This is a genomic window from Thermosynechococcus sp. HY213 (assembly GCF_031460975.1).
Lineage (GTDB): Bacteria > Cyanobacteriota > Cyanobacteriia > Thermosynechococcales > Thermosynechococcaceae > Thermosynechococcus.
On sequence record NZ_JAVKVB010000012.1, the window covers coordinates 57,135 to 170,363 of the forward strand.

The 113,229-nt window shown below is 53.3% G+C and carries 119 protein-coding genes, 2 tRNA genes and 1 pseudogene (2 of these 122 running past the window's edge); 53 read left to right on the top strand and 69 right to left on the bottom strand.

The genetic code is table 11. The features are described from left to right. The 4 genes from RHK62_RS07900 to RHK62_RS07915 all read left to right on the top strand — a co-directional run. Positions 1-1,663 carry the 3' portion of a glycosyltransferase gene (locus RHK62_RS07900; protein ID WP_310453547.1) on the top strand. The gene continues 410 nt to the left of window position 1, outside the view, so only the last 1,663 of its 2,073 coding nucleotides appear in the window; the start codon falls outside the window, past its left edge; the stop codon is at positions 1,661-1,663. Between the two features lie 608 nt (positions 1,664-2,271). Further along, positions 2,272-2,679: a CHAT domain-containing protein gene (locus RHK62_RS07905; protein WP_225901705.1), complete on the top strand. Its 408-nt coding sequence runs from the start codon at positions 2,272-2,274 to the stop codon at positions 2,677-2,679. A gap of 101 nt (positions 2,680-2,780) precedes the next feature. Beyond that, positions 2,781-3,467, top strand: coding sequence for a photosystem II repair protein Psb32 (psb32, locus tag RHK62_RS07910; RefSeq protein WP_302677865.1), 687 nt, complete (start codon positions 2,781-2,783; stop codon positions 3,465-3,467). A gap of 19 nt (positions 3,468-3,486) precedes the next feature. Next, positions 3,487-4,221 carry a 2-phosphosulfolactate phosphatase family protein gene (locus RHK62_RS07915; protein WP_310438337.1) on the top strand — a complete coding sequence of 245 codons (735 nt, stop codon included), beginning with the start codon at positions 3,487-3,489 and terminating at the stop codon, positions 4,219-4,221. On the opposite strand, the gene RHK62_RS07920 is transcribed toward RHK62_RS07915, so the two are convergent. Next, positions 4,211-5,089, bottom strand: coding sequence for a 4-hydroxybenzoate solanesyltransferase (locus tag RHK62_RS07920; protein WP_286668923.1), 879 nt, complete (start codon positions 5,087-5,089; stop codon positions 4,211-4,213). The two genes, RHK62_RS07915 and RHK62_RS07920, sit on opposite strands and share 11 nt — an antisense overlap. A 156-nt stretch (positions 5,090-5,245) precedes the next feature. On the opposite strand from RHK62_RS07920, the gene corA reads away from it, so the two are divergent. The 3 genes from corA (at position 5,246) to RHK62_RS07935 (ending at position 8,636) form a co-directional block, all read left to right on the top strand. Further along, entirely contained in the window at positions 5,246-6,436 is a 1,191-nt protein-coding gene (gene corA / locus RHK62_RS07925) for a magnesium/cobalt transporter CorA (RefSeq protein WP_206199502.1), read from the top strand. A gap of 220 nt (positions 6,437-6,656) precedes the next feature. Next, entirely contained in the window at positions 6,657-7,559 is a 903-nt protein-coding gene (locus tag RHK62_RS07930) for a Tic22 family protein (protein WP_302676396.1), read from the top strand. A 9-nt stretch (positions 7,560-7,568) separates the two neighbouring features. Next, positions 7,569-8,636 (top strand): esterase-like activity of phytase family protein, encoded by a 1,068-nt coding sequence (locus RHK62_RS07935; protein WP_206199504.1) that lies wholly within the window; start codon positions 7,569-7,571, stop codon positions 8,634-8,636. On the opposite strand, the gene RHK62_RS07940 is transcribed toward RHK62_RS07935, so the two are convergent. Together RHK62_RS07940 and ebsA are read right to left on the bottom strand one after the other, a co-directional pair. After that, positions 8,633-9,700 (bottom strand): phosphotransacetylase family protein, encoded by a 1,068-nt coding sequence (locus RHK62_RS07940; protein WP_310453548.1) that lies wholly within the window; start codon positions 9,698-9,700, stop codon positions 8,633-8,635. The two genes, RHK62_RS07935 and RHK62_RS07940, sit on opposite strands and share 4 nt — an antisense overlap. A gap of 45 nt (positions 9,701-9,745) precedes the next feature. Beyond that, positions 9,746-10,120: a type IV pilus biogenesis protein EbsA gene (ebsA, locus tag RHK62_RS07945; protein WP_206199506.1), complete on the bottom strand. Its 375-nt coding sequence runs from the start codon at positions 10,118-10,120 to the stop codon at positions 9,746-9,748. 157 nt (positions 10,121-10,277) lie between these two features. Between ebsA and RHK62_RS07950 the strand changes: the two genes are divergently transcribed. Continuing rightward, positions 10,278-10,610 carry a DUF760 domain-containing protein gene (locus RHK62_RS07950; RefSeq protein WP_206199507.1) on the top strand — a complete coding sequence of 111 codons (333 nt, stop codon included), beginning with the start codon at positions 10,278-10,280 and terminating at the stop codon, positions 10,608-10,610. Positions 10,611-10,643: 33 nt separating this feature from the next. Continuing rightward, the gene (locus tag RHK62_RS07955; protein WP_310453549.1) at positions 10,644-11,072 is read left to right on the top strand and encodes a hypothetical protein; all 429 of its coding nucleotides are present in this window, start codon (positions 10,644-10,646) and stop codon (positions 11,070-11,072) included. Here the strand turns inward: RHK62_RS07955 and RHK62_RS07960 are convergent. Further along, positions 11,069-11,365, bottom strand: a complete 297-nt coding sequence (locus RHK62_RS07960; protein WP_310453550.1) for a hypothetical protein — start codon at positions 11,363-11,365, stop codon at positions 11,069-11,071. The two genes, RHK62_RS07955 and RHK62_RS07960, sit on opposite strands and share 4 nt — an antisense overlap. Before the next feature lie 75 nt (positions 11,366-11,440). On the opposite strand from RHK62_RS07960, the gene RHK62_RS07965 reads away from it, so the two are divergent. Further along, a complete protein-coding gene (locus RHK62_RS07965; protein WP_310453551.1) occupies positions 11,441-12,724 on the top strand; it encodes a glycosyltransferase in 1,284 nt (427 codons plus the stop codon). On the opposite strand, the gene RHK62_RS07970 is transcribed toward RHK62_RS07965, so the two are convergent. The 9 genes from RHK62_RS07970 to RHK62_RS08010 form a co-directional block, all read right to left on the bottom strand. Beyond that, a complete protein-coding gene (locus RHK62_RS07970; RefSeq protein ID WP_302677868.1) occupies positions 12,712-13,935 on the bottom strand; it encodes a methionine gamma-lyase family protein in 1,224 nt (407 codons plus the stop codon). The genes RHK62_RS07965 and RHK62_RS07970 overlap by 13 nt on opposite strands. Before the next feature lie 47 nt (positions 13,936-13,982). Then, positions 13,983-15,191, bottom strand: coding sequence for a 2'-O-glycosyltransferase CruG (gene cruG, locus RHK62_RS07975; RefSeq protein ID WP_310453552.1), 1,209 nt, complete (start codon positions 15,189-15,191; stop codon positions 13,983-13,985). After that, positions 15,188-15,508, bottom strand: coding sequence for a cell division topological specificity factor MinE (minE, locus tag RHK62_RS07980; RefSeq protein WP_206199511.1), 321 nt, complete (start codon positions 15,506-15,508; stop codon positions 15,188-15,190). Before minE ends, cruG begins: the two co-directional genes overlap by 4 nt. Further along, a complete protein-coding gene (minD, locus tag RHK62_RS07985) occupies positions 15,505-16,308 on the bottom strand; it encodes a septum site-determining protein MinD (RefSeq protein ID WP_206199512.1) in 804 nt (267 codons plus the stop codon). Before minD ends, minE begins: the two co-directional genes overlap by 4 nt. A 38-nt stretch (positions 16,309-16,346) precedes the next feature. Continuing rightward, the gene (minC, locus tag RHK62_RS07990; protein WP_206199513.1) at positions 16,347-17,135 is read right to left on the bottom strand and encodes a septum site-determining protein MinC; all 789 of its coding nucleotides are present in this window, start codon (positions 17,133-17,135) and stop codon (positions 16,347-16,349) included. Next, positions 17,132-17,920, bottom strand: coding sequence for a nuclear transport factor 2 family protein (locus tag RHK62_RS07995; protein ID WP_225901512.1), 789 nt, complete (start codon positions 17,918-17,920; stop codon positions 17,132-17,134). Before RHK62_RS07995 ends, minC begins: the two co-directional genes overlap by 4 nt. A gap of 33 nt (positions 17,921-17,953) precedes the next feature. Then, complete coding sequence (locus RHK62_RS08000; protein WP_310438330.1) at positions 17,954-18,796, bottom strand: Ycf66 family protein; 843 nt, start codon at positions 18,794-18,796, stop codon at positions 17,954-17,956. A gap of 103 nt (positions 18,797-18,899) precedes the next feature. Continuing rightward, positions 18,900-19,052, bottom strand: coding sequence for a photosystem II reaction center X protein (locus RHK62_RS08005; protein WP_149818106.1), 153 nt, complete (start codon positions 19,050-19,052; stop codon positions 18,900-18,902). A gap of 61 nt (positions 19,053-19,113) precedes the next feature. Continuing rightward, complete coding sequence (locus RHK62_RS08010) at positions 19,114-20,112, bottom strand: phosphodiester glycosidase family protein (RefSeq protein ID WP_310453553.1); 999 nt, start codon at positions 20,110-20,112, stop codon at positions 19,114-19,116. 191 nt (positions 20,113-20,303) lie between these two features. On the opposite strand from RHK62_RS08010, the gene RHK62_RS08015 reads away from it, so the two are divergent. From RHK62_RS08015 to RHK62_RS08025, 3 genes are read left to right on the top strand one after another with little or no spacing between them, the layout of a single operon-like run. Further along, positions 20,304-21,290 carry a cytochrome c oxidase subunit II gene (locus tag RHK62_RS08015; protein WP_310438328.1) on the top strand — a complete coding sequence of 329 codons (987 nt, stop codon included), beginning with the start codon at positions 20,304-20,306 and terminating at the stop codon, positions 21,288-21,290. 33 nt (positions 21,291-21,323) lie between these two features. Further along, positions 21,324-22,982 (top strand): cytochrome c oxidase subunit I, encoded by a 1,659-nt coding sequence (ctaD, locus tag RHK62_RS08020; RefSeq protein ID WP_302676383.1) that lies wholly within the window; start codon positions 21,324-21,326, stop codon positions 22,980-22,982. Between the two features lie 19 nt (positions 22,983-23,001). After that, on the top strand, positions 23,002-23,607 hold the full coding sequence (locus RHK62_RS08025; protein WP_149818114.1) for a heme-copper oxidase subunit III: 606 nt from the start codon (positions 23,002-23,004) through the stop codon (positions 23,605-23,607). Here RHK62_RS08025 and RHK62_RS08030 read toward each other — a convergent pair. From RHK62_RS08030 to RHK62_RS08055, 6 genes are all read right to left on the bottom strand, one after another. Beyond that, entirely contained in the window at positions 23,604-24,317 is a 714-nt protein-coding gene (locus tag RHK62_RS08030) for a DUF4079 domain-containing protein (protein ID WP_286626565.1), read from the bottom strand. The two genes, RHK62_RS08025 and RHK62_RS08030, sit on opposite strands and share 4 nt — an antisense overlap. A gap of 40 nt (positions 24,318-24,357) precedes the next feature. Next, a complete protein-coding gene (locus RHK62_RS08035) occupies positions 24,358-24,933 on the bottom strand; it encodes a hypothetical protein (RefSeq protein WP_302679830.1) in 576 nt (191 codons plus the stop codon). A gap of 19 nt (positions 24,934-24,952) precedes the next feature. Further along, positions 24,953-25,025: transfer RNA gene (locus RHK62_RS08040), tRNA-Arg, on the bottom strand. Positions 25,026-25,043: 18 nt separating this feature from the next. After that, on the bottom strand, positions 25,044-25,760 hold the full coding sequence (locus RHK62_RS08045) for an ABC transporter ATP-binding protein (protein ID WP_302677873.1): 717 nt from the start codon (positions 25,758-25,760) through the stop codon (positions 25,044-25,046). Positions 25,761-25,763: 3 nt separating this feature from the next. After that, complete coding sequence (locus RHK62_RS08050; RefSeq protein WP_206199522.1) at positions 25,764-26,003, bottom strand: hypothetical protein; 240 nt, start codon at positions 26,001-26,003, stop codon at positions 25,764-25,766. 157 nt (positions 26,004-26,160) lie between these two features. Further along, positions 26,161-28,416, bottom strand: a complete 2,256-nt coding sequence (locus tag RHK62_RS08055) for an EAL domain-containing protein (RefSeq protein ID WP_310453554.1) — start codon at positions 28,414-28,416, stop codon at positions 26,161-26,163. 406 nt (positions 28,417-28,822) lie between these two features. Here RHK62_RS08055 and RHK62_RS08060 point away from each other — a divergent pair, with 406 nt between their 5' ends. Beyond that, on the top strand, positions 28,823-29,440 hold the full coding sequence (locus RHK62_RS08060) for a hypothetical protein (protein ID WP_302676378.1): 618 nt from the start codon (positions 28,823-28,825) through the stop codon (positions 29,438-29,440). Here RHK62_RS08060 and RHK62_RS08065 read toward each other — a convergent pair. The 9 genes from RHK62_RS08065 to RHK62_RS08105 all read right to left on the bottom strand — a co-directional run bounded on the left by RHK62_RS08065 (position 29,437) and on the right by RHK62_RS08105 (position 37,626). Further along, a complete protein-coding gene (locus RHK62_RS08065) occupies positions 29,437-30,678 on the bottom strand; it encodes a zinc ribbon domain-containing protein (RefSeq protein ID WP_310453555.1) in 1,242 nt (413 codons plus the stop codon). The two genes, RHK62_RS08060 and RHK62_RS08065, sit on opposite strands and share 4 nt — an antisense overlap. Beyond that, positions 30,675-31,682, bottom strand: coding sequence for a tryptophan--tRNA ligase (trpS, locus tag RHK62_RS08070; RefSeq protein WP_302677877.1), 1,008 nt, complete (start codon positions 31,680-31,682; stop codon positions 30,675-30,677). The genes RHK62_RS08065 and trpS overlap by 4 nt, the downstream gene beginning before the upstream one ends. Before the next feature lie 143 nt (positions 31,683-31,825). After that, a complete protein-coding gene (locus RHK62_RS08075) occupies positions 31,826-34,417 on the bottom strand; it encodes a M1 family metallopeptidase (protein WP_310453556.1) in 2,592 nt (863 codons plus the stop codon). Between the two features lie 40 nt (positions 34,418-34,457). Continuing rightward, positions 34,458-34,682: a DUF167 domain-containing protein gene (locus RHK62_RS08080; protein WP_206199527.1), complete on the bottom strand. Its 225-nt coding sequence runs from the start codon at positions 34,680-34,682 to the stop codon at positions 34,458-34,460. A gap of 6 nt (positions 34,683-34,688) precedes the next feature. Next, on the bottom strand, positions 34,689-35,102 hold the full coding sequence (locus RHK62_RS08085; RefSeq protein ID WP_206199528.1) for a hemerythrin family protein: 414 nt from the start codon (positions 35,100-35,102) through the stop codon (positions 34,689-34,691). A 14-nt stretch (positions 35,103-35,116) separates the two neighbouring features. Next, positions 35,117-35,971, bottom strand: coding sequence for a DUF4388 domain-containing protein (locus RHK62_RS08090; RefSeq protein ID WP_206199529.1), 855 nt, complete (start codon positions 35,969-35,971; stop codon positions 35,117-35,119). 37 nt (positions 35,972-36,008) lie between these two features. Further along, the gene (locus RHK62_RS08095) at positions 36,009-36,575 is read right to left on the bottom strand and encodes an ATP/GTP-binding protein (protein ID WP_302676372.1); all 567 of its coding nucleotides are present in this window, start codon (positions 36,573-36,575) and stop codon (positions 36,009-36,011) included. A gap of 46 nt (positions 36,576-36,621) precedes the next feature. Next, positions 36,622-37,017, bottom strand: coding sequence for a roadblock/LC7 domain-containing protein (locus tag RHK62_RS08100; RefSeq protein ID WP_206199531.1), 396 nt, complete (start codon positions 37,015-37,017; stop codon positions 36,622-36,624). A gap of 54 nt (positions 37,018-37,071) precedes the next feature. Beyond that, positions 37,072-37,626: a protoglobin domain-containing protein gene (locus RHK62_RS08105; RefSeq protein WP_206199532.1), complete on the bottom strand. Its 555-nt coding sequence runs from the start codon at positions 37,624-37,626 to the stop codon at positions 37,072-37,074. 643 nt (positions 37,627-38,269) lie between these two features. On the opposite strand from RHK62_RS08105, the gene RHK62_RS08110 reads away from it, so the two are divergent. Beyond that, entirely contained in the window at positions 38,270-38,563 is a 294-nt protein-coding gene (locus RHK62_RS08110) for a hypothetical protein (RefSeq protein ID WP_206199533.1), read from the top strand. A gap of 8 nt (positions 38,564-38,571) precedes the next feature. Here RHK62_RS08110 and RHK62_RS08115 read toward each other — a convergent pair whose 3' ends face one another. Next, entirely contained in the window at positions 38,572-38,943 is a 372-nt protein-coding gene (locus tag RHK62_RS08115; RefSeq protein ID WP_225901514.1) for a cupin domain-containing protein, read from the bottom strand. 147 nt (positions 38,944-39,090) lie between these two features. Here RHK62_RS08115 and dapB point away from each other — a divergent pair, with 147 nt between their 5' ends. Further along, positions 39,091-39,906, top strand: coding sequence for a 4-hydroxy-tetrahydrodipicolinate reductase (gene dapB / locus RHK62_RS08120; protein WP_206199535.1), 816 nt, complete (start codon positions 39,091-39,093; stop codon positions 39,904-39,906). Between the two features lie 13 nt (positions 39,907-39,919). Here dapB and RHK62_RS08125 read toward each other — a convergent pair whose 3' ends face one another. After that, positions 39,920-40,783, bottom strand: a complete 864-nt coding sequence (locus RHK62_RS08125) for a Tab2/Atab2 family RNA-binding protein (RefSeq protein WP_302677880.1) — start codon at positions 40,781-40,783, stop codon at positions 39,920-39,922. A 261-nt stretch (positions 40,784-41,044) separates the two neighbouring features. Between RHK62_RS08125 and RHK62_RS08130 the strand changes: the two genes are divergently transcribed. Together RHK62_RS08130 and trmB are read left to right on the top strand one after the other, a co-directional pair. Beyond that, a complete protein-coding gene (locus tag RHK62_RS08130; protein WP_206199537.1) occupies positions 41,045-42,490 on the top strand; it encodes an ammonium transporter in 1,446 nt (481 codons plus the stop codon). 154 nt (positions 42,491-42,644) lie between these two features. Next, positions 42,645-43,286 (top strand): tRNA (guanosine(46)-N7)-methyltransferase TrmB, encoded by a 642-nt coding sequence (gene trmB / locus RHK62_RS08135; RefSeq protein ID WP_302677881.1) that lies wholly within the window; start codon positions 42,645-42,647, stop codon positions 43,284-43,286. On the opposite strand, the gene RHK62_RS08140 is transcribed toward trmB, so the two are convergent. Then, complete coding sequence (locus RHK62_RS08140) at positions 43,283-43,987, bottom strand: lipase (RefSeq protein ID WP_310438323.1); 705 nt, start codon at positions 43,985-43,987, stop codon at positions 43,283-43,285. The genes trmB and RHK62_RS08140 overlap by 4 nt on opposite strands. A gap of 4 nt (positions 43,988-43,991) precedes the next feature. After that, a complete protein-coding gene (locus RHK62_RS08145; protein ID WP_206199539.1) occupies positions 43,992-44,879 on the bottom strand; it encodes an MBL fold metallo-hydrolase in 888 nt (295 codons plus the stop codon). A 290-nt stretch (positions 44,880-45,169) separates the two neighbouring features. Between RHK62_RS08145 and RHK62_RS08150 the strand changes: the two genes are divergently transcribed. The 3 genes from RHK62_RS08150 to RHK62_RS08160 are packed head-to-tail and all read left to right on the top strand — an operon-like array spanning position 45,170 to position 50,215. After that, positions 45,170-46,327, top strand: a complete 1,158-nt coding sequence (locus RHK62_RS08150) for a sigma-70 family RNA polymerase sigma factor (RefSeq protein WP_206199540.1) — start codon at positions 45,170-45,172, stop codon at positions 46,325-46,327. A 54-nt stretch (positions 46,328-46,381) separates the two neighbouring features. Beyond that, positions 46,382-47,764 carry a DUF1822 family protein gene (locus RHK62_RS08155; RefSeq protein WP_302677884.1) on the top strand — a complete coding sequence of 461 codons (1,383 nt, stop codon included), beginning with the start codon at positions 46,382-46,384 and terminating at the stop codon, positions 47,762-47,764. 30 nt (positions 47,765-47,794) lie between these two features. After that, complete coding sequence (locus tag RHK62_RS08160; RefSeq protein ID WP_302677885.1) at positions 47,795-50,215, top strand: CHAT domain-containing protein; 2,421 nt, start codon at positions 47,795-47,797, stop codon at positions 50,213-50,215. A gap of 242 nt (positions 50,216-50,457) precedes the next feature. On the opposite strand, the gene RHK62_RS08165 is transcribed toward RHK62_RS08160, so the two are convergent. The 3 genes from RHK62_RS08165 to RHK62_RS08175 form a co-directional block, all read right to left on the bottom strand. Continuing rightward, on the bottom strand, positions 50,458-51,096 hold the full coding sequence (locus RHK62_RS08165) for a Uma2 family endonuclease (RefSeq protein WP_310438319.1): 639 nt from the start codon (positions 51,094-51,096) through the stop codon (positions 50,458-50,460). An 85-nt stretch (positions 51,097-51,181) separates the two neighbouring features. Then, complete coding sequence (sbcD, locus tag RHK62_RS08170) at positions 51,182-52,495, bottom strand: exonuclease subunit SbcD (RefSeq protein WP_310453557.1); 1,314 nt, start codon at positions 52,493-52,495, stop codon at positions 51,182-51,184. Between the two features lie 5 nt (positions 52,496-52,500). After that, entirely contained in the window at positions 52,501-54,135 is a 1,635-nt protein-coding gene (locus RHK62_RS08175; RefSeq protein ID WP_310453558.1) for an alpha-D-glucose phosphate-specific phosphoglucomutase, read from the bottom strand. A 169-nt stretch (positions 54,136-54,304) separates the two neighbouring features. Here RHK62_RS08175 and RHK62_RS08180 point away from each other — a divergent pair. The 3 genes from RHK62_RS08180 (at position 54,305) to RHK62_RS08190 (ending at position 57,136) form a co-directional block, all read left to right on the top strand. After that, positions 54,305-54,377: transfer RNA gene (locus RHK62_RS08180), tRNA-Phe, on the top strand. 11 nt (positions 54,378-54,388) lie between these two features. Next, complete coding sequence (locus RHK62_RS08185) at positions 54,389-55,327, top strand: cobalamin-binding protein (RefSeq protein WP_310453559.1); 939 nt, start codon at positions 54,389-54,391, stop codon at positions 55,325-55,327. A 219-nt stretch (positions 55,328-55,546) separates the two neighbouring features. After that, on the top strand, positions 55,547-57,136 hold the full coding sequence (locus tag RHK62_RS08190; protein WP_310453560.1) for a glycoside hydrolase family 57 protein: 1,590 nt from the start codon (positions 55,547-55,549) through the stop codon (positions 57,134-57,136). 12 nt (positions 57,137-57,148) lie between these two features. Here the strand turns inward: RHK62_RS08190 and ffh are convergent, their stop codons facing one another. Next, positions 57,149-58,558 (bottom strand): signal recognition particle protein, encoded by a 1,410-nt coding sequence (ffh, locus tag RHK62_RS08195; protein ID WP_302676361.1) that lies wholly within the window; start codon positions 58,556-58,558, stop codon positions 57,149-57,151. 258 nt (positions 58,559-58,816) lie between these two features. Between ffh and RHK62_RS08200 the strand changes: the two genes are divergently transcribed. The 5 genes from RHK62_RS08200 (at position 58,817) to RHK62_RS08220 (ending at position 62,583) form a co-directional block, all read left to right on the top strand. Next, on the top strand, positions 58,817-59,044 hold the full coding sequence (locus tag RHK62_RS08200; RefSeq protein WP_206199549.1) for a hypothetical protein: 228 nt from the start codon (positions 58,817-58,819) through the stop codon (positions 59,042-59,044). A gap of 25 nt (positions 59,045-59,069) precedes the next feature. Beyond that, the gene (locus tag RHK62_RS08205) at positions 59,070-60,506 is read left to right on the top strand and encodes a circularly permuted type 2 ATP-grasp protein (protein WP_399363684.1); all 1,437 of its coding nucleotides are present in this window, start codon (positions 59,070-59,072) and stop codon (positions 60,504-60,506) included. 129 nt (positions 60,507-60,635) lie between these two features. Continuing rightward, a complete protein-coding gene (locus RHK62_RS08210; RefSeq protein WP_302676360.1) occupies positions 60,636-61,106 on the top strand; it encodes a CAAD domain-containing protein in 471 nt (156 codons plus the stop codon). Positions 61,107-61,114: 8 nt separating this feature from the next. After that, positions 61,115-61,807 (top strand): type 1 glutamine amidotransferase, encoded by a 693-nt coding sequence (locus tag RHK62_RS08215; protein WP_206199551.1) that lies wholly within the window; start codon positions 61,115-61,117, stop codon positions 61,805-61,807. Next, the gene (locus RHK62_RS08220) at positions 61,807-62,583 is read left to right on the top strand and encodes an RNA methyltransferase (RefSeq protein ID WP_315862923.1); all 777 of its coding nucleotides are present in this window, start codon (positions 61,807-61,809) and stop codon (positions 62,581-62,583) included. The genes RHK62_RS08215 and RHK62_RS08220 overlap by 1 nt, the downstream gene beginning before the upstream one ends. On the opposite strand, the gene psbZ is transcribed toward RHK62_RS08220, so the two are convergent. The 11 genes from psbZ to RHK62_RS08275 all read right to left on the bottom strand — a co-directional run bounded on the left by psbZ (position 62,580) and on the right by RHK62_RS08275 (position 70,061). After that, complete coding sequence (gene psbZ, locus RHK62_RS08225; protein ID WP_181496775.1) at positions 62,580-62,768, bottom strand: photosystem II reaction center protein PsbZ; 189 nt, start codon at positions 62,766-62,768, stop codon at positions 62,580-62,582. The genes RHK62_RS08220 and psbZ overlap by 4 nt on opposite strands. A 116-nt stretch (positions 62,769-62,884) precedes the next feature. Further along, a complete protein-coding gene (locus RHK62_RS08230; protein ID WP_310453561.1) occupies positions 62,885-63,739 on the bottom strand; it encodes a M23 family metallopeptidase in 855 nt (284 codons plus the stop codon). A gap of 131 nt (positions 63,740-63,870) precedes the next feature. Then, positions 63,871-64,626 carry a phycobilisome rod-core linker polypeptide gene (locus tag RHK62_RS08235; RefSeq protein WP_206199553.1) on the bottom strand — a complete coding sequence of 252 codons (756 nt, stop codon included), beginning with the start codon at positions 64,624-64,626 and terminating at the stop codon, positions 63,871-63,873. A gap of 33 nt (positions 64,627-64,659) precedes the next feature. Then, a complete protein-coding gene (locus RHK62_RS08240) occupies positions 64,660-65,400 on the bottom strand; it encodes a phycobilisome rod-core linker polypeptide (protein ID WP_302677893.1) in 741 nt (246 codons plus the stop codon). 3 nt (positions 65,401-65,403) lie between these two features. After that, positions 65,404-66,237 carry a phycobilisome rod-core linker polypeptide gene (locus tag RHK62_RS08245; protein ID WP_206199555.1) on the bottom strand — a complete coding sequence of 278 codons (834 nt, stop codon included), beginning with the start codon at positions 66,235-66,237 and terminating at the stop codon, positions 65,404-65,406. Positions 66,238-66,252: 15 nt separating this feature from the next. After that, entirely contained in the window at positions 66,253-66,894 is a 642-nt protein-coding gene (locus RHK62_RS08250) for a HEAT repeat domain-containing protein (RefSeq protein WP_302676356.1), read from the bottom strand. Next, positions 66,891-67,721 (bottom strand): HEAT repeat domain-containing protein, encoded by an 831-nt coding sequence (locus RHK62_RS08255; protein ID WP_315862881.1) that lies wholly within the window; start codon positions 67,719-67,721, stop codon positions 66,891-66,893. Before RHK62_RS08255 ends, RHK62_RS08250 begins: the two co-directional genes overlap by 4 nt. Positions 67,722-67,728: 7 nt before the next feature. After that, the gene (locus RHK62_RS08260; RefSeq protein ID WP_149818199.1) at positions 67,729-67,965 is read right to left on the bottom strand and encodes a phycobilisome linker polypeptide; all 237 of its coding nucleotides are present in this window, start codon (positions 67,963-67,965) and stop codon (positions 67,729-67,731) included. Between the two features lie 43 nt (positions 67,966-68,008). After that, a complete protein-coding gene (locus RHK62_RS08265) occupies positions 68,009-68,872 on the bottom strand; it encodes a phycobilisome linker polypeptide (RefSeq protein WP_149818201.1) in 864 nt (287 codons plus the stop codon). 113 nt (positions 68,873-68,985) lie between these two features. Then, positions 68,986-69,474, bottom strand: coding sequence for a phycocyanin subunit alpha (gene cpcA, locus RHK62_RS08270; RefSeq protein WP_149818203.1), 489 nt, complete (start codon positions 69,472-69,474; stop codon positions 68,986-68,988). Positions 69,475-69,542: 68 nt separating this feature from the next. Beyond that, positions 69,543-70,061: a phycocyanin subunit beta gene (locus RHK62_RS08275; RefSeq protein ID WP_011057792.1), complete on the bottom strand. Its 519-nt coding sequence runs from the start codon at positions 70,059-70,061 to the stop codon at positions 69,543-69,545. 433 nt (positions 70,062-70,494) lie between these two features. On the opposite strand from RHK62_RS08275, the gene RHK62_RS08280 reads away from it, so the two are divergent. Beyond that, complete coding sequence (locus tag RHK62_RS08280; protein WP_206199557.1) at positions 70,495-71,208, top strand: uracil-DNA glycosylase family protein; 714 nt, start codon at positions 70,495-70,497, stop codon at positions 71,206-71,208. A gap of 1 nt (position 71,209) precedes the next feature. Here the strand turns inward: RHK62_RS08280 and RHK62_RS08285 are convergent, their stop codons facing one another. From RHK62_RS08285 to RHK62_RS08325, 9 genes are all read right to left on the bottom strand, one after another. Next, complete coding sequence (locus RHK62_RS08285) at positions 71,210-71,569, bottom strand: PadR family transcriptional regulator (protein WP_149818207.1); 360 nt, start codon at positions 71,567-71,569, stop codon at positions 71,210-71,212. Positions 71,570-71,960: 391 nt separating this feature from the next. Further along, the gene (locus tag RHK62_RS08290; protein ID WP_302677896.1) at positions 71,961-72,521 is read right to left on the bottom strand and encodes a 2'-5' RNA ligase family protein; all 561 of its coding nucleotides are present in this window, start codon (positions 72,519-72,521) and stop codon (positions 71,961-71,963) included. Then, positions 72,521-73,177 (bottom strand): class I SAM-dependent methyltransferase, encoded by a 657-nt coding sequence (locus RHK62_RS08295; protein ID WP_286649878.1) that lies wholly within the window; start codon positions 73,175-73,177, stop codon positions 72,521-72,523. Before RHK62_RS08295 ends, RHK62_RS08290 begins: the two co-directional genes overlap by 1 nt. 3 nt (positions 73,178-73,180) lie before the next feature. Further along, positions 73,181-73,771, bottom strand: coding sequence for a DUF3177 family protein (locus RHK62_RS08300; RefSeq protein WP_206199560.1), 591 nt, complete (start codon positions 73,769-73,771; stop codon positions 73,181-73,183). 63 nt (positions 73,772-73,834) lie between these two features. Next, positions 73,835-75,184, bottom strand: a complete 1,350-nt coding sequence (locus RHK62_RS08305; protein WP_315863385.1) for a YvcK family protein — start codon at positions 75,182-75,184, stop codon at positions 73,835-73,837. Continuing rightward, complete coding sequence (locus RHK62_RS08310) at positions 75,168-75,578, bottom strand: hypothetical protein (protein ID WP_286626602.1); 411 nt, start codon at positions 75,576-75,578, stop codon at positions 75,168-75,170. Before RHK62_RS08310 ends, RHK62_RS08305 begins: the two co-directional genes overlap by 17 nt. A gap of 74 nt (positions 75,579-75,652) precedes the next feature. Beyond that, the gene (locus RHK62_RS08315; RefSeq protein WP_310453562.1) at positions 75,653-76,594 is read right to left on the bottom strand and encodes a folate-binding protein; all 942 of its coding nucleotides are present in this window, start codon (positions 76,592-76,594) and stop codon (positions 75,653-75,655) included. Further along, the gene (locus RHK62_RS08320) at positions 76,591-77,781 is read right to left on the bottom strand and encodes a class I SAM-dependent methyltransferase (RefSeq protein ID WP_310453563.1); all 1,191 of its coding nucleotides are present in this window, start codon (positions 77,779-77,781) and stop codon (positions 76,591-76,593) included. Before RHK62_RS08320 ends, RHK62_RS08315 begins: the two co-directional genes overlap by 4 nt. Further along, on the bottom strand, positions 77,778-78,833 hold the full coding sequence (locus RHK62_RS08325; RefSeq protein ID WP_286626605.1) for a thiamine phosphate synthase: 1,056 nt from the start codon (positions 78,831-78,833) through the stop codon (positions 77,778-77,780). Before RHK62_RS08325 ends, RHK62_RS08320 begins: the two co-directional genes overlap by 4 nt. Before the next feature lie 84 nt (positions 78,834-78,917). Here RHK62_RS08325 and RHK62_RS08330 point away from each other — a divergent pair, with 84 nt between their 5' ends. From RHK62_RS08330 to bioA, 11 genes are all read left to right on the top strand, one after another. Further along, positions 78,918-79,475: a hypothetical protein gene (locus tag RHK62_RS08330; protein WP_310453564.1), complete on the top strand. Its 558-nt coding sequence runs from the start codon at positions 78,918-78,920 to the stop codon at positions 79,473-79,475. A 139-nt stretch (positions 79,476-79,614) separates the two neighbouring features. Continuing rightward, positions 79,615-80,931, top strand: a complete 1,317-nt coding sequence (locus tag RHK62_RS08335) for a DNA methyltransferase (protein ID WP_302676346.1) — start codon at positions 79,615-79,617, stop codon at positions 80,929-80,931. A gap of 74 nt (positions 80,932-81,005) precedes the next feature. Continuing rightward, on the top strand, positions 81,006-81,722 hold the full coding sequence (locus tag RHK62_RS08340) for a hypothetical protein (protein WP_310453565.1): 717 nt from the start codon (positions 81,006-81,008) through the stop codon (positions 81,720-81,722). Continuing rightward, entirely contained in the window at positions 81,709-82,320 is a 612-nt protein-coding gene (locus RHK62_RS08345; protein ID WP_302677903.1) for a DUF4033 domain-containing protein, read from the top strand. The genes RHK62_RS08340 and RHK62_RS08345 overlap by 14 nt, the downstream gene beginning before the upstream one ends. An 87-nt stretch (positions 82,321-82,407) precedes the next feature. Further along, positions 82,408-83,418 carry an ArsJ-associated glyceraldehyde-3-phosphate dehydrogenase gene (locus RHK62_RS08350; RefSeq protein ID WP_206199569.1) on the top strand — a complete coding sequence of 337 codons (1,011 nt, stop codon included), beginning with the start codon at positions 82,408-82,410 and terminating at the stop codon, positions 83,416-83,418. A gap of 10 nt (positions 83,419-83,428) precedes the next feature. Next, positions 83,429-84,682, top strand: a complete 1,254-nt coding sequence (arsJ, locus tag RHK62_RS08355) for an organoarsenical effux MFS transporter ArsJ (protein ID WP_206199570.1) — start codon at positions 83,429-83,431, stop codon at positions 84,680-84,682. 74 nt (positions 84,683-84,756) lie between these two features. Continuing rightward, positions 84,757-85,056 (top strand): hypothetical protein, encoded by a 300-nt coding sequence (locus tag RHK62_RS08360; protein ID WP_206199571.1) that lies wholly within the window; start codon positions 84,757-84,759, stop codon positions 85,054-85,056. 215 nt (positions 85,057-85,271) lie between these two features. Continuing rightward, positions 85,272-85,733, top strand: a complete 462-nt coding sequence (rimP, locus tag RHK62_RS08365) for a ribosome maturation factor RimP (RefSeq protein ID WP_190278200.1) — start codon at positions 85,272-85,274, stop codon at positions 85,731-85,733. 40 nt (positions 85,734-85,773) lie between these two features. Then, positions 85,774-86,961: a transcription termination factor NusA gene (nusA, locus tag RHK62_RS08370; RefSeq protein ID WP_149818240.1), complete on the top strand. Its 1,188-nt coding sequence runs from the start codon at positions 85,774-85,776 to the stop codon at positions 86,959-86,961. A gap of 2 nt (positions 86,962-86,963) precedes the next feature. After that, the gene (locus tag RHK62_RS08375) at positions 86,964-87,230 is read left to right on the top strand and encodes a YlxR family protein (RefSeq protein WP_149818242.1); all 267 of its coding nucleotides are present in this window, start codon (positions 86,964-86,966) and stop codon (positions 87,228-87,230) included. Next, the gene (gene bioA, locus RHK62_RS08380) at positions 87,208-88,533 is read left to right on the top strand and encodes an adenosylmethionine--8-amino-7-oxononanoate transaminase (protein WP_310453566.1); all 1,326 of its coding nucleotides are present in this window, start codon (positions 87,208-87,210) and stop codon (positions 88,531-88,533) included. The genes RHK62_RS08375 and bioA overlap by 23 nt, the downstream gene beginning before the upstream one ends. On the opposite strand, the gene RHK62_RS08385 is transcribed toward bioA, so the two are convergent. Continuing rightward, entirely contained in the window at positions 88,509-88,901 is a 393-nt protein-coding gene (locus RHK62_RS08385) for a DUF1823 family protein (protein ID WP_310453567.1), read from the bottom strand. The genes bioA and RHK62_RS08385 overlap by 25 nt on opposite strands. A 75-nt stretch (positions 88,902-88,976) precedes the next feature. On the opposite strand from RHK62_RS08385, the gene lepB reads away from it, so the two are divergent. Next, entirely contained in the window at positions 88,977-89,546 is a 570-nt protein-coding gene (gene lepB / locus RHK62_RS08390) for a signal peptidase I (protein ID WP_302677908.1), read from the top strand. Here lepB and RHK62_RS08395 read toward each other — a convergent pair. Beyond that, positions 89,543-89,848: a hypothetical protein gene (locus RHK62_RS08395; protein ID WP_310453568.1), complete on the bottom strand. Its 306-nt coding sequence runs from the start codon at positions 89,846-89,848 to the stop codon at positions 89,543-89,545. The two genes, lepB and RHK62_RS08395, sit on opposite strands and share 4 nt — an antisense overlap. 405 nt (positions 89,849-90,253) lie before the next feature. On the opposite strand from RHK62_RS08395, the pseudogene RHK62_RS08400 reads away from it, so the two are divergent. The 3 genes and pseudogenes from RHK62_RS08400 to RHK62_RS08410 form a co-directional block, all read left to right on the top strand. Next, positions 90,254-90,478: pseudogene (locus RHK62_RS08400) on the top strand (IS630 transposase-related protein); the annotation flags it as partial. A 412-nt stretch (positions 90,479-90,890) separates the two neighbouring features. Then, positions 90,891-91,331 (top strand): hypothetical protein, encoded by a 441-nt coding sequence (locus RHK62_RS08405; protein ID WP_206199577.1) that lies wholly within the window; start codon positions 90,891-90,893, stop codon positions 91,329-91,331. Between the two features lie 56 nt (positions 91,332-91,387). Next, positions 91,388-92,776: an NAD-dependent malic enzyme gene (locus RHK62_RS08410; RefSeq protein WP_206199578.1), complete on the top strand. Its 1,389-nt coding sequence runs from the start codon at positions 91,388-91,390 to the stop codon at positions 92,774-92,776. Positions 92,777-92,779: 3 nt separating this feature from the next. Here RHK62_RS08410 and RHK62_RS08415 read toward each other — a convergent pair whose 3' ends face one another. The 6 genes from RHK62_RS08415 to RHK62_RS08440 all read right to left on the bottom strand — a co-directional run bounded on the left by RHK62_RS08415 (position 92,780) and on the right by RHK62_RS08440 (position 99,830). Continuing rightward, positions 92,780-94,138, bottom strand: a complete 1,359-nt coding sequence (locus RHK62_RS08415) for an S-layer homology domain-containing protein (protein WP_310453569.1) — start codon at positions 94,136-94,138, stop codon at positions 92,780-92,782. 128 nt (positions 94,139-94,266) lie between these two features. Beyond that, positions 94,267-96,144, bottom strand: coding sequence for a sodium:proton antiporter (locus RHK62_RS08420; protein WP_302677923.1), 1,878 nt, complete (start codon positions 96,142-96,144; stop codon positions 94,267-94,269). Positions 96,145-96,341: 197 nt separating this feature from the next. Next, complete coding sequence (locus tag RHK62_RS08425; RefSeq protein WP_302677924.1) at positions 96,342-96,644, bottom strand: DUF2499 domain-containing protein; 303 nt, start codon at positions 96,642-96,644, stop codon at positions 96,342-96,344. Continuing rightward, positions 96,614-97,696 carry a zinc-dependent dehydrogenase gene (locus tag RHK62_RS08430; protein ID WP_310453570.1) on the bottom strand — a complete coding sequence of 361 codons (1,083 nt, stop codon included), beginning with the start codon at positions 97,694-97,696 and terminating at the stop codon, positions 96,614-96,616. The genes RHK62_RS08425 and RHK62_RS08430 overlap by 31 nt, the downstream gene beginning before the upstream one ends. A gap of 81 nt (positions 97,697-97,777) precedes the next feature. Beyond that, positions 97,778-99,097 (bottom strand): DNA (cytosine-5-)-methyltransferase, encoded by a 1,320-nt coding sequence (dcm, locus tag RHK62_RS08435; RefSeq protein ID WP_225901519.1) that lies wholly within the window; start codon positions 99,095-99,097, stop codon positions 97,778-97,780. Then, positions 99,063-99,830 (bottom strand): Eco47II family restriction endonuclease, encoded by a 768-nt coding sequence (locus RHK62_RS08440; RefSeq protein ID WP_206199583.1) that lies wholly within the window; start codon positions 99,828-99,830, stop codon positions 99,063-99,065. Before RHK62_RS08440 ends, dcm begins: the two co-directional genes overlap by 35 nt. A 251-nt stretch (positions 99,831-100,081) precedes the next feature. Between RHK62_RS08440 and RHK62_RS08445 the strand changes: the two genes are divergently transcribed. From RHK62_RS08445 to pgsA, 3 genes are all read left to right on the top strand, one after another. Beyond that, positions 100,082-102,316 (top strand): glycoside hydrolase, encoded by a 2,235-nt coding sequence (locus tag RHK62_RS08445; protein WP_310453571.1) that lies wholly within the window; start codon positions 100,082-100,084, stop codon positions 102,314-102,316. A gap of 165 nt (positions 102,317-102,481) precedes the next feature. After that, complete coding sequence (gene glpX, locus RHK62_RS08450) at positions 102,482-103,525, top strand: class II fructose-bisphosphatase (protein WP_206199585.1); 1,044 nt, start codon at positions 102,482-102,484, stop codon at positions 103,523-103,525. A gap of 70 nt (positions 103,526-103,595) precedes the next feature. Beyond that, a complete protein-coding gene (pgsA, locus tag RHK62_RS08455) occupies positions 103,596-104,102 on the top strand; it encodes a CDP-diacylglycerol--glycerol-3-phosphate 3-phosphatidyltransferase (RefSeq protein WP_302676325.1) in 507 nt (168 codons plus the stop codon). Here the strand turns inward: pgsA and RHK62_RS08460 are convergent. Further along, entirely contained in the window at positions 104,087-105,745 is a 1,659-nt protein-coding gene (locus RHK62_RS08460; protein WP_310453572.1) for an alpha/beta fold hydrolase, read from the bottom strand. The genes pgsA and RHK62_RS08460 overlap by 16 nt on opposite strands. 164 nt (positions 105,746-105,909) lie before the next feature. Between RHK62_RS08460 and rpiA the strand changes: the two genes are divergently transcribed. From rpiA to RHK62_RS08475, 3 genes are all read left to right on the top strand, one after another. Further along, on the top strand, positions 105,910-106,617 hold the full coding sequence (rpiA, locus tag RHK62_RS08465; RefSeq protein ID WP_206199588.1) for a ribose-5-phosphate isomerase RpiA: 708 nt from the start codon (positions 105,910-105,912) through the stop codon (positions 106,615-106,617). Between the two features lie 135 nt (positions 106,618-106,752). Then, positions 106,753-107,187, top strand: coding sequence for a hypothetical protein (locus RHK62_RS08470; protein ID WP_302676322.1), 435 nt, complete (start codon positions 106,753-106,755; stop codon positions 107,185-107,187). 378 nt (positions 107,188-107,565) lie between these two features. Continuing rightward, positions 107,566-107,883 (top strand): hypothetical protein, encoded by a 318-nt coding sequence (locus RHK62_RS08475; RefSeq protein WP_302676320.1) that lies wholly within the window; start codon positions 107,566-107,568, stop codon positions 107,881-107,883. Between the two features lie 105 nt (positions 107,884-107,988). Here RHK62_RS08475 and RHK62_RS08480 read toward each other — a convergent pair whose 3' ends face one another. From RHK62_RS08480 to RHK62_RS08490, 3 genes are read right to left on the bottom strand one after another with little or no spacing between them, the layout of a single operon-like run. Continuing rightward, a complete protein-coding gene (locus RHK62_RS08480) occupies positions 107,989-108,927 on the bottom strand; it encodes a 5'-nucleotidase (RefSeq protein ID WP_310453573.1) in 939 nt (312 codons plus the stop codon). After that, a complete protein-coding gene (locus RHK62_RS08485) occupies positions 108,911-110,785 on the bottom strand; it encodes a tetratricopeptide repeat protein (protein WP_310453574.1) in 1,875 nt (624 codons plus the stop codon). Before RHK62_RS08485 ends, RHK62_RS08480 begins: the two co-directional genes overlap by 17 nt. Positions 110,786-110,787: 2 nt before the next feature. Beyond that, entirely contained in the window at positions 110,788-111,882 is a 1,095-nt protein-coding gene (locus RHK62_RS08490; RefSeq protein ID WP_206199592.1) for a glycosyl transferase, read from the bottom strand. Positions 111,883-112,185: 303 nt separating this feature from the next. Between RHK62_RS08490 and RHK62_RS08495 the strand changes: the two genes are divergently transcribed. Further along, entirely contained in the window at positions 112,186-112,683 is a 498-nt protein-coding gene (locus tag RHK62_RS08495) for an orange carotenoid protein N-terminal domain-containing protein (RefSeq protein ID WP_206199593.1), read from the top strand. A gap of 79 nt (positions 112,684-112,762) precedes the next feature. Continuing rightward, on the top strand, positions 112,763-113,179 hold the full coding sequence (locus RHK62_RS08500; RefSeq protein WP_206199594.1) for a nuclear transport factor 2 family protein: 417 nt from the start codon (positions 112,763-112,765) through the stop codon (positions 113,177-113,179). On the opposite strand, the gene RHK62_RS08505 is transcribed toward RHK62_RS08500, so the two are convergent. After that, positions 113,148-113,229, bottom strand: the end of a protein-coding gene (locus RHK62_RS08505) for a hypothetical protein (protein WP_310453575.1). Its footprint extends 293 nt past the window's final position; the window shows 82 of its 375 coding nt (coding positions 294-375); its start codon lies beyond the right edge, outside the window; the stop codon is at positions 113,148-113,150. The two genes, RHK62_RS08500 and RHK62_RS08505, sit on opposite strands and share 32 nt — an antisense overlap.

The following is a 113,229-nucleotide window of genomic DNA, read 5'->3' on the forward strand; positions in this document are numbered from 1 at the left end:
GATTTTGCGACGCACGATTGTTGGCTGCCAAGCCCTCGACTATCCCCACAAACGTATCTATGTTCTTGACGATACCCGTCGCCCTGCCCTACGGGAATTGGCCTGTGAACTGGGCTGTGAGTACCTCAGCCGTCCAGACAATCGCCATGCCAAAGCGGGCAACCTGAACCATGCCCTTACGCAGACCAAGGGTGAACTGATTGCGGTCTTTGATGCTGACTTTGTTCCCACTCGAAATTTTCTCACCCGCACTGTGGGCTTTTTTCAGACCCCTGATATCGGCCTTGTCCAAACCTACCAGAGCTTTTACAATCCCGATCCCATTGCCCGTAACCTTGGCCTCGAGGATCACCTACCCCAAGAGGTGGAAATCTTCTCCCGTCATTATCAAGTCCTGCGGGATGGCATTGAAACAGCGCTGTGCTACGGCAGTTCCTTTTTGGTGCGGCGATCGGCCCTCGAGGCCATTGGCGGCTTTGTTACTGAATCCCTCAGCGAGGACTACTACACAGGAATTCAATTGGCGGCAGCAGGTCATCGGTTGATTTACCTGAATGAAAGTCTCAGTGCGGGCTTGTGTGCAGAGGAAATGACGGCGCATATTCGTCAACGTCAACGCTGGGCACGGGGCACCCTCCAAGGATTATTCATTGTGGCAAGTCCACTGCGGGTACCCAATCTCACTGGGCTTCAGCGCCTTGCCCACCTAGAGGGGATCACGCAATGGTTTCACAGTCCCATGCGTTTGCTGTTGCTGCTGTTGCCCTTGATTGCCGCCTTTTGGGGTGTCGTCCCCCTTGAAACCACCCTGCGGCAGTGGCTCTACTATTTTGTGCCCTACTACTGGCTGCTGTTGAGTACATTCCGCTGGCTCAATGGTCAAAGTCGCTCTGCCTTGGTATCTGATATTTATGCGGTTCTTCAATGTGTGCCGTTGACATTGACAGTGATTGACACGTTGTTGCGTCCCTTTGGTCGCGGCTTTTGGGTGACTCCCAAGGGGAGTTATCGCGATCGCTACCATTTTCAGTGGCACCTAGCGGCACCGCTCCTCGTGCTTTTTCTTCTCTCTGTGGCGGCTGCTGTATTAAATTGGCAGGCATTACACACCAAGGGGCTACTACTGGCATGGGTCTGGAACTTCTACAATCTGGTAATTCTCGCCCTTGCCCTCTACAGCCTCATCGAACGCCCCCGCCCCGATCCCTATGATTGGCTCAATGTCCAGCAAACCGTTGAACTCCATCTCGCTTGGGATCAAACCACTGCCCTGTGGGGCACGACAATTCGCCTTTCTGAAGGGGGGGCGATCGTGCATCTGCATCAACCCCTCCCCCCCTCCGCAATGGGTGTACCCCTCACCTGTCGGCTTTTGGAGTCAGGCATTGACCTCAGCGGCCAAGTTGTTGATATGCCCAATCCAACGACCCTAGAGATTTACTTTGACCCCCTGACCTTGGCTCAATACCGCCAATTGGTCACCTTACTTTTTTGTGAACCCAACCGTTGGCAATGGCAAAAAGCCCCCAGTGAATTACAAACCCTGTGGCTGCTTCTGCACACTCTCATCTCGCCTCCCCTGAGTCGTCACTGGATGCGGATCACCCGCCCTAGTCAGGCAAAAGCGTGGCATCGAGCCTACAGCTATGCCAAGGAAAAATGATTTTTGCTAGCTCTTTGTAACATTAAGCTTATAGGTCTTAAACGAGGGGACTATCCATCCAAAAGCCGTCCACAAATTGCCTAGTTGCTCCATCGCAACGAGTCCACCATTACTCGCTGGCTCAATGTCTATCGTCCAGTGTTGAATTCTGCATTGGCAGTCACTGTCTCTCCTCTGAAAAAAACACTTGAATGGTGCATTGGCTAAGATATAGCTTGGCTAGAACGACAACACTTTCTTGGAACACTAAAGATGCACCGATACCTCCTCCGAATCTGTATTGCTCTGGTGTTGGTGCTGTCTCTTCAGTCCATTGCTCAAAGTGCCTTACCCGCTGGTGCAGGGGAATTTCTCACAGGTCGCGAGGCCACTTGGCAACGGGAATATGAAGTTTATTTTCAAAATCAATTTACTAGTCGGCGACTCAATCCCTCTGCCATTCAGCGCATTCTCAGGCAAATGTCCAAGCGTACGGGTTGGCACACAGCTCTTTTGCACTTGGCACCAACGGCCAACGAGATTAAGCTCTTAGTTACCTCTCTACAGGGAGAGCCACTGTTGCTGACTGTGCCAGCAGTGTCGCAAGCTGATCTGATGGCATCGTTCATCTGGCTACCCATGCCTTGTTTCGCCCCGGTCAAGCCCAAGAGTCCTTTATTCAACTGTGGGGCAGTGAAACAGTCACGCTGCAAAACCTCCCCCAACTTAATCTAGAGCAACCCCCTCTCGAACTGCTGGTTTTGAGTGCCTGTCAAACCGCTCTGGGAGACGATCGCGCGGAGTTAGGCTTTGCGGGTCTTGCCCTTCAATCGGGTGCCAAAAGTGCCGTCGCTAGCCTCTGGCAAGTGAGTGATGCGGGTACCCTAGAACTCATGGAACACTTCTATAGCCATCTGCACCACACTGCTAGTAAAGTTGCTGCTCTGCAAAAGGCTCAATTACACCTTCTGAGATATTCAAGATTCCAAGCACCTTATTTTTGGGCAGGCTTTACACTCGTGGGCGCTCCTTGGTAAAGCAATTTTCTGGCCATCGTTTTAAGATTTGTTAGAAGAAAATTTATTTTTGCAAGCAACATCTGAGAAAATTGCATTGAGAGATACAGGATTAAGCACAGATGGATTGGCAAGTGGCTTGGAAAAACGGCATTCGCTATCTTTTGCTGGCACTACTCGCTAGTACGTTGTGGGTCACCCCCGTCTGGGCAACCAGCGCGATCGATATCCCTTTGCCGGAAACAGCGGCCGGGGTCGTTGATGAAGGTAATGTGCTTAGTGCCGTCACCCAAGGCAGTGTCGGGCGATCGCTCCAAGACCTCTCCGAGGCAGCGGGCATCAATGTTCATGTAGTTACACTGCACCGCCTCGACTATGGTGAAACCCCCCAGAGCTTTGTGGATGACCTCTTTAACCAGTGGTTTCCCGATCCTGAGTCCCAAGCCAATCAGGTGATCATTGCCCTCGATACCGTTACCAATGGCACAGCGATTCACTATGGCGAGGCCGTGGCCGAACGCTTGAATCCTGAAACTGCCGAAAGTATTGTCCAAGAAACGATGCGGGTGCCCCTACGGGATGGCAACTACAATCAATCAGTCCTTGACACCGTCGATCGTCTTGCGAAAGTCCTCAAAGGCGAACCGGATCCAGGCCCGCCCGTAGTACGCGAAGTGGTTGTCGAGAAAACCTACAAGAGCAAAGAGGAAACCGACGATCGCTCCGCCACAATTATCGTCGTTGCCCTGCTAATCGCCGCTACAGTGATCCCAATGGTGACATACTTTATGTATCAAGGATCATCGTAGCCAAGCTCCCCTTCCATTTATGAAAATCTATACCTACCACACACCAGAGCGTGTACCAGCCGACTGGCAACCCGACTGTGCCATTGCTGTTGATGTCCTGCGGGCAACCACTACGATCGCCACTGCTCTTGCGGCTGGCGCAGAAGCCGTTCAAGTCTTTAGTGATCTAGCAGAGCTAGAACAAGTGAGTCAGCAGTGGCCGGCAGCCAAGCGGATTCGCGTTGGTGAACGGGGTGGGAAAAAAGTTGCTGGCTTTGACATGGGCAACTCTCCTGCTGAATGCTTGCCAGAGCGGGTAAAAGGATGTCGCCTCTTTATGAGCACCACCAATGGCACCCGTTCCCTTGAGCGAATTCAAGCCAGTCCCCTCGTTCTTGCCGCCGCCCTTGTCAACCGTGCTGCCGTTGCCGAGTTTGTCCAAAAACATCAACCGGAAACCATCTGGATTGTTGGTTCGGGCTGGGAAGGTAGCTATTCCCTCGAAGATACCGTCTGTGCTGGCGCGCTGATTCATTACCTCTGGGGTCAGCAGGATGCCCCCCTCGAAGCCCTTGCGGGTAATGACGAAACTATTGCTGCCACTGCTTTGTACCGCTACTACCAAGATGATCTATTGACCCTCTTTCACCATTCCAGCCACGGGCAGCGCCTGCTCAACCTTGGCAATGAAGCCGATCTCAAATATTGTGCCCAAGTGGATATTCTGGCCATTGTGCCGTGGCAGGTTTCCCCCAAGCTCTTGACTAAGGCCTAGGGCACCACATCCCCACCCAGAGCAAAAAGCCCAACCAGACATTTTCATTGAAGTAACGACCATAGGTCTGAATGGGGAGCGTTGTGGTTTGGGTGTCACGGCGTTCGTGGGTATAAATTTGTAGAGATTGCCGCAGCCAAAAGTAGGTGGTCACGGCCAAGGCCAGCCAAAATCGCCAAGTGAGTCCCGCACTCCAGCCAACAATGATCAGGAACACCACCGTCAGCCCATAAAACAGCGCGATCGCCAAGGGCGCATAGGCACCGAAAAATAAGGCACTGGAATTTACTCCCAGTCGGCGATCGTCGGGGCGATCGGGCATGGCATACACCGTATCAAAGGCCAATGTCCACATCACCACTGCCGCCCACAACCACGCGGTGGTCAAGGTTAAGCGTCCCTGTACCGCTGCCCAAGGAATGAGGACAGCAAACCCCCAAGCCACTGCCAAAACGAGTTGCGGAATGGGAAAGACTCGCTTCGCCAAGGGATAGAGCAGAATCACCGGCACTGCGGCCACCGCCAGCCAATACCCCAAGGGAGTGAGGTAAAACGTCAATCCCCAAGCACAGAGGAAGGCAATCACCATCAAGCCCAAGGCCACACTGAGGGAAAGGCGGCGACTGGCTAGGGGGCGGTTTTGAGTCCGCTGCACATGGGGGTCAATATTGCGGTCCCAGCAGTCATTGACAATGCAGCCCGCCGCACTGGTGGCGATCGCCCCCACCGTGATAATCAGCAGCAACTGCAACGACGGCAAGCCCTCACTCGCCAAAGTTAAGGACCACAGCGCCGGAATGAGGAGAATCAAACGACCCGCAGGCTTATGCCACCGCAACAGTTGGGCAATGGCCACCCAAGTTGGCACTGAGGTTCTCGAAACTTGAGAATTCACCACACCGCTCCCACCGTGAATGCCACTACACTTAAAAATCTTAACTTTTCAGGCGATTTTGGGACGTTGCCGCCCCATTTGCCCTAGGTTTCTAGTTAGCCCGTTTGCACTCTGTCGATTTCCCCTTTTATGGCCAGAAAACCCTTTCACTTTTTCCGTAGTGCTGCCCCGCCAGACCCCACACCCCCCGCCGAGGAAGAAGATAACTATCTCGAAGATTACTTCTTTGATGAACCCGGCGCCATGCCCGGTACCCTCAGTATTGAGGCCGATGCGCCACCGCCGACAATTATTCTCATTGACTATCAGCCGGATCAGGCCAGCCGTCGCGTTTTAGAAACGCCGGAAGAATGTGGCCCCTACCTCAGCAGTCCCTCCGTCAGTTGGATAGATGTTCAAGGGATTGGCGATGAAGACGTGATGCGGCGACTTGGCCAAGTTTTTCACCTGCACCCCATTGTCCTTGAAGATATTGTCAATGTCCCCCAGCGCCCCAAAGTTGAGGATCATGACGATTACCTTGTGCTGATTACCCGCATGGTCACCCCCAAGGAAAATGAACACGGCTTTTATACTGAACAAGTGAGCTTTGTCTTGGGGCCGCATTTCTTGCTCACAGTACAAGAAGAACCCGAACGGGATTGTTTTGACATGGTTCGGCAGCGGATTCGCACCAGTCGCGGCATCATTCGTCGCTATGGCCCCGATTATTTAGCCTATGCCCTTTTGGATGCCATTATTGATGGCTTTTACCCGGTTCTAGAAGACTACGGCGAGCGCATTGAGGAATTAGAAGATGCCGTAGTTACCCGTCCTAGTCGCGCCATTCTCGAAGAAGTCCACCAAGTGCGCCGCGAATTACTGGCGCTGCGCCGTGCCATTTGGCCACAACGGGATGCCATCAATGCCATGATTCGCGATCCCAGCCCCCTTCTCTCCGAGGAAGTGCGCATCTACCTACGAGATTGCTATGACCATGCCATTCAAGTGCTAGATATGGTGGAAACCTACCGTGAACTGGCGGCCAGTTTGATGGATGTGTATCTTTCTTCCGTTGGCAATAAAATGAACGAAATTATGAAAATTCTGACGATCATTTCGACCATTTTCATACCGCTGACCTTTATTGTCGGTATCTATGGCATGAACTTTGATCCCGATACCTCCCCTTGGAATATGCCTGAACTGGAGTGGTATTGGGGCTATCCAGCCTGCTGGGCGGTCATGCTTACCGTGGCGGGCAGTTTATTTTTCTTTTTCTGGCGCAAGGGCTGGTTCCAAAGCAGCACCAGTATAGGCTCCCTAGATACTGAACGCTAGTTCCCCATCGGCTTTAGAAACTTGCCCCTTGTCCCTTGCGTCAAATTGGCTTAGGGTGGGAAAGCAAAGGGAGTACTTCATATGTAAAAATACTCACTTGTTACGTGCATAAGTTTTGGTGTGAGTTAGGTACTACAGGGCGATCGCCCCTCTCTCCACACGTGAAGAATGGGATTGGGAGAGTTAACCGACTGCAATCAAGCATGAATTAGGAGACTGTATGAAAAGATTGGCACACTTGGGTGTTTTGGCAGGGTTAGTGAGTAGCCTATGGCTAGCACCCGCCATCAGCCGCTATGACATTGCCACTGCCTTGCCCGAAGAACAAGTGTTGCGCATCCTCAACAATGTGCCCATTTTTATGATCACCAATGATAAGGGGGAACCGCTGACCTTTGAGATGCCCAATCCCCAAGATCAAAGCAAGAAAATTCAAGTTTTTACCTTCTTTGTCAATCAGCAGGATGCCCAAACTGCCCTGAACACCATTAAAACCCAGCAACCGGAGGTGGGTCGCGTGGCGCGGGTCTCGGCAGCCGCTCTCAGTGGGGCGGTGAAAATTGCCCTCGAAAGCCAAAAAAATCCTGCCATTGGTGTGGACATTATCCCCTCCAGACCACAACTGGAAGCAGCGGTGAATCTGCTCAAACAAAGTGGCGATCTAGTGGAACGCGATGGCAAAATTCTCACCAAGGATGGTAGGCCGTTCATGGGCGGTACCCCCCTCTTTTTCCTAGCAGATAGCAAAACAGGCAACCCCATTGCCATTGAAGCCCAAATGCGCGAAAACGGCCAGACCCGCACCCAGCGGTTTATTCCCTTTTACTTTGATAAAACCCAACTCCAACGGGAAGTGGATCAAGCCCGCCAGCAGCGTCCTGAACTGGCCAAGGATACCGGGATTCGCGTCGTCATGCTGGATAATTTGGTGGCAACCATGTTGAGCACCAACGATCCTGTGGCGGGTCAAATTCAACTGGTACAAACCCCTGAGGCGATTCAGTTTGCCGTGCAACAGAGCGGTGGCAATAATGCCCAGCGACCCAATCAAGCGAATCAACCCGCGTCTCCCCAGCGCCCAAATCAACAGGGGGGCGGTCAAGGCACAAACCGCAACCGCTAAGACACACCCATGCCCTGGCGACACCTGCTAACGGCAATTCTGCTCCTTGGCTTCCTGTGGGGATGTGCCCTGCCTCAAGTGCGAGCAGAGGAGCGCCTGTTTCTGAATGTCGGGGTGGAATTTCGTGGCGAAGTGCAATTAGCTGTTGGCAGCCAGTGGCAGAATACCGAGGTGGGGGGGCTGTCGGGTTTGATCTACGATCCGCGTCAACAGCAGTTCTATGCCATTAGTGACGATCGCCAGCAACCTCGGTTTTACACCCTCGAAATCACTCCCGAAACCATTACCCCCAAGGACGTAACCTTTCTCCAGCAGCCTAATGGTGAGGTGTATCCGCCCAACACTGCCGACACTGAGGGGATTGCGCTGACGCCTGAGGGGCACCTTGTAATTAGCAGTGAAGGGGTAACGGCCACGGCTAGCCCCCCTTGGATCAAAGAGTTTGAGCGCGCGAATGGACGAACCATTGCAGCTCTCCCTATGCCCAAGTACTATCTCCCCAATGGTCAGCAGGGCATTCGCAATAATCTTGGTTTTGAGGCACTGACGCTTTCGCCGGCGGGCGATCGCCTGTTTGTCGGCGTTGAATCGGCCCTTGCCCAAGATGTCCGCCCCAATATCCCCATTTACTGCCGCCTGCTCCATTACCTGCGGGGGGATGTTGCCCCTGTGTTGGTGGCGGAGCATCTCTATCCCTTGGAACCCTCAGAGGCCGTGTTTAATGGCCTCGTGGAGCTACTTGCCCTTGACAATGGTGGCCATTTTCTGAGCTTGGAGCGCACCTATAGTCCGGGAGCAGGGCATGGCATCAAGCTCTTTGAAGTATCCCTAGCGGGGGCGACAGATACCCTTGGCATGGCCACGTTACCGGTTGATCTGCGCACTCTCCGCCCTGTGCAGAAACGGCTGATTTTGGATTTCAAGACGCTGGGGATTCCCTTGACCAATTTGGAGGGGATGAGCTTGGGTCCCCCCTTGGCCGATGGGGCGCGATCGCTCTACATCATTGGCGACAACAACTTTGATGGCAAGACACCGACCCAAGTCCTGATTTTTGCCTTAACCTTCCAGCGCTAGGCCTCAACGGTCAAGAGTCCCAGTTGTGCTAACAGGCGATCGCCCTCCACATGCTCCTGCATCATTTGTTCGACGCATTTGACTTTAGCGATTTCATGGAGGCGCACCTGACCAAAGGCACGATCCACAATTTCCACGGCTGTTAGGGTGTCTAAGTCCACCGAGAGAATGGGAATTTCCAACTCTTCGGCACGGGCAAGAATCGCAGGGGAAGGCGGCAAATGCCCCGTGAGGATCAGACAGTGGGTGGAGGTCTCCAAGGCCGCCCATTGAATATCGGTGCGATCGCCCCCGGTAATCACCGCCATATTGTTCGCTTTACGGAAATACTTCAAGGCAGCACTGACGTTCATTGCCCCAATGGTGAGTTCTTCTACCAGCAAATCCAAGCGATCCGGACGGCACAAAACTTCGGCATTTAACTGGCGTACCAATTCCTTGACACTGACACTGCGCAGCAACTGACTGCGGGGCAACATACCAAAAACTGGAATTTGGTGTGCCTCGAGATATTGGCGAATGGCAGGCAAGGGTTGGGCTTCAGGTTGGGGAATATCGTTGATGATCACCCCCAATAGGCGATCGCCCAATTCCGACTTGGCGAGGAGGAGCGATTCCACCACCAAGGGGGACTCGTAGCGCACCACCAGTAAAATGGGTGCATCCAACACCGCTGCCATCTGAGCTAACCCCAAATCAAACAGCCGCCCCTCGGCTAATGTGGCTGGCCCTTCGAGAAGCACCAAGTCTTCACTGTTGATAGTGTGATAGGCTGCTAGGGCTTGGCGATAATCCTGCTGATCTGTGCCCATCAGCCGTGCCTTGATCACTTCTGGCGTCAGCGTGAGCAATGTCGGCCGCACATTCTCTAGGTTAAGGGTTTGCTGTAAAAAACTGACATCGGCTTCAGTGTCTTCACTCTCGGTAGCGGGTTGGTAGGTGCCCAAGGGCTTACCATAGGCAATGCGCAGATGGCGATCGCGACAGAGCTTGGCCAAGCCTAAAACCGTTGCCGACTTACCGCTATAGGGCACAATGGAACCAATTAATAAATGCTTCGCCACCGTTTAGTTACTCCTCCCACAACCCCAACCCTGAACACGCTATCCTTAGTCAAGCCGTAACAGCTTACGATAAAACGCTTTTGAAAAATCGGCAATACGATGTTTTTTATAGTTAATAATTACATCAATGAGATGATCCACCAGTTCAAACGTGGTGATGGACATTTCGTACTGGAGATCAGGCGAATTATCAAAGGTCACCGTACAACGGGATAAATCCGCCGGCAAATTGGCGATTGTCCATGTGGCAATAAAATCAACATTGTTACCGCCTTCAATCCCCCGTTGTCCCTCCAACTTCCCCAAACGGTAGAGGGCGATGCCCAAGGGCAGCAGCGGACGTTTCTCAGCACGCATATAGGGGGCAAAGATATTGACTTCCCGGGGGTTGGCAGGCTGAAGCTGATCGAGGGCGGTCATGCAAGAATCCTTGTGTATTCAGTCTCACCGAGTGCTGAGGTCTATTCTACAGGTAGAGCAGGTAGCACGGGAGTCTTCGCTCTAGTAGCGCATTTTGGTTTGGTAACATCATTTTGGTTTGGTAACATATAGTTAACATAACTAACGAGCACTGCCTATGGTTTTTGATCCCGGAAACGCTAATTTCTACCAGTCTTCTACGGATGATGGGCAGCCCAATCTGCTCCTGAAGTACCTGCAAAGCCAATCGCCAGAAGTTTTGACCCGTATTGCCCGTTCCGTCAGTCCAGAAATTCGCCAAATTATCAGCCAGAATGTCCAAGGTCTCGTGGGCGGCCTTCCCTCCGAGGATTTTAATGTCCAAATTGCCACCGATCGCGACAATCTTGCGGGATTATTGGCCTCAGCCATGATGACGGGGTATTTTCTGCGCCAGATAGAACAGCGCATGGAACTGGAAATGAGCCTCGGCGATTTACCTATGCCCTAGGTTCTACCCACATACTTATTGTGAGTCTTGCTTGTGTCCGATCCTTGGCAACAGTTTAAGGCACTGCCTTGGCCATCGCTGGTGCCCACAGGTCTTCTTGTTGCCCTGCTTGCAGCGCTGTTTGATACGGGGCTTTACTATATTGCCGGTGCCGTCGCATCTGTCGGCGAGGCGTTGATCATCCTACTTCAGCCTCCTTTGGGTCTGTTAGTCCGCCTTGGTCTGAGCATTGGCCTTGGAATGGTGGCAGTGATCTCTTTGGAGGTGTGGTTTAACCCAGCGCCGATCTATAGCGGCACCCTCTGGGCGTTATTTCTGTGTGTCCTAATGGCCAGTGTGTTCTTGAGCTTTTTTAGCGGCACCTTGGGACTGCGACCCCTATTTTTTCCACTCACAGAGGTGTTCCTGATTGGCACAGCCGTGGGGATTTTTTGGCAAGGTCGTCGCTACTGGCGGTATTAATTCGCCTCCTCAAGACGAGACGCGGGGAGCTTCGGAACGACGGCACTAATCTCAGGATTGAAGGTGGCATCAAAGGCATCGGCCCCCTGAAACAAATACCACACGGCCTCAATCACACAGGCAATGCGAGCAATGCTACCCAGAGAACCGTTGGGCACCGTCGAAAAGAGTAGCCCCAGCATGAGGTAAACACCACCCCACAGGGGTTGGCGCAAATAAAACTTATGGAGTCCGGGGAGAAAGATGCCGGCCAAGGCTAAGAGAATGGCGATCGCGCGATTACGGTAGCCCATTATTGCTCACTGTGAATGACTCTAAATGCGATATTCAGTTAATCTTTAGCAAAACGCAACCTTGAGGAGTTTGGATTGCCACAACCACTATCTGTTGCTGTCTTTATTTGCCTAGAATGGCAACCCAATGCCGGGGGACACGTCAAATGTTGGGAACGTTTTGCGGCAGCTGCCAGCCACTACCCAGACCGCCTTGACCTGACCATTTACTTCCTTGGTGCCAAACAGCAAACCCTAGAGGTAGCAGCCAATGTTCGCTACCAATTGCTACCGCCCCAGTTCAGCACGCACTCACTGGAAATTATGCGCCAAGGGGCAGGCGTGACCGATGTAGCTCCCTTGCATTGGGGATTGCGCCGTTATTTACCCCAACATCAGGTGTTTCACATTACGGATACTTTTAGCTTTGCTCAAACGGTGCGCCGCTTTTGTCGCCAGTACCATCGTCCTCTCCTCAGTTCGATTCACACGGATTTGCCCTTATTGACCCGCACCTATTCGCGGGAAATTATTTGGCGCATGAGTGGCCGCAGTTGGGGGCGAGAATTTTGGCGGTGGCTATGGCTGGAGAAATTACAAGTGGATCAGTGGTTTGGTTACCGAGCCGAACGTAAATTAGCGGGCTTTATGCGTGCTAGCGATCGCGTCTTGGTCTCGCGGCAGCAGGATGCCGATTGGCTGCTCACGTTTTTGCCCCCTGAGCGGGTGGGGTGGTTTCAGCGGGGCATCGATCGCGATCGCTTTCATCCGCGATTTCGCAATCCCCAATGGCTACGGGAGGAGTATCACCTGCCAGAGGTGCCGATCGCGCTTTTTGTCGGTCGGGTAGATGCCAGTAAAAATGTGCTCCTGTTGGCGCAGGCAGCTCAAGTGTTAACCAATCAAGGAAAGGCATTCCATGTGTTGATTGTTGGCGAAGGGGCACAGGCTACCCTTGTCAAAGACCTTTTGGGCGATCGCGTCACCCTCACAGGCAAGGTACCCCAAGAAAAATTAGGGGCAATTTATGCCAGCAGTGATCTATTTGTCTTTCCCTCAGAGTCGGAAACAGGGCCCAATGTAGTGGTGGAAGCACGAGCGGCAGGATTACCCGTCGTTATTTCTGGGTTTGATGGCGGGCGCAAATATGTCCAAACCTCAGGGGAGGATGGGGTGGTGGTTTACAGTCGCGACCCCCAAGATTGGGCAGCCGCCATTACCCCGCTGTTAGATGATGCCCCCTATCGCCAGCGGATGGGAACACAGGCACACCAGATCACCCAAGCAACGTGCCCCACGTGGCAGGACGCCTTTGAGCAGAGCATTTTGTGCCAATGGGAAGCGGTTGCCCAAGCCTACGGCTGGCCTCAAAAAGCCTGATCCTCTAGGAGAGCCTCTAAAATCAAGGCCATATGGGTCCAGTGGGTTCCCCCCTGACAAAAGACAATATAGGGTGGACGCAAAGGGCCATCGGCAGACAGTTCCGACGTGCTGCCGTCAATAAACGTGCCCCCAGCCATCACTAGATCATCGGCATAGCCGGGCATGGGCGCAGGTACAGGATCAAGATAGGAACCCACCGGGGAGTAACGTTGCAACGTACGGCAAAAGGCAATCAGCTTTTCAGGACTGCCCAATTGGATCGCTTGAATGACATCGCGGCGGGGGGCAAGGGGGGCGGGGTTGACGGGATAACCCAATTGGTCAAAGACATAGGCCAAGAGATGGGCGCACTTGAGGGCTTCGCCGACCATTTGCGGTGCTAAGAACAGCCCTTGAAAGAGCAGACGATGTTGATCAAATGTGGCACCCCCTTCGTGGCCAATCCCCGGTGCCGTGAGGCGATAACTGGCTTGCTCAATGAGATCAGCGCGTCCTGCTAAGTAGCCCCCCGCGGTGGCGATCGTGCCGCCGGGATTTTTAATCAGAGAACCCGCAATCAAATCGGCGCCAACATGGGGCGGTTCTTGGGTCTCGACAAATTCACCGTAGCAATTATCCACAAAACAAACCACATTGGGATTTTGCCCCTTGATCAGTTGGATCATTTTGCCAATGTCCTCAAGGCTGAGGCTCGGCCGCCATGTATAGCCACAGGAGCGTTGAATGAGCACCATGCGGGTTTGAGGTTGGACACAGGTGGCGATCGCCCCCCAATCCGGTTCGCCCGTACTCAGGAGGGGAATCTGGCGATAGTGAATCCCAAAGTCCTTGAGGGAACCTTGGCCGCGACCCCGCAGGCCAATCACCTCTTCTAGGGTGTCGTAGGGGGCACCCGCAAGGGAAATCAGTTCATCCCCAGGGCGCAGCACCCCAAACAGGGCGGTGGCGATCGCGTGGGTACCAGAAACAAATTGCACCCGCACCAAGGCCGCCTCAGCCCCCATCACCTGCGCAAAAACGCGATCCAGCACCTCACGCCCTAGGTCGCCATGACCATAGCCCGTCATGCTACTGAAGTGATGCACCCCCAGCCGCTGCTGCCGAAACGCCCCTAGAACCCGATCCAAATTTTCCTTAACGCGGCCATCAATTTCGTTAAACGTTGGGGCAAGTGCCTCTTGGGCAGCAGTTACAAGTGGAGTTTTCACGTCGAGACTAATCATTGAGCAACGGCAAGTGTCATAAAGATAAAGACTTAAACCAAAGTCTGAGTCTTGGCAGGATAAATGCGTCCTCGCCACTGCTTAGGGCGTTGCCAAGAGGAGAGGGTAATTCGCAGGGCGGCGAGGGGATCCGCAAGGGGAGACAGCCAAAAGAGCCAGTGCCCTTGACCCGTCTGCCAATCATAGACAGGGGCGATCGCCAGTGTCATGCCGCAGCGGATCAGCACCAGCAAGCCATTGAGCAGTGTCGCCATCTCTAAAGGAAGGCTGGGAGTAGTCATTGCCAGTGCCATCAAGCCCAAAATCAACAGGGGCAACGGTAATCCCTGTACTGCCCAGAGGAAATAGGCATCGCCCCAGAGCTGGGCGGCGGGGGTGGCATCCTTGAGATCCAGCGATCGCCCCCATTCTCGCCATGTCTCCGCCATGCCCTCATACATCCGCACCTTGAGCACCTTGGAGCCATCGCGAAAGGCCACCCGTGCTCCCCTAGCTGCTGCCGCCCGCACTAACGTTACATCATCACAAAAGGAGGAAGCGGCAACTTGGTAGCCGCCCATTGCCTCGAGGCGCGATCGCCGAATGAGTAGGCACTGACCATTGGCCAGAATCCGCTCCGGCTGAGTTTCCACAGCGCGCGCTGCGCCAAAGCGGTAGATCAGCGTCAAGAGCAACGCCGGTTGCAGCCACCATTCACCGCCGGTCTTGAGGATAAAGCGAGGCGAGAGAGAAATCAGATCCAGTTGCTCCTGCTCTGCTGTCGCCAAAAGACTAGCTACAAGGCCGGGTTGCGGTTGGGTATCCGCATCAATGCCCAAAATCCACTCACTATCGGGATGGGCACGACAAAAGCCCGTATGTAAAGCCCAAGGCCGCCCCACCCACCCCGGCGGTAAGGGGGGATCAAACTCCAGTCGCAGACGCGGATCGCGGTGTTGTGCCGCGTGCACGATTTCAGCCGTGCCATCTTGGGAATGACTATCAACAATCAGAATTTCCCGCACCTCATAGCCTTGACGCATTAAGCCCTCTAAACAGGGTTGCAACCGCTGTGCCTCATTGAGGGTGGGGACAACAATTGAGACTTTGGCTAAGTTCTCTGGGCGGGAGGGCTGGGGGGTTAAGGGAGTCGGTCGTCGCCAACCTGATCCTAAACGGGCGATTAAAACAGCCGCCCAAGGTGCCTGTGCCAGGATCGCGGCGCTGGCGATCGCTGCTATGCCAACTGCAACGGTACTCAATTTTCTTCTGCCTCGTCCTCTGCTGGCGAATTTTCGGGGGGCGGAACATCCTCTGGAGACAGTTTCAGCCGTTTAATCGGTAAATTGGCAATCAAAGCCGTTGTCCGCTGATCCGACTCTAGGGAAACCGCTAGCCCCTCCGTTTCTAGCTCCACATAGCGGGAGACCACCTCTAAAATATCGCGCCGCAGATTGTCCAAAATTTGCGGTGTCAGGGCCGTGCGATCGTGGGCAAGAACTAACTTTAAACGCTCCTTGGCAGTGGTGCGACTGGGGGGAGTACGGGTAAACAGCCGCTCTAAAAGTTCACTGATCATCCCTTTGCCCCAAACAAGCGTCGAATGCGACCAAAGAGTCCACCGCTTGCCGCCTCTAAATCGAGAAACTCAACCTTTTCCCCCTCCAAGCGACGGGCAATATTCATAAAGGCCTGCCCCGCTAGGGACAGCGACTCTGCCAAGACCAAGGGTTCCCCTTTGTTGGTGGAAACAATCACCTTCTCATCCTCGGGGACAATGCCAATCAGGGGAATCGAGAGAATTTCTTGGACATCTTCGACGGACATCATATCGTTGGCAGCCACCATTGCTGGGCGTAAGCGATTCAAAATGAGATGGCTATTGCGAATGCGGTAGGCCTCCAGCAGGCCAATCACGCGATCGGCATCCCGTACAGCGGCAATTTCTGGCGTGGTCACCACCAAGGCTTCCTGCGCAGGGGCAATGGCATTGCGAAATCCCGCCTCGATCCCCGCTGGACAATCAATGAGCACGTAATCATAGTGCTTGCTCAGGGCTGAGGCCAACTGTCGCATCTGTTCTGGGGTAATGGCATCCTTATTGCGGCTTTGGGCTGCGGGCAGCAACACCAGCCTATTCAGGCGTTTATCGCGCACAAGGGCTTGATCCAAGCGACACTGCCCGGTCAGCACATCAATGGCGGTGTAAACCACGCGATTTTCCAAGCCGAGTAGTAGGTCAAGGTTACGCAAGCCAAAGTCGGCGTCAATGAGCACCACCGATCGCCCCAATTTGGCCAAAGCCACACCAATATTGGCACTGGCGGTTGTTTTCCCCACGCCCCCTTTGCCCGAGGTAATGACAATCGTGCGCCCCATTGAACTCCCTAGGAATTGGCTTACTAGAATAGATTATCTCAAGGTGCCTCGGATACGGCGAAGGCTCGCCCCCAAGTATCGGCGGGGGCAATCTGAATCCCTTGGTCTGTGGCGTAGGCCACCTCTGGATAAGGCGGGTTTGGCGGCTCTGGGGTACGTGCCAACAGATCAGCAATCCGTAACTGTGTGGCTGCCATTTCAAGGGTCATAATCCGTGCCCCCCGATTGCCCTTGGCACCGGCGTGGGCGATACCGCGTAATCGCCCCCAGACGATAATATCGCCGGCAGCAATGATACTGGCTCCTGCATTGACATCGCCAACAATCACCACAGTGGCGTCATGGTGAATTTCCATGCCTGATCGCAGGGTTGTTTTCAAGTAAAGGGGGTTGGCCATGGGGTCTGAGTCCCCCTCAGTCTCTTTTGCAATTAAGGGTGGCAGTTCCCCCTGCTGGACACTGTAGCCAAGGGTAGCGGCAGCGATCGCCGTCTGGCGGCGTTCGGTAATAATCTTGTCCAGTCGCAACTGATGCTCGCTGAGAGCCTCGGCCAACTGTTGAAGCTGTGACTGATCTAAAAGCCGCTGTCCGCAGGCACAATCTACGGGTAAGGTCTCTGACCAGAGGTGTTCTTGACCGACAAGGTAAAGTTGCAACTGCGGCCACAGGTCAATCCAGTCTAAATCGGCCGGCAACGTGAGTCGGTAGCGCCCTCCACAGTGTTCTAAAGCAAGGCCGCTGACAATGGGTGTGCTTTGCTCCACCTCAAGAGTTACCGCAGGGCTTTCAGCAGGTTCCTCTACGGGGGTTGACTCAGACTCACTCATGGTTTTTCCACTCGCAGTCGCTGTGTAATCAGAACCATGCCCGTATCGCGAATTAAGGCCACAGAGACCCAGCGATTACCGGCTTCTTGAGGCGCACGTCCCACCTTAAAAATCCCGCCCGCAGAGAGGAGTTCCAATTTGACGGGGCTAGGATTGGCGTAGGTTTGGGCGTTGATGGGCTGATCGCTGGCGGCGCCGAGGAGAATGGCATTGCCAATGGGTTCTTGCACAATCGCATCAAGGCTAAATTCTTCACCCGCACGCACGGCTTGGGGGAGGGAGAATTGCACCGTAGGCGGTGTCGCACCAATCGTGATCGTAGTTTTTTCGCTGGTAATGTCTTGGCGGATGATTTTGCCGTTGCGGATGACTTGGGTGGCTTGCAGGTTGCCACGAATGTTTTGCGGGCGATCGCTCGTGCCGCCGGCTCCTTCAATGGTTGTACTAATCTCTAGAATCCACTCATTTCCCTGCTGTTGCCAACGGTTCACCGTCGTGCGGTAGCGGATGTCACGGTAGGGTTGCCAAAACGTCGGCAGTTGTTTGCGCAAAATTTCAAGGGTGAGGCCGTCCCCTGTTTTGAACTCAGGGTCATAAAAGGCTAGCACTGCCTCTAGATTCTTTTGACTGGCTGCTGTATCCAACCCGTTAAGGAGGGATTGCAACGATTCTGGCAGAGCAGCCGGAGTGGCTTGCGCGAGGGGAGCCGCCCAAGTCTGCTCCTGTATCCCCCCACAGATCACTGCCAAGCCAAGAACTGAAACCAAAAAAGAGCGACGCATCATTCACTGCCTTTGCGACTCGTTTGCCATTAAGGTCTATTCATCAAAATTGGCGGAGTTATCTTGCTCGTCAGTGGGAGGACGATCCAAGGGTTGATAGGGCACATATTCACTGCCATCCGTTGTGCCTTCCGGACGGGGGCGGGGGGGTCGCCGTCGCACAGGGCGATCGCTCACTTCCGCAGTTTCCGTAATCGGCGGCGGCGGTCGGCGGGTTGGCCGGCGGGTTGTCGGTGTTGGTGGACGATAGGGTTCATCGACAATCTCATCTGCCGGTGGTGGGGTCGGTCGCGGACGCCTTGAAGAGGGACGCCGAACACTGGGGCGGCTAGGGGGTGGGCTACTGCGGCGTGAGGGTAAACGTCCGACCGGGGGGGCATCCTCTACATCCTCGTCTTCATAGCGCGATCGCGACACCTCACGACTGCCCCGAATTCGCCGCAGGGGTGGGTAATCCTCCTCCTCTTCCTCTTCATCCTCGTAGGGTTCGAGTTCCTCCAGCTCCGCTCGATAGGTGTAGCTACGGCTCACGGGTCGCTCTTCATCCACAATCGGGGTATTTCGCCGCGCCTGCTCGGTGGCCACCCGTCGTAGCCGAATACTCTCGTAGGCAAAAAAGGCAGCGGTGCCTGTTAGTAGAAACTGGCCAAACAGCAGAATTGGATCGAGGCGCCACCCTTGGAAAAAGAGAATCCCACCGCACAGAAGAGCCACTGCGGCGAAGAAAATATCGTGATCTCGCGCTAACTCTGGCTGAATCGAGCGCAGAAAATAGAGGAGCGCCCCCGCAACCGCTAGGCCAATGCCCAAAATACCAGCAGGCCCAAGCCCGACATTAACAATTTGACCAAGGAGGGGGGAAAAGGAAAGATACGTCATTTAACCGGTTGATTGAAGGGGCAAAATAAAACACAGAGTCACAGCGCTATGGCCATGACTCTATTTTAGCGATGATTGCAAAGCCCACCAGCTGCTTGGCTGCCTATGAAGAACGCTGCACTTTATCAATTTGACTAATGGTGATCAAAGCAGCGAAGGTTAAACCCAGCACCACCGCGCCGGACAATAGCCCAATAAAGAAACCTTTAAGAGAAGGGGTAATGGTCAACAGTAGAGGGTACGCAGAATGAATCATGGCTGTTGCTTGCAGGTCAAAGTGAACACTAGGATTTTAACAAAATCTGGCTTCGCTGCTATTAGACCCAGTGTCGCCAAGCTCGGAGTCGCGTCAGTAGCCGCTGCTGAAGGCGTTCCCAAAACGCAAAGGAAAGGACGCCTCGGGGTTGCTCTCGTGGGACTAAGCCGATATTTGCCCCGACCGGTCTGAGCGATCGCCCCATGGCCATCGCCGCTTCGCGAGCCTCTTCTCTAGGAGGAATAAACGTGAGGGTGGGAGCGGGTAGCCAACGCGCCAGTTCGCAATAGCGATCGCGGGGATGATTTTTTACTTGTCCCTGCACCACCAACGTCGTCGATTCGCCACCATCCACCGCCGTTGCATCAGTGACGCCCTGCTCCAGTAAAAACGCCTGAAGCTGCCCAAAGGAGACCCCCGGCGAACCACCATTGCCCCGCCCATCGCTGACGACGAAAATATATTCATTGCCCCGTCTGCCGAGAATCGCCTTAGGAGAAGTGCGATCGCTGTCATCCACAGGTAGCTTCCTGCCGCCCTCTAAAAGCTGCTGCGAGCCACTCACCACATGAAACGGCTGCGCAGGTAAGCTGCCTCGGTAAAACTCCATCCCCCCTTGAGCCGGGAAATGCACAATCGCTAAATAGCCCCCCTCATAGGGACGCACCACCTGACCATTCACGATGTAGGCTCCGAGAACCCCCGCTGGAATCGTGCCTCGACCGCTTAAGCAGGTCTGCCGTAGTGCCCCATAGTCAATACCCTCAGGCTTTAATTCCCCCATAACCCATTTCTGATAGTCCTGAAAGGAACGCAGGGAATTCGCATTTAACCAGCGGAAGAAATTCGTATTCATCGCTGCCACAGCTCCCGTCCGCCGCGCAAAAGCCGCTGTCGTTTCTAAATAGGTATCTTGGCCATTGGGGGCAGGTTCTGTCATGACCACCCGATAATCCGCCATCGGCGCAGCCACCATATATACCTGCGTTTGATCCACTCTATGGGTCGAGTACTGAAGAGTGGCTAATGAGAGGCCAACCCAAGGCAACACACTCAGCATCTATTTTCCTCCAGCACAGCCTTCAGTTTCGGTGGGCTATCTCTAACCTAGGACGCAAAAACAGATGATTCTGTCCCCAAGCTGCTTTAAGGATAGTGAATAAATCAACATAAATCTTTAGGTTCTTTTAACCCACATCCTTGGGGAATCTGCCTAGGATCAGGGTGGGATTTTCTGGACGCTTTGGCACCATGGAACAAATACCCGCTTCAATTTGGACACTCACCGCTGGCATTGTTGTTACCCTGATTAGCTTCTGGGTTGGTCATCACCATGGCCTCCTGCCGGAACAGGCCTCTGAGCAGGCTCCCTTGGTGGATAACTTCTTTGACATTATGCTCACAATTGGTACCGCTCTCTTTTTGGTGGTACAGGGTGCGATCATCCTCTTTGTGATTCGCTATCGCCGCCGTGCCGGTGAGGAAGGGGATGGCCTACCCATAGAGGGCAACTTACCCCTAGAGGCCTTCTGGACGGCCATTCCTGCCCTGATTGTGATTTTCCTTGGTATCTACAGCGTGGATATTTTCCAGCGCATGGGGGGACTGAATCCGGGGGATCATGCTCTGCACTCCATGCACACCCCTAAACCAGCAGTGGCGGTTGTTGCCGAAGCCCCCTCAAAAACCACCAGCGATGCAACTGCCCTTTTAGCAGCAGCGCCAACCCCTGAAATTGGCATTGGTGCCAGCCCCGATGTTCAAGGCAAAGCCCCAGACGTAGTGGTGGATGTGGCGGGTATGCAGTATGCATGGATTTTCACCTACCCCGACAGTGGCATTGTCTCCGGCGAATTGCATATCCCAGTGGGCAAGGATGTCCAATTGAACCTCTCCGCACGGGATGTGATCCATTCCTTTTGGGTGCCGCAGTTTCGCTTGAAGCAGGATGCGATTCCGGGTGTGCCCACTGAACTGCGCTTTAAGGCTACCAAGGTCGGGACATACCCCGTCGTCTGTGCTGAACTCTGTGGTGGCTACCACGGTGCCATGCGCACGCAGGTGATCGTGCATACTCCAGAGGATTTTGAAGCGTGGCGTAGTCAAAACCAAGCGATCGCAACGACTCCCGTGATCCCCTCCCTGAGCGATCGCCATGTCGAGGAGATGGGCGTCACCCCCCAATTAGTGGCGCAAGTAGAAGCAATGACCCACCACCATTCTCCGTCAAAGCTTTAGTTTTCTTCCTACTGTTGCATTCTTGAGAGAGTTATGGCGCAAGCACAACTGCCGCTAGATACCCCCTTGTCGCTCCCTGAGCATCCCAAGGCGTGGAAGTGGTACGACTATTTCACCTTTAATGTTGATCACAAGGTAATTGGCATTCAATATTTGGTCACCGCCTTTATCTTTTACTTGATTGGCGGACTGATGGCGGTGGCCATGCGCACGGAGCTGGCAACGGCAGATTCAGATTTTCTCAATCCCAATCTCTACAATGCTTTCATGACCAACCACGGCACCATTATGATTTTCTTTTGGGTGGTGCCAGCGGCCATTGGTGGCTTTGGCAATTACTTGGTGCCCCTGATGATTGGGGCGCGGGACATGGCCTTTCCCCGCTTGAATGCCTTAGCCTTTTGGCTGAACCCGCCGGCGGGGGCATTACTCTTGGCCAGTTTCCTGTTTGGCGGTGCCCAAGCGGGTTGGACCTCCTATCCGCCCTTGAGTACGATCACGGCCACTACTGCCCAGAGTATGTGGATTCTGGCGATCGTCCTTGTGGGTACCTCCTCGATCATGGGATCGGTGAATTTCATCGTCACCATCTGGAAGATGAAAGTGCCTAGTATGCGCTGGGATCAATTGCCCCTCTTTTGCTGGGCCATGCTAGCCACCTCTCTGCTGGCTCTAGTGTCAACGCCCGTGCTGGCGGCGGGGCTGATTTTGCTGCTGTTTGATATTAACTTTGGCACCTCGTTTTACAAACCCGATGCCGGTGGGAACGTTGTCATTTACCAGCACCTTTTCTGGTTTTACTCTCACCCGGCGGTGTACCTGATGATTTTGCCGATCTTTGGCATTATGTCTGAGGTGATCCCGGTTCATGCCCGTAAGCCCATCTTTGGCTATCAGGCGATCGCCTACTCCAGTTTGGCCATCTGCTGCGTGGGTCTCTTTGTCTGGGTACACCATATGTTCACCAGTGGTACGCCCCCTTGGATGCGGATGTTCTTCACGATTTCGACACTGATTGTGGCGGTGCCGACAGGAGTAAAAATCTTTAGTTGGGTCGCCACCCTCTGGGGGGGCAAGATTCGCCTCAACAGTGCCATGCTCTTTGCCATTGGCCTACTGTCGATGTTTGTCCTTGGTGGCCTCAGTGGTGTGACCTTGGGGACTGCCCCCGTGGATATTCACGTCCACGACACCTACTATGTGGTGGCACATTTCCACTATGTCCTCTTTGGGGGCTCCGTGTTTGGTCTCTATGCGGGGATTTACCACTGGTTCCCCAAAATGACAGGACGGCTCCTCGATGAGCGCTTAGGGATTCTCCACTTTGTGCTGACCTTTATTGGCACGAACTTGACCTTTTTGCCGATGCATGAGTTGGGTCTTAAAGGGATGCCCCGCCGCGTGGCCATGTATGATCCCCAGTTTGAGCCAATTAATCTCATCTGTACGATTGGTGCCTTTGTCCTAGCTTTCTCAATTATTCCTTTCCTGATTAACATCATTTGGAGCTGGAATAAGGGCAAAATTGCCGGCGATAACCCTTGGGGCGGTCTCAGCTTAGAGTGGACGACCAGTTCACCGCCGCTGATTGAAAACTGGGAAGTGCTGCCTGTGGTCACCAAAGGTCCCTACGACTACGGCATTGAGCAGCGCAAGGAAAGCACTGATGAGGATGAGGACGAGGAAGAGTAGGACGCTTTAGGAGCAAGCCATGCAAGGTACTGTTGACTCTCAAGCGACGGCCATAGCCGTTGATCATGCCCATGAGCACCCTGATTTTCGGGTTTTAGGGTTGCTGGTCTTTTTGATTTCTGAATCCCTAATGTTTGGTGGCCTCTTTGCGGCCTATTTACTTCTGCGGGGCATGAATGAGCAATGGCCGCCCGAAGGCACTGAGGTGGAACTTCTTGTGCCCACCATCAACACCATCATCCTTATTTCCAGTAGCTTTGTCATCCACTACGGCGATGTTGCCATCAAAAAGGATGACGTTCGCGGCATGCGCCAATGGTACTGGATCACGGCGGCCATGGGGGCAGTGTTCTTGGGCGGTCAAGTTTATGAGTACCTCACCCTCGGCTACGGCCTGCGCACAAATGTCTTTGCCAACTGCTTTTATGTGATGACGGGCTTCCATGGCCTCCATGTCTTTGTGGGGATTTTGCTGATTTTGGGGGTGATCTGGCGATCGCGCCGCCCCGGCCATTACAATGCCCACAAGCATACGGGGGTGGCCATGGCAGAGATCTACTGGCACTTTGTGGATGTGATCTGGATTATCCTCTTCACCCTGCTGTATATCCTGACTCGCTTTTAGGGACAGGTCTTGAATTGGGGCGATCGCGGATCAAAGTTGCACTGATAGACCACAGGTGCTTGCCAACTCAAGGGAATTTCCAAGAGGTCACGGGTACCCGTAATTCCCTGCAAGAGAAAAAGAACAAGGGCAAGGGAATTCAAGCCAATGTGAATCCGCCGCCACCTGAGCGATCGATCTTGGTAAATCTCCCCCACAATGGCCACAGAAAAAATCATCAGCATCACCGCCGCCAAGCCAAAGTAAAAGTGGGAAACCCACCACTCGTCATCACGGCGAAAGACCCCCGGTTGAAAAGCTAGAATGGTCACCCCCATCCCTGAGAGGGTGGCAAAAACAGCACGCCATAGCTTCGATTGAGCGCGATACAGCAGCGCCGTTGCTGCAATGGTGACAACAAACATCAGTGCCACGAGGACAACAGAGAGCGGTTGCAGTGTCTGATTCTCCGCCTGCATCAAGAAGCCCTGAAATCCAAACACCACTGAATAGGCCAAGGCCACCAATGTGATGCCAACCACGCCGGCTGCTAAAAGATTGCCCAATTTGACATGCAGGGTGCCCACTGTGGGTGGGATGGTGGTGTCTTTGAGACGACGCTGCCGCGTTTGCAGAGCAAAGAATGTGGTGATGCCAATGACCGGAAAGACAAATGTGCAGGCCAAGATGGGATGCAACAGCAAAATGATGTCTTTGAGGTTGAGAAACATACTGGCTAAGAACGATAAGGCCAGTTTTAAGGTAACGAATCTAGGGGCGGGGCAAATCAAAGAACAGCACTTTTGTCAGTAAGCCAACTGTGGCCACCAACAGGGTCACTAGGAATCCCCATAGCCGCGCATCTGTGCCCGCTTGTCGCTTAGAAATATCCTGCAAGGTGGACTCTACCGTATCAATCCGCTGCCCTAACTGTACTTCTATGGAATTGATACGCTGCTCCAGTTTGGCCTCCACAGCCTTCATCTGTTGCTCCAGCTTAGCTTCGACAGCATTGATACGCTGCTCCAGTTTGGCCTCCACAGCCTTCATCTGTTGTTCCAGCTTAGCTTCGACAGCATTGATGCGCTGCTCTAGTTTGGCTTCGACGGCGTTGATGCGCTGCTCTAGCTTAGCCTCCACAGCATTGATACGCTGTTCAAGTTTGGCCTCGACAGTATCAATTTTGTCCTCAAGCCTTTGGAATTTCTCGTTACTCGTGGCGATGTGAATATCCAGCTTTTTATCCATGGCTTGGATGGCAGCCTGCATTGACTGCATATCGGCCTGCATCCCTTGGATAGCATCTAAAACTTGGCTCAATTCGGAACGGCTAACGGGTTCAGTCATGATGCTGATACTTGATTAACGGACGTGGAGGGATTCGAACCCCCGACCCTCAGAACCGGAATCTGATGCTCTATCCACTGAGCCACACGTCCAGCCTTCTCATCATAGCATTAACCAAGGTAGGCTTGCTGAACCCGTGGATCATTCAGGAGATCCGCTGCACGACCGCTGAGGGTCACTTGACCCGCTTCAAGCACATAACCGCGATCGCCCAATTGTAAGGCTAGGTGCGCATTTTGCTCGACCAGTAGCATTGTCATCCCCTGTTGCCGCAGTTGTGCCAAGATGGCAAAAATTTCCCGTACTAAATTGGGCGCTAAGCCTAAACTGGGTTCATCAAGGAGCAGTAAGCGAGGACGACTCATCAGGGCACGGGCGATCGCCAGCATTTGTTGCTCACCGCCACTGAGGGTTCCCGCCAGTTGGTATTGCCGCTCTCGTAGTCTAGGAAAGCGCTTGAGTTGTTCTTCGAGGTCTTGTGCAATCTGCGCCTCATCTCGACGACAGTAGGCACCGAGAAGAAGATTGTCGCGTACGGTTTGGCGGGCGAGAACCTGACGCCCCTCTGGACAATGGGCAATGCCCAGGCTCACTAATTCATGGGGCGATCGCCCTGCAATCGATTGACCGGCAAAGCGAATGGTACCTTTACTGGGAACGAGTCTAGAGATGGCACGCAGCAGGGTGGTTTTGCCAGCACCATTGGCACCCACAAGGGTAATGCACTCGCCGGCTGCAATGGCCAGACTCACCTCGCGCAGAGCGCAAATGCCACCGTAGTGGACACTCAGGGACTCAATTTCCAAGATGCGCGCTTGAGAAGTCATCCCCTAGGCCGTGGTCTGTGATTCCTCCGTATTGGGGGAGCTACCCCGCGCCTCTTCCCATTCAGCAATAGCGGCATTTTCGGTTTGGGCAGCAGCACTGGTGACGAGGGCGCTAATTTCCCGAGAAAAGAACCCTTCTTCCAGTAGCTCCATATAGATAGGATGGAGGTTGCGTTGCAGTTCTTTGAAGATGGCGCGGGCGCGATCGGTATAGCGAAAGTTTTGGTCAAATAAGCTGGCCATCTGAGAAATCCAAGAGCACTGCCACTATCCTAAATCCTATCGGCACACCCATTGCCAGTGGTGGCGCGGACTTTTGTTTTCTTTCCCTTGGGCAATGATGGCAAGTCAATTTGTTATTCATTTTTCGATTGAACTTGACTTGAAGGTGCTGGTGTTGTTAAAGGATGTGTTCCTGTAGATACACCTCAGCCTTGTCCGTAGTCAGCGGTGGGGCAAAAAGATAGCCTTGGCCAGAGGGACAGCGCAGCGATCGCAACAGTTGCAGTTGAGTTGTGTTTTCAATGCCCTCGGCGATGCAATCGAGGTGGAGGTTGCGCGCCAGCACCAAAATCGTGTGAACCACCTCCAGATCTTCTTGGCTGCGATCTATTTGGGAAATGAAGGAGCGGTCAATTTTAATGCCATCGAGAGGCAGATTGCGTAAATAGCTCAGGGAGGAATACCCAGTGCCAAAGTCATCAATGTTAATGCGCACCCCCATCGCCTTCAGCTCGGCAAGAATTTCGCGGGCAGAATCTAAGTGCTGCATCAAGGTACTTTCAGTAATTTCTATCTTTAGAAAGTGCCCTGCTAAATGGTAATGCTCAAGGGTTTGTTGAATCTCAGCTACAAGGGTGGGCAAAGAAAATTGATTGGCGGACAGATTGATGCTCATCGTAAAGCCCACGGACTGAAGCTTGGGATAACGCTGTTGCCACTGCTGCAACTGTTCACAGGCATTGTGCAAGACCCAGCGGGAGAGTTCAAAAATCAGCCCCGTTTCTTCAGCGACGGGAATAAAAACTTTGGGGGAAATCAGCGTATCCCCCTTTTGCCAGCGCAGGAGTGCCTCAAAACCTTTGAGAGATTGGCTCCGGAGCTTGACGATGGGCTGATAGTGGAGGACAAAGTCCCCCCGTTCAATCGCTTGCCGCAGTTCCACTTCTAAGTACAGGCGATCGCGCACCTGTTGCAGCATCACAGGATCAAAGACATCAATGCGATTGTGTCCCTTGGTTTTAGCGTGGTACATGGCCATGTCAGCATCCCGCAGCAGTTCCTCACTACTGGTGTAATGGGGGTTACCCATCACAAGACCGATACTCACCGTGCTGTACAGGGTGTAGTGATCGATTTCAAAGGGATGGTTGAGGCGATCCTGCAGTTGGTGGGCAATGGCTTGGGCATGTTCTATCCCCTCAATATCATTGAGCAAGACCGCAAATTCATCTCCCCCTAGGCGTGCCACTACGTCCTGAGGACTCACACAACGCGTCAGCCGCTGAGCAAAGGCTTGGAGGAATAAATCCCCTGTGCCATGTCCCAGACTGTCATTGAGGGTCTTGAAGCGATCGATATCCAAGCAGAGAACAGCATAGTGGTAGTTGGGGTGCTCGGCTGCATAGCTGAGGGTAAGGCGCAACTGTTCCTCAAAGAACCAGCGATTGGGTAAATGGGTGAGGCGGTCATGGCGGGCTTGGTAGAGGAGTTGGGCTTCGATTGCTTTGCGCTCTTGAATTTCCGCTTGCGCCTTTTGATAGAGTTCTGCTTGCAGGATGGCGATCGCCAACTGGGTCGAAATTTGCTTAATCAGTTCAATTTCACTGTCTTGCCAGTCGCGGGGATGGGCGCATTGATGACAGATGAGCAACCCCCACAGCCGCCCTTCGACAATAATCGGTACCACTAGATTAGCCTTAACCTGATAGTGTGCCAGCAAATCGCGATAGCAGGGAACGAGAGGGGCGGTGTCTAAATTGTGCACGACATGAATGCGACCGCGTTTGTAGGCCTCTACATAGCGTTCCGTAAAGCAGGAATCCCCCACGACATCCCCAAGAGCTGACAACCAAGGAGGGATCACCGCTTCAACGTCCATAATGCCGCGCCAATCCTCGAGGAAGCGATAAATGAGCACGCGATCGCAGCCCAAGAGTTCTCGCACATCCTTGACGGCAGCTTCGAGAATCGTGGCCAGATCAAGGGATTGGTGAATGTGCTGGGTAATTTGTACCAGCAGGCGATCGTACTGGGCTTGGCGCAGGAGTTGCTGTTCCACCTGATGGCGATCGATGGCATGGCGGATACTGCGCGCCAGCAAGTTGGGGCTGAGTTCCTGAAAGCTCAAGTAGTCCTGAGCACCACTGTGGAGGATCTGCGTGGCCAGATCCGGACGATCGCTGGGATCAATCACAACTAAGGGTAAGTGTGGATAGCGTTGCTGGAGTGTTTGCACTGCTTTAAGAACGTGATCCCCTTGAGCAATGAGGACAAGGAGATTGGGCTTGGCCTGAGCAACCACCCCGGGGGTTAAATGAGAATACGGACAGGTGTGAACTTGATAGCAAATGTAATCAATCTCGGCGAGATGGGGATATAAAATTTCACCCGATTGGGGGATGTTTTCGATCAGTAATATGTTGATGGATGGCAATAAGCATTTTTTTTGAGGATATTTTTGCGCAGAGTCTTCTGCGACGACTTCAAGGGTCGCTAGTGATTCTAAAGGGCAGTCATCAACAGCGGATAAAACAAGGAGTTTCTCAATCATTGCTAAGTCATCATTCAACACATTAAAATCACAAACTATACAAAAACTTATCAAGGAATATTATTTGTTGCTTCTTCCTAAGTCCATCATACAGCCCTTTTCTAAACTATTGGAGCAGCGATGGCGCTTCATCCCTCAAAGAGCGGTTTTGAGGTTTTTCTGACCGTGATCCCGTCACTGTGAAAAGGGGTGGGGATCGCTGTGAGATCGTGATAGAGAACACGTTTAGACTGCTATCAAAATTGCTAGGTTAGGAGCAGCATTCCCCAAAGGCAGGGGGTTGATCATTGTGCTGCAAAAACAACTTCAAAGCTGGCTGCGGGTTTCTTTATCGACATTGACGCTGGCGATCGCCCTTGTAGTTTCCCCATCCCCGGGTCTCGCCCAGCGGGATTTGATCCCCATTGACGGTTCCGATGAGGATATTCAGCTTCTCTTTGATCTGGTTTATTATCCGCGCCGCGATCCTGCCCGTTTTCGGCTGCAAAACAGTGCTGAGGTGGAAGCCTATCAGTTGATTCGCACCATTTTGCGTACGGGCACGACCCTCTATATCCGTCAACGCCAAGATGATAATTACGGCTCCTATAGTTTTAGTCGCGATCGCTTGATCTTGCGTCCCCGCGCCCTTGCCCATTGGCCAATTTTTATCGAAACGCTGCGCCACGAGGGCTGGCACGTCGTTCAAGCCTGCTTTGCCGCCAAACGAGATTTGGATTCCTTGGTGCCCGTGGGCATTCGCGTCAGCCCCGGTATCGTTGCGGATCTCTACCGCAAGAGTGGCTATAACCCCGAAGACATTCCAATTGAGGCCGAGGCTTTTGCTGCTGAGCGGGTACCCAATATGACATTGCAGGGGCTACAGCGTGAGTGTGCCGACTGGCTCAACCGCCCCAGCAAGGACTAGCCAGAAGAACGGGTCGATGCACCGCAATGCCGACAATAGGGTAAGTGGCGATAGGTGGGCTGCTGACAATTGGGACAGGGCATCCACTGCAAATAACCACAGTGGGGACAGTGCTGATCGAGCTCCCGTAGCCGCTTGCCACAACGGACACAGCGGAGTTTTTGGACTCGGCCTGCCGCCTGTCGCTGTGGATTGAGGAAAAGAGCTTGCGCCACTTTAATCATGCCAAACCCGACCGCTGGAATCAGCAAGATATAGAGGTAGCTGACCAAAAAAAGCAGACCGCCAAAAAGAGCAAGAATGACATTAGCCAGCCACTCAAAGAGGGCTCCCACCTGCAATAGTTCAAAAATCTTCAGCACCAAAGGAATCAAGAGGATCACCAGTAGGTGCCAACTCATGAGGGCAAGCAGGCCATGGCGGTGGCGATCGGCAAAACGATGCACCACTAGGGCGATCGCAATCAGCGGTAATAGAAAGAGGGCTTGTAAAACAAATTGGAGACTGGGATACCAAAACTGAGAGCGCTGATATTGGTTCTCAAGCTGGGCAAAGGTGGCGTCCTCGGCTAAAAATTTCAAGAAGGCTTGGCTATCGGCTTCTTGGAGAATCGCCTGTTCAAGGGCCGCCATCTCATTTTTGAGAGCGGCAATTTGGCGGTTGTTGGCCTCAAGGGTGGCTTTGGCCTTGGCGGCTTCCACCAAGTTGATCGATTGATCCGGGGGTTGCCCCGCAAGCTGCTCTAATAGTGTCGAGTCATACTCTTGACGAATGCGGGCATTGGTGGCCTCGAGGGTTTGAATTTGTGCCTGTTTCTGCTGTCGTTGCTTAAGTCGGGCTTGATTGGTGGGGTGGTTGACGGCATCTTGATACTCTGCATAGGTGAAGCAAATGGCGGAGATGGTTCCCAGTTTGCCCTTGCTGCTTTCCTGTAGGCGCTCCACAGCGGTCTGGGGCGGGGGGTCAAGGCTAATCTGCTGCTCTAGAAAACGAATGTCGCGCTCCCTAGCGGTGTCTTGGCGATAGGCTTGCCAAGGAGCATAACAGGGCTGGGCTTGACTGGGACTCAAAGGCCAATTGCTAATTTCGCTGAGGCCACTAAAGACATTAATGAGGATAAAAATATCCACCAAGATAATGACAATGAGACTGACCCAATTCAGGGGTTCGTCATTGACAAGGCGCGATCGCCGCCAAAATCCCCGCCAGAGTCGCCTCAACCCGCTTGTGATATTCATGGCAGCGTAAACCCAAAGGCAAGTTTTACCCGCTCTAGGGTTGCATTGGCCACGCGGGCAGCCTGTTCTTGGCCTTTTTTGAGCAAATCCTTGAGATAGCTGGGGTCTGCCATAATCTCTTGGTATCGCTGCTGAATCGGTTCTAGGGTAGCAATCACCGCATCGGTGAGGAGGGGCTTAAACTGTCCCCAGCCCATATCGGCACATTCTGCTGCCACTGCCTCTTTGGTTTTTCCCGTGAGTACTTGATAGAGACTCAGCAGGTTATTGGCTTCGGGGCGATTGGGATCGTCAAAGGTCAAGCCACGAATCGGGTCAGTTTTGCAGCGCTTGATCTTCTTGCGAACCTCATCCGGCGAGTCCAAAAGGTTAATGCGACTCAGTTCCGAGGGATCCGACTTCGACATTTTCTTGGTGCCGTCGGTGAGACTCATCACCCGTGCTCCCGCCTTGGCAATCAAGGGTTCCGGTAGCTTGAGAATTGGCGGCTGATTGCGGGCAAAGAGGTAGTTCACACGAGCGGCAATATCGCGGGTCAGTTCCAAGTGTTGCTTTTGATCTTCCCCCACAGGAACTAGATCGGCATCGTAGAGCAAAATATCCGCGGCCATGAGCACAGGATAGTCGAGTAGTCCTGCCGCCACGTTTTCCCCCTGCTTGACGGCTTTTTCCTTGAATTGAATCATGTCCTCCAGCCAGTTGAGGGGGGTAATGCAGTTCAGTAACCAAGTGAGTTCGGCATGGGCGCTGACGTGGGATTGGACAAAGATGGTGGCGTGGGCTGGGTCAATGCCACAGGCCAAGTACAGAGCAGCAACAGTATAGGTATTAGCCGCCAGTTCTGCGGGATTGTGGGGGACGGTAATGGCATGTAAATCCACCACACAAAAGTAGTTTTCATACTCGGCTTGCCCCGCCACCCAGTTGCGAATGGCTCCGAGATAATTCCCCAAGTGCAAGCTACCTGTGGGCTGGACTCCCGAAAGCACCCGTTTTTTGGTCACCCCAACCTCCTCTAATTGTGTTCCTACTATGCTACAGCCCTTTTCCTATGGATGGAACACGGCTTAAACGATGAAAGCCCCTATCCCATGGCAGGGTCATCTGGGCTTGCCCAATGCCCGCAGGGGTCTGGGTGTCGCTATCCCTAACTTAGCGCTGAGTCCTGCTGGGTCGCTTTAGTGCGTGCTTCTAACTCTTCAAGGCGGCTTTTTAGGGTTTGATTTTCCTTTTGTAACTCGTTGAGGGTGGTCTCAAGGGTCTTGAGGCGGTCATCGCTGCCAAGGGCTTTCTGAACTTTGGCGATTCCTTCATCAACTGATCGTTTGATACGGCCGTCGGTGGTGCGATCGCCCAGCTGCTGCAGCAGGCCTAGAACTTGGGGATGGTCAATTTGACTCAGGGCTTGGACAACGGCCATCTGGGTAAAGAAAAAGGTCTCGTGGCTGAGTTGCTCTAGCCGTTCCAGAATTTGCTTCAGTTGGGGATGGTGGCGATCGCCAATGGTGCCAAGGGTACGAATGGCGGCCAAGCGTAGGGGTTGCGGGACATCAATAGCGGTGTAGTCAAGAACCAAATTCACCGCCTCTGGAGACTCCTTGAGTTGCCCCAAGCCAGCGATCGCCCCACAGCGTACCACCTCATTCCAGCCTTGTCGTTTTTCCAAAGCCTTCCGCAGTCGTTTCAGCACTTTTTCGAGCTTGGGTTTCGGTTGCGGTTTGGCAGCGGCAATCACACCAATTCCCTTCAGGGCGGCAGCTTCAACGCTATAGCTGGGGTCGCCGTGCTTGGCAATGGGCTTGAGAAGTTCGTAGGCTTTGGCGGACTTAAACCCAGCAATGGCCTCCACTGCGGCGGCACGAACATGGGGGTGATCATCGGCTAGTGCCAGCTTGAGCGCCTCTAAGCTTTGATCCAGTTGAATCGTGCCCAGCACTTTGGCAATTTCACGCCGCACTCCCCAAAAGGGTTCCCGTTGCAGCGCCGCCGCCAAGGTTTGCACAACTTCTAGGTTTCCTTTTTTGCCTAGGGCAATGGCAGCTTGAACCCGCCCCAAAACATCGGGGTCGTACTGCAGTTGGGCTTTGAGTTCAGGGAGGGGGTACTCTAGGGTAACGGTTTTGAGGGTATGGTTGCCGGCATCAAAACTCACAAAGGTGGGCTGCTGTGGCAGCGGCAAATAGAAGGTGTGCTCTGGTTCATGAATGCGCAGGGGAATGGTTTTGACCGTCACCTGCCCCTGATCATCCACCGTACCGATGCCAACAGGAATCCGCAGATCAAAAAGGTTGCGCTCTAGGGGCGTGACCCCATCGGTCACCTGCTGCTGCTTGACGGTAAGAACGGCTAGTTGATCGGCTACCTCCCAGCGATAGCTCACATGGAAGTCGGGATGTCCCCCACGAAAAACGTATTGGTCAAAGAGGGGAAGTAGGTTGCGCCCAGTGGCCATTTCAATCGCCCGCAGCAGATCCACCGTTTCCACAGCTTGGTGGGCGTAGGTGCGGACAAAGGTTTGAATGGCTTTCCAGAATAACTCTTCTCCGAGTTCCTGGCGGATCATGTGATAGACACAGGCGCCTTTTTCGTAGAGGTGGCGATCGTAGAGTTCAATGGCTTCGCGATAGACATGGGTGACAATGGGGCGGCGGTAGCGATCGCTATCCTCACTGAGGTAGTTGCGCAATTCCCCAAGGCGATAATAGGCGGCAAAATCAGCGCCATATTCCTCCTCAAACCAGAGCACCTCGGCATAGGAGGCCATGCCCTCCTTGATCCAAGCGTGAGACCAGTGCTTGATCACCACCAGATCGCCAAACCACTGGTGTGCCAACTCATGGGCCACTAAACTTTCACTGCGAAAATCTTCAGCGGCGGCTCGCTCATCCAACAGACAGCGGTCTGTCAATAGGGTTGTCGAGGTATTTTCCATACCGCCAAAGATAAAATCGGCCACACAGACTTGGGCATATTTGGGGTAGGGATAGGGATAGCCATAGATACGGCTGAAAAAGTCCATCATCTTTGGCGTTTTGCCCAAGGTGCGGCGGGCATCAGCAGCGCGATCTTTAGCAACGTAGTAGGTGACGGGCTTCCCCTGCCACTGGTCATCAAAAACCGCAAAATCCCCCACCGCTAGGGTCATCAGATAAGTGGGATGGACCTGGGGTTGATACCAGTGAAAGATTTGCCACTCTCCCTCGCTGTAGCAGGCACGCAATTCCCCATTGGAAATGGCCTGTAAGGGTTGGCGCACCCGCGCTCGTACCTCTGACGTCGCCAGCTGCCCAGGAGAATCAAAGCAGGGAAACCAATAGCGGGAGTCCTCATCTTCCCCTTGAGTCCAAGCTTGGGGGGGATCAGTGGCAACAAAGTACAATCCCCGCTGGGGTTTCTGCAGGCGGTAGTCAATGGTGATCACCAGCACCTGATCTGGGTGAATCCCCAAGCTCGCATCAAGAGAAATATCCAGAAATTCACCATCGTAGTGGAAGGCTTGGGGTTGGTGCTGCACAGTCACACTCTGAATCTGTTGCCCCACGGCATTGAGGCGCAGCTGGCGCACTTGGGAGTGCAATGGTCGTAGATGGATATGACACTGTCCCCAGCATGCCTGGGTCTCTAAATCTAGGGTCAAGTCCAAGCAGATATGTTCCACCTGCCCCACTCGATCGGGACTGTAGTGGGGACGCGCACCGCTGAGGACAAAGGATTTGGCTGGGGTGACATCAAGAGTCATAGGTCATGTTGAGCCGCACTTGCTCTTAGTCTAAGGGGCATCAATCGAGGAGTTCAACCACCTTATAGCGACTGGTATGACCCTTAATCAGCTGAATACGGGACTTGGGTACCTGAAAATAGGCCGCCAAGACAGCAATGAGTTCCTCATTGGCTCTGCCCTCAGTAGCTGGGGCACGCACCGCCACCACTAGCTGGCCGTCAGAATTCACGGAAACAGAAGACGTTCTTGCATTGGGTTTGACCACCAGATGGTATTTCTTCATGCCCTCCTAGCCTGAAGCATGGGCACAGATGTGCTGCCCAATTTGCTTGTCAATTTTCATAATGTGATTCACTAACCAGTCTGCTAACTTACCATGGATCCGGGTGGCGATCGCCGCATCCGCTTGGCTGTCGCGGTACTGCTGCTGCAGCTCTTCAATCATCTCGATGAACTGTTTATGGGCGCAGCGGTTAACTTCTGCTAGGGGGCACTGGTATTTTTCAGCACAGCCTTCTTCATTCCCGAAGTGCCACTCTGCATAATACTTCATGAAAGCAATTAGCTGTTTAATCGCAGCGCTTCCCCGACCCTGTTCAATGGCATCCGCCAGATCATTGACAGCACAGACGAGTTCCTTGTGCTGTATATCAATCATGGGCACGCCGGTCTGCAGCTGCTCTGTCCACGCGAAGCGTTGCATTGTTTTTTATCCCCCTAGACCGATTGCGGGTGGGTTTTTGTTTTCAGAAACGTAAAGATTCCCTCTAGAAAGGAGGAGCTAATTTCTGTTGTTTCAATGAGTTCTGGTTCCCTAGGGCTGGCGGCGGGAGCAGCAATGCCAGCAATTTCCTCGGCAATCCCCACCACTATTAGGCGAAAACAAATTTTTTGCACCTCTAGAATGGGTAAGTTCAACGCTTCACTGATTTCTTGGAGGGTTTTGGTACCGTTAGCGTACTCCCACACTTGCCACTCATGATGATTGAGGCGGTAGGGGGGCTGTCCTTCAATCGTGCTGGCAATGGTTGAACTCGGCAAGGGCAGCTTGTCCATTAGGGCTGTCCAATCCCGCAGCAGTCGTAGACCCGCCAAGGAAATTTCCATGGGTGAGGCACTCAGTCCCGTCATTTCGCCAAAAGGCAGTGGATGGTTGGCATCGAACTTAAACCAGCCCTCATTGAGACTAAAGAGGTGAGGAATCGGTGTCAGTACCTGTTGCTTGAACAATAGCCGCAGCTGTTCTGGCTCAAGGGCACCTTGGGTTTTCAAGCACAGTCCAAGGGATCCGGTTAGGGAACAAAAGGGTAAGAGGCGTTGAATGGTAGTTGGGCGCAGCCAGCCCCGCTGCTCAATGAGCCGTTGCAATCCTTGGTGATCCAAGGTCGTTGTTGCGGCTACAATTTGACCCAAGCGAAAGAAGATATAGTACTCCTGCATTTGGGGAATCAGCGGCATCATCCCCGCCATTTCCACGGGCTTAATGGAAAGGCAACCCGTTTTTTGCCCCTGCTCCAGAAAACGGAAAATTTCCCCCAACGAAAACTCTGATAGATAACCGGTGATTTTCATAGATTCCCCCTAATAAGTTGAGTGATTCTGCGTTCAGTTACGTGGCTAGAGCACTGCGGTTTAATTGCGAGGATTGGGCACTGGCATAGGCTTGAATGAGTGCCATCATGGCAGCGGCAACAGAGGACTGATCTAAAGCATTCACAGGCACCATGGGTGGGCGACGGTGGGGACTCAAGTAGCCAAGGGCGATCGCGATCTCTTCAGCAGGCCACGCATTGGGATTATCGGCATGGCTCAGACCCACTAGCATTGGAATCTTTGTGCGATGGCGCATGAAGGCCAAAATCCGCCGTGCCGCTCGAAAATCTTGGGGACGGTGAGAACTGACCAGTAGGATAAACGCATGGGCTTTGCGAATAAGAATATCCCACATAAAGTCAAAGCGTTCTTGACCAGGCGTGCCATACAGATGCAGGGCAACATTAGGACCAAACTGCAGCCGCCCAAAATCCATCGCTACCGTTGTCTTTTCCTTGAAAGCAGCAATTTCATCCGTTGCCTTGCGATCGGTATCCACCACCTCAATTTCGCTGATGGTACGGATGAAGGTGGATTTGCCTGCGCCCACTGGTCCTGTGATGACAATGCGCATAATTTCCATGGGTTGGCACCTCAATTACGGCAAAACACAGAGGAATCAGGCTGGTCTAAACATTCACGGCTTGCCCCATACCCATAAGTTGGGTTTGCAATTCAGCCAGAACATTTTTAATTTCAAGGTTGATAATGCCCAATTTGGCAGAGGCATCCGCCAGCACAAGGAAAACCGCATCTTCGGTGCAACTGGTGAGAATGCCATACCCACTGGCACCCTCTACAAGGATGCGCTCGATTTTGCCCCGGCTTAGCTCTCGTCCAATACGTTCCCCCAACGACAGCATGGCCGCTGACATCGCTGCCACCCGTTCATCATCCATTCCCCCCGGCAAGGTTGCCGCCAGCGTCAGACCATCGGGAGACACAAGGGCGGCTCCTTGGACATTACTGGCATTGGCAACAAAGTTTTGCAGTGTAGCTTCAAGTTTTGCGGCATTAATTGGCATAATCTAATCCTCGTAAAGATATGGGAACTTTTTGAACAATGACTGCTAGGTGACCTACATGGCAGCAGCCCCTGTGGCAATTAGCCGTTGAAACAGTGCCTGGGTCCAACCGGTTTCCTTAAGAACCGCTTGGGAAGACACCTCGAAGTAGGCCTGTTCAATAAAGGCAAGATCAATCATGCAAATTTTGCCTAGGGCATCACTGAGGGCCTCGGATTTGTTGGCTTCCCTTAACTTTTGCCGCACGGCGTTGACAACAATTGCCATCGCGGGTACCACATGCTGTGGCCCAATGCCAATGCGCACGTGAACCAGACCAATTTTCCAGCGTCGCTCAGCGTAGGCCTTGCCCCAACCATCCATCCCTGTGAACATTTCATGGAACCAGTCGATGAAGGTTTGATGGAGGCGATGAATGCGTCCTTCTGTGGCGTTGAGAATGGCATTCATCTCTTCATCCCGCCCTAGGTAGTCATAAAAAATGTCGGCCATTTGGGGGGCAATTTCCTTTCCCCACGGCGCGGCCTCCGCCAACAGGGATTTGTCTGCATCGGTCAACTGGACTCGCCGTACCATCGTTGCCATAAAATTGACTGGCTCAATTGTCATCTCTTTCGCCTCGAAACACTGAATAACTTTAATTACTAGATCAGGTGAATTGACTGGGCGTCCGTGATTCAGTGATTAGAATCAAGTCAGGCACTTACTCCTGCAAGCTAACAAACAATATTCGGAAAAGCTGAAAATTTTAGAAACAATTAAAGATTCCCCCTTAAAAATCCAAGCACTGCTGGTACAGACCTCTGCATTAGATGCTTGAAAAGCGCTTCCTCACTCCACGACATGCAACCTCAACTCAGATTTAGCCGATTTCACAGGGACTCAACACAGAAATACAAAGTTGCTCCTCATTCTAAAAAGTGTGAAGTTAGCTTACTTATCACTCTGCGTTGCAGAAACAGGCTGCGGTTAATGCAGAGTATTCCCCTGACTTTCTAATGAAAAGTATAGATTTCTCTGTAGTTCTTTGACTGTATTTCTCGACACACTACACAAAATAAAATGATTAGATACATTTTTTAATTATTCTTTAGTTTTTTAATTCGCTTTGTGTGGAAATGAAAGTAACTTTTACAAAATATCCCCAATGCCTTGATCCCATGGCACGGAGTATGCCACCCTTGCATTGTTATCCATCTAGGATGCTTTGAGTCATCGTAGGTATTTATCTTGAGCAAGGGAGGATAGTTGTATGTCCGATCGCTTGACCTACCAAGGCGAAATGGAAACGAAGCTGCAACAACTCGGTGCCCAGCTTGACCAACTCAAGGCAAAGGCGGATCAAGCGGGTGAAGATGTCAAGGCAGATATTGAAGCTAAAATTGAAGCCCTCAAGGCCAAACGCGATGAGATTACTCAGCAATTGGCTGCCCTCAAAGAAGCGGGCGATGATGCTTGGGAGTCCCTCAAAGCAGGGTTCCAGAGTGCGTGGGATGAGTTGAGCAAGGCCTTTGAGGAAGCAGCCAGTAAGTTTAAGGGTGAATAACTGTTTTCTTAGCTCCAACCCTCAATGGTGACATCGACGCGATCGCCCTCGTGGGATAGGGGCGCAATGTTAAGGTAATACAACGGCTGATCGGCAGAAAGATTCCGCAGCCAATGGAGACATTGGGCATCCACATGGACATAGGAGCCGGTTTCCACGGGGGTACGGATCAAGGCGGTTGCTGCCACAGAACTCGCAGGAGGCGTCATCGGGCAGGTAATGAGTTCACCAACTCCCGACACAATTAGGAAAATATCGTCACCGCGATGGTGGTAATGGGGATAGTTGGCTTGTCCGGGTTCAATGCGATAGAGACTAGAGGCCAATTCCGGATTGTGGTGATCCAAAGGACAAACGGCGTAGCCTGGCCGCTTAGGCATCCAGTTTTGGCAACGCTCGATTAATTCAGGAAAGGAGAAAACTAACATTGTGCCCTTAGGATAAATCTTGACCATTATGAATATTAAATTATTGTATCGCCAAGCGATCGCGCTATCCTAGCCAATGGCCGCGGTTCGGAGTTTTGAATGAGTACACCCATTCCGGTCATTGTTGTCGGTGCTCTCGGCAAAATGGGACGCGAGGTCGTTAAAGCCGTACAACAGGCTGCCGACACTGCCCTCTATGCTGCTGTTGATCGCAAGCAGGTGGGGGAGGATATTGGTGAAGTCCTGGGGCTAGGGGCGCTGGGCATTCCAATTAGTGGCAGCTTGCAAGAGGTGTGTGTCGCCGCTGCCCAAGAAAAACAAGGGGTGGTGATGGTGGATTTTACCCATCCCACAGCCGTCTACGAAAATGTGCGCATGGCGATCGCCTACGGTATCTATCCTGTGGTCGGAACAACGGGCTTGAGTCCAGAACAAATTGAAGATCTGGCCGAGTTTGCTGACAAAGCCGATATGGGGGGGGTGATTGCTCCCAACTTCTCCATTGGTATGGTGTTACTGCAGGAGGCGGCCATCCGGGCGAGCCAGTATTTTGACCATGTGGAGATCATTGAACTGCACCACAACCAAAAGGCTGATGCTCCTAGTGGTACCGCCATTCAAACCGCGCAGCGTTTAGCAGAATTGGGCAAAACCTTTAACCCACCGCAAGTGCAGGAGTCGGAACATCTCAGGGGTGCCCGCGGGGCGTGTACAGAGGGGGAGATTCGCATCCACAGTGTGCGCTTGCCGGGACTGATTGCCCATCAGGAGGTGATTTTTGGCGCACCGGGGCAAATTTATACGTTGCGCCATGACACCAGCGATCGCCAGTGCTATATGCCGGGGGTACTGCTGGCAATCCGCAAAGTACGGCAGCTCAAGCGCTTGATCTATGGCTTGGAGAAGCTGCTCTAATTTCGCTTTAACTTTAGACTTCGGGTGTTTGCTGCAACAACCAAAAGCCTTGCAGGGTCTCCTGTTCTGGTCTTTCCTTCACGGCAATGAAATGCAAGCCTTGGCTTTGGGTACAGGCGTCCCTAAAGGCGGCCAGTTCTTTCTGAATCTGGGGATTGCGGCCACTGATGAGTACCCAGCGATCGCTCGCTCCTGTTTCCAACACTAGCAACAGTTGAGGTTCTTCCTCAAAACTCAAATAGGCCGGCTCTAATCCCGACAGCCAACCCGCCAAGGGCAGTGCGCGCTGCGAATAGATAATTAACCCCGGCAGTAGCGTATCGTCACTGAGGGTCAAAAAGGGCAGTGGGGGTACCTCACCAAAGGGCAGTTCCCATTCACCAGCCGTTTTAATTTCCCCCAGAGGAAGACCACTGAATTGCCAGCGATCGCCCCTCAGGGCTGGTGGTAAAGGTTGAGGCGCAGGGAGGATCAACTGGGGTGGCGTTGCCAGATCGGCTTGGTAGTTGGGTAGGGTTGGATAGAGGTTTGTGGCGCGATCGCGCAGCCAATCATAGAGGGCAAACGTGCGCCGACTGGGCACCATCACTAATCCTGCCGCTTCTCCCCCCCGCGTAATAATGCTGGTCATGGCTCGGCGGAAAAAACGTACCCGATCGGGTTGAGCACTGTTTGCCAGTCCCAGTTGCTGCCGCCATTGATCCATGGCTTCTTTGAGGGCAGCTTCTAACCAGCGGGCATTGGCTTCAGCTCCGGCACAAGTTTTGCTGAACTGAAATTGTTGCTGGCGATCGCAAATCAGCAATTCCCAGATTTTTTTGTTGTTTTCATCCACAAGGGGACGGGAATAAAAATCCAACTCCCAGATCGTATCCATTCACACCTAGAGGAACGTTACCCGCAAACTTGAAGCTATTTGCCTTTCCTAGGATAGGCGGTTTTGGCCGTCAAGGTAAATGTATAACCCGATACAGATTTTCCACTGTGAGAACTGGTGCAATCAAAGGTTAATTGCGGGTCAATGCTTTGCTCAGCTCCAGCCAAACAACAGCCAGATCACTTTCTGGCGCGATGGTGCCGCAACTGCGATTTCTCCTCCGCTGAACTCATGTGCAACTCTACTCCATAATCGTTGAGAATGAAAGCGATGTCCAAGTTAAAACTGAAACGTGCGAGACGGCAAAAGCGCCCGTTACGCAACCTTGACCGGCAGCCCAATTTCCGCTGGCGATCGCCAGCCCTTGTCGCCTGCATTCCCCTAGCTTTAATCATTGTGGCTGTTTGGGGAGTGGCTGCTCAGGCACAGGATAAACCCCTCACTCCTGAAGACGTTCAAGGCGTACTCAACACCATTTGGGTACTCATTGCAGCCATTCTGGTGATTTTCATGAATGCTGGCTTCGGCATGTTGGAAACTGGCTTCTGCCGCCAGAAAAATGCTGTCAACATTCTTTCTAAGAACCTCATTGTTTTTGCCTTGGCCACCCTTGCCTACTGGGCGATCGGATTCTCTTTCATGTTTGGTACCGAGGGCAATGCTTTTATTGGCCTGGGGGGCTTTTTCCTCAGTAGTGAAAACCCCGAAACCTACGGTCTTGATCCCTTTCCGGAGGGCTTACCCATCGCTGTGGCCTTTCTGTTCCAAGCTGCCTTTGCAGGAACCGCAGCCACCATTGTTTCTGGGGCAGTGGCCGAGCGGATCAAGTTTGTTGACTTTTTGATTTTCAGCCTCCTGCTCACTGGTATCTCTTACCCCATTACGGGTCACTGGGTTTGGGGGGGTGGCCTTCTCAGCAACATTGGTTTCCTTGGCCCAGATATTGCCTTTAAGGATTTTGCCGGTTCAACGGTGGTTCATGCCGTAGGCGGTTGGTCGGCACTGATGGGCGCTGCGTTCCTAGGACCACGGCTTGGCAAGTATGCCGCAGATGGTACGCCTCGGGCGTTGCCCGGCCACAACATGGGCTTTGCCATGCTGGGGTGTTTGATCCTCTGGATCGGCTGGTTTGGTTTTAACCCTGGTTCTGAACTGGCCGCAAATGAAGCTGTACCCTACATCGCAGTCACAACAAACTTGGCGGCGGCAGCCGGTGGGGTTGCGGCAACAATTACCGCTTGGCTAGCCATTGGTAAACCTGACCTCTCCATGATTATCAACGGTATTCTGGCGGGATTAGTGTCCATTACAGCACCCTGTGCAGGTGTGTCTTACTGGAGTGCCGTGATCATTGGTGCCATTGGCGGTGTGATTGTGGTCTATTCTGTCCTTTTCTTTGACCGCATCAAAATTGATGACCCCGTTGGTGCCACCTCTGTCCACTTGGTCTGCGGCACTTGGGGTACCTTAGCTGTTGGCTTGTTTGACAAAGAGTTAGGCTTGCTCACCGGCCACGGAGTGACTCAGTTGATTGCTCAGATTATCGGTATTTTAACAGTCGGTGGCTTTACTGTACTGCTGACCAGTATCTTTTGGCTGGCTCTGAAACAAACGCTTGGCATTCGTGTTTCCGAAGAAGAGGAACTCAAAGGCTTGGACATCGGCGAGCATGGCATGGAAGCCTACAGCGGTTTCTTGAAGGAGTAACTCGCCTGCCAATAAGTTTGGGGTCGTACCACGCCGCTGAACGATCCCATTGCCCTAGGTGGTTTTTGCTGTCCTCAGCGTTTGAGGGCAGTTTTTTTCTAACTTTGCAGTGATATACGCTACGCTATAGCGGCAGTACATTAGGGAGTTTTGGATGAGCGATCGCGCCATGGCGGTACGGGTGCGACAACACGTTAACCCTCTCAGTCAAAAGTTCCAGCAGGACATTGCTGTTCCCGATTGGTCAACGATTTACGAGCAACCTTCGCAGCCTTTACATCTCGATATTGGCTGTGCCAAGGGCACGTTCTTGTTAGAAATGGCAGCACTGTATCCAGAGCAAAATTTTCTGGGTCTGGAAATTCGCTACCCGCTGGTGGTGGCAGCCAATGAGCGGCGCGATCGCCAGCAACTTCGGAACCTCCACTACCTTTGGGGCAATGCCAATGTCCACTTGGGCAAAATCCTCGGCGGACTCCCCCTGCACACCGTCACGATTCAGTTTCCAGATCCGTGGTTCAAGCGCCGTCACCATAAACGCCGCGTCGTCACCCCTGAACTGGTGGCCACCCTTGCCGAACTCCTGCCCGCTGGTGGGCGTGTTGTCCTTCAGTCAGATGTCTTTGAGGTGGCTGAATCAATGGTGCAACAGTTTCGTGCCCATGCCGCCTTTAGCTCAACCTGTACCGATTGGTTACCCCAGAGTCCTTGGCCCGTCGCGACAGAACGGGAAAAATGTGTCCTCAGTAAAGGATTACCCGTTTACCGCTGGCAATTTGAGCGGTGTGCCCTCTAACTGGCTTTCAAATACTGCTGCCAAGTAGCGACAATTGCTGGGGAGCCGTACCAAGGGGCATCGGGGCGATCGCGCAAGCGACTGCGAGGCGCATGGAGCACATCTTCATAGACCAGATTCTCTGCCCCCTCAAGATGGGCTGCTGCCACTGGTGTCACCCCATCTCCCCAACAGGCACCCTCGCCACAGGTGAGTTTATAGCTTTGATACGTAAACCAATTGGCAAACGAACCGCGTGGTGTGCCATAGATAGCCTTGCCCGCCAGACACACATAGCGAACTTGCGGGTAATAGGCACCGGGGTACGTGGTGTTCACAAAGTCAAGATTGCGGCGCGTCCAACGCTCCTGACTCCGATGGGGAGTACCCAACGTGATTAGCGTGTGCACCCATTTGTGACCCGCCCAAACTTGGCCATCATAGGGTTGATCCCCTAGGTAAATGCGGCTAATCCAGCCCCCCGCTGAGTGGCCAATGAGATGCACGGCGGACGCCCCTGTTGCATTCAGAACATGCTGAATGGTGGTATCCAAGGCCTGTAAAATTGGCGCCACCGATCGCCCCCCCAACGTGGGAAACCACGAGCGTACCCTGAGGGGCACCACCTCCGCCACAAACCCCAATTGCCGCAGATAATCCCGCAGTGGGTAGTACTCAGGGGCAGCCGCTAAATATCCCGGCAAAATAACGACAGGCAACACAGGACTAACTTGCTTGAGGCGTCGCCGGGAAGTGTATCACATTTGGATAGACGGAAATCATTAGCCCCTCGCGAGCCAACAGCGTCTGCGGAAATCGTGCCCGTGCCAACTCACCAATGCGATCTAGACAGTCATCATCATGGCTAGGGTCATGGTGAAACAAAATCAGTTGCTTGACTTGGGCGGCTTGGGCAAGCTTAACCGCCTCCTGCCATGTGGAATGCCCCCACCCCACCTTGCTCTGCTGCGGGTGATAGTATTCTTCATCGGTATAGGTGGCATCGTAGATCATCACATCGGCGCGATCGGCCAAGGCAAACGCCCCCGGATGCAGCTGATCAGGCAAATGCTCCGTGTCTGTGATATAGGCCACATGGATACCCTGCCAACTCACACGGTAGCCCACCCCCCCACCCGGATGATTCAGGGCTTCATTACTCACCACCACACCGCCGCCTAGGTGTACCTGTTCGCCCGCCTCCAAGTCATAAAAACGCAAATCTCCCCCCATAATCTGCAACGGGACAGGAAAGTTGGGGTGCAGCATTTGATCATTCAGTCGTCGTTCAATGCCCTGACCATTTTTCCCCGGCACTGCGTAGATATGGAACTGATTCCCCGGTACAAAGGCGGGCTGAAAGAAGGGAAAACCCTGAATATGATCCCAGTGGGTATGGGTAAAGAATAAATGTGCCGCCACCGGATGTTGACTCATTAAGTGCTCCCCCAGAACCCGTAAACCCGTACCGCCGTCAAAAATGATGCGTTGACCATTAGCTTGAATTTCCACGCAGGGAGTGTTACCGCCATAGCGGACAGTGTGGGAACCGGGACAGGGAATACTGCCGCGCACGCCCCAAAACCGAATGGTGAGTGGGTTAAACATGGGCATATCGCAAATCTTGATCGTAGTGTGCCACAGAAAACACGCTTGACTTGTGATATGGATCATCCTCCCCCTGTGACGCTAGGAGTTGATAGAGTGGGGGCTAGCCGCCACGAAGGTTGGTGAAAAATTTTTTCTAAAATCTGCAAGGCGAGTGCATATTTGTAAAAACGCCATTGGATAAATGAATAGAGGGTTGTAACAGGAGGATGGATGAATAATGAGGAGTGAATAAAACAGGCAGTCACGTTTCTTCGTACGGTTGTCCTTTGATTGATATCTAGTGAGAGCGATTGATGACACGCCAACCCTGCGATAAACTCATTGCTTTGCTCCGATTTGACGGTTCCGATCGCCCGCGCTGGTATCGAGATCGCCAACTACAGGCCTACTTCACAGCAGCGGGGTACAACCTCGAGGAGCCAGAGCCGACGGCTGTCTTCCTCCTCCAAAAATTACAGAGTCAGCCGAACCATGATGATGCCCAGTACTGGCAGCGGGGTCTATTTTGCTATCTCCAAGAAACTAGTTGGTCTGTAGCCATGACCCTGCGGGAGAAACTGGGCGGGATGCATCAGGTCAGTGACTGTTTTCAGCAGGCTTGCTGTCTCACTAATGATCCCCTCAAGTTATTGAGCAAATTTAAGCCCGAGCGGGGTACGCGGCTATCCACCTATGCCTATCTCCGTATCTATGACGGTGTGTATGCTGCGCTGGTGGGGGTTCGGAAATCAGATTGGGGTCTACTCAAACACAGTGGTCTGCGTTCTCTCTCCTCAGCCTTGGGGAACCAAGGATACACAGAAGATCGAGTTCGTCAAGTCTGTGCCCTTGTCGAATTGTGGCAGGAGTTGGCGGATCAGACCACTGCTCCCGATCAGGCACTGCTGGCTCAGGTGGCTAAAACCTATCGTCAATGTTGTCCTGATCTCCCCGCTGTAACCCCTAGCGAAGTTGAAACCCTGCTCCGCACAGCGATCGCTGCCTTGCGAGCTTATCGCCAACCACAGGTGGTGAATCCTGCTGAGCAAAGGTTTTGGGACACCCTAGAAGGAAGAAATACGCCTTGGGAAGCAACCCTGAAACAGGAAGAACAGGAAACCCTTAAACGGGTCTTTGAAATGATGAAAAATGCGATTGCAGCACTGGATGACACTAGTCGTCAGGTGTTTTGTCTGTACTATTGCGAGCAGGTCAGCCAACAAGCAATTGCCCAGCACTTAGGCTTTGCAAAACAATATCAAGTGTCTCGTGCCCTAGAGCGGATTCGTGGTCATTTGGCGAAAGCGGTACTCGCCGGCCTTAACCAACCCACGCATCCTGAACGCCTTAAGGAGGCAACAGTGGCTGTCAACCTGTGGTTGAAGGAGGGTTATAAAGTGTTAGCAGGGTCTTGTCAGCGGTGTGATCAGGTAGGTATGGCAGAACACTGTCGTTATGAGGGTGCATTTTGACTGTTTTGTAAACGGTATGAACTTTTGGGAGTTGTTGTACTTAGGTAAGGAACCATGACATCGCTATCACTTTCGTTTCTCACTGCTATAGATGCGCCACCGATGGCGCACACGGAACACGTTCACATTGATTTAGCAGATGCTGGCGATCGCCAGTGGATTGAGCAGATCACAGCGGCTGCCCGCGCTTACCGTCGTGGCAGTGTGCGAATAAATGCGATGGCCTATGTAGCCGTACGTAACTGGTTCGCAGCAATGGGCATTAGTGCCGACCCCTTCCTCTCCACCGTCGAACTGCCCATCTTCTGGGAGTTTGTCAACGGCACCCTCTTGACGACCGCCATTGGTCAAGTGTTGATTGTGCCTGATACTTCTATAGAGCTTGACGAGTGCCGCATTCCTCAGGAATGGTTGCACATTGCCGCTTGGAAACCCGATTACATCTTGGGCGTACAAGTCTTTGCCGAAGAAGCGCAGGTCAGACTCTGGGGCTATGCACCAAGCAGCAGTGTGAATCCTTCTGCCATTGATGCCTTGAGCCGTACCTACACCCTCGATCGCGAGGACATGATCGAAGATGTGCCCCTCCTCGCTGCCTTGCCGGCCTGCCATCACATCCCTGTTCCATCACCTGCCGCAACTGCGATTCCCACAGCCACGCTTCAGCAAATTGCCAGTGGTGAGATGCTCTTGCCCCGCTTGGTGTTGCCCCTAGAGGAATGGCTGCACATCATTGGGCAACCTCGCCATCGCCTTGATCTCTTTTTGGCCTGTCATCCGCAGCGGCTGAGTCTCTGGCTTTATGCCAAGACCAAGGGCGTGAGTAACCTGTTGGGTCAAGTGTGGCAAGAGGCGCAGGAGTTGCTGGCGGAGGGCGCGATGCTCAATCCCTACATCAGTTGGAAGCTGGGCTGGACATCGCCAGAGTGGGCATTGCGCTCCAATGACACCTTAGAAGCCATGCAAGCTCAAGCTCAATTACGCCAAGCCTTGGAAACGGAGGATTGTCGCCAAGCGGTTGCCCTCCTCAAAGACCTGATTGCCACCACTGCCGATGAAGGATTGCGCTGGATGGCGGCAGAATATCTCCACGCTAAAGATGCCACTGCCCCAGAAGCAGGGGTGTGGAAAACTCGTACCGTGGACTTGGGTCTTGCCCTCGGCGGACAGTCCTTCGGCTTGGTCATGGCCGTACTGCCGCGAGATACGATGTCTGCCAATATTCTTGTGCGCGTCACTGCCCTCAAGGTAGGTGAAACGTTGCCCCCAGACTTGGTTTTGATGATTACTGAGGCCAATGGCAATACCTTTGCCCAAGTCACTAGTCGGCAGCAGGATCAAGCGGTGCAGTACAAGTTTTGGGGACAAATTGGCGAAACTTTTGGCATCACATTGGCCTATGGAGATGCTAAGATCACGGAAACTTTTGTTGTCTAGCTGCATTGGCTCTTTTTGATTGCCGCTGCGATGAAACACGTCTGTCTCGAAATCTACGGGGGTTGCCTTGAGCAGCATTCCTTCAAGGGTCGCCTATTATTGGGGACAGAAAGCCAAGTGGATGCCTATGGGGTGTATCCTGTAGAGTTTCCAGCAATGCCTCACCTTCCGCACCGGTATCGGCAGTGGCGCGACGCCTATCACGGCTATGCGAAGAATACTCGTCTGGGGGCTAGCGGTAACCAGATTACGAACATTGGTACTCAGCAACCCACCCTCCTTAAAGAGGTACGGCAAAACTACACTGACCTTGTGACTACCCTTGGCACGTGGTTGCACAATACGCGCATCAGTTATCTCTGCGAGGAACAGATCAATGAGCAAACTTCACTTTCTAAGGAGCAGACTTCATTTTTTGGCCTAGGCAACTTTATCTTGCCGCCGCCGATGAACGAGATTCACCGCATTTCTGTGCAGACAGATTTTGTTGAACTGTGGCACTATCCATGGCACGACTGGACACCGATTCGCCAACACAGCAATCTGGATGTGGTGTTTTCACCAATGGTGTATCAGTCCCTGAAGTCTTCGACAGCGCACCATGAGGGAGTACGGATTCTGGCAATTTTTGGCGCGAGTGGCGACCTTGATCTCAAGGGGGATCTTGAGGCTCTCAGGGCGTTACCCAATGTCGAACTCCACTGCCTGCGATCGCCCCAATTAAGTGAACTCTATTCCCTGTGGTGTCAGCCCTGGGACATTCTCTTTTTTGCTGGGCATAGTCAGGGTAATGGCATTATTATCAACAATGAAGAGGAACCATTACAGATTTACAGGCTTTATGAGACGCTTAAAACCGCAGTGGCGCAGGGGCTAAAACTGGCAATCTTTAATTCCTGCGACAGTATTCCCCTAGGACAGTTTTTGATTCAGTTGGGCTTGCCCCACGCGATCGTGATGCGCGAAGCAGTTCCGAATATTGCCGCTGAGTTGTTTTTGAAGTACTTTTTACAGAACTTTCACGGCGGTGCAGATCTCTATGCCGCTGTAGCTCAAGCGCGATCGCAATTACGCGAACTGAGTTGCTGCGATGATCATCTGCCGGGCACATCAGCGCTGCCCTTAATTTGCCGCCATCCCCAAGCGCGCTGCCCCCACTGGCACCATTTACGCCGATCAGAAGCCCCTGCTGTTACAGTTGGTGTGTCTGGGGGCGATCGCTCCTCCCCAAGGGTTTCTAAATTTCCCGCATTCCTCTACTGGTGTCGCTGGCAACTGGAACTGGCGCAACTCCTGCCCCACGCCCAGGATCCTAGTCGCTGGGTGACAGCAATTCCTGGGGGTTGCAGTCCCCAAAGGCCACAGCAAAACTACCAAGATGCCTTTGCGAATGTTGCCCACTGGGTCTGCGGCCTCGAACGCACTATCGGTGGCTTTTCCCCTCAAGCGGAGTTGGCCTTTTTCTTTCCTGCCCTAGAGGCTGAGGCTCGGCAACTTCTACCGCGGATCTCTAGCCAACAGCTGCTGCCTTACTTGGAATCCTTGGTGGTGGAGCAGCGGGGTCTCCCCCGTGTCCGTGCCGCTTTTTTAATTGCGCAGCAATATCCCAATGTCAGCCACCTCAGTACAGCGTTTCAAGTTTTAGAGGATACCTTACGCCAAGACACCAAGCCCCAAGTGCGCGAAGAGCTATTAGCGGAGTGTCAGCAATTTCTCAAGGAGCTAGATGCCAAGCTGGTCAGGAGCGTTTGGGACAGCACCACGGGAGAGCGCCTACAGCAGTTTTTACAGCGGCTGCTCCATTATCCCCAACAGTCTAACCGCCTGAAACTGGCGATCGCCTCTGTTCTGATTACGGCAAAAGGCCGTTGGGCGGTTGAAGCTAGCAATGTTGCCCTAGAAATTTTTCGTAACTCCTCATACCTAGAGGATGTGATCCTTGCCAGTTGCTGTTTACACCAAGCGGGGGTGCGGCAGTGGGAGGTTGTTGGCCGACTAGAGCGCTATTTGGGCTTAGCCACGGTGCAGTCCCACCAGATTGCCCTTGCCGGCGCCCTTGGCATTGTTAGTCCGAATCATCCCCAAGCCATTGACACCCTTGAGTTAATCATTGAGCAGCAGGCCTACGATCTGGAAACATTGATGGCGGCGGTGCGCGCCCTTCACCGCATTTCCCCTGAGCATCCCCTTGTGTTGGCGACCCTGCGATCGCTCTTGGTCAAGGCGCAGGAAACCCAAGATATTCTCGGCTTTTACTATGGCCTAGCGGCTCTCGATGAATTGCAGCAGCCCCTAACTCCCTACATCTCAACTACAGTCATCCCGTGGGTTTGCCAGAAAATTGCGGTTTTTAAGGCGCAAGAAGAACCCTACCTGATGGCTCCCTATACCGTGCTGTGGTACTGTAGCCGCCATATTCCCTACCAAGAATTTGCAAATCTTTGGCAATAGTTAACTTCCCCGAAGGGGCGGGAGATCGAGCGCTTTCTGAGGATCAACCGTAGCGACTAAAGAAAAAATGGGGTCGTCGCAATGACTGACCCCGCCTGCCGATTCCTCAGAGAGGAGAACACTAAAACTTAGCCTAAGGCAGATGAGAAAAAATGTCAACAAGCTAGAAGAAAAAGTTTGCCCAAGATGCCGAGCACCCTCTTGCCCTGTCTCCCTCAGATTCCAAGCCATGGGCTTTCGCCCTAACCTCTGAGAAAAGTTACCACTGCTTTGGGGGGGTGCTCAAGGTTGAAGAGTTGCTCAGCCCTCAACACCAATTGCGGGAGTAGCGTTGATCGAATTAGGGATTGTCCTTGCAATTCGGTGAGCTGATAAGATTGACCGACTACAACGCAAAGCACCATCTTTTGTTCTTCAGGGTCAACGATCCAATATTCAGGAATGCCCATTTCGGCATACTCTCGACGTTTTGTGTGATAGTCGCGATCGCGAAGCGCGCCCTTTGGGCGATCGCGATTCCCATTGCCCGGACTAACCACTTCTACCACTAAAAGCGGTGGGCGTTCGACGATCGCCGAAAGCGGATTTTGTTTGCGCAGAGCGTCCCATTCTTCGCGGTGCAAAATGCATAAGTCTGGTTCCCGTGATGTTCGCAAGCCAGTGCGCACGCCAATGCCACCGGGGAAAATTTCGAAGGGTAAATGATTCCCCTTAATTTCGTTTTCAAGCGTGGTGAATAAAAATCGGATAATTGCGATATGTAGGGGGCTACCGGTTGGCATGGTAATAATTTCGCCATTTTCTAATTCAATGCGATGATCTGCCGCATCATAATCAAGGAACTCCGCAAAGGTAACCTTTCTAACGGGAGTCTGAGTCATGGCTGAATCTCGCAAATTCAAACACAATTTTTAATGCCTAACTCCAGCCTAGCCTACCGGACTTGAGTCAAAGCTTAACTTCAGGCTAGGAGAGCAATTTCAGTTGCTGAATCACAGGTTCGGGCATTCGCGCAGGGCGCCCTTCAGGCGATCGCGGCATCTCTGGAGTGTCTTGACTCTCTTCTTCAGAGTGGCCATTAAGGGTTTGGAGTGCCGCTAGCAGATCTTGGTGCAGCGGTTCAAGGTCAGGGTGATGATCCAGATAGAGTTGCAGGGCATGGCTGGGGTCAAGGCACTGTTCGAGGGCAACTTCTGGCAGGCGGGCAATGGGCTGGCTATTCACTAGTTGGGGCAGAAGGCTGACGCTGTGGGCACTCTCTAGTGCTTTTTGCAGCTCATGGAGGTTGATCAGGGGAATTTGATCGGGGCGCAGTTGATACATGACCCGCACCACAGCCCCGCTGATCTCCCCGCTGGCGATCGCCCCCAAGAGGGCGGCTTGGGGATCCAGTTCCAGCTCGGTTAAGTCCACACGAATGGTGCGGAAGGGGCGGGTGGGTAGGGGACAAAACTGAAATTCTGTTTTGCCCTTAGCAAGGTTCACTAAGACATAGCCCTTTTCTTCCCCCTCTTCACCAAAATCCACCCGCTCAATGCTGCCGGGATAGACCACGGGTGGATCGTGACACAGGACTTGATGGCGATGCACATGGCCAAGGGCAACATAGTCAAAACAGGGGCGCGCCAAAAAACTCAGGGGAATCGTAAAACCTTTGCCGGCACTCAAATAGCGTTCAGAGCCGTACTGGGCGGTGTCCACCATGGCATGAGCCAGTAAGACAGTGGGCAAGGCCGGATCAAGTTGGCGAATTTCCCCCTCAAGGGCAAGGCGCAGCCGCTCTAGGAGCAGTTGATGCACCTGGGCAAGGGAAAGGCCACTGGTTTCTGGCCGAGTGAGGAGCGTAGATCGCGTTAACCAAGGGAGGGTAATGACTTGAACACTACCCCGGCGAGTTTCAATGCGATGGGTAGCCAAGCGATCGCCCACGATAAAACCGGGCACCCCAAGGGTGCGATAAAGACTGAGGCTCGCGCCCCCCTGTCCTTGGGCGTGCTGATCGTGGTTACCCACCAGCAAAACCGTGGGAATGCGGGCATCCGCCAAGCGGCGAAATTGGCTGGCAAAGGCTTCATGGACGAGAGGGGGTGGCGTGGCATCGGGAAAGGCATCACCGCCAAAGAGCACCAGATCAACGGGTTCACTGAGGGCACGGTCAATACAGGTGGCCAGAGCAGCAATAAAATCCTCAAGGCGCGTATTCAAGCCGGTGGCCGGGTTAATGTGGCCATGACTGAGGCCACTGCCCAGGTGAATATCGGACACATGGAGAATTTTCATAGCGATCAGGTGATGACCGTGGGGCGATCGCGCCCCGTTAAGCCTTGGATATTCGCCACTTCATTGGCCAGTTGAATTAAATCGGCGAGTGCTACTTGGGCATCGAGGTGCTGCTGGGCAGGATTGGGTTCAAAGCGCTCCAAATAGACCCGTAGTGTTGCCCCTTGGGTTCCCGTTCCCGATAGGCGATAGACAATGCGACTGCCATCCTCAAAAATCAGCCGAATCCCTTGATTTTGGCTGACGCTGTGATCCACTGGATCGGTGTAGCTAAAGTTATCGGCAGTGGCCACGGTGTAGGCACCCAAGGTCTGACCCACGAAGCTGGGCAGTTTTTGCTCCAGTTGGCTCATCAGGGTGTGGGCGCGATCGCTCTCAATGCCTTCGTAGTCATGGCGGGAGTAGTAGTTGCGGCCATAGGTTTGCCAATGGGCTTTGACAATCTCGGCCACGGAGGTTTGGCGGACGGCCAAGATATTCAACCAAAAGAGCACAGCCCAGAGGCCATCTTTCTCGCGCACGTGGTTGGAGCCAGTACCAAAACTTTCCTCACCGCAGAGAGTGGCTTTACCGGCATCGAGGAGGTTGCCAAAAAACTTCCAGCCCGTGGGGGTTTCATAACAGTCAATCCCCAGCTTGGCTGCCACGCGATCGGCCGCCTGACTCGTGGGCATGGAACGGGCAATCCCCGCTAAGCCGTCTTTATAGCCGGGCACCAGGGTGGCATTGGCGGCCAAAATCGCAAGGCTGTCGCTAGGGGTAACAAAACAATTAGCCCCTAAAATCATGTTGCGATCGCCATCGCCATCGGAGGCCGCACCAAAATCAGGAGCCTGCTCGCCAAAGAGTTGCTGCACCAAGTCATGGGCATAGACCAAATTGGGGTCGGGATGACCACCACCAAAGTCCGGTAGCGGCACACCATTTTGCACCGTGCCTTGGGGTGCCCCTAGGCGTTTTTCAATGATCCGATGGGCATAAGGTCCCGTAACCGCGTGCATGGCATCAAAGACAAGGCGCAGCTTCCCGGTGCGAATGACCTCAGCAATACGATCAAAGTCAAAAAGAGTCTCCAGCAATGTTTGATAATCGGCGACCGGGTCAATGACTTCAACAATCATTTCACCCAAGGGAAACTCCCCAAGGGTGTGCAGATTGACATCGGGGGCTGTGTAGATTTTGTAGCTGGTGAGGGCAAGGCTCCGCTCATAGATCGCGTTGGTAACTTTCTCTGGCGCAGGGCCGCCATTGGCAATATTGAACTTAACGCCAAAATCTCCCTGTGGACCGGCGGGGTTGTGACTGGCTGAGAGAATAATGCCACCGATCGCCCCATACTTGCGAATCACACAGGAGGCGGCTGGCGTTGAGAGAATGCCATTTTGCCCCACCTTGACCCGTGCAAAGCCATTGGCTGCAGCCATTTTGAGGATGACTTGGATCGCCTCAGCATTGAAGTAACGGCCATCACCCCCTAAAACAAGCGTTTGCCCCTGCGGTGCCTCAATGGTGTCAAAAATCGCTTGAATAAAGTTTTCTAGATAGTGGGGCTGCTGGAAAACAGGTACCGCCTTACGCAACCCAGAGGTGCCGGGTTTTTGATCCTTGAAGGGAGTGGTGGCAACAACTTGAATACCCATTAGGAGGCTCCACAAGGGGACTGTCACTATAAGGGCAGCTTAGTCGGCTCCAGAATCGTGGTCAAGACCTTTCCATATAGTATGCGAGAGTATGCCTTTGCCCTAATTGATTTTCTGAGAGACTTGTCATCGCACCTAGACGCTTGCTACAATCATAAAGCACTCTTCAGCCGGGATAGCTCAGTTGGTAGAGCAGAGGACTGAAAATCCTCGTGTCGCCAGTTCAATTCTGGCTCCTGGCATCGCCGACAAGATGCGCCTCGTTTCGCTCCTACCGAGTGCCACAGAAATTGTTGCTGCCCTAGGATTGACACCGTTTCTTGTGGGGCGTAGCCATGAATGTGACTATCCGCCAGAGGTGAAGACATTGCCTGTTTGTACACGGGCAAGGCTAGATGCACAGCAGTCAAGTTTAGCAATTGATCGGGCGGTTCAAGACCTCCTGCGATCGGCTCTGGGCATTTATGACTTGGAACTGGCGACCCTGCAAGCGCTAAAACCGACCCACATCATTACCCAAGATCAATGCGATGTTTGTGCTGTAACCTTGGCAGAGGTGCAAGGGGCGATCGCCAGACTCTTTGAGCCACCACCGCAGTTAATTTCCCTCCAACCCCATTGCCTTGAGGATGTCTGGCAGGATATTCGGCGGGTGGGTCTTGCCCTCGGTGTCTCTCCCGACCCCCTACTGAATTCGCTACACACCAGAATTCATGCCTGTCAAGCAGGGGTGCGCGATCGCCCGCGGCGGCAAGTCGCGACCATTGAATGGATTGACCCCCTCATGGCCAGTGGCAATTGGGTACCGGAATTGATTGCCCTCGCGGGGGGTGAAAATGTCCTCGGTACAGCAGGAAAACATTCCCCCTACATTGAGTGGTCAACACTTCTGGCGATCGACCCGGAGGTGATCATTGTCATGCCCTGTGGCTTTGACCTCGAACGCAGCCGTCAAGAACTTGACCAAGCCTTGCACACTTATCCCCAGTGGCAGCAATTGCGTGCCCTGCAAACAGGTCAACTGTACATTGTTGATGGCAACGCCTATTTCAACCGCCCCGGCCCCCGCTTAGTGGATTCCCTTGAAATTCTTGTCGAGATTCTCCACCCACCCCAAGAACCAAAATTTCAAGGCATGGGTTGGCAACCCTACAGCCCTTTTCCCAAGGATGGCACACGCTCACAGCTGTAAAAGCCAGTGCCGGCAAGGATTTGATTTCCTATCCCCTATTTCAGCAAAGGGCAGCTGTACGCGCCATCAATCACAGGAGGATGGCACCAACGATAAACCTGAAGAAAAGATAAAAATTACCCGTTGCAGATTTGGCTATTTCGCCTAAGATGAGGGAAACTCAACTGATCTCATTGATCCCCTGCCGTTGTCCCAAATACATAAATAGGCAAGCTTCCTATGGCAATTGGTTATTTAGCGCTGGTTTTGCATGCTCACCTCCCCTTTGTCCGCCACCCCGAGAGTGACTACGTTTTAGAAGAAGAGTGGCTCTTTGAGGCAATTACCGAAACCTATGTGCCCCTGATCTGGATGTTTGAGGGGCTAAAGCGTGACGGCGTGGACTTCAAAATCACAATGAGTATGACGCCGCCATTAATTTCAATGCTGCGGGATCCGCTACTTCAGGAACGCTACGATCAGCACTTGGCAAAACTAGAGGAACTGGCAGAACTAGAGGTAGAGCGCAATACCTACAATGGCCACATCCGCTACCTTGCCGAGCACTATGCCCAAGAATTCAACCGCGTACGGCAGACATGGGAAAACTACGATCGCGACCTCGTCAAGGCCTTTAAGCAGTTTCAAGACACCAATAACCTTGAAATCATTACCTGTGGTGCCACCCACGGCTACCTACCCCTCATGAAAATGTATCCCCAAGCGGTGTGGGCACAACTGCAAGTGGCCTGTGAGCACTATGAACAAACCTTTGGCCGCCCGCCCAAGGGCATTTGGCTGCCAGAGTGCGCCTATTACGAAGGCCTAGAGCGAATGCTGGCCGATGCGGGTTTGCGCTATTTCATTACTGATGGCCATGGTATTCTCTATGCCCGTCCGCGGCCTCGCTTTGGCACCTATGCGCCTATTTTCACCGAAACTGGGGTGGCTGCCTTTGGCCGCGATCATGAATCCTCACAGCAGGTGTGGTCGTCAGAGGTGGGCTATCCGGGGGCGCCTGAATACCGTGAGTTCTACAAGGACTTGGGGTGGGAAGCAGAGTACGAATACATCAAGCCCTACATCATGCCCAATGGCCAACGCAAAAATACGGGAATTAAGTACCACAAAATTACGGGTCGTGGCCTAGGACTGGGAGAGAAGCAGCTCTATGACCCCTACTGGGCTCGGGAAAAAGCAGCCGAGCACGCCGCCAATTTCATGTTTAACCGCGAAAATCAAATTCGCTACCTGCACCACCTAATGCAGCGTCCGCCAATTGTGGTCTCTCCCTACGATGCGGAACTTTATGGTCACTGGTGGTATGAAGGGCCTTGGTTCCTTGACTTTCTCTTCCGCAAGGTCTGGTTTGACCAAGACACCTTTGCCATGACCCACTTGGCAGACTATCTGCGCGCCCATCCCACCCAGCAGGTGTGCCGTCCGTCCCAGTCCAGTTGGGGCTACAAGGGGTTCCATGAATACTGGCTGAATGACACCAATGCTTGGATTTACCCCCACCTCCATAAGGCCGCTGAACGGATGATTGAACTGGCCAAGGGGGAGCCGTGGGATGAACTGAGTTGGCGTGCCCTCAACCAAGCGGCACGGGAATTACTCCTTGCCCAATCCTCAGACTGGGCTTTTATTATGCGGACGGGAACGATGGTACCCTATGCGGTTCGCCGCACCCGTAGCCACTTGATGCGCTTCCACAAGCTCTATGATGACATCAAGGCACAAAAAATTGATGCGGGTTGGCTGGAAAAAGTGGAAGCCATTGACAATATCTTTCCCCACATTAACTATCGGGTCTATCGCCCCTTGTAGTCGGGGCAGTGGTTAAAGAACGCCAAAGCCTTTGCGTTTCTTTTGCTTCTTGGGCTTTTTGGGAGCCTGAGCACGACCCCCTCGACCCATTGGGTTCATACCCGGCATACCCATTCCCGGAAAGCCCCCTTGACCCATCTGCTGCATCAGGGATCGCATCCGCTGGAAATCGCTGACCAACTTTGTTACATCGGCTACTTGATAACCAGAACCTTTGGCAACCCGTTCACGGCGACTGGGGGAGCTAGCGAGAAGTTCAGGATTGCGACGCTCTTCGCGGGTCATGGAGTTAATCATTGCTTCCGCCCGTTTGAGTTGTACTTCGCCCTGCTGGAGTTGCTCCGTTGAAATTTTATTCATGCCGGGGATGAGCTTCATAATTCCCGCAAGGGAACCCATATTTTTTAGTAGGCGCAGTTGCTTGAGGAAGTCATCAAAGTCAAACTGGGCTTCGAGGATTTTGCGGGACATTTTTTCGGCATCGGCCAAGTCCACTTCCTCTTGGGCTTTTTCGACAAGGGTGAGGACATCCCCCATCCCCAAGATGCGAGAGGCCAAGCGATCGGGATAGAAAGGTTGGAGAGCCTCGACTTTTTCACCAACACCAATAAACTTAATCGGTTGTCCGGAGACTTGACGCACCGAGAGAGCTGCACCGCCGCGTGTATCCCCATCCAGTTTGGTGAGAATGGCTCCCGTAATCCCCACCTGCTCATGGAAGGCACGGGTGAGGTTGGCCGCCTCTTGCCCCGTCATCGCATCTACTACTAAGAGGGTTTCGTGGGGTTGTACCGCATCTTTAATGGCCGCCAGTTCTGCCATCATCTCGGCATCAATTTGTAGGCGCCCCGCTGTGTCAATAATCACGGTATCCACACCGAGTTCCTTGGCTTTGGCCACCCCTTGGCGAGCAATTTCCACGGGGCTAACTTCTGTACCCATCTCAAACACGGGCACGTCAATTTGTTTGCCAAGGGTAATCAACTGATCAATCGCAGCGGGACGATAGACATCGGTGGCCACCAAGAGGGTGCTGCGGCGTTCTTTGCGCAGGTGCAGGGCGAGCTTTGCTGTGGCGGTGGTTTTCCCCGTTCCCTGTAAACCGGCCATGAGAATAATCGTGGGGGGTGGCTCCACGTGAGCAAGGGGACTGTGGGATTCCCCCATGACCTCAACAAGGGCATCGTAAACAATTTTGATAAATTGCTGATCGGGACGAACCCCGGCAATGACCTCAGCACCGATCGCCCGCTGACGCACATTTTCAATAAAGTCTTTAGCGACCTGGAGGTTGACATCGGCCTCTAACAGGGCACGGCGCACTTCCCTAAGAGCTTCTTGGATATTGTTTTCGGTAATTTTGTCTTGACCCCGTAGGGTTTTCCAAGCAGATTCAAGGCGTTCAGCAAGGGCGTCAAACATGGATTACAGCTCAAGGGGCAACAAGAATTTCATTGATCTTAGAGTATCTATCGTAGCAAACCGTCTTCCCCATACCGTCTTGGCTGCCGATTTAAGCAAGGGGCCGCGAGTTGCAATTTGTAGCAAAGTTAGCAGTGGTCGTCAACCGTATCCGCTAGGCTTTCACGGTAAGATAAAAACATTGGGGTTAGAGTCTTTATTTTTATCAGGTTCTATAAAGACGGCCTATTAAAGGCTCTGATCGGCGGGAGGTGTCCAATGCTTGTGATCCTCACCCAAAATCAGATTTTACCGTCACAGTCTGTGTGTCAATCCTGCTTGTTTGCTGATCGCCAAGGCAAACCCCGCTGGCAGGAGGGTCAGCTCCGTTGTGGGGCGCCTCTAGGGAGTACTGCTGAAGCGGGATGTCAACACTTTCGCTGTCAAATGGGGTTTCATTTAGTGGCGGTGTCAGATTTGCCGACTCCTCTCGAGCAAGACCATTGAGGGAAATCGCCACCAAGGAATATCAATGCTGGAATTTGAGAACTACGATCCGGAAGACTTTTACGACGAGTGGTTTCTAGCCAAAGGCCAACCACGACCTTTTATTGAACCGCTGTTACAACGGGTGCGATCGCTGCCAGCGGGAGAACTGCAACAGCGCCAAAAAACCGCCCAACAGGTGATGTTTAACATTGGCGCCACATTCACGGTCTATGGTGCTGCCGAGGGCACCGAGCGGATCATGCCCTTTGATATTCTGCCGCGGGTCATTCCCGCCCAAGAGTGGCAAGCCCTTGAACGGGGTCTCAAGCAACGGATTGCGGCGCTCAATACATTTATTGCTGATGTCTATGGTGAGCAAAAAATTATTAAGGATGGTGTCATCCCACGGGAAATCATTGAGTCGGCCAAGGGCTATCTGCGTCCCTGCCACGACCTGAAGCCGCCGGGGGGCATTTGGTGCCATATTACGGGTACCGACTTAGTGCGCGATCGCGATGGCACCTTCTATGTTCTAGAAGATAACCTGCGCTGCCCTTCGGGGGTCTCCTATGTGCTGGAAAACCGCCGCGTGATGAAAAGCACGTTTCCCCTTGTCTTCAAAGAACTGCACATTCAACCTGTGGACGAGTACCCCAGCCGTCTCCTAGAAACGCTGCTGAACCTTGCGCCCCCCGGCCTACCGGATGCGACCGTGGTGGTACTGACGCCGGGGATGTACAATTCCGCCTATTTTGAGCATTCCTTCCTTGCTCAGCAAATGGGGGTAACGCTCGTGGAAGGGCGGGATCTGGTGGTGGCTGATGGTTACCTACAAATGCGCACAACCAAGGGTCTGAAGCGCGTGGATGTGGTCTATCGCCGCATTGATGATGACTTCATTGATCCAGCGGTATTTCGTCCTGATTCGATGCTGGGGGTCAGGGGTCTGATGGAGGTTTATCGCCAAGGGCGGGTGGCGATCGCCAATGCCCTCGGAACTGGCGTGGCCGATGACAAGGTGATTTATGCCTATGTGCCGCAAATGATTCGCTATTATCTCGGTGAGGAACCCCTACTACCCAATGTGCCCACCTACCTGTGTTGGGAGCCACAACAGTTGGATCATGTGCTCAAGAACCTCGATTCCCTCGTGGTGAAATCTGCCAACGAGTCCGGCGGCTATGGCATGCTCATTGGTTGCCAAGCCACGACTGAGCAGCGGGCAGAATTTGCAGAGCGCATCAAAGCCAATCCCCGCAACTACATTGCCCAGCCCACCCTTTCGCTGTCGCGCGTGCCCACCCTGCTGGGGGATGAAATTGTCGGCTGCCATGTGGACTTACGCCCCTATATCCTGTACGGCAAGGAAATTTATGTCCATCCCGGTGGTCTGACGCGGGTGGCGATGAAGCGTGGCTCATTGGTGGTGAATTCTTCCCAAGGGGGCGGGAGCAAGGATACTTGGGTGCTTAATGATTAGAGCCGTCTTTTGGGGACAGGGGATGCTAGCGGTAAGGCACCACCTATGTTAAACAATTATTAGCTATTAGCCAACGCTGATCGGTGAACTTAGCCTAAACTTGCTGCGGTACTGAAGGAACTTAAGCACATGAATGAATTTGAGACATCCCCAACCACAGAAACTACCCATACGGAAAAGCCTATTTTTGAACCAACGCCGGCACCAGCACCCTTAGCGGAAGTAGAGTCTCAGCCAGCGCCGCCGAAAGTGGGCGGTCTCACGGATGAACAGTGGCAACAGGCTCGTGAAAAACTCTATTGGCTCCTCACGGTCTTCCCCGATCAGGTTAGTGCATTTGTGGGTGAATACAAGCAGCCCCTGCGCACCCTCCTCATCATTCTTGCCACCATTCCTTTTGTGGCACTAGCGGTTGCCATTTTGGAAGTAGTGAATGCCATTCCCCTCCTAGGGCCGACCTGTGAACTCGTAGGCTTTGGCTACACTTGTTGGTTTCTCTATCGCTATGTCCTCTTTGAGTCCGGTCGCCGTGAACTTGGCCAAAAGGTGAATGAGTATAAATCCCGTATCCTTGGGAATGAAGGCGGCAGTTCTTCTTAAGCGAGTTCATGCGCCTGCATTATCTCCAGCACGTGCCCTTTGAGACCCCTGCCTACATTGCCCAGTGGGCGATCGCCCGTGGTTTTGATTGGCAAGGCAGTCATCTCTATGCAGGCGAGCCGCTACCCGCATTGACGGAGGTGGATGCGCTGATTGTGATGGGCGGCCCTATGGGGGTACACGATGAGGCTGTTTATCCATGGTTAGGGTCTGAAAAGGCCTTTTTGCGCCAAGCGATCGCCAACGGGTTACCCATTTTCGGGATTTGTCTTGGTGCTCAGCTCTTGGCACAAGTCCTAGGGGCAGAGGTCACCCCAGCACCCACGAAGGAAATCGGCTGGTTTCCCATTGAACTGACAGCAGCCGCCCAAGCGCATCCTTGGTTTCAGGATTGGCCACCCCAACTGACGGTGCTGCATTGGCATGGGGAGATGTTTAGCCTCCCTCCGGATGCAATGCCCCTCGCCAAAAGTGCCACCTGTCCGCAACAAGGATTCTTGTGGGGCGATCGCGTTGTTGGTCTTCAGTTTCACTTAGAAGTGACCCCCGCTAGCCTTGGGGAGTTGATTCAGCACTGTCAGCATGAGCTAGTCCCCGGCCCTTACATTCAATCCGCCACAGAGATTCAAGCTCAAGCCGCGCAAACCGCACTCTTGACTCCCTATCTGGAACGTTTACTTGAGCGCTGGATTCAGTCGTGATCATTACCAGTCGGCAGAATCCCTTGGTGCGCTCGATCCGTAGGCTGCACCACCGCAAATATCGCCAAGGGCACTTGCTTTTAGAGGGGACTCATTTGCTCCAAGAGGCACTGGCAGCCGGCTATCGCTTATCGGTGGTTTGCTATACCAGCGCTTGGCAAGCAAAGCAATCGCCAACATTTTGGCAGCAGGTTGTCCATAGGAGCGATCGCACCGTTGAAGTCAGTGAAGAGGTACTGACTGCCCTCTGTACGACAACCACTCCCGATGGCGTTGTTGCTGTTGCCAACTATACACCCCTTCCTACCTTGCCACTCCAGCGTTTAGGTCTGTGCTTAGTCACGCTTCAGGATCCGGGCAACTTGGGAACGATTATTCGTACCGCTGCCGCCGTGGGTGTTGAGGGGCTATTGTTGACCCCCGATTGCGTGGACATGACCCATCCAAAAGTGTTGCGTGCCAGTGCCGGCCAGTGGTTTCGCCTACCGATGCAAACTGTTAGCGATGGTTTGGCCACTCTCAAAGCCTACCAAGCCCAAGGATGGCAAATAGTCGTCACATTACCAACCGCGCCACTGATCTATTGGCAAGCGGATTTTCGTCAACCGACCTTACTGGTCATGGGAAATGAAGGCCAAGGGTTACCCCCGGCCTACCAAGATCTCACGTTTACGGCACTGCGGATTCCTCAGGAGCCAAATGTTGAATCCCTCAATGTGGCGATCGCCACAGCAGTGCTCTTGTACGAAGTCTATCGCCAACGCTGGCTGAACTAAACCACAAAAAAGTTGAGAACGCCTACCACTAGCACTAGGGCAATCCATAGCCCAGAGCCAAGGAAAATTAACTGCTTTGAGCGATCCCAATCTTGGGGAGAGGCGTAGGCCACTGGCACACCCACCACCATCACAAAGGAGAGGATGACAAGGGCAGCAAGAGCCAGTTGAAAGAGAATCGTCATTGTTGCTAACTCCCAAATCTTATCAGCGGCAATGGTAGCGAAGCGGCTACCTCTGAACTAGCATTATCCCCCATTTGTTGACCCTAAACTAGGCTCAGAAGCGAGTTATATCGCAACTACTGCCAACCCTGAGCCAGCCACGATCGCGGATCGACGCACTCGCCATTAACGTAGAGTCCCCAATGTAAATGGGGTCCTGTGGAGGCACCCGTATTGCCAACGGTGCCAATGACTTGCCCTGCCTCAACCATTTGTCCCTCTTGGACGCGAATTTGATCGAGGTGCAGGTAAATCGTCAGCACCCCCTGCCCATGATCAATGCCGACCGTGTTGCCATGGATCAGAAACCCCTCGGATTCTCGCCCCACTAAGGCCACTCGCCCCCGCTGCGCCGCTACGACGGGTGATCCTTTAGCCCCTGCATAGTCAATGCCTCGGTGAAAATAATCCTGCGCAAAGACCCCGTTGTAGTACCGCCGTACGCCGTAGGGTGTGGTCACAGGGCCACTGTTGGGGCGGCGAAAGGCACCTTGCCAGAGTCTTTCGGGGGTGACCAGTGCCTTAAAGGCATCCACGCGATCAAATTCCAAATCCGTTCCTGAGGAGTCTTTGCCCGGTGGGAGCCAAATCCTTTGCACAGGAAAGGAGCGATCGCCCACCCACAGAAGCATATTGCGGGTTTCATTTCCTGAGCGAACCACCAATGAACGGCGGCCGGGGGTCTGGAGTGGTGTTGTGGCCACAAAGGCACGCCATTGCTGTGGCCCAATGGAAAAGACCGGCAGCGCTTTGCCCGCCACCTCGACCGTGGGCTGTTCTGAAGCGTTGACCACAATGGCCAGCGTATCTCCCAAAACAGGGCGATCGGGACTGACGGTGACCGTAATTGGAATCGTAACTTGACTACTGGCGGGCAGAATGGTGGCAGTGATAATGGCAGGTACTAGCCACGGGAAAAGGCAATCGCGCATAGCGGCAAGAAACAATGAGCCTCTAGATTGGACACGCAAAAATGCACTGGGGTTCCAAGCAGGAACGAATGAGAAAAAGCCGCCAGTAAATTTACCGACGGCTGGATGATTAAAGCATCCTTGGGCGTAATTTAACGACGGCGGGGCACTTTGGCTAAGTAATCAATATCAGCAGCACGCAACTGCTGGGCATAGCGAGTCTTGGGCGCGATCGCTGCTGCCAAATCGCGGTATTTGCGGGGGTCGCCCTCCGGTAGCCGCCGCTCTTGGAACTTGCGATCGTAGAATTTCTCCAGCGTAAACCGCCAATCGGTGGTAGTGGTGCCCACTTTGTCGCGGTATTCAAAGCCATAGCGCGGCGTCACGAGGTTAAAGGGACGTCCCTCCATCCGCTTGCGCTGGTAGGGCACCGTAAAGTCACCAAAGGCATTGGTGTATTCCTCACTGTCGAGGAGGGCATCGACAAAGCCATAGAAGCCAAGGGTGCCGATTTTAATTGACCAAGCAATTTTTTCCTCTTCGTTGTAGGCACTGCGCCCCAAGAACCGCCGCAGGCACACATCCACCAAACGGTAGTTGTCGTTCACAGCCACCACCGTATTGTAGAAGCGCTCTGATTTGGCCAGACCGCGAATGAAGTCCCGCACCGTAATCACTCGGTTCACTAATTGGGATTCCAAGGTGATTTGACGGTTAAAGGCTAAGGTGGCATGCTCACTAAACACCTGCCGATAGCAGGCCCAGATCACCTCGCGGATTTCCGGGTAGGAGGCCGCATCCTCAAGACGATAGATATAGGGGCTATCTTCGTTTTGATCGGCAATGCCAAAGGTAGCGACGCGGTGGTTTTGAGTCGTCGGCTTGTAGGCGAGTAGAGGTAAGTCCATGGATCTCTCCCAAGTCAAAGAGTGAAACAATAGCTAGCGCAGCGGAAAGGTCGCCGTCGGGTTGATCGACGCCGGTACAGTCGGGCGATCGCGCCGCGTGGTATCGGGGATTTGCACATTGGCCGTGGACACTGGCTTGAATTGCACAGGTGTCACCTTGACTGATCGTGCCATCTCCAAGAAATTGCGAATGTCGCCCCACTTGTAGCGACTGTTCTCTAACTTATCGCGCCAGTAGTCACCATAGCGAGGGGTCACCAGATTAAAGGGGCGATCTTTATAGCGACGACGCTGGTAGGGCACGGTGTTATCGCCAAAGTTTTGCGTATATTCGTCACTATCCACAAGGGTATCCACAAAGTTCTGCCAACCGTCGGTGGCAATGCGAATGGACCACGCCAGTTCCTCATCTTTGTTGTAAGGGGCACGCCCAAGGAGCCGCTTCAGGGCAATTTCCACCAAGCGATAGTTGGAGTTCGTCTCCACCACCAAGCGACGGAATGTCTCCGATTTGGCCAAGCCGCGAATAAAATCCCGTACCGAAATGGCACGACTGGCTAGTTGGGACTCCAACTGGGGCTGGCGGGTACTCTTGAGGACGACGTGCTCACTGAAGACTTGGCGATAGGCCGCCCAAATCAGTTCGTCAATATCCGACTGATCCACTGCATCCTCAAGGGAATAGCGCCAAGGGGTGTCTTCATTGGGCACTTCATAGCCCGGTACCCGCTGATTTTGGGAACTAGGGGCATAGCTCAGCAAGGGAATCGTCATGGCTTACACCTTTGGTTGAGAGGGCAAATAACGATAGGGCAACGCAACGGGCACAGGTTTGACCGGTGTCGGCGGTAGATCCCGCTCTTGGGCGGTGTTGGGAACCGTCACCAAACTGGAGGTGGCCCGTGCCACATGGCGTTGAGTATCGAGGGTAGGCACCACAATTGAACGCGCCATAGAGAGGAAGTTGGCTGGAATCGCGCCGCGGATAATTTGCTTGTCCAGTGGCCCTGCGGTGTAGTAGCGCACTTGATAGTAAGAACGACCACTGAGGGACATTTCCTTGTTGCGCCAGTAGTCGCTGTAGCGGGGATTAACGAGGTTAAAAGGACGCGCCATGCGCCGCCGCCGTTGGTAGGGGACAATATCGGCACCAAAGTTTTGCTGGTACTCATCGCTGTCCACCAAGGCATCAATAAATCCTTCTAGGCCACGGGTGGCTAGAATAATCGACCAAGCAATCTGCTCCTGCTGGCCATAGGTGGGGCGGCCAAGGAATCGCTTGAAGGAGACATCCACGAGGCGGTAATTGGAATTGACGGCTGCCACTTGCTCGCGATAGACCTCGGACTTACCCAAGCCACGGATAAAATCCTGTACGGAAATGGCACGATTGCGCAGTTGGGATTCTAGGAAGGGCTGACGGTAGGAGTCCAAAATCAGGTGCTCGCTGAAAATTTGGCGATAGGCTGCCCAAATCAGGGCATCCACGTCTGCGGCATCGGTGGCATCGGTGAGGCGGTAGATGACGGGATCATCCTCGGCGGGGACTTCATAACTGACCACCCGCTGGTCAAGGGTTCTGGGCTTCACAGCCAGCAAGGGTAACGACATAACTTTCCAATCCTTTTAGGTGTGCATGGACAGAGAGTCCCTCTGGAGGGCAAGTTGACAACGGGAACGCACAACAATGTCGGGGTCGCGATCGCTCAAATGATTGAGGAGGAAACGCACCGCTTCCCGAAGGGCGCGAGCAGCCGCCTGCTGATGCAGATGATCGAGGGCAACACCCACGGCATAGCGAACCGCCCAATCCGCTGCTTCACTGTTGCGTTGAAGAACTGTGAGTGCTTCCCTTAATTGAGCCTCTCTTGCCGTCTCTTCAGGGATTAACTGCCAGCGGAGCGTTCCTAAGGCCTTTGTGGCGGCGCGGCGAACACTGGGGGCAAAATCCGACTGCGCGGCAGCCAATAAGACCCGTAGGGCGGCAGGATGACCAATACTCCCCAAAACTCGCACCCCATAGGCACGGGCACCATAGTTGTATCCATCCAACTGTGCCAACAGCGGCTCCACAACCGCATCCCCAAGGGCAATGAGGCCTGCCACAGCGGCTTGGGCAGCAGCGGGGTTGTTGTACCCCAAAACCGCAATCAGCGTGGGAATAGCAGCGGTGTCTTTTTGCTGGGCAAGCTGAACCACCGCCTCGCATAGGGCAGGAGCAGAGGTGGCGGTCTCAACGGCATGGATATAGGTATGGAGATCACTCACAGCAGTTGATCCAATCCTTGAAAGAGGGAGAGGGTCTGTTCGGCTGGGGCGGCCTGCCGCAGTTGCTGGCTGAGGATGCCGTGGAGGGCAATGAGCTTGAAGCTCGCTTCAACACCCGCCTGCAAAATAGCCTCTGCTGCGGGTAGATAGCCCATCGCTCCCAAATCCAGAAGCGCTGTCCGTCGCAGTTGCACATCCTCACTGTTGAGAGCCGCTAGCAGGCGATCGCCATACTCGGCCGCTCCCGTGAGCTGAAAAAGTGCCCGCGCAGCGGCAAATTGGACTCGCGGCATTTCATGAGCCAAGAATGGCTCAATCAGGGCAATGGCTTCAGTGGCACCAAGGTGACCCAAGCTTTCAATCACGGCTTCCACTGGCTGCACCAGATGCGGGCGACCGGGGACGAGCCGCGCCATTGCCACACCCCCTTCTAGGAGCGATTGCAGGGGCGCGATCGCTTGAGGGTCTCCCAACTGACCAAGAGCAATGGCCGCCGCCTCACGGACATAAAAATCCTCGCAGCGCAAGCACTCAATTAATGCCGGTACGGCTTGGCGATCGCCCAACTTGCCCAAGGCACGGGCGGCATTCCGCCGCAGAGGGTAACCCCCCAATTCTGTGCGATCGGCCTCATCGGCCAAAGCAGCAATCAAGGCGGCCACAATCGCCTGCCGCTCCGCTGCCGTTGCTGTTTCTAGGCCAAACTTCCCCAGCCACCACGCCGCATAGTAGCGGAGACTGGTATCCGTCCCCTGAAGCTGCGCCAGCATTTGGGGAACCGTCAGTTGTACCGGTTCAGAGACCGCCGTCATTCCCTCTCCAGACATCAGCCAATTAGGAGGCGACCACGGGGGTAATGGAAACGATTTTGCCCCCCATGCGGGTAATGCGCTGCATCTCTTCATTCATGCGGTTGTAGGGCACCGTAATAAAGGTGCTACCGCTGCGCCGAATCGGAAACCCCATTTTGTCAGTTTCTTCGTTTTGACGCAGACCCACAACCTCGTAGCGGAAAACGCGAGCGCCGGAGGGGCTAAGGGCAGCACTTCCAGACGCAGTTTGACCAAACATGACACCTGACTCCCAATCTCAAAAGGACGCTAAACAAACATTCCTAGGCAGGATTGACACTGACAATGCGAGCACCCGTGCGCTGAAGCTGCTGCATTTTGCTCGACAGTTGCTCATAGGGCACCAAGAAGGCGGTACTGCTGCGGCGCACCCCCGGATAGCCCGGTTGGCGAATGCCCGCCACTTCAATGCGATAGACGCGGCCACTTTCACCAAAGGAACCACCCAAGCAAGCCCGTGGGGGAACATCGGCACTGGGGGTGTAGTAGGCAAAGGCCGTATCGCTACTCGAAGGCGGCACCACCGTATTGGGACTGTTGGTGGCCAGATCCCGCGCTAAACGGGACATGCTGCCTTCTGCTTGGGCGCGATCGCTATTGGCATAGCCACGATAGAGACGGAACATGCGGTTAAAGCCCACTGTTTTCTGACCCGGCTGGCTATTAAAGCCACGGTAATAGGGCACGACCCAATCCCCAAAGCTATCGGTGTATTCGGGGGAATCAATGTAGGAGTCAATGTCGGCATCAAAGCCCTCATTTTCGTAGAGATCCAAATGGAAGATTACTTCCGACTCGTCGTAGGGTGCCCGCCCCAACAAATGCTTATAGTTCAGTTCAATGACACGGGTTTGAAAATTGCCGTAGAGAAACTTCTCTTTGTATAGTTCCGACTTGGCCACTGCGCGCACAAACTCCCGCACGGTAATTTTGCCATTGCGCAACAGTGACTCCGCACTCACCAAACGCTCCGATGCCATGACATAGTCATTGCCCAAGACCTGACGGTAAACGGCACGGATGACAGTCTCTAGATCTTCCTCGCTCCAGTTGGCACGCAGCTCCACCCGCGGAGCATCACTGAAGGCGGAGGTACCCAAGCGCGAAGCAGCAGCAGTAATAGCCACGGTACAAACTCCTAAATATCGAGGGTACAAACAAGCCCGGTGCTGTAAACAAAGGGTCAGCCCAACGCCGACAACATCTGCTTACCTCACCGGGCAACGAAGGGAAACGCCTATTAGCTGAGGGCGTTAATGGCGTAGTCGATGTAGGCGTTGGCTTCCACCGCAGCTTGGCCCGTCAAGCCATGATTGGCTTTGATGTATTTCAGAGCTTCCACATACCAGCTTGGGGAGAGATCAAACGTGCTGTTGATTTCAGACAAGCCAGCGATGAGGTACTCATCCATCGGACCAGTGCCACCGGCAACGAGGCAGTAGGTCACCATCCGCAGGTAGTAGCCGATGTCACGGGCGCACTTGGCTTTGCCTTCGGGGGTCGAGGCATATTGAGAGCCTTGCATGGTGGTGGTGTAGGGGAATTTTTGGTACACCGCTTGGGCTGCGCCGTCAATCAGGCTCTGAGCATTGTTGGTCAGGGCGCGAGCAGCTTCCATGCTGGCCACAGCGCGCTTGAAGCGACCGTCAACCGCTTGCAGCTCGGTGTTGCTAAGGAAACGACCTTGGGTATCAGCGGCGGCAATAGCTTCAGTAATCGGCGTTTTCATGGATAAAATATCTCCCTAAAAAATGTGCGTGTTCAGAACGGTCAAAGTTACAAGACGGTAGCTGTGTCTTAGGCAACAGCGGCAGCGGCACGATCAAAGTAGCCAGCAATCTCAGACATCAGGGCGCTGCAATCGCCAGGAGTGATGCCATTGGGATCATTGGCGATCGCGATCGCGGCATCTTTCATTTTTTGGATAGCCACAGCCACGGAGGAGCCGGGGGTACCAAGGGCTTGGTAGGTTTCCCGCAGACCGTTCAAGCAGCGATCATCGAGCACGCTGGAGTCACCGGCCAAAATGGCGTAGGTCACATAGCGCAAGATGATTTCCATGTCGCGCAGGCAAGCAGCCATACGACGGTTGGTGTAAGCATTCCCACCGGGTTGGATCAGTTGGGGTTGCTCTGCAAAGAGGGCACGAGCAGCGTTAGCAACGATCGTGGAGGCATTGCTGGTGATGCGGTTGACGGCATCCAGACGCTTGTTGCCTTCTTTCACCAAGTTGGACAGGGCATCGAACTGGGCGTTGGTGAGGAATTCACCGCGGGCATCGGCCTGAGCGACAACTTTGGCAAATGCATCTAGCATGGATCAATTCTCCTTAAAGGTTGTTAAAGAAGTTAGAACTTCTTGACATTCCTGCCCCTAGCGGGATTGCAGGATTTTTATGGTGTTTTTGTGTCAACCCATAAAGGCTGTGTCAAGCAACCTTAGAGCGACCAAGCTGATCCTTGGTGTGGATATGTCAGGTCACGAACACCACAGTGGTGGGTGCCGGAAAGGTCGAATAACAGCCTGTGTTTCCCTAGGTGAGGTCAACAACCGTGCTGTTAAACCCTTCAGGTATTTCTTATACAATGCGGTGGGAAACCTGTTTCGCCGTAGTTATTAATTTGTAAAATACTTTTGTGAGATAAATTAAGCTTCCCGCGATCGCCATAAAATTGGTGCGATTTGTCCTAAGTTTTTCCTAAGTTTCGTGAAGTTTCTTTAACATTATTCTCAGGAAGTTACGATCCACATGAGTGAACCGTTGCAATTTAGCTTATTTGACACCCTCGCCCCCACCGAGGCCGAATCCCCGCCACCGACGCCTCTCGATGCTGCTACCTATGATCAAATTCCGCTGCGCGCTGAGGTGCCTATTCCCGCCGGTACCTACCGCGACTTGGAGGCGCTTGCGGCGCATTGTCAGCAGTGTCAACGCTGTGGCTTAGCGGCCACCCGTACCCATGTGGTGGTCAGCCGTGGTAATCCCGCCGCCAAGCTGATGATTATTGGTGAAGGACCGGGTCAAGCGGAGGATGAAACGGGTCGCCCCTTTGTTGGCAAGGCAGGGCAGCTCCTCGATAAAATTCTGGCTTCGGTCAATCTCGATAGTGAACGGGATGCCTATATCTGCAACATTGTGAAGTGCCGCCCTCCCGGCAATCGCGTCCCTGAACCCGCTGAAACAGCAGCCTGCCTGCCCTATCTGTTAGAGCAGATTCGCTTGGTCAATCCCCGCATTATTCTACTGGCGGGGGCAACGGCTGTGCGCGGCTTGCTCCAAGATCAGCGGGGGATTACAAAAATTCGCGGTCAGTGGATTGAATGGCAGGGACGCTGGTGTATGCCGATTTTTCATCCTGCTTATCTGTTGCGAAATAACTCGCGGGAGCCGGGCAGTCCCAAGTGGCTAACGTGGCAGGATATGCAAGCCGTGCGCGATCGCCTGCGCCAACTCGATGCTTAGATTACTCCTGACGGTGGGGATGTTCCTGCAAATAGCGTAGCCAAAGCTCCGAAAGTTCCCGCGCCTGTTGCTCCTTTTCGCCAACAATGTGGTACATTCGCCGCGGCCGACCGCGACCTTCCACCTTCTTCCAATAACCATCAATAATTCCCTCATCCTCGAGAAATTTGAGGGCGCTGTAAAGAACCGTATCGGAAAGGCGGTAAAGAGGATATTCGTTTTCAATAGCTTGAATCAGCGCCGTGCCATAGGAGTCCCCCTTTTCCACAAGGGTATAGAGCACATAGCACACCGCAACTTCCTTGCTCAGGTAAACGGGCGGTGGCTGGCGGAAAAAGGTGTAGATATCTTCCAGTTTCATAACCTTATCCTCAGCAATGGGCTACTGCTGATCCATTGACTCCCCAAAATTCCTCAGATCATGGAAGCGTCTGAATTCAACTCTGTTGCTCCAAACGATAGAAAACACAAATACTCCCCCCTTAATATCAGCACTTGCCTCTAGCCTTATATAGCGCATGAAAGTCACTAAGTATTTATCACTACCAAGACTACAATATTGTTTTACAACCCTTTCCTGAAATATAGGAGAAACAGTCTTCTCCCCTGTCGGCTTTCACGATTTTAAGCGTCTGCCGTCCTTGTAAAAAGGGCTGTACTTCTGATTTTAGGAAGTTTGAGAGAAAAGTGTTCCTTGCATCATAATTCCGCAGTTGGCAAAAATCAAGTCATTGACCTGTTGTAAATTGATTTCAAGGGTGATCAGCAGCAAAATTTCTTAACAAAAATTCACGATAAATCTGCCAGCGGCGGCCATTGTGGACCAGCAGTGTGAGGTGGGATACCCAACAGCGAGCCGCAAAGGATTGTGCTTGAAAGTCTGCCCAAGCGTGGCGAAAGTTGTCCTTGGTTAAATCACGAAAGGCGATCGTCATGTGGGGGGTAAAGGCATGGCGTTGCGTAGGGGGGAGGTGCAGGGGCTTCGCTACCGCTTTGACGAGATCTGCTTGTAGTGTCTTGAGGGCTGGGGTGGGTGCCACGTGAATATAAATGACTCGTGGGGGAAAGGCGGCAAAGCCATCGAGGATCAACTCCACTGGAGCGGCTTGCTCGGAAAAAGTTTCTAGAGCTTGCTCCAGATTTACGACCGCTGCATCTGGCCACCAAAAGGGGGGATAGAGGGTAACGTGGGGGGGAGAGCGCAGTGCCGCTTGGCTTTGGTAGCGATCGCAACAATACTGCTTGAGGCGGGTGACTTCCGCCTGAATGTCAGCATTGGGCAACAAAGCAATAAAGTAATGCCGCCGGTTCATTAGCGCTGTGCCACAACGGTCCAATGGCGATCGGAGGTGAGGGTGGCTTGCCACTGCTGCGGCGGCTGCGGCAAGGTTTTGAACAGATCCCCCATTTCCGTTAAGGTCAGTGCCGCATGGAGCGAATCGGCAAACAGTTGCCGTTGCTGGGGCGGGTCTTGACCCGCATATTGCTCAACCAAGGCTTGCAGTTCGGCCAATGTTTCTGGGCGATAAAGGTCACGGATAAACAACGTCCCTTGGGGACGCAGCACCCGCAGCATTTCGCCAAGGGCAGGCCGCGGATCCGCTAGGTGATGGATCAAGCTATTACTGATCACAACATCAAAACTCGCGTCGGCAAAGGGCAAGGCTTTGGCATCCCCTTGAATAAAGTTTAATTGCGGACTGTGGTGGCGGGCGATCGCCAGCATGGCTGGACTGAGGTCAATCCCTGTTAGTTGCCAATGGGGATAGCGTTGATGCAGCATTTGCAGAATCCGCCCGTTTCCTGTACCCACATCTAAAACTTTTAGAGGTTGCTCAACACTGGCTAAGACTGCGGCTAAATCTTCACAGAAGGCGGCATTAACAGCAGTAAAATCCATGGCGTCATAGGCGGCAGCCGTTTCTGGCGTCTCCATGACCTCAGGTTCAAGAATGCGTTGCAGCGGCATAGGCTATAGACCCGTCGCCGATCGCCCCTGCTTGGGTAAGCGCACAAACACAAAGTAGCTCAGATAGAGCATATAGATGACAAGGGCAACGGCGGCAAAGAAGCCAAGGGTACCGGCGCGGGCTTGGGCATGGAAAATATCTTTGAACATCAGGGGTGGCTCGAGCCAGACTTGGCAACTGGGGGTCTGAACGGCACCAGCGACAAACGCACAGGGCAAATAAAAGGCCTGACCAATGGCGGCAAGGATACAGTAGAGCGTGATTGCCCAGCGCCAGCTACTAAAGACCTGACCAATCAAATCTTGGCGATCGCTAATTTCCTCATTGAGATCCACCCAAAACCAGAGGCTAATGGGAATCAGCACCAAGGCCATAAATCCGGTGACGTAGGCCACTGGCCACTGCGGCATCATCAGGTACACCGTAATCGCCAATAGACTGGCCACCCGCCAATAGATAATCAGCAGTTGGGTAATCGCTGGCACATTTTTAACCGTTGACCACAGCAACAGGATCAAGGGAATAATTACAGTAAAGAGCACCGCAAGGCGGTAGTCCATCCACACGAGCGATCGCAGAAGTTCCAAGGACATGGCAGGCCACAGACCCAAGTGCAACGGTTCTATTATTAGGGATCGCCTTCCCAAGGCACAAGGCTAGAGCGATCGCACTCGCTCATACCAACGCATCAGAATGGCTGCTAACTTTTGCGAATCATGGCGCACGGTTGGCGTGGATTCGTCCATCACATCCGCAAGGATTAGTCGACAGTTTTGACGGGTCAGGGCTTCCCGATCAATAGCCACAGCGGTACTTCCCTGCTGCCCATAGCGTTCAAGGTGAGCGGCACTGGGGGGGTATTTTTGCACCAGCACCGCATCAAACAGGCGATCGCCCGTGACCGCATCAAGGGCACGCACATGATCACTCACAGCATAGCCATCGGTTTCCCCCGGCTGCGTCATAATGTTGCAGACGTAAACACAGGGGCACTGCCGCTCCGCTAGGGCTTGGGCAATCTCAGGCACTAAAAGATTGGGAATGATACTCGTGTAGAGACTGCCGGGGCCAAGGATAATGTAGTCGGCCTCATGAAGGGCTTGAATGGCGCGGGGCAGGGCTTTGGGGGCTGGGGGCGAGCAACCAATTTCGACAATTTTGCCGCGGGCGGCTGTAATGTTGGACTCCCCATGAATGAGGCGACCATCGGCAAGGCGTGCCCAAAGGGTCATATCTGTTAGGGTGGCTGGCAACACTTGACCACGAATGGCCAAGACCGCTGAACTGGTGGCGATCGCTCGCTCCAGATCCCCCGTGATATTTGTCATCGCCGTCAGAAACAAATTGCCAAAACTGTGCCCTGCTAAGCCATCCCCCGCTTCAAAGCGATATTGAAACAGTTCAGTGACGATTTTCTCCTCATCGGCAAGAGCCGCCAAGCAGTTGCGAATATCCCCCGGTGGCAACACCCCAATTTCCCGCCGCAGTCGTCCGGATGAGCCGCCATCATCGGCCATCGTCACAATGGCAGTGATATTGGAACTATAGAGCTTGAGTCCCCGCAAGAGGGTGGAGAGACCAGTTCCCCCCCCAATAGCAACAATTCTTGGCCCCCTGCCTAGCCGCCGATGGATGAGCAGCCGCTCCACCAAGGCCTTGTCGTCTTCTGGCAACAGGACTTCCGTAATCGAGCCAAGGGTCCGGGCATAGCCCCAAGCAATCAGTGCCAACCCCCCAAGCAGCAGTAAAGGGCCACTGATGTAGCTGGGCACAAAACGGGCAATACTTTGAACAAACTGCTCTAGAAATTGCAGGAAGTAAAAAATGGGGGTGAGGTTGATGCTAATGGCAAAGCCCAGACTAGCCAGCAAAACGCCAACTGCACTAATTAGGAGCCATCGTTTCACCAGTAGCCCAGGGAGCAACCATTGGGACCACAAACGGATTTTACGACGGGCTGGCCGTAGCTTCGCTGAGAGTGGTTGAGCCTTATTCGCTCTCCTCATCCGCACCAATACCCAAATAGGTTTTGCTCAGATAGCGGGCTAGGCGCTGCAGAGGATTGGCCACTTGTTTTTTGTGTTCGGCATGATTACTGTTAATGGGAACACCTAAAATCCCGGAAAATTCATCATCGCTAATTTCCCCTGCTTGGTGCTGAGCAAAGGAATCAACCACTTGAATGAGTTCATCGGTGGAAAATTCAAAACCATGTTGACTGGCAAAATCCACCACCTTAGGCGCCATCTCTCCTCGCAGGGCAGCGAGTTCCTCAGCATCTAGTTCGGCAGCGCCGCTGATATTGCCATCCCCTACCCCCAGAAGGTTCTCCAGTTCATCTCGTAGTTGGGTATCTTCAGCGGTCTTTTGCATGAACGCTAACACCTGTGCCGTCGCCATAGGCTTCCTTCCTTCGGTCAGTAAATTTTCTGCACGAACCGATTGGATTATAGCATTCTCTGTTGAGAGTATTTTTAGGCAACAGTTCTTAAGAAGGGCACCTCAACCACTTGAGCAATGATGCCCTCTGGGGTGTGCAAGGTTAACCCGGCACCGCCCACTTTGGTGCGCACATAGCCTAGACCAAAGGCACCCCCATTTAGGGGCGTACAACTGGTGAGCAGACCCACTTTTTCCCCTTCCAAAAGTAGGGGAGTTGGGGCGGAAACAACGGCACTCAATTCCAGTCCCCAGAGATGTTGTTTGACCCCTTGGTAGGTGTTGAGGCGGGCGATCGTCTCTTGGCCAATGTAGCAGCCCTTATTGAAAGAAATCGTATGCCCCAGTCGGGCTTCGAGGGGGTTATAGTCTTCGGTGAGTTCAGCGTCGGCAGCGGGTCGCCCTTGGCGGATGCGTAGGTGTTCCCAGTCGGTATCATTCAGTTGGAGATGGGCATTGAGGAGATCTGTGAGGGGGCGATCGCTCCAAAGGGTCAAGCCCGGAATCGCTAAGCCACTGGTGGCAGCAATGGTTATGGGAGCGTTTTCGTAGGTGAGAGTCACATGAGCGTAGGGCTGGGAAAACGGTTGCAGACCCAATTGGTCAGCGATCTGATCCGAAACGGCACCGAACACTCGGTAGCAGTAACTGTCAGAAGTGCGATCGCTCACCTGCACATCGTCGCCAAAGAAGATGTACTTATCGAGCCATTTCAAGAGAAACTCGCGGCGCTGCGGTGACACCAGTAGATCCACCCACTCCATATGAACAAGTAGGGTGACAAGATCAAGGGTGCGTGCCGTCGAGGTCAGAAAAACCGTATCTGCCCCTTGGCCGGGTTGCAAGACAAGACAGTTATTGGAGCTTTGATTGTGCAAAAACTTTAGGCGATCGCCCCCCCTGAGGCGTAGGCGCCCCCAATGACTGCAATCATAGACTGCACCACTGGCAGAGACTGTTTCCAGTAGATCCGTCATTCTTTTACTCCTAAGAGAAGCAAGTCCCGCTCAAGGAGCGATCGCACCCCTGCAAGATTGAAGCCCGGTTGCTCAGCTAATAACTCAGCCACGTTTTTTTGACCCGTCGCAGCCGCCAAGAATTGCTGCTCAGCCTGATTGAGCTGAATCACATCATAGTGACAGTTAAAGACACAGACCCCCGGCCAACCGTCTAAGCAGGGGTGTCGCCACGGAATAGCCACCAGCAAAGCCGCATCCTCAGACCAATCGTGACGGGGCAGCGGCGGCTTGGCCAAAAAGAACTCAAAGTGGGTCATTGCCTCAGGGTCAAGGCATTCAATGAGTTGATATTGCTGGATCGGATCTAAGTGCTGTGCGCGGTGCAACAGTTCTGGCTGGCTGCCCAATAGCCGCTCCAACCGCCAAACTTGAGGGTTAGAAAAGCCGACGAATTCTAGGCTAGAGGCAGCAATGAGGTCAAAGAGGCTGGCGATCGTGTAGTCAATTTCTTGGGGATGCACGTACATGTCGGCAAAGCATTCATCCCGCTGATTTTCGAGGCTCCAGCGCTCCTGCTCACGCTTTTTCAGGCGATTGTTCTGGGGCAATGCGGCAAAGAGTTGCCGTCCAATGGCCACCCCCTCGCGATAGTTGTGGCGATCGCTCCCCTGAAGTAAGGCAATGGCCTGCTGCATCAGTTTAATTTCCCAGCGACCGTAGGCTCCATAAACAAAGATGTGCAAAATGCCGCCGGGAGCAAGAACATCGGCGAGAGCTTGAATGCCCCGCTGCGGATCCGGCAGATGGTGCAGCACGCCCACACAGTTAATCATCTGGAACCTTTGCCCCAGTTGTGCCACATCCTCTAGGCTCAGGTGGTGAAATTCGACATTGGTGGCGCCCGATCGCCGGCAGCGCTCGCGGGCAATCTCCAAAGCACCCTCACTGAGATCCAACGCAGTAATCTTTGCCTGCGGATTCAAATGGGCGAGATATTCCGTTCCTACACCAGTGCCACAGCCAGCATCGAGAATGGCAACGTCCAACTGGGAGGGATAGCGTCCTGTGCAAAAGCTATAGGCCGCCGGCCAAGACCAGCGCCAGTTGTACCCCGGTGGTGGCTCATCAAGGAGCGGTTCCGGCGGAAAAGGATAGGTATTGTACAGTTGCCGCACAGCAGCAGTAATCTCAGCCGCCGAGGTCATGATGGTTCCCCTTGAGATAAGCGTCGTAATAATTCTCGGGTGGTTGCCTCTGGGTCAGCCGCATCCATAATGGCGCGGACAACGGCCACCTGAGTCGCCCCGGCCTTGACCACCTCATCAATATTACTGAGATCAATGCCGCCAATGGCAAACTGCGGCATCGGGGCGTGTTTGCGGGCGTATTGGAGATAGTCAAAGCCCACAGCCGCTTTACCCGGTTTGGTAGGAGTCGCAAAAATCGGCCCAACACCCACATAATCGGCACCTTCAGCAATGGCACGCTCCAGTTCTTGGGGATTGGTGGTCGAGCGTCCCACGAGGCGATCGCGCCCTAAAATTTGCCGAGCCAGTTCCATGGGAATATCCGTCTGTCCGAGGTGGACACCATCGGCATTGGCACCCACGGCAATATCCACGCGATCGTTGACCAAAAACAGGGCGCCGTAGCGTTGGCAGAGCGCTTGTAACTGGCGAGCCGTGGTTAGACGGGTGTGATCATCACTGGTTTTGTCGCGATATTGCACAAGGGGCAGTCCCCCCTTCAAAGCAGCTTCGACGGTTTCCAGCAGGCGATCGCTGGGGGCAGTCACCAGATAGAGCTTTGCCCCTTGCAGGCGTTGCGCTCGAGCGTGGCGCGGGTTGAGGATCAGGGCTTGCTCGAGAATGTAAACGCGATAGCGGAGGGCTTTGGCGGTGTCACTCAGCTCAGTATCGGTTAATTTCGCGTACTCCTCAATCACTCGTAGCGCTTCTTGGACACGGGCAAAGTTAGCGGTGAGCACCTCGCTGAGGGTCTGGCGATCGCGCTCCTGCGGATGACGCAAAGCAGTCCCCGGATCCTGATCCGTTTGTCGTGCCGCCCGCAACTCTGGGGTATGGTAGCGGCCAAGGGTTTGGCGCAAATCTTTACATTCTGCACTCAGGGCAGCATCTTCGCGGCCAAAGCGGCACCATTCCTCAATCACCCGCAGACCTTCGCGGGCACGGTCAAGGTTGGCATCGAGAATCCGCCGGATGCGTTGCCCCTCAAATCCGGGAGCTAAATTTTGCATAGCACGTCCGATCCCCACAGAAAAGAATCAACACAGTTCTGTTCACCGTTCATCGGCATTGTTGATAGCGTAATGAAGTTTTTGATGAGCCGTTTCAGCATTCACTCCCAGCCGTGGTTGAGTCACCTATGTTTGATCCTAGTGGGTTGGGGGACGCCCGTATTGGCGGCAGAACCGATTCCCATCCCCGTGCCACCGCCAGAGGTCAATACCGTCATCCCGATTCCTGTGCCTGCCCCAGAGGTGAGTACGGCGCCAATTCCCACCCCACCGCCGCAGCAGCTTGACAACTCCCTCGAACGATTGCCGGTGCCTAGTGACCCGATTCCGATGGGATTTGTGGGTCGCGATCGCGCGATGAATCAATTGCCGCCCCCACCAGACATTTCTGATGCAAACTTGGCAACACTCGCTCCCGTAGCCCCCAGAACGCGGTTTCGAGTCATTGTTTTGGATTTGCGGGAGGATGATCTAGCCAATCAAGAACGCCTGCGATCGCTCGTTCCCGAAGTGATACCCATTACCCTTGGCCAGCGCCGCGCCCTACAAGTGGGCAGTTTCCAAAACGAGGCCAATGCCAACGAAATGCGTGCCTTTATGGAGGTCAATGGCTTCCGCGCTGAGATTCAACGTCTGCCCTAAACAACCTCAATTGGCTCAGGAACGACGCGAAGAGGCCTAAAGAGTGCCCGCTTTTTCGGCAGTGAAGTGAACCCCCTGCCCAAGCAATCAATTTTTCATAGACTTAGAGGATTAGGAGCAAATCGCCACAGGAGTTGAGTTGCTAAAACATTCTGAGGATACAACCGTTCCCAAAGACAATAGCAATATCAACAGGATAGATGAGCAAGACCGCGCCTTTCATGACTGGTATCGGTTTGTGCTCTCTTATCCGCCCCATCTTGTGAGGGACTACATAGAAGACTTTGGCTTGAATGCAGAGAGTGTCATCCTCGACCCTTTTTGCGGCACAGGCACAACGCTGGTTGAGTCGAAGCTGCGTGGAATCCCCTCATTGGGTACCGAAGCCAATCCATTTGCCCATTTTGCGACGTGTGTTAAGACGGATTGGGATGTTGATCCGGATTTACTCTACCGTCACTCCTGTGAGATCGCAGAATTTGCCCTTGACATCCTGCGGCAGCAAGGGATAGGGGACTCGGTGCCTTTTGAGGGGAATATTGCGGATCTACCGTTACGCCAACTCTCGCCAGAACAACATAAACTCATCCTTACGGGGTCGATCAGCCCGATTCCCTTGCACAAGGTCTTGGTACTCCTTGACTGCTTAGAGAAATACAGAATAGAACAGGTCTATCGGCATCAACTGCTGGCGATCGCCAACATACTGGTTTTTGCCGTGAGTAATTTGCGCTTTGGCCCTGAAGTGGGTGTTGGCAAGCCTAAAGTTGATACACCAGTGATTAGTGCTTGGCTCGCCAAAATTGATGAAATGGTGGAGGATTTGCGGCAGGTCAAAAATCAAAATGATGCCCCTGCCCACGTCTATCTGGCGGATGCAAGATGTCCTGACCGAGTATTGCCGCCGCAGTCCGTTGATGCGGTGATCACCTCACCCCCGTATCCCAATGAAAAGGACTACACCAGAACAACCCGCCTCGAATCGGTGGTCTTGGGCTTTATCAAAACCAAGGCGGATTTACAAGCTTTCAAGAAGGGTCTGATCCGTTCCAACACGCGCAATGTGTACAAAACCGATGACGACGATCAGTGGATTCAAAACCATCCTGCAATTCAGGAGATAGCAGCTGAAATTGAACGCCGCAGAATTGAGCTGGGTAAAACGTCTGGCTTTGAGAGACGCTACAGCAGGGTAACAAAGCTCTATTTTGGTGGCATGGCGCGTCACTTGGCTGCCCTGCGATCGCGCTTGCGTCCCAATGCTCAATTGGCCTACGTCGTGGGTGATCAAGCCTCCTATTTGCGGGTGATGATTCGCACAGGTCAGTTATTGGCTGACATTGCCCAAGCCCTTGGCTATGAGGTTGTGCGCACAGATCTCTTCCGAACACGGTTTGCCAGCGCCACGAAGGAGCAACTGCGCGAAGAAGTGGTGATCCTACGCTGGAAAGGATAGTCGAGTCAGTCCAGATGGGCTGTACCTTAAGAATTACTGTAAAATAAGGCATCAACTGGCAGTACACCCACCCTATGGTTACCTCTTGGGCGAAATGGTCATTGCCGCGACTTCAACGGCACTCAACTCCGCTGCGCCAAAGGCGATTGCCCAAAGGGCACGCGACGCGATCGCAACGACTGCGCTGGAAATCTTTTGTGTTTAATCTGCTGTCTGAGCGTCTTTTGCTGGTCATCGGCGGATTGGGGGCAGGTCTTCTCCTGTGGCAAACCGATGGCCCCCTGATGGTGGCCACCCTGAGTGGCGTGGGTACGATTTTTCTCCTCAGTCGCTGGCAACGCCGACTGTTGACGCTATGGCAAGACCTGCGCCAACAGATGTCTCAATGGCTACACCATCCCTTCGCCTTTACGGTGGTCGGGGGTTTGCTGGCCTGTTTGGGTACCTATACCCTTCTGCATTTGGGTCAACACACCGCAGATCCATGGCTCGTGGTGGCGCTTGTGATCCTCGGCATCCTTTTAGTGGCCGTCATTGCCCTGCTTGGGACGCTCATGGGGCAACTGCAACAGCAGCATCAGACCCAACAGGTGTTCCAATGGTTTGCTGACCTCACCCATCCGCAACCGCTGCATCGGCTAGTGGCTATTCGCCAATTAGCTCGCATCTCTAAGGGGGCAGAGCGTCGCCAAGTGCAGGAAGCCCTATATCTGCTACTGGGACAGGAAACGGATGCAATCGTTCGCCGTGCTGCCCTTGAGGTGCTCGATCATCTTGATGATGCCGCCTGAGTCCCTCAATTGGCTGGAGCGATGGTGCTTGGCTCGGTTGATTCGAGCGATTGCTAGTGTCATTGGGGTTGAGCCACAGCGATTCGACTACGTTGGCTTTGTTGAAATCACACGGCAAGTGAAGCAGGGGCGATCGCCCGCGCAGCAGCAGGCTATCGTGGCCACCGTCTTTGATCGGTTAGTTCCCCCCTTTATCAGCACCTTGGTACGCACACTCTTTCGCCCGACTCGCTGGGTTTGTGAGTGGAATGCGTGGTTTGCCACCCGCCTCACGGGCTGGTTAGTGGGAGCCAGCGATCGCTACTGGGTCGAGGTCATTCCCCCCAATCAACCCCGCCAATGGCAACACAGTGGCGTGCGCATTCAAAAATGCCGCTATCTTGCTGAATCTCAATGCGTGGCTCTGTGCATGAACCTGTGCAAAAAGCCCACGGAGCAATTCTTTCGGCAGCGATTTGGCATTCCCTTGACGATGACGCCCAACTTTAGCGACTACAGTTGCGAAATGGTTTTTGGTACCCCTGCCCAGCCGATTCCTGAGCCAACCATTCCCCACTGTTGGGACGATCCGAGTCAGACCCCCTGCCCCCACATTTAAGACCATTCTCTTGGCGAATCATTTTTGGCGATTGACAATTCAAGATTATTTGAAATAACGTAGGGATGTCCCGCTGGAGCAGCAACGATGGGCGTTGGCATCGGCATTAATGGCTTTGGCCGCATTGGTCGCTTGGTTTTGCGTGCCGCGTGGGGTTGGCCTGAACTGGAGTTTCGCCACATTAACGAGATTAAAGGAGGCACAACCGCTGCCGCCCATTTACTAGAGTTTGATTCGGTGCATGGCCGCTGGCCCCAAGCCATTCAGGCCAAAGAGGGGGCGATCGCCATCAACGATCAGATCATTAGCTTTTCGGAAGCAAAAACCCCAGCAGAGGTACCTTGGCAAGAACGAGGAGTCGAGATTGTTCTGGAATGCTCCGGTAAATTCCGTACCGCTGAGCAACTGGCGGCCTACTTTGCAGTTGGGGTGAAAAAAGTGATTGTTGCTGCCCCCGTCAAGGAACAGGCCCTCAACATTGTCATGGGCGTCAATGACCATCTCTACAATCCCCAAGAACACCACTTGCTCACCGCCGCCTCCTGTACGACAAATTGCCTTGCCCCCGTCGTTAAGGTCATTCACGAAACCCTTGGCATTCGCCACGGCTTGATCACCACGATCCACGATGTCACCAATACGCAAACAGTGGTGGATGCCCCCCACAAGGACTTGCGCCGTGCCCGCTCTAGTCTGATGTCTCTTGTGCCGACAACCACGGGTTCAGCCACTGCTATTGGGCTGATTTATCCCGAACTCCAAGGCAAACTCAATGGCTTGGCGGTACGGGTGCCCCTGTTGAATGCGTCGCTCACCGACTGTGTTTTTGAAGTGAGCCGCCCCACCAGTGTGGCCGAAGTGAATGCAGCTCTTAAAGCTGCCGCCGCCGGGGAACTCAACGGAATTCTCGGTTATGAGGAGCGCCCTCTTGTTTCCATTGACTATTGCAACGACCCCCGTTCCAGCATTGTCGATGCCCTCTCCACAATGGTTGTGGATGAAACGCAGGTGAAAATTCTCGCATGGTACGACAACGAATGGGGCTACAGCAATCGCATGGCCGAATTAGCTCGTCACGTCGCCACTACGTTGCCCTAAGGAGTCTGCTATGGCTGTGTCCACCAGTGTCCGCAACTATATGATTGTTACCCTCGCCTACTGGGGGTTCACGATTACCGATGGCGCACTGCGGATGCTAGTGCTGCTCTACTTTAACCAGATTGGCTACACACCGCTGCAAATTGCCTTCCTATTTCTCTTCTATGAAATTTTTGGCATTGTCACCAACTTTCTCGGTGGCTGGATTGGTTCCCGTTTAGGGCTGAATGTCACCCTCTACGCGGGCATTGGTTTACAGGTGATCTCGCTGATCATGCTCACGCCCCTAACGCCAGAATGGCCTTTGTGGTTTGCGGTGCCCTATGTGATGGCGGCACAGGCGATGTCGGGGGTGGCCAAAGACCTGACAAAGATGAGTTCTAAGAGCGCTATTCGCTTAGTGGTGCCCCAGGAGGCAGAGTCACAGCTCTTTAAGTGGGTGGCGATTCTGACGGGTTCTAAAAATGCCCTCAAGGGGGTGGGTTTCTTTGTTGGCAGTGTGTTGCTGACATTGGCGGGCTATAGAGCGTCTCTGTGGATCATGGCGATCGCGCTTATCTTGATCCTGTTCAGCGGTTTGTTATTGCCACGGGGGATGGGGCAGATCAAAAAGAAAATCAAATTTCGCCAACTCTTTTCCAAGAGCAAGGAGATCAATATTCTTTCTGCTGCTCGCTTTTTCCTCTTTGGGGCGCGGGATGTCTGGTTTGTGGTGGGTTTGCCCGTCTATCTCCAAAGTGTTCTCAACTGGTCATTTTATGAAGTGGGGGGCTTTCTCGCCCTGTGGGTCATTGGCTATGGAGGTGTCCAGTCCTCGGCACCCCTGCTGTTGAAATACATCAATCGCGGTCGCCCTCCCCAAGCCGCCACTATTCAGTTTTGGACGTTTACACTGACGATTGTGCCAGCAGTCATTGCCTTGGGCTTGATGAGCCACTGGAATCCCAATGCCGTCATTATTGGCGGCTTGCTCCTTTTTGGCTTGATTTTTGCCATGAATTCGGCAGTCCACTCCTACTTGGTGCTGGCCTACACCGATGATGAAAAGGTGGCCTTGAATGTTGGCTTCTACTACATGGCCAATTCCGGCGGGCGACTAGCGGGAACGGTTCTCTCTGGCCTCATCTATCAAATTTGGGGCATTGTCGGCTGTCTGTGGGTTTCGATGGTCTTTGTCCTCTGTGCTGGACTCATTTCCCTAAAGCTCGAGGATCCGAAACGGCAGCAGCCCTACCCCTCGTTGGTTGTGGGGGATGGTGAATAACTGCAACATTTTCCCCTAGGGGTTAGAACTGAATAAAATTGAGATATGGTGAGGTTCCCCGAGGAATTGCCCTTATGATGCTCCCCCAAGAAATCATCGGCCAAAAAGTGTGGTTGGAAGTGGAACCCGAAGATGCCTACTATGCGGGTGAGAAAATTCGAGTACAGGCGGAAATTAGCCAGCCCACTGCTCCCCCGTGGTACTATGCTCGCTACATTAACCCGCCCCGCTGGTTCCGCACCCAAGGTCAGTGGCTCACCCACCATGAGGCGGAGATGGCAGTGCTCTTGAATCCCGTCTTGGAGGATTTGGAGCTGGGGGAAGAGGATTACGACGGTGATGAACTGACGAATGGTGATTTTAGCGATCGCTAGGAGCGTCTCGGGTCTGTTGGTCAGGGTGGCGATCGCCCACTGTTAGCTGCTATACTAAGTGCCAGGAAGAGTGGTGTATTGGCAGCACCCATGAACGTTCTATCCTGAACGGTTCAAAAATCTCCTTCCCCTCGGGAAGTGAGGCTGTCACTTTTTGAGATTGTTTGGGTGTGGTGGGCAATGTCCCGCCTTTTTTATTTCCTATGCAGATACAGATGCTTTTGCCTGTGGTGCAAACCCTTGCCCAGCAGGTTGCCGACCAAGAACACCTTGATCTGGTGAGTGTGCAGTGGCTGACCCATCAATCGCCCCCGATTTTACGGGTGGAGGTGCGCCATCCTGAGAATGACACCAGCTTAGAGGATTGCGAACGGCTGAGTCGGGCACTGGAGATGGCTTTGGATGGGCTGCCAGAGTTGGAGTTTGCCTACGTTCTCGAGGTGTCGAGTCCGGGCCTGTCGGATTACTTGAGTAGCGATCGCGACTTTGATGCCTTTCGTGGCTTTCCTGTACGGGTCACGACCACCGCACCCCATCGGGGCAAAACCCTTTGGGAGGGCAACCTGATTCGCCGTGACGCGGTGAATGTCTATCTCAATCAACGGGGGCGATCGCTGGCGATTCCCCGCTCACTCATTGCCAGTGTCCAACTGTACACCCCCAGCAGTGAGCCTTAGCAGCAGTTGATCTACTAAATGAACGAGGTTGTAACGGACGATGACCATCTATCGCTTACCCGGCCTACGGGCCATGATCAATGAAATCAGCCAAGAGCGGAATTTGCCCAAGCACGCGGTACATCAAGCCCTCAAGGAAGCACTGCTCAAGGGATACGAACGCTATCGCCGCAGTCTGCGCCCGGATCATAGTCACTTTGAAGAAGACCACTTTGCCAACTTTGAAGTGGAACTAGACACCGAGCAGGAGGGCTTCCGCGTTTTGGCCACCAAAACGATTACGGAAACAGTGGCGAACCCCGATCGCGAAATTGCCCTTGCCGATGTGATTGAGGTGGTGCAGGATGCCCGTGTCGGCGATACGGTGCTGTTGGATGTCACCCCTGACCATCAGGAATTTGGCCGCATGGCCGCCATGCAAACCAAGCAAGTGCTGGCGCAGAAATTGCGAGATCAACAGCGTCGCCTCGTCCAAGAGGAATTCAAAGACCTCGAGGGCACCGTACTCATGGGGCGCGTCCTGCGGTTTGAGCGGCGATCGGTGATTATGGCTGTGCGCAGCGATGCTAGCCAACCGGAAGTGGAGGCCGAACTGCCGAAACGGGAACAACTTCCCAACGACAACTACCGCGCCAACTCCACATTCAAGGTGTATCTCAAGCGCGTCAAAGAGGGACCTCAGCGCGGCCCCCAATTGGAGGTTTCCCGTGCTGATGCTGGCTTGGTGGTCTATCTCTTTGCCAATGAGGTGCCAGAAATTGAGGATGAAGTGGTGCGGATTGTGGCCATTGCTCGCGAAGCCAATCCCCCGAATCATAAAGTCGGCCCCCGCACCAAAATTGCCGTGGATACCTTAGAGCGGGATGTCGATCCGGTGGGTGCCTGTATTGGGGCACGGGGATCCCGCATTCAAGCAGTGGTGAATGAACTGCGGGGGGAAAAAATTGATGTGATCCGCTGGTCGCCGGATCCAGCCACCTATATTGCCAATTCCCTCAGTCCCGCCCCGGTAGAGGATGTGCGGCTAATCAACCCCGAAGCCCGCATTGCCCATGTCCTTGTGGCACCGGATAAGGTCTCCCAAGCCATTGGTAAGGAAGGCCAAAATGTGCGCTTGGCAACTCGCCTAACGGGCTGGAAAATTGAGGTGCGCGATAGCTCCCAATACAACTATGAAGAGGAGGATCGCTTGGCCATGGCCGCCCTCGAAGAACAAGTTGCCAGTTAGGGATGATGGCTGTCCCCCAACGCCGCTGTGTGTCCTGTGGCCGCTTGGCCGATCGCTCGGAGTTTTGGCGAATCGTGCGCTGCTGGCCCGATCAAAAGGTGCAGTTGGATCGGGGGATGGGGCGATCGGCCTATCTGTGTCCCACTGCCGAGTGTCTCAAGGTGGCCAAACAAAAAAAACGCTTGGCGCGATCGCTCCGCTGTCCCATTCCCGAGGATATTTTTACGACCCTTGCTGCTCGCTTAGATGCCCATCGCAACTATGACTGACTCCCCCATTTGGCAGCCCTTTACACAAATGAAAACGGCGGCTCCGCCCCTGAAGGTGGTGCGTGCCCAAGGTGCTCGCCTTGAACTGAGCGATGGCCGTCAGATTATTGATGCCATTTCCAGTTGGTGGGTGACGCTCCATGGCCACAGCCATCCTGTGCTGGCTAAAGCGCTCTATGAGCAGGCACAAACCCTTGAGCACGTCATTTTTGCTGGCTTTACCCATGAGCCAGCGGAGCAGCTTGCCCAACTGCTGTGTGCCCACACGCCAGCGGGGTTACAACGGGTCTTTTTTTCCGACAATGGCTCAACCGCCGTGGAAGTGGCGCTGAAGATGGCCTACCAGTATTGGCAGCGGCGAGATCAACCCCAGCGATCGCGCTTCATTGGCTTTACCGGCGGGTACCATGGCGATACCCTTGGGGCAATGACTGTCGGCCAAAGTTCCCCGTGGTGGCAACCCTTTCAACCGCTGCTCCCCCCCTTAACAATCCTGCCCTACCCAGCAACCTATGCGGGGGATCCAGAGGTGGAGACCAAGGAAGCACAGGCGATCGCTCAACTGGAGGATACCCTGAAGGCAGACCCCGATGCCTATGCCGCTCTCTTCATTGAGCCACTCGTACAGGGGGCAGGGGGAATGCGCATGTGTCGTCCCTCGTTTTTGCAAGCCCTTTCTGCAATTGCCAAGGCCTATGGGGTGTTAGTCGTCTATGACGAGGTGATGACGGGGTTTGGCCGCACAGGTGCCCTCTTTGCCTGTGAGAAAGCGGGGACACAACCCGATCTCCTTTGTCTCTCTAAGGGGTTATCGGGAGGCTGCTTGCCCATTGCCGTCACATTGGCCACTGAGGACATTTACCAAGCCTTTTATGCCGATGATCTGGCGCGCGCCTTTTTCCACAGCCATTCCTATACCGGCAATCCCTTGGCCTGTGCCGCGAGTGTGGCTTCATTTCAATTGCTGCTTGCCAAACCTGAAGCCTACCAAGGTCTAGAGGCGCGCCATTGGCAGTGTTACCAGCAGTATCTTGCCGATGTCAGCAATCTCAAGCAATTTCGCACCTGTGGCACGATCGCGGCCATGGAATTGGCGACGGCGGCCTCCTACTTTAGTGACCTTGTGCCCCAACTGCGCCGCCGCTTTATTGAGTTAGGTGTGCTGCTGCGACCTTTGGGCAATACGCTCTATATCCTGCCCCCCTACTGCATTAGTGATCAAGAACTGGCCGCAGTCTATCGCGCCATCCGCCAAGTGGCGATCGAGGTGGCCGCAGGTTATTTCACCGCAGTCTCTGCTTGAGTGGCCATATAACTCAGGAGCCAATTGACCGCAGTGGCACGGCGCGTACGGCGGGGGTTGAGTTCCTTGATTTCATAGCCAGCAAAGCCCAACTGTTCCTTGAGAAGTTGCTTGTGGGCAGGGGGAATAGAGCGGGTGAGCTTGACGATGGCGGGGCGGCTGCCAATGAAGTCTGGCGGTTGGGGATAGTCTTGTCGCCATTCTGGAGGCACGCGATCGCTCTGCCAAGTTTGGCTGTGGGCGTCATAGCGATAGCCCAAGGAGTGCCACAGGAGCTGATTGACCGTAGCATCATCCAATTCATCATTGAGAATTTGCCACAACGTGGCTTCTGTGAGAGGGGGGAGTGGCGAATCAGAGCTATCCATTCACACTCTTTGTGATCAGTCGGTCTACTGAAACCGGTACCATAAAAAGGGTGGTTTCTCTAAATCTGCCCTTATATGTCTGCTTCGGCAACGAATTCCCCTTCCCGCTGGCGATCGCTACGCAATAATGCCCTCCTGATTGGGGTGGCTGTGCTGATCACGCTACTGATTCGTATTTTTGTGGCGGAGTCGCGCTTTATTCCCTCAGAGTCTATGGAGCCAACGCTTTGGCCAGGCGATCGCATTGTGGTGGAAAAGATCACCTATCGCCAGCGATCGCCTCAAGCGGGGGATATTGTTGTCTTCTATACCCCACCCCTCTTGCAGGCCCTTGGTTATCGCGCCGATCAAGCCCTCATTAAACGAGTGATTGCCACCGCCGGGGACACGGTTGCCGTGCATGATGGTCAAGTTTGGGTCAACGATCGCCCCCTTGCAGAACCCTACATTGCTGAGCCACCCGTTTATACGCTCTCCCCAGTGACAGTGCCAGAGAATATGCTCTTTGTTATGGGAGATAACCGCAACCACAGCAATGACTCCCATATCTGGGGATTTTTGCCCCTTGAGAATGTCATTGGTCGGGCGATCGCCTGCTATTGGCCCCTCAACCATGCGGGTAAAATTTCGTCCCCGGCTGCCTAATAGGTGACTAGCCGCATCAGTGTGGGGTTAGCATCCTCCACCAGTCCCCATTCAACTGGTAACGGTACCACTTGTCCCACAGGAGTTGTTTGCGTTGCTTGGAGACAATCAGTCTGCAAACTGTAGTTGCCATTGCGCAGGCTTGGCGGTTGGGCAGGGCGGCTGACTTGACAGGTTTTAATGACCGTCGCTCCCACCTGTAGCGTGCTATGGGTTTGGCTGTGAGCCAAAGGTGTCCAAGAAAACACGGCTAACACACTCAAGGCGATCGTGGCGACAAGAGACTGCCGCCAAAACTGCATGCTGAACATAATTCCCCCGCCTTCTCTTTATCGAGAAGTCATTGATGAAATCACTCGTAACAGTTCCTTAGATTCCTTCCCCCGCTTTTGGAAACGTGAGGCTTTGAGTCTTGAACAGTGAATACTAAGGTATTAACTGCAAAAAAGTAATAAGAAAATGTGAGGAGCTGTTTAGAGTTGTAGGGGATTCAGTCGCCTTCCCTACACTTCTATTGTAGTCTTTATAGCCAAACCTAGTTACGATCCTGTACAAAAGTTCATGATTGAGTCTTATACCAATTCAATTTGAAGATATAGTCATTTCGAAAGAGAGTGAGATATTTTCAAGAGGGATAGGCTATACTCAAAGCGTCATGAATGTTACTCAAGAATATGAGCTATAGCTTGGACTGACGAGAGCGATTTGTCTCCTACATCCAGCAAGGTGGCAAAATTAGTGAAGCAACTCAAATCTTTCAGGTGAGCCGCGCCACTATCCATCGCTGGCTGAAGCGAGAGGACTTAGCGCCCACGGTTGTCCCCCGTCGTCCTTGGAAACTGGATTGGGCGGCCTTAGAGACGGGGTTTGACTCTCGAGTGGAGTGTGAGTATGGGTGGTCAGCGCGAGGCCAACGAATTGATGGAGAGTGAGCTTTGTGGGCGGCTGTGGACAAGTCCTTGCTTCAGCCAGTAGAGCATCTGCAAGCGTTCCTGCTGTCGGGCATCGGTTTCATGGTTGCAAAGAGCTGGTATAGGATATCGCTTCTTGTCGCTTGAACTCTGTTCATCCAGCGAACTCAAACAATCTGCCATCTTCTACTGCTCAGCAAATAATGGTATAAACTCCCTTCCCTTCAAGGCAGTGGACTAAATGGGAACGCTAGCAAGGACTATCCTCTTTAGGGGTCAATTTGTGCCTGTGCCACTACTGGCATAGTTCCAACGAAAAACGGCTATTCACCTGTCAGGATCGAAGTATCAGCGTAACGACACCGCCCTTCGCTACGGTTGACGCTTCAAAACGCTGGTTTAGGCCACTTCGCGTTTCAGGTAGGGAAATAGAATGATTTCGTTGGCACGTTTGGGTTGGTTACTTTCAGTTGTATTGGGAGTTGTTACCCTTGGGTTCACCAATGGGCTGGCGATCGCTCAACCGCTCTTGGCACGACAAAATCAATCTCCATTGGTCAATGGCCTGTATCTCCTTGGCGAGTCGCCCCAACCCCAACAGGTGGGTCATAGCTATATTGTCTTTGAAGTCAAAGATCAGAAGGTCTATGGGGCGTTTTACATGCCCAATTCCTCCTTTGATTGTTTTCGGGGTACCGTGGGCGATCGCCAGTTGCAGGTGACGGTTCTACCCACCTATGAGGAGGAACCCTACCAAGCAGAAATTGATTTACCCAGTTTCTATAGTTTGCGTCGTATTAGTGCTAGCGATCGCGCCATTTTGGCTGCCTGCAAAGCTGAGCCGCTGCCCATTGCCACCCAAACCGGAAGCTAGGCAGAGGTGCTATCATCAGACGGTACCTTTTGCCGTTAACTTTTGGTTAAGTCTGAATGGTTAAGTTGACCCCGACGCCTGCCTATAGTCTGACGCTGCGATTGAAGACTTCCTTAGATCCAACGGAATTAGGAACCGTTCTCCAGATCATTGGTGGGCAACAGGGGCAAGTGGGTTCCATCACCCTGATCGAGAAAACCGCTAATAAAATCCTACGGGAACTGGTGGTGGTGGCTGCCAGCCGCGATCATGCTGCGGCCATTGTCAATGCTGTGAAATCTGACACCCAAGCCACGGTGCTAGAGGTGAGCGATCGCACCTTTCGGCTCCATGAGGGGGGCAAAATCACCGTTAGAAGCAAGCATCCCCTTCAGGAATACGACGATCTGGCGATGGCCTATACGCCGGGCGTCGGTCGGGTATCCCAAGCGATCGCTGACGATCCTCAATTGGTGCACAAACTGACGATCAAAAGCCATACGGTGGCCATTGTCAGTGATGGCAGTGCAGTCTTGGGATTAGGCAATATCGGCCCAGAGGCTGCTCTACCGGTGATGGAGGGCAAGGCCATGCTCTTTCAGGAATTTGCCGGTCTGGACGCCTTTCCCATCTGCTTGAGCACACAGGAGGTGGATGAAATCGTCGCCACCGTCAAGCGCATCGCCCCCGTCTTTGGTGGCATCAATCTAGAGGATATTAGCGCCCCCCGCTGCTTTGAAATCGAAGCCCGTCTGCAAGCGGAATTGGATATCCCTGTGTTTCACGATGACCAGCACGGCACGGCCATTGTCACCCTTGCCGCCCTTAAAAATGCCCTGCAACTAGTGGCTAAATCCTTAGATACGGTGCGCATTGTCATTAACGGGGCGGGGGCAGCCGGCATCGCCGTGGCCAAGCTCCTGCGCAAAGCCGGCGCCCACCATCTAACCCTCTGCAACCGCCAAGGCATCCTCTCAAAAGACAAAGCACAAACACCAGCACAGCAGGAATTTGCCGTCGCTGAAACAGGAACGCTGGCTGATGCTCTAGAGGGTGCCGATGTCTTTATTGGCTTGAGTGCCCCCGGCGTCCTGACATTGGAAATGGTGCAGCGCATGGCTCCAAAAGCGATTGTTTTTGCAATGGCCAATCCCGTGCCGGAAATCCAACCCGAACTCATTTATGACCATGTGGCGGTGGTGGCCACTGGCCGCAGTGACTATCCCAATCAAATCAACAATGTGCTCGCTTTTCCGGGGGTGTTTAAGGGTACCCTTGCCTGTCGGGCACCCCGCATGACGGAGGAGATGTTCCTCGCGGCAGCAGCAGCGATCGCGGCCTTGGTCAGTCCCTCGGAACTGCACTCAGCCTATATTATCCCCTCAGTGTTTGATCCACGGGTGGCACCGGCAGTGGCCAAGGCTGTCGAGGACTGCGCGCGATCGCTGGGGTTAGCGCGTGCCTAGTCTCTATTGCGAGACAGTAAAGGGTTGAGTCAGGGTCAAGCCCAAATCCGTATTGGCATCAATCACCACTAGTCGCTGCACGGCTGGATCAATCGCACCACCAATGGTGGCACCGGCGGCTGCACCGGTAATCACTTTTTCGGGCGTAATCTTGCGATCGCCAATCACTGCAGAAGCACCCGTGGCCAAAGCAGCACCAATCAGCGTATCGCGAATAATGGAGGTGGCAGGCCGTCCTTGGTTGGTTTCAATCGCTGCCCCCGTCACTGTCCCCGTGAGCACTTTTAGGGGCGTAATCCTGCGGTCTCCCGCCAAGCCAGAAATCCCCGCAGCCACCGCCGAACCAATGGCCGCATTGCGGAAGACATTGCCAATGTTGGGATCACGGGCATCGCGAATCGTACGAATTACTTGGGAATTAGCAGCGATCGGGAGTTGGCGATTATTGATCACCACCGTATTGGCCACAAATTGAGACCCCCCTTGGGCGGGCTGGATCTGGCCAAAAATTTCACTGCCCACGGGAATCACAACACGACCTTGGCTATCGCGGACATCGGTAGCCGTCACCAAGCGGATCGCAACACTTTCATTGGGGCTAAGGACAATCCGCTCTGCATCGGGGAAACGAGCCGGAATTTGCTGACCGGCTGGGAGCGCAATAGGCGAGGTGGTAGCCACACCCGCAATGTACTGCGTCGGGACAAGGGCTTGGGCACCGGGGGCACGGGTCGCCTGACAGAGGAATGCGGCAATATCGGCACGGGTGGCCAGTTGATTCGGCGCAAAGAACTGCACATTGGGATAGTTCACCACCACTTGTTTGGCGGTGGCAGCGGCCACACCCGCACGTCCATAAGCGGGAATTGCTGCCGCATCATTGAACTGGCCTAAGACCCCCTCCACAGAAGGCGGTGTGGGATATTGCAAGCCACTGGCTAGAGCCACGATCGCCTGAACACGCGGAATATTTTGATTGGGCTGAAACACATTGCCGGGGTAGCCACTCAAGAAGCCAGTACGGGTGGCATTTTGAATCGCACTCGCTGCCCAAAATGTGCTGGGGACATCGTTAAACATACTGGGGGCACGCACCACAGGCGCATTGGGAAACGCCTTCCCCAGCATGGCTGCATATTCAGCACGGGTGACGGGGGCAAAGGGGCGAAAGGTGCCATCGGGATAGCCGCTGATAATGTTGCGACTGGCCAAGTGGTCAATACAGGCCTGTGCCCAAATGCCTTGGGTATCGGTAAAACGGGATTGGGCTTGCACCGGAACAGCCGCTAGAAGGGCAAGGGTACCAGAACTCATTAAACCGCAGCTCAAAACGGCCAAGCTGCGCTGTGCGAGGCTCTGCATAGCAAATCTCTCCAAGTAAGAGGGTATTCAAGTTATCTGAGAGGGTTTTGGATTCCCCTCAGCAATTTTGATTGGGAAAACACGTCAATCGTTGACTCTGCTGATGCCTATGGACGCAGTGCCGGAGATTAGGTTCCCTTGGGGGTAGGGGCTTCACTGGGGACAAGAACCGATTCCACTTGGGTATTCATTTGCCAGCCCGAAATTAAGGCCGCCGGTAGGGTGTGGGGTTTGGGGCTGTGGAGCAGGTAAATCAGGCGATCGCCCACTTGCCACTCTTCATTGGCTCGCACCACCCGCAATCCCTCTGGCCGTTCCACAAGCAGGGGAAGCACTTTCCCAGAGCGGATCAAGGCGTCAAGGTGCTGGCGTTGCAATTGCGATCGCTCCTCCTCAATCACCAGTTCCCCTAGACGAACTGCCTCAGTATTGATATATTGATTCCATTTTTTGATCGACAGTTGTGGGGTAAAGGCTGGACTCAACCCCAAGGGACAATCCTCTACCTCAAGGGCGGCCAAGACCCGTGGCGGATGAAATTCTTCGAGGACGCGCTGTGCCAGCACCGCATTCACCTCAGTATTACTAGTCACAGCCAGATAGGTGCCCAATTGAGTAATACCAGCCTCCTGCAAAATATTCAGGTCAAGGGCACTACTGAGATAGACGGGCAGATGTTCACGGCGGGCTTGTTCAACGGCCTCAGGATCGGTGTCAATCATCACCACCTCTTCGCCGCGATCGCGCAAGATCCGCGCCAACAAACGACCCAAGGGCGTACAGCCAGCAATCATCACCCCTGAAGCCCCTTGGGCACGCACATTCAGTTGGGTTGCCACCCAGCGCGCCGTTAGGCCTTGGCCGAAAACCGTCATCAAAATCGTCAGGAACACTTGTCCTTTAATGGCATCCCCCCCACTAATTCCCGCATTGGTGAGGGTAATCGAAAATAGCGAAGCCACTGAAGCCGCAACAATTCCCCGCGGCGCAATCCAACTGAGGAAGGCTTTTTGTTGCCAACTGAGATCACTGCCCCACGTACATAGGACAACGCCGAGGGGACGAATCAGGAACATTAAGCACAACACCGTGAACACCCCCGACCAACCTAGCTCCAATAGACCAGCGATCGAGAGATCCGCAGCCAGCAGGACAAACAAGACCGAGATCGAGAGCGTACTCAGTTGACCCTTGAAACGCCGCAGTACCCGCCCCCCCGGCACATCCGACCAACGCAGTACCAGCCCCAGAACCACCGCCATCATCAAGCCGGATTCGCTCACCAGTTGATCCGAGAGCCAAAATAGCCCCCACAGCGCTGCCAGCACCAACAGGTTCCGCAAATCTTCCGCCAAAAACCAAGCGCGGTGCAGGAAGCGATTGAGACACCAGCCACCAATACCACCAATCAAGACCCCCACCGCCAAGCGTTGAATAATCCCGAGGGCGATCGCCCCCATGCCGAGGTCTTGATTGAGAACTACGTTCAGCACCATCACCGCCAAAATGGCACCAATGGGGTCAATGAGCACGCCTTCTCCCTCGAGAATGACCGCCAATTTGTGCTCTACACCCACCTGACGCAGCAGCGGCCCTACCACCGTAGGCCCGGTCACCACCACCACAGACGCATAGAGAAAGGCCAGTTGCCACGGAAACTCGCCAATCCAATGGGCGGCCATGGCGCCAGCCACAAACGTCACCAGTCCCCCCAGCGTCACTAACTTCCAGAGGCTACCCGTAATATCTTGGTCAGCGCGGCTCAGGTCTAAGCTCAAGCCCCCCTCAAAGAGAATCAAGGCCACACACAGGGGCACTAACACCTCTAGGCCTTCGCCTAAAACTTCCGGATGGACTAGCCCCAAGCCGCTCGGCCCTGAAAGAATACCCGCCAGTAACAACAGGACAATACTCGGCAGCCGTAGCCAATGGGCAGTCACTTGGGCACCAATGCCTAGGACAACGGTGATGACGAACAAGGCGGTGAGTTCGGCACTACTTTCCATCGCAGCCTCCACAGAGGTTTAGGCGTTTAGGGCTAGACTGACGGGCAAGCGTTCCTCCTTGTTCTACGTCAAAGTTCAGTATTGGACTGTTGCATTTGTCACACCCTATTGCGGGGGAACCTGATTACAGGATACTGGAAGTCCTTGAGCACTGCCAATTTCAATCAATCTTGTTAAGCTTTACTTCAAGAGGGCAGCTACAGTGCGCTTTGCGATCGCCACCACAGCCATGCTGCTGCACCACAGAGGGTACAGTTGCCAATGAACGTGAGCAGCGCTTGCAGATCCACCAACCAAGCCAGTGTCACTGCATTATCGAAGTAATGCCACGTACAGGCACACATGGCACTCACCAACGCTGGTAGCATTGCCCACGCCAACCACCGCCATCCCTGCTCCGGACAGCGGCGATCCAGTTGTGCCACAAACCAAATGGCGGCCATCCACTCCAGCACACTGGAAATGTGCACTATCCATGTGGAAATTGACAGGGCGTGCATTCGGCCTCCGGATAGATGAGGATTTTGTAAGTCTCAGGCGTGGGATGTACTGCCTGTTCCACCGCCTCGGCAAGTTTGGCCAAGGGATAGCGATCGCTGATCAGGGCTTTGACATCAATGCGGCGGTTAAAGATAATGTCGCAGGCTAAGGACTGTAAGCGGTAGGAGGAACTGTAGCTGCCCATGAGATCAATCTCACGGCGATAGAGAATGTTGGGATTGAGGGGAATCTCCACCTCATCGGGAAACTCGGCAAAGAAGAGAATTTTGCCCCCCTTGCGAGTACACTCTAGGGCTTGGAAAAAGGCCTTCTCACTGGGAACCGCCAAGAGACTGACATCCACCCCCAAGCCATGGGTCAGGGCTTGCACCTTGGCACTGAGATCGGGATCGCGGGCATCAAAGGCGGCAGCAGCGCCCACTTCTTTGGCTTTGGCAATTCGCGAGGGCAGTAAATCGGTGGCGATCGCCCGTGCCCCAAAGAGATTCACCAACATAATAAACATTAGGCCAATAGGCCCTGCCCCAGTGATCAGCACCGTTTGGCCGGGAGCAACACCTGCTTTCCTCACCGCCTTGAGGCAACAGTTGGTGGGTTCAACGAAGCTGGCTTCTTCATCACTAATGTGATCGGGAATGGGAATCAGACCGCCATGCTGCACAATGTGCCCCGGTACTTTCACATACTCAGCAAAACCACCGCCACTGGGAATAAAGCCCGCCGTGGTTGTAACGGTTTTATACACATGGCACATTGAATAGTTTTCATTCAAGCAGTAGGCGCAGTGCATACAGGGAATATGGTGCATGACCACCACCCGCTGACCCACCTGCCAACCCGTCACGGCCTCACCCACCGCCGCAATTTCACCCGCCGTTTCATGGCCAAAAATACGAGGCGGCTCATAGAGGGGATAGCGAATTTTTTTGATGTCCGATTGGCACAAGCCAACGACCTTAACGCGCACAAGGACTTCATCGGCAGCAATCTCAGGGATGGGAATGTCCTCGTAGCTGAGTTGGTTCACCCCTCGGAACACTTGGGCTTTCATTGAGACCTTTGCAAACTCGCCACCCCTAAGATAATTGCCCCTTGCACCGAGAGCAAGTCTGGATGATACCGCTTTGTGACTTCAAGCAAAGGAAAACTCTAGTTGTTTTGCTGCTGACAGGCAAATCGTGGGCTGAGGTGATTGGATTTCAAGAGCATTCAATAGATTCACGAGCGATCGCCCCACCGCTGCCGCCAAATTCACGGGCACTGCATTGCCAATCTGCCGATACTGGCTTGAAAGAGAACCACAAAACTGCCAATCATCGGGGAACGTTTGGATACGCGCATATTCGCGCACGGTCAACGGTCGTGTTTCGGTGGGGTGGCAGCGTTCTGTTTGCTTTTGGGCAGGGGAGCAAGTCAATGTCAACGCAGGTTCATCCCATGCCAAGCGCCGTGCCATCCCCGTTTTGCCACCATCAAGACGAAAACTTCCCATCAGATAGGCCTGCTGCAGGTCTGGGGGCAAGTCGCGCCAACACCCCCCTTCGGGAACCTGTTGCAAAATCGCCGCTTTCTGCTCAGGGTAACGCTGACCCGCAGAGGGAGGCACATCGCTCTCATAGAGAACCCCAGCTTTGAGGGCATCCGCCAACGTCATAATTTGCGGACAAGGACTCGGCCAAGCAAATTGAGCATAGGGCACCAAATCATTGCGAATGCCCACCAAGAATAATCGCTGTCGCTTTTGGGGGACGCGATAAAACAGGGCATTGAGAACCTGTGGCGGCATTAGCGTATAACCAATTTCGGAAAGCACCGCTTCAATAGTTCTAATGGTGCGCTGGCGATCGTGGCTGAGTAAACCGCGCACATTTTCGCCTAAAAATACCTTCGGTTGGACTTCTTTGATGGCTCGCGCAAATTCAAAGAATAGCGTGCCACGGGTATCGGCAAAGCCCAACTTTTCCCCTGCATAGGAAAAGGCCTGACAGGGAAACCCACCCGTCAATAAATCAATTTCGGTTTCGATCAGATGTTCCCAGTTGAGGGTGCGAATATCCGCCTCAATCACTTGCCACTGGGGGCGATTTTGCCGCAGCGTTCCACAGGCATCTTTATCAATTTCATTCAGACAGACAACGTGCAACCCCGCCTGCTCGAGTCCCAAGGCCAGCCCTCCTGCCCCGGCAAACAATTCAAGGGTTTGGTAAGGCCGCAAAGGTTGGATGAATTGCTCTTGCTCCCAAGAACTAAAAACGAGTTCCCGAAATTTTGCAAACTGAAGCAGTTGTGCTACGGGATAGTAGCGTTTGCCCCGTTCATCCTCTTCACGACAGGTCAAAAAACCTTGGCGCTCCCACTTTTGTATGGTGGCTTTTGTCACACTGAGAATATCAGCGATGAGCTCAGCCGATAGAACATCATTGGTTTTGTGTAAAATCCTTAAATCCTTCATAGTTGGAAAATGCCAAATAATACAGAGCTGCTAAGAGATTGGGATGGACTTTCCTTAAACTTTCCCTGATATTTTTACTCTCAGATGAGAAACCAATTTCAACTCCTTCAGATTCAATAACATCTTGAATGATTTGTGGTAAGTGTTTGCACAATTTTGCAAATGCATCCTTGTCGCCTGTGGCAATCTCATAAAACTTATCAATTGAAATTATTCTTATTCTTTCATTTTTGACCACTTTATCATCTATTTTAACAGACCAAGGAAGGTTTTTAGATTCTTTTGAAATCACTTCAATCAAAAAACAAATTGCTTTTGAGTCACTATCAATAGTTTGTTGCATTTTGCGGAAAATATTTTCTTTCGCATTACTATTCATAGTATTAAACTTGTTTTTAATTTCCGCATAGTAAGATTTCTTGCGATTGACTATGTCATAACCTGATTCAAGAACTTCCCAGTCTTGAATATATCGAAAAATGTTTTGATGAAAATAGCCAATGTGATTATTGTTAGATTTGTCAATTTGTCTTATGATTTCTCTTTCAATAAATTCCTCATCGCTGAGATGATAAACAGCGATATCAAAGGTTGCTTTTATTGGATCAATTTTGAGCTTCTTAAATTCTGTGAAATCAATTGACAAGCGATACTTTAAGATTGTTTGTTTAACATGAGCACGCATATCTTCGTCGCTAATAAATCCTAAATGATACTGATTTTTAGGGGACATAATTGATTTTTGAAAACACAAAGGCTCTATAGAGCAGGGTACAGTCCTTTTTATAGGGATAGAATACCTTCAAAACAGTCAAAACTAATGCGCTGACAGCAGGCAGTGGGACAGGAGCATAACTCATACGTTAGAAAAGCAGTATATTATGATTTGTACTGCTTTTGACATCTTACGTAACAAAGTGGTGGTAAAAGAGACTCCCCTGAAATACTAGAGGAAGAGTTCTGAGTACTGGGGGCAAGTTTGTTGTGGCGTATCCCTTGCACGTTGCCTTCATTTGGCACCAGCACCAACCCCTCTACAAAAGTTGTCGCACCGGTCAATACCTGCTCCCTTGGGTACGGCTCCACGGCACGAAGGACTACTTAGATCTGATCTTAGTCCTCGCCAAATATCCCCGCCTCAAGCAAACCGTCAACCTTGTCCCCTCCCTGTTGCTGCAAATTCAGGATTATGTCAACGGTACGGCTCTTGATCCCTACCTCACAGCCACACTGACGCCGGTCGAGCAACTCACGGATCAACAGCGCTGGTTTATCATTGAGCATTTCTTTGATGCCCACCACCGCACAATGATTGACCCCCATCCCCGCTATCGCGAACTCTACGAGCAGCGGCAAACTCACGGCAAAACATGGTGTTGGCAAAATTGGCAGCCGCAAGATTATGGGGATTTGTTAGCGTGGCACAATTTAGCGTGGATTGATCCTCTCTATTGGGAGGAGCCAGAGATTGCCCAATGGCTATCCCAAGGGCGGGATTTTAGCCTCAGCGATCGCCAGCGGATCATTGCCAAACAGCGGGAAATTCTTGGCCAAATCATTCCCCAGCACCGCGCCCTTCAAGAGGCGGGTCAAATTGAAGTCACCACAACCCCCTATACCCACCCGATTTTGCCCCTCTTGGTGGATACCGATGCCGCCAAAGTAGCGGTTCCCAACATTGCCCTGCCCCAACAGCGGTTTCAATATCCCGAAGATGTTCCTCGGCATTTGCGGCGGGCGCGAGTTCTTTATGAACAATTCTTTGGGCGATCGCCCCGCGGACTGTGGCCGTCAGAGCAATCCGTGAGTCCAGCCATTCTTGAACCCATTGTCGAGCAGGGCTTTGAGTGGATTTGCTCCGATGAAGCCATCTTGGGCTGGACAACGGGAACCTATTTTTACCGCAACGAAGCAGGGGTTGTCCAACAGGCCAATGTTCTTTACCAACCCTACCGCCTGACCACGGCCAAAGGGGATCTCAACATTGTCTTTCGCGATCATCGCCTCTCGGATCTGATTGGTTTTACCTACAGTGCCATGGCTCCCGAAGCAGCGGCAGCGGATCTGCTCAAGCAGCTTGAGGGCGTTCGCCAGCAACTCATTGCCCATGAAGGGACTGGTCAATCCAGTTTGGCGCAACCATGGCTTGTGACCATTGCCCTCGATGGTGAAAACTGCTGGGAGTACTATCCCCGCGACGGCCTGCCCTTCTTAGAAAGGCTTTACCAAGGCCTGAGCGAGAACGAGCACTTTGCCTGTGTTTCTGTGGCGGAGTATCTGCAACAATATCCCCCACGTGCGGTGATTTCGGGTTCTGCTCTCCACAGCGGCTCTTGGATTGATGGCAATTTCTGTACATGGATTGGCGATCCGGTAAAAAACAAAGCTTGGGACTATTTAGGGGCTGCCCGCCAAACCCTTGAACGCCACCCCGAAGCCACTGAAACGAAGAATCCGGCAGCATGGCAAGCTCTTTTGGCGGCTGAAGGCTCTGACTGGTTTTGGTGGTTTGGTGAAGGCCACTCCTCGAACCACGATGCCATGTTTGATCAGCTTTTCCGTGAGCATTTGATGGCGCTCTACACAGCATTGGGGGAGCCAATTCCTGAGGTTCTCAATGATCCCTTAGAAGTCCACGAAGCCAAGGATACCTACCCGCCCCAAGGCTTTATTCACCCTGAGATTGATGGGCGCGGTGATGAGCAGGACTGGAACTTTGCTGGCCGGATTCAAATCGGTGGCAGCCGCGGGACGATGCACCGCCAAACGCTGATCAGTCGCCTCTGGTATGGGGTGGATCACCTAAATATCTATCTGCGTCTTGATACTCCGAACCAGAAACAGCCCTTTGGGAATGACATCAGCGCCCTGCTCTTTTGCTGGTACTACCCCAACATGGTGACGTACAATAGCCCCCTCTCTGATCTGCGAGATTGCCCCGACGCAGCCCCCCTCAACTACCTGTACCACCATCAATTGGTGATTGACTTTGAAAAGCAACAGATTGCTTTCAAAGAGGCGATCGCCAACTACCAGTGGGAAGAGCGACCCAGCCATGCCCGCTATGCCTTGGGCATCTGCCTAGAAGTGGCCATTCCTTGGGCAGATCTGCACCTGCATCCCGATTGTGGCCTGCATTTATTGATTGTGTTGGCACAGGATGGCTATTACTTGGATCATCTGCCCACAGAGCAACTGCTCTTTTTGACCACACCTTAGACCTTGAGGCGAAGCGTTAACAACAAGCGATCGCTCAGGCTTCGCAATGCAGCTACGGTTGAGGGCAAATAATTTGCAGCGAGAAATTATTTTCTGCGTACCAAAGTTCTGTAAGCTCAGATAGGAAACCTCTGCGGGATCAACTTGTGCAGTTAGGAGGGTTGTGTGGATAACGTCATCGGCTTAGAGATTATAGAAGTTGTCGAGCAAGCGGCGATCGCCTCAGCGCGGTGGATGGGCAAAGGTGACAAACACATGGCGGATCAGGTCGCCGTGGATGCCATGCGCAACCGCATGAATCAAATCCATATGCGCGGTCGTATTGTGATTGGCGAAGGGGAACGGGATGAAGCCCCAATGCTCTACATTGGCGAAGAAGTGGGCATTTGTACCCGTCCCGATGCTGCCCAATACTGTAACCCCGAAGAACTCATTGAAATTGACATTGCCGTTGACCCCTGTGAAGGGACAAACCTCTGCGCCTACGGCCAACCCGGCTCAATGGCAGTACTGGCCATTTCTGAAAAAGGGGGGTTGTTTGCGGCTCCCGACTTTTATATGAAGAAATTGGCGGCGCCCCCTGCTGCCAAGGGCAAAGTGGATATTCGCAACTCGGCGACAGAAAACCTGAAAATTCTCTCGGAATGCCTTGACCGCGCCATTGATGAACTGGTGGTGGTGGTGATGAAGCGCGATCGCCACAATGACTTGATTCAAGAAATTCGCAATGCGGGTGCCCGTGTTCAACTGATCTCCGATGGCGATGTCTCCGCTGCTCTCTCCTGTGCTTTCTCTGGTACCAACATTCATGCGCTCATGGGTATTGGTGCTGCGCCTGAAGGAGTGATTTCCGCTGCTGCCATGCGTGCCTTGGGTGGGCACTTCCAGGGGCAACTGGTCTATGATCCCGCTGTGGTCATGACCAAGGAATGGGCGAATCGCACCCGCGAAGGCAACCTCGAAGAACTCAAAAAAGCCGGCATCACTGATCCCGACAAGGTCTATGAAGCGGAGGAATTGGCCTCCGGCGAAACCGTTCTCTTTGCGGCCTGTGGTATTACCCCCGGTATGCTCATGAAAGGGGTGCGCTTCTTTAAAGGTGGCGCCCGTACCCAATCTTTGGTCATTTCCACGCAGTCGAAAACGGCTCGCTTTGTCGATACCATTCACATGTTCGATAAACAGTTGAAGTCGCTGCAGTTGTACTAAGCGCTGCTCGGTGAAAGAAAATTAGCTCCCTCCCGGTGAGGGGGTTTTCTTTTTATCTTCGGGAATAGCGATGCCCTTAACTCTACCCACAGCAATTACCCTTGCGCGCCTGTTGATCATGCCCGTGATAGTGGGTCTGCTCTCGTTGAATCACAGTGCCGTGTACCGTTGGTGGGGGGTGGGTTTATTTTTGGTGGCAGCCCTCACGGATTGGCTGGATGGCTACATTGCTCGCCGTCTCAATCAGGTGACGGATTTGGGCAAGGTGCTGGATCCGCTCGTGGATAAGTTGCTAATCTTGGTGCCCCTGTTGCTGTGCATTGAATGGGGAGAGGTGCCCGCATGGTCTGTGGCGTTGATCCTCTTTCGGGAACTAGGCATTGCTAGTTGGCGGGTTCAGCAATCTCAAATTCAGGGCGCCAATCTCTGGGGTAAAGCAAAAACCCTTAGCCAGATTATGGCCGTGGCATTGCTTCTCGCTCCCTTACCGCCTAGTTGGCAGGGGGGAATCCTCATTGTTTATGGGGGGGCGATCGCCCTCACACTGATTTCTGGGGCACTTTATCTTCGTGGTTGAGTGCCAATGCGCCCCGCGAGCACCTCCTGCAACTGCTGGGGATTGATGCGATCCACCCAATAGGCTTGAAAAGTAGGCTGGGTCACCTGATTGACAAAGGTTTGACTCAGGAATGGACGCAAGGACTCGTTTTTTTGATTAAAGACGCCAAAGAAAGCCCCCGCCAGTCCCTTGAAAAAAGGCTGTGCCAACTGTGGGTTCGGGCCAATGAGATCATTGGGAACCGGTAATACTCCCGCTTCACTGACCCCCACTGCCGAGAAGTGGGTACCGGGCACGAGCATGGCAAGGTACTTGGGCTGCGCCTGTAACCATGTAAAAGGCCAGATCTGCTCCTCTAAGGGTGGCGCAAAGACATCCCGACTACTGGAAACAATGAGCGTGGGCACCTTGATATTGGCCATGCCCCGTTCGCCAATGAGGATACTACTCACTGGATTGACGGCAATCACAGACCTGACCCGTGGATCCGCCGGTGTAGAGGGCACAGCGGCAAGACCGAGACTACGACATTGCAGGGGCACTGAGATATTAAAGACAAAGAGATCACGAGCGGCTGCTAGACAGCGTTGTTTGACGGCATTCCAGTCAACAGTCCCCCCTGCTGCCGCCAACACGGTAAAGCCCCCCATCGAGTGGCCAAATAGCCCCACATTATTGGTGTCAATTTTTAGGGCTGGATTTTTCTGAACTAACGCCGCGACAGCATCCACACCAAATTTCAAGTCAAGGGGGCGCTGTGCCCAATCCTTTGGCAAGTTCTCGTAGTCGAGGGGTGCCCCGGAGAGAAAACTATTAATTCGGCTGGCATCCGAACCGGGGTGAGTGACTGCCAAAACTGCCAATCCATGACTGGCCAAGTGCTCTGCTAAGTAGGCAAACGTCGTGCGGTCTGAGGCTAAACCGTGGGAAATGACGATGAGGGGGGCTGGTGCGATCATCCCTATGGGGACATAGAGATCTGCGGGAATGAGGCCTGTGGTGCGATTGGGATTGGTGAATTCAAGTTTTTGCTTTTGCCACTGGAAGGGTCCTTTTTGGGCAGGATTAAGGCCACTGGCAAGCAGTGGCGTTCTTGGTTGGAGTTGCGCCAAGCGTTCGATAAAGTCTTGCGCCCGCTGTTCTTGATTCACTGCACGGGTAAAGGCTTCCACTGCCTTCAGACCCAACTCACCATTGACTTTAACACTCTTGCCGGGAAAGGCTTGTAGTACTGAGAGCAGAGTAATGCCTGCGGGGGAACTGGCGGCGGTTTTCAGGGCTTCCCCAAGGGCTGGGCCCCCATTGACATCATTATCTGCCCGAATGACTTGGCCAATGCGCTCTAAAAAGCTTTGACCAATGGGACTTTTGACAAACTGGCTAACGGTTGTTGGTGCTAAGTCCATGCGTGTGGTCAAGCCTTCGCGCAAGTTGGATTCTTGAGCGTTGGGAAGTAGCCGAATTAAAAATCTTAGCTCCGAACTCGCATTCCCCGTTTTGGCAAATGTGGCAAGGTCACTCACTTGGATGTTGAATGTGCCGAAGGGCGGATAAACAAGGCTAATTTGCTCGGCAGCCAGTCCCGCCTGTGCCCAAACGGTTGCTGCTGCGCCCAACAGAGAGAACCACTGCCATTTTTTCCGCGTGCGCGCGATCGCCATCCCTGAGATACCCTCACTTAATCACTAGCATTATCGTTGTTTGCAACGTCACCTGCAACTCCAAGGACTGGCAGCCTGAGGGCTAGGTTCCGACTCTCTGAAAAGGGCTGTAAAGGGCGGCCGCTATGGTATTGTGCTTTTGGAAAAAATGAGGGAATTTGCCCATGAGTGAGGATGCAGTCAAGCAAATGAAGCAGGCCGTTGCCAAAGCTGCTGCCGATCGCGTGCAGTCTGGAATGATTGTTGGCTTGGGCACTGGGTCAACCACGGCCTTTGTCATTCAATTTTTGGGCGATCGCCTGCGCAATGGGGAACTGAGCAACATCGCTGGTGTGCCCACCTCGTTTCAAGCCTCTGTCCTCGCCAAAAAGTATGGCATTCCCCTAGTCACCCTTGATGATGTGGAGAAATTAGACATCGCCATTGACGGTGCCGATGAAGTGGATCCCGCCAAAAACTTGATCAAAGGGGGTGGGGCGGCTCATACCCGTGAAAAAATTGTTGATTCCCTTGCGGATCAGTTCTTGGTGGTGGTGGACAGCAGTAAACTGGTGCAGAAATTGGGTTCTACCTTCCCTGTGCCCGTGGAAGTGTTACCCTTTGCCGTGGCTCCGGTGACTCGTGCCCTGAAAGCTCTTGGGGGGCAGCCTGAACTGCGCATGGGGGTGAAAAAAGATGGCCCAGTGGTGACGGATCAAGGCAACCTTGTCCTTGATGTCAAATTTGATGACATTTCTAACCCCGCCGAACTAGAGAAAACGATGAACAACATCCCCGGTGTTGTCGAAAATGGCCTGTTTGTCAACGTGGCCGATGTCATCCTCATTGGTGAGATTGTGGATGGCCAGCCCCGTGTGCGTGAAATGGCCTAGCAGTTTTTCCATTTCCTGCGAGGAAGCAACAGTTACTTTCCGGTGATCAATCTCTCAACCCATCAGTGATTGAGGTCTCAGGCGGCGACAGGATTGCCATCAATAATTGGGGTATCCACTCCATAGGAGCCTCCAATGTCTCTCCACTCCTTCACCCGTCGGTTGATCACCCTAAGCAGTATTGTGGTTTCAGGTGTTGTGGTTGCTACTACGGCAGCACAGGCAAACCCACCGATTATCGTCAACTGCAACAGCAGTGGCCAAGTTTGCGATCAAATGGCGCATTACAACTTCCGCTCTGAAAGTCCGTATTGGGATTATGCCCTCCAAGTCACTGCGCCTGCTACCCACTGCTCGGAAGTGAAATATTTCACCACCAATCGTCAGGGACAGCGGGTCGAAACGGAGTTCCTTGGCCCCAACCGTTCAGCCTTTTTGCCCATTGGTGGCAACTGGGAGCGGGGGAATCACACGATTCAAATTGGGGCGATTGGACGGCAAGGTGGCTGTAATGTAGGCACGCTCAGTTCATGGGGCATCCAAGTGCAGCCTGCCGTTGTTCCCCGCTAATGAGGAATAAACTCCTAGAAACTTAACTCATCTTCATCTATTCAAGGGTCGGTGGCAACGACACTGACCTTTTTTTGTGCTTATTTTTAGCGCACTTTACCAATTTTCATTTATTTTACTTCCGCGTTAGTATAGCCTCTCCCTGAGCGGATTGCAGCCCCCTGTTCCGAGGGATCCCCTGCGAGGGGTGTCAAATTATTTTCTACAAAGCTACTAAAAATACTCAAAGCCTCCTATAGAGAGACTCCGAGGGATTCAACGCCAAAATCAGACTTTAGGAAATTTGAATAGATCCGTCGGCAGAGAAAACTTAATTGAACTCTTGGGGGCGATCGCTCGTCAAATTATTGGGAAAAATTCTACTTGAGGATTTGTACCATGCGATTGCGTTGGTTGGTATTGGCATTAGGAGTGGCAGGAATGTTGAGCACAGGAGCGATCGCCAGCCGTGCTGGTAAGGAGGTGCCCGCCACGCTTACGGGTCGAATTACGGCGGTTGTTGATGATGATGAAGTCTTACTTGAGGCCAATAACCAACGCTACAAGCTCGATCTACCGGATGCCTGCAAACCTGCCCTGCGCAATGGCGTTCTTAGGGTGGGCGGCGTTGTTACTGCCAGTGGCAAACTTGAACTTGATGATCGCGAGCTAGATGTTTCCGTTGTTCAGATGAATGGGCGTCGGGTCTGCCCATAATAAATGCCGCCAGCGTACTGCACTGCCAATAGCACTGCTTGGTGGTACGGGGAATTGCGGTCAAGTTCCGATAGCGATATTGGAAGCCTTCACGATACCCTTGGGTTAGGGAGGGAGAATGTCACAATTGCGCACACCAAAGGGGACATGCACTGAGGGAATCGAACCCGCTGCTGATTCTAGATGGGTCAGTTGATCATCAAAGAAGATATGCGGTTTGAGTTGCTTGAGAACCCGTATTTTCTCCATACCGCCAAGGAAAAAGGTTTCATCCGGCATGACGCCCCAACTGTTGAGGGTGGTCACCACCCGTTCACTAGCAAGGATATTGCGTGCGGTCACAATCGCAATCCGTAACAGCCGCTGATAGCTGGCATCCTGCTGCTCTTTTGCCATTTCCAATTGTTGAAAGGCTGCCAGTTTCTTAAAAAGATCACTCAAGGGTCCCGGATTATGGGGAATGTTGGCCTTTTGCAGTTCATGGGCTTGAAATTGCTCGAGATCCCCTTGGCGAAAGACGGCTTCCGCTTCATCATCCGCTAGCACACCATCAAAGTCAAAGGCAATCCGTAACTCAGCATCGTCTTCGTGATCGGTGATGGGCGATCGAATCACCATGCCCGCTGGATACCCAGCCGCGATCGCCTGCTGCACATCTGTTGCATTTGCTGAAAGAAACAGAGACACATTAAAGGCAGGAATGTAGGGATGGGGGGATTTGCCGCCCAAAAATGCGGCGCGGGTAATGTTCAGACCGTAGTGCTGAATTGAATAGAAGACCCGCTGACCAGTATCGGGATCGTTTCTGGAAAGGAGCACGACCTCCACGGGTTCTTGTTCGGGATAGGCACGGTTGAGATTCAAGAAGCGGCGAATAAAGGGAAATGCCACCCCCTTCGGCAAGACATCGTATTTCCTTTCCCGCTGAAATTGGCGGTACTTTTCGGTCCCCTCATTGCGAAAGACATCATCCGCCTCCCCCAAATCAAAGAGGGCACTGGAGGCCACCGCAATCACTAATTTCTTCTCAATTGGATACCCCATTGCTGAGCATCCGATAGTGGGATTGAAGAGCAGTCCGCAATTGGGCGATCGCCCCTTGCCAATCTCCCCGCTGCGGCTGGCGAATTAACTGCGCCGAAGGATACCAAGGCGATCGCGATCGCTGCCAGAGCCACCGCCAATCCGCCACACAGGGCAACAGGATCCACAGGGGCTTCCCTAGGGCACCCGCCAAGTGTGCCACAGCCGTATCAATTGTTACCACAGCATCCAACTGCTGGATCAACAGCGCCGTATCCAGAAAATCCCCCATGTAGGGCTGGCAGTCAATCACTCCCGCCTGCTGCAATTGTTCACCCTCGAGGCGCGATCGCTCCTTTTGCAGGCTATACCATTGGACATCAAATTCCCGCAGCAGAGGCAGGAAGTACTCAAGGGGACAAGACCGCTGCGCCGTGGTGCGCGTTTGACTATGGCTAGCCCAGACCAAACCAATCCGCGGTTTGGACACATGAAAAATACTGCGGGGCAGGGGGGTGGGTAACTGAAAATAGGGACTGAACTTGGGAAAGTGGTCTTTATCAATACCTAGGTAGCGCGGCAGACTCAGCAGGGGGGTATGGTAATCAAAGGGGGGAGGCGTCTCCTCGGTGCTTATCACTTCAATCCCCGGCAGTGTTTGACAAAGACGCACCAAGGGCGGGTAAGCAGCAAAAATCACCCGTTGGGCACGCCGCGCCATCAAGGGCAGTAAGCGCACAAACTGAATGCAATCCCCTAGCCCCTGCTCACTATAGACAAAGAGGGTTTTCCCCTCTAGGGATTGACCTTGCCAACGGGGTTGCGGATAGGTGCGTAATCCTCCAGTGGGTTGCTGCCAGCGCCATTCATATTCTTCCCATCCCTCTGGGAAATGTCCCAGCAGCAGCAGCACAAGGGCAAAGTTGAGGCGCACATCCACTGCATCGGGGTCTAAGGCAACGGCCTGGCGAAAGTGATGGAGAGCTGCTTGCGGATCCCCCGTTTCCAAGAGCGCTGTGGCCAACCCGGCATGAGCCGCACCATTGAGGGAGTCAAGACTCAGACAGCGTTGGTAGTAGCTGATTGCTCCCGTAAAATCCGCTTCGCTGAGGCAAATTTGACCCAGTTGCAATAGCGCCTGTTGGTGCTTGTTATCCCGCAGGAGCACTTCTTGGTAGCGATCGCGCGCCGCCGCGAGGTTACCCTGTAGATGCAAAGCGTACCCCAGATTGTAGTGGGCTGCCAACAGTTCTGGATTAGCACTCAAGGCGGCCTGAAACTGGCGAATCGCTGCCTCATAATTTTTCAGTTCAAGATAGACACTGCCCAGATTGTTGTGGACATCGGCTTGACCCGCTTCAAGGTACAGTGACTGTTCGTAGCAAGCACTCGCTTCTGTGAGTTTGCCTTGGGCGTGTAGGCAGAGGCCTAAGTTATACAGCGTTGTGGGCAAGTCGGGATTCAAGGATAGGGCTTTTTGGTAGCAGGCGATCGCGCGTTCAGTGTCCCCCAAGTCCAGATAGGCATTTCCTAAGTTGCTATGGGCTTCCACCCACTCCGGCTTCACCTCAAGGGCGCGTTGGTAGTGGGGTAGCGCAGCCGCCGGTTGGTGCAGCAAATCATGGAGAACAACTGCCAAGCGATAATGGGAAGGGGCATGCCACGGATCAAGGGCAATAGCCTGCTCATAGGCTGCCTGTGCCTCAAGGGGCTGTGCCAGTTGTTCAGCAATTAACCCCAATAGGTAATAGGCCTCTGGCTGCGGGGTCTCTTCAATAACTTGACGTGCGCACTGTTGTGCTCCGCTCCAGTGCTGTTGTTGATACAGTTGCCAAGCCTTTTTTAGCAGCGAGGCGGTTCGCCATCTAAAGATACCCACGGCTATTGTGATGAGCAGTTATTCAAATAATAGGCAACAGCGGTGGCGATCATAGAATTGCCATTGAGATCCAAGGGGGTGGGGTCTTGGGGCGGCTGGGGTTCTGCGTGCAAAAAGTGCCAGTGACCACCAAAAAATTCTTCATGGGTGAGAATTTGATGGAAATGATGTGCCTGCAATCCCGCCACCAAAACAGGCCCTTCAGCAAAATCATCACGACGAATCGTTGCCACCGGTACCCCCAAGCGACAGGCCTCCGCGTAGGTGCCATAGCCGGGCTTGGACACGACTCGACCACAGAGAGGCATCACATCCACCGGGCGCAATTGGCGGCCACAGAGCTTCCGTAGGTTCGGTAAGTCCTCAGGGGCACTGGTATCAAAGGTAAGGAACTGCCAATCGGGAAACCCCTTGAGGGTCTCATAGGGAATCGCTTGCAAGCTCAGGCCGCCAAAGGTTAAAAGAACTGTGCGATCGCGGGGAGTGGTGAGGCCAAGGCGCCGCCGCAACTCCTCTGGCTCAAAACGCGGTTCGGCTCCCGTCAGTCCCACGGATTCCTTGTGGGGAAAGGCATTGAGGGGTTCCGCAAAGGGCAGTTGAAACAAGCGATCGCACCCGCTATAAAGATTACTCACCCAATCCGCAATCTCGCTAAAGTCATCGCCAAAGGAGCGATAGATAAAATCCCAGCCAAAGTTACTAACCATCCAACAGGGCACCCCCGCTGCATGGGCGATCGCCACCGCCAAAGGGGGAATATCCGCTAGCACCAACTGTGCCCGATTTTGCTGAATAAACTCTGCCTCGGCGCGGATCAACTCAGGGGCTGCCGCCTGAAGTTCCAAGAGCTTGGCACGGGTTGCAGGCAAATCCATTTGCAAACTATCGGCTTGTACGACCCCCAGATCAAGGGCACGGGGACGATGAATAAACTCCCCCTCCAGATTCGCCTGCAACAACCAATAGGGAGCTGCCGTCACGATCAGTGGCAAGAGATCCGGCACTTGGCGGCGAATGGCATTCACCAGCGCCGTTGTCCGCGCCACATGACCAAAGCCATGGTTTGTGATTGCCACGTAGAGGGTCGGTCGAGCCACAGGTGTGTTCTTGCCAAAACCGATGCAATCTTAACATTTGTAACAACTCTCGATTGGTGTGCCAAACCGCTTTTTTCTGAAGAAGTGCGAACAGGCGGGGAACAGATGGCTCAAATCAGACCCGTCTCGCTCTGGGTGGCTATAATAGATTTATTTCATTCTATTCAAATGAAGCATAAGATAGATTTATTACTGGTATTTATAAACTTGTGTTGCTTTTTATGAAGATATGTAACATACTGTTGACTAGGAGGCAGAGATAAGCATAGCAACACGCTAGACGTTCAACATCTCTGAAGCTGTATGACCTATACCACCGATACTCGTTTCACTCCCTCGACACTGGCCACAGCCGTTCAAGAGGTTACCACTCTTTTCAACTGCCTGAGTGTGGATGACAAACTAGGACTTCTGTGGTTCATCTACACCGAAACGGGTCGTTCGATTACAGCCGCCGCTCCCGGTACGGCTCGCCTACAACTGGCGGAAGGGCTGCTCAATCAGGTCAAAGCACTCAGTTTCGATGATCAACTTCAATTCATGCGCGACTTGGTGGCCAATGTGGACACCCCTCTCACCCGTGCCTACGGTGTCTTTAGCCCCAACACCAAGCTCGCCTTCTGGTATCAACTGGCAGAACTGATGAAACAGGGGTTTGTGGTACCTGTGCCCCCCGGTTATACCCTCAGCCGCGATGCCGATCGCGTGTTTGCAGCCATCAAAGCCCTTGACTTTGGTCAACAGATTACTGTCCTGCGGAATGCAGTGGTCGCCATGGGGGTGGATCCACTTGCCGTCTAATTAAGATGCCATGGGTTACGCAAGGGGGCAATGTGCTCCCTTTTTTTGTCCAGATACAAACCACTGAGGAACTGAAACCATGACCCATCCTGTTCAAGGAAGTCCCATTCTCGGCATTGATGAGCCAACTATAACTGCCTATTTTGCTGCCCTCAATGAGGAACGCTACGAGGCTGTGGCCGCTCTGTTTGCTGAAGAAGGAGTTCTCTATCCGCCCTTTGAGGATGCTGTGGTGGGTCGGGGGGCGATCGCCCATTATCTCCACCTTGAAGCCGTGGGTATGCGGGCAGAACCCCTTAAAGGAGAACTACTAAGCACAGAGGGCACAGAACGTCGCTACCGCCTTGTGGGTAAAGTTACACTCCGCCTTTTTAGCGTCAATGTGGCTTGGCAATTTGGCCTCAATGCTGAGGATCAAATCACATTTGTGAAAGTGGATTTGCTGGCAACCTTGGAGGAACTCCTCAACTATCAGCCTCTACGTCAGCAGCGCTAGGGCGACCGGGAAACACCTCGGACTCTAAGGCCTCCACGCGATCGCGCAAA

Coding starts and splice junctions, on each gene's coding strand:
- psb32 (WP_302677865.1), top strand. CDS start 2,781: ATGGATTGGCAAGTGGCTTGGAAAAACGGCATTCGCTATCTTTTGCTG.
- RHK62_RS07915 (WP_310438337.1), top strand. CDS start 3,487: ATGAAAATCTATACCTACCACACACCAGAGCGTGTACCAGCCGACTGG.
- corA (WP_206199502.1), top strand. CDS start 5,246: ATGGCCAGAAAACCCTTTCACTTTTTCCGTAGTGCTGCCCCGCCAGAC.
- RHK62_RS07930 (WP_302676396.1), top strand. CDS start 6,657: ATGAAAAGATTGGCACACTTGGGTGTTTTGGCAGGGTTAGTGAGTAGC.
- RHK62_RS07935 (WP_206199504.1), top strand. CDS start 7,569: ATGCCCTGGCGACACCTGCTAACGGCAATTCTGCTCCTTGGCTTCCTG.
- ebsA (WP_206199506.1), bottom strand. CDS start 10,120: ATGACCGCCCTCGATCAGCTTCAGCCTGCCAACCCCCGGGAAGTCAAT.
- RHK62_RS07950 (WP_206199507.1), top strand. CDS start 10,278: ATGGTTTTTGATCCCGGAAACGCTAATTTCTACCAGTCTTCTACGGAT.
- RHK62_RS07960 (WP_310453550.1), bottom strand. CDS start 11,365: ATGGGCTACCGTAATCGCGCGATCGCCATTCTCTTAGCCTTGGCCGGC.
- minE (WP_206199511.1), bottom strand. CDS start 15,508: ATGATCAGTGAACTTTTAGAGCGGCTGTTTACCCGTACTCCCCCCAGT.
- minD (WP_206199512.1), bottom strand. CDS start 16,308: ATGGGGCGCACGATTGTCATTACCTCGGGCAAAGGGGGCGTGGGGAAA.
- minC (WP_206199513.1), bottom strand. CDS start 17,135: ATGAGTGAGTCTGAGTCAACCCCCGTAGAGGAACCTGCTGAAAGCCCT.
- RHK62_RS07995 (WP_225901512.1), bottom strand. CDS start 17,920: ATGATGCGTCGCTCTTTTTTGGTTTCAGTTCTTGGCTTGGCAGTGATC.
- RHK62_RS08000 (WP_310438330.1), bottom strand. CDS start 18,796: ATGACGTATCTTTCCTTTTCCCCCCTCCTTGGTCAAATTGTTAATGTC.
- RHK62_RS08005 (WP_149818106.1), bottom strand. CDS start 19,052: ATGATTCATTCTGCGTACCCTCTACTGTTGACCATTACCCCTTCTCTT.
- RHK62_RS08010 (WP_310453553.1), bottom strand. CDS start 20,112: ATGCTGAGTGTGTTGCCTTGGGTTGGCCTCTCATTAGCCACTCTTCAG.
- RHK62_RS08015 (WP_310438328.1), top strand. CDS start 20,304: ATGGAACAAATACCCGCTTCAATTTGGACACTCACCGCTGGCATTGTT.
- ctaD (WP_302676383.1), top strand. CDS start 21,324: ATGGCGCAAGCACAACTGCCGCTAGATACCCCCTTGTCGCTCCCTGAG.
- RHK62_RS08025 (WP_149818114.1), top strand. CDS start 23,002: ATGCAAGGTACTGTTGACTCTCAAGCGACGGCCATAGCCGTTGATCAT.
- RHK62_RS08030 (WP_286626565.1), bottom strand. CDS start 24,317: ATGTTTCTCAACCTCAAAGACATCATTTTGCTGTTGCATCCCATCTTG.
- RHK62_RS08035 (WP_302679830.1), bottom strand. CDS start 24,933: ATGACTGAACCCGTTAGCCGTTCCGAATTGAGCCAAGTTTTAGATGCT.
- RHK62_RS08045 (WP_302677873.1), bottom strand. CDS start 25,760: ATGACTTCTCAAGCGCGCATCTTGGAAATTGAGTCCCTGAGTGTCCAC.
- RHK62_RS08050 (WP_206199522.1), bottom strand. CDS start 26,003: ATGGCCAGCTTATTTGACCAAAACTTTCGCTATACCGATCGCGCCCGC.
- RHK62_RS08065 (WP_310453555.1), bottom strand. CDS start 30,678: ATGAATATCACAAGCGGGTTGAGGCGACTCTGGCGGGGATTTTGGCGG.
- RHK62_RS08075 (WP_310453556.1), bottom strand. CDS start 34,417: ATGACTCTTGATGTCACCCCAGCCAAATCCTTTGTCCTCAGCGGTGCG.
- RHK62_RS08080 (WP_206199527.1), bottom strand. CDS start 34,682: ATGAAGAAATACCATCTGGTGGTCAAACCCAATGCAAGAACGTCTTCT.
- RHK62_RS08085 (WP_206199528.1), bottom strand. CDS start 35,102: ATGCAACGCTTCGCGTGGACAGAGCAGCTGCAGACCGGCGTGCCCATG.
- RHK62_RS08090 (WP_206199529.1), bottom strand. CDS start 35,971: ATGAAAATCACCGGTTATCTATCAGAGTTTTCGTTGGGGGAAATTTTC.
- RHK62_RS08095 (WP_302676372.1), bottom strand. CDS start 36,575: ATGGAAATTATGCGCATTGTCATCACAGGACCAGTGGGCGCAGGCAAA.
- RHK62_RS08100 (WP_206199531.1), bottom strand. CDS start 37,017: ATGCCAATTAATGCCGCAAAACTTGAAGCTACACTGCAAAACTTTGTT.
- RHK62_RS08105 (WP_206199532.1), bottom strand. CDS start 37,626: ATGACAATTGAGCCAGTCAATTTTATGGCAACGATGGTACGGCGAGTC.
- RHK62_RS08110 (WP_206199533.1), top strand. CDS start 38,270: ATGTCCGATCGCTTGACCTACCAAGGCGAAATGGAAACGAAGCTGCAA.
- RHK62_RS08115 (WP_225901514.1), bottom strand. CDS start 38,943: ATGCCTAAGCGGCCAGGCTACGCCGTTTGTCCTTTGGATCACCACAAT.
- dapB (WP_206199535.1), top strand. CDS start 39,091: ATGAGTACACCCATTCCGGTCATTGTTGTCGGTGCTCTCGGCAAAATG.
- RHK62_RS08125 (WP_302677880.1), bottom strand. CDS start 40,783: ATGGATACGATCTGGGAGTTGGATTTTTATTCCCGTCCCCTTGTGGAT.
- RHK62_RS08130 (WP_206199537.1), top strand. CDS start 41,045: ATGAAAGCGATGTCCAAGTTAAAACTGAAACGTGCGAGACGGCAAAAG.
- trmB (WP_302677881.1), top strand. CDS start 42,645: ATGAGCGATCGCGCCATGGCGGTACGGGTGCGACAACACGTTAACCCT.
- RHK62_RS08145 (WP_206199539.1), bottom strand. CDS start 44,879: ATGCCCATGTTTAACCCACTCACCATTCGGTTTTGGGGCGTGCGCGGC.
- RHK62_RS08150 (WP_206199540.1), top strand. CDS start 45,170: ATGACACGCCAACCCTGCGATAAACTCATTGCTTTGCTCCGATTTGAC.
- RHK62_RS08155 (WP_302677884.1), top strand. CDS start 46,382: ATGACATCGCTATCACTTTCGTTTCTCACTGCTATAGATGCGCCACCG.
- RHK62_RS08160 (WP_302677885.1), top strand. CDS start 47,795: ATGAAACACGTCTGTCTCGAAATCTACGGGGGTTGCCTTGAGCAGCAT.
- RHK62_RS08165 (WP_310438319.1), bottom strand. CDS start 51,096: ATGACTCAGACTCCCGTTAGAAAGGTTACCTTTGCGGAGTTCCTTGAT.
- sbcD (WP_310453557.1), bottom strand. CDS start 52,495: ATGAAAATTCTCCATGTGTCCGATATTCACCTGGGCAGTGGCCTCAGT.
- RHK62_RS08175 (WP_310453558.1), bottom strand. CDS start 54,135: ATGGGTATTCAAGTTGTTGCCACCACTCCCTTCAAGGATCAAAAACCC.
- RHK62_RS08185 (WP_310453559.1), top strand. CDS start 54,389: ATGCGCCTCGTTTCGCTCCTACCGAGTGCCACAGAAATTGTTGCTGCC.
- RHK62_RS08190 (WP_310453560.1), top strand. CDS start 55,547: ATGGCAATTGGTTATTTAGCGCTGGTTTTGCATGCTCACCTCCCCTTT.
- ffh (WP_302676361.1), bottom strand. CDS start 58,558: ATGTTTGACGCCCTTGCTGAACGCCTTGAATCTGCTTGGAAAACCCTA.
- RHK62_RS08200 (WP_206199549.1), top strand. CDS start 58,817: ATGCTTGTGATCCTCACCCAAAATCAGATTTTACCGTCACAGTCTGTG.
- RHK62_RS08205 (WP_399363684.1), top strand. CDS start 59,070: ATGCTGGAATTTGAGAACTACGATCCGGAAGACTTTTACGACGAGTGG.
- RHK62_RS08210 (WP_302676360.1), top strand. CDS start 60,636: ATGAATGAATTTGAGACATCCCCAACCACAGAAACTACCCATACGGAA.
- RHK62_RS08215 (WP_206199551.1), top strand. CDS start 61,115: ATGCGCCTGCATTATCTCCAGCACGTGCCCTTTGAGACCCCTGCCTAC.
- psbZ (WP_181496775.1), bottom strand. CDS start 62,768: ATGACGATTCTCTTTCAACTGGCTCTTGCTGCCCTTGTCATCCTCTCC.
- RHK62_RS08230 (WP_310453561.1), bottom strand. CDS start 63,739: ATGCGCGATTGCCTTTTCCCGTGGCTAGTACCTGCCATTATCACTGCC.
- RHK62_RS08235 (WP_206199553.1), bottom strand. CDS start 64,626: ATGGACTTACCTCTACTCGCCTACAAGCCGACGACTCAAAACCACCGC.
- RHK62_RS08240 (WP_302677893.1), bottom strand. CDS start 65,400: ATGACGATTCCCTTGCTGAGCTATGCCCCTAGTTCCCAAAATCAGCGG.
- RHK62_RS08245 (WP_206199555.1), bottom strand. CDS start 66,237: ATGTCGTTACCCTTGCTGGCTGTGAAGCCCAGAACCCTTGACCAGCGG.
- RHK62_RS08255 (WP_315862881.1), bottom strand. CDS start 67,721: ATGTCTGGAGAGGGAATGACGGCGGTCTCTGAACCGGTACAACTGACG.
- RHK62_RS08260 (WP_149818199.1), bottom strand. CDS start 67,965: ATGTTTGGTCAAACTGCGTCTGGAAGTGCTGCCCTTAGCCCCTCCGGC.
- cpcA (WP_149818203.1), bottom strand. CDS start 69,474: ATGAAAACGCCGATTACTGAAGCTATTGCCGCCGCTGATACCCAAGGT.
- RHK62_RS08275 (WP_011057792.1), bottom strand. CDS start 70,061: ATGCTAGATGCATTTGCCAAAGTTGTCGCTCAGGCCGATGCCCGCGGT.
- RHK62_RS08280 (WP_206199557.1), top strand. CDS start 70,495: ATGAGTGAACCGTTGCAATTTAGCTTATTTGACACCCTCGCCCCCACC.
- RHK62_RS08285 (WP_149818207.1), bottom strand. CDS start 71,569: ATGAAACTGGAAGATATCTACACCTTTTTCCGCCAGCCACCGCCCGTT.
- RHK62_RS08290 (WP_302677896.1), bottom strand. CDS start 72,521: ATGAACCGGCGGCATTACTTTATTGCTTTGTTGCCCAATGCTGACATT.
- RHK62_RS08295 (WP_286649878.1), bottom strand. CDS start 73,177: ATGCCGCTGCAACGCATTCTTGAACCTGAGGTCATGGAGACGCCAGAA.
- RHK62_RS08300 (WP_206199560.1), bottom strand. CDS start 73,771: ATGTCCTTGGAACTTCTGCGATCGCTCGTGTGGATGGACTACCGCCTT.
- RHK62_RS08305 (WP_315863385.1), bottom strand. CDS start 75,184: ATGAGGAGAGCGAATAAGGCTCAACCACTCTCAGCGAAGCTACGGCCA.
- RHK62_RS08310 (WP_286626602.1), bottom strand. CDS start 75,578: ATGGCGACGGCACAGGTGTTAGCGTTCATGCAAAAGACCGCTGAAGAT.
- RHK62_RS08315 (WP_310453562.1), bottom strand. CDS start 76,594: ATGACGGATCTACTGGAAACAGTCTCTGCCAGTGGTGCAGTCTATGAT.
- RHK62_RS08320 (WP_310453563.1), bottom strand. CDS start 77,781: ATGACCTCGGCGGCTGAGATTACTGCTGCTGTGCGGCAACTGTACAAT.
- RHK62_RS08325 (WP_286626605.1), bottom strand. CDS start 78,833: ATGCAAAATTTAGCTCCCGGATTTGAGGGGCAACGCATCCGGCGGATT.
- RHK62_RS08330 (WP_310453564.1), top strand. CDS start 78,918: ATGAGCCGTTTCAGCATTCACTCCCAGCCGTGGTTGAGTCACCTATGT.
- RHK62_RS08340 (WP_310453565.1), top strand. CDS start 81,006: ATGGTTACCTCTTGGGCGAAATGGTCATTGCCGCGACTTCAACGGCAC.
- RHK62_RS08345 (WP_302677903.1), top strand. CDS start 81,709: ATGATGCCGCCTGAGTCCCTCAATTGGCTGGAGCGATGGTGCTTGGCT.
- RHK62_RS08350 (WP_206199569.1), top strand. CDS start 82,408: ATGGGCGTTGGCATCGGCATTAATGGCTTTGGCCGCATTGGTCGCTTG.
- arsJ (WP_206199570.1), top strand. CDS start 83,429: ATGGCTGTGTCCACCAGTGTCCGCAACTATATGATTGTTACCCTCGCC.
- RHK62_RS08360 (WP_206199571.1), top strand. CDS start 84,757: ATGATGCTCCCCCAAGAAATCATCGGCCAAAAAGTGTGGTTGGAAGTG.
- rimP (WP_190278200.1), top strand. CDS start 85,272: ATGCTTTTGCCTGTGGTGCAAACCCTTGCCCAGCAGGTTGCCGACCAA.
- nusA (WP_149818240.1), top strand. CDS start 85,774: ATGACCATCTATCGCTTACCCGGCCTACGGGCCATGATCAATGAAATC.
- RHK62_RS08375 (WP_149818242.1), top strand. CDS start 86,964: ATGATGGCTGTCCCCCAACGCCGCTGTGTGTCCTGTGGCCGCTTGGCC.
- bioA (WP_310453566.1), top strand. CDS start 87,208: ATGCCCATCGCAACTATGACTGACTCCCCCATTTGGCAGCCCTTTACA.
- RHK62_RS08385 (WP_310453567.1), bottom strand. CDS start 88,901: ATGGATAGCTCTGATTCGCCACTCCCCCCTCTCACAGAAGCCACGTTG.
- lepB (WP_302677908.1), top strand. CDS start 88,977: ATGTCTGCTTCGGCAACGAATTCCCCTTCCCGCTGGCGATCGCTACGC.
- RHK62_RS08395 (WP_310453568.1), bottom strand. CDS start 89,848: ATGCAGTTTTGGCGGCAGTCTCTTGTCGCCACGATCGCCTTGAGTGTG.
- RHK62_RS08405 (WP_206199577.1), top strand. CDS start 90,891: ATGATTTCGTTGGCACGTTTGGGTTGGTTACTTTCAGTTGTATTGGGA.
- RHK62_RS08410 (WP_206199578.1), top strand. CDS start 91,388: ATGGTTAAGTTGACCCCGACGCCTGCCTATAGTCTGACGCTGCGATTG.
- RHK62_RS08415 (WP_310453569.1), bottom strand. CDS start 94,138: ATGCAGAGCCTCGCACAGCGCAGCTTGGCCGTTTTGAGCTGCGGTTTA.
- RHK62_RS08420 (WP_302677923.1), bottom strand. CDS start 96,144: ATGGAAAGTAGTGCCGAACTCACCGCCTTGTTCGTCATCACCGTTGTC.
- RHK62_RS08425 (WP_302677924.1), bottom strand. CDS start 96,644: ATGCACGCCCTGTCAATTTCCACATGGATAGTGCACATTTCCAGTGTG.
- RHK62_RS08430 (WP_310453570.1), bottom strand. CDS start 97,696: ATGAAAGCCCAAGTGTTCCGAGGGGTGAACCAACTCAGCTACGAGGAC.
- dcm (WP_225901519.1), bottom strand. CDS start 99,097: ATGAAGGATTTAAGGATTTTACACAAAACCAATGATGTTCTATCGGCT.
- RHK62_RS08440 (WP_206199583.1), bottom strand. CDS start 99,830: ATGTCCCCTAAAAATCAGTATCATTTAGGATTTATTAGCGACGAAGAT.
- pgsA (WP_302676325.1), top strand. CDS start 103,596: ATGCCCTTAACTCTACCCACAGCAATTACCCTTGCGCGCCTGTTGATC.
- RHK62_RS08460 (WP_310453572.1), bottom strand. CDS start 105,745: ATGGCGATCGCGCGCACGCGGAAAAAATGGCAGTGGTTCTCTCTGTTG.
- rpiA (WP_206199588.1), top strand. CDS start 105,910: ATGAGTGAGGATGCAGTCAAGCAAATGAAGCAGGCCGTTGCCAAAGCT.
- RHK62_RS08470 (WP_302676322.1), top strand. CDS start 106,753: ATGTCTCTCCACTCCTTCACCCGTCGGTTGATCACCCTAAGCAGTATT.
- RHK62_RS08475 (WP_302676320.1), top strand. CDS start 107,566: ATGCGATTGCGTTGGTTGGTATTGGCATTAGGAGTGGCAGGAATGTTG.
- RHK62_RS08480 (WP_310453573.1), bottom strand. CDS start 108,927: ATGGGGTATCCAATTGAGAAGAAATTAGTGATTGCGGTGGCCTCCAGT.
- RHK62_RS08495 (WP_206199593.1), top strand. CDS start 112,186: ATGACCTATACCACCGATACTCGTTTCACTCCCTCGACACTGGCCACA.
- RHK62_RS08500 (WP_206199594.1), top strand. CDS start 112,763: ATGACCCATCCTGTTCAAGGAAGTCCCATTCTCGGCATTGATGAGCCA.